The sequence below is a fragment of the Clostridium sp. CM041 genome (genome assembly GCF_055081035.1).
The window spans coordinates 1,557,126-1,672,468 of record NZ_CM143648.1; the positions used below are offsets into that span (position 1 = coordinate 1,557,126).

The 115,343-nt window shown below is 30.8% G+C and carries 104 protein-coding genes, 2 pseudogenes and 1 riboswitch (2 of these 107 cut by a window edge); of the genes and pseudogenes, 38 read left to right on the forward strand and 68 right to left on the reverse strand.

Annotation, left to right across the window (positions count from 1 at the left end; all coding sequences use genetic code 11):
- The 6 genes from eutA to ACWJJT_RS07335 form a co-directional block, all read right to left on the reverse strand.
- Positions 1 to 1,055, reverse strand: partial view of an ethanolamine ammonia-lyase reactivating factor EutA gene (eutA, locus tag ACWJJT_RS07310; RefSeq protein WP_462956538.1) — the 5' portion only. It extends 379 nt beyond the left edge of the window; the window shows 1,055 of its 1,434 coding nt (coding positions 1–1,055); its start codon is at positions 1,053 to 1,055; its stop codon lies beyond the left edge, outside the window.
- A 142-nt stretch (positions 1,056 to 1,197) separates the two neighbouring features.
- Entirely contained in the window at positions 1,198 to 2,607 is a 1,410-nt protein-coding gene (locus ACWJJT_RS07315; RefSeq protein WP_462956539.1) for a sensor histidine kinase, read from the reverse strand.
- A complete protein-coding gene (locus ACWJJT_RS07320; RefSeq protein WP_462956540.1) occupies positions 2,597 to 3,172 on the reverse strand; it encodes an ANTAR domain-containing response regulator in 576 nt (191 codons plus the stop codon). Before ACWJJT_RS07320 ends, ACWJJT_RS07315 begins: the two co-directional genes overlap by 11 nt.
- A 38-nt stretch (positions 3,173 to 3,210) precedes the next feature.
- Positions 3,211 to 3,642, reverse strand: a complete 432-nt coding sequence (locus ACWJJT_RS07325; protein WP_462956541.1) for a EutP/PduV family microcompartment system protein — start codon at positions 3,640 to 3,642, stop codon at positions 3,211 to 3,213.
- Positions 3,643 to 3,651: 9 nt separating this feature from the next.
- Positions 3,652 to 3,996 (reverse strand): ethanolamine utilization microcompartment protein EutS, encoded by a 345-nt coding sequence (eutS, locus tag ACWJJT_RS07330; RefSeq protein WP_165411568.1) that lies wholly within the window; start codon positions 3,994 to 3,996, stop codon positions 3,652 to 3,654.
- A gap of 219 nt (positions 3,997 to 4,215) precedes the next feature.
- Positions 4,216 to 5,385 carry a 1-propanol dehydrogenase PduQ gene (locus ACWJJT_RS07335; protein ID WP_462956542.1) on the reverse strand — a complete coding sequence of 390 codons (1,170 nt, stop codon included), beginning with the start codon at positions 5,383 to 5,385 and terminating at the stop codon, positions 4,216 to 4,218.
- 423 nt (positions 5,386 to 5,808) lie between these two features.
- Between ACWJJT_RS07335 and ACWJJT_RS07340 the strand changes: the two genes are divergently transcribed.
- Positions 5,809 to 6,093: a DUF4491 family protein gene (locus ACWJJT_RS07340; RefSeq protein WP_165411566.1), complete on the forward strand. Its 285-nt coding sequence runs from the start codon at positions 5,809 to 5,811 to the stop codon at positions 6,091 to 6,093.
- An 80-nt stretch (positions 6,094 to 6,173) separates the two neighbouring features.
- Here the strand turns inward: ACWJJT_RS07340 and ACWJJT_RS07345 are convergent, their stop codons facing one another.
- The 4 genes from ACWJJT_RS07345 to ACWJJT_RS07360 form a co-directional block, all read right to left on the reverse strand.
- Positions 6,174 to 6,968 carry an ABC transporter ATP-binding protein gene (locus tag ACWJJT_RS07345; protein WP_462956543.1) on the reverse strand — a complete coding sequence of 265 codons (795 nt, stop codon included), beginning with the start codon at positions 6,966 to 6,968 and terminating at the stop codon, positions 6,174 to 6,176.
- Positions 6,952 to 7,845, reverse strand: coding sequence for an ABC transporter permease (locus ACWJJT_RS07350; RefSeq protein WP_462956544.1), 894 nt, complete (start codon positions 7,843 to 7,845; stop codon positions 6,952 to 6,954). Before ACWJJT_RS07350 ends, ACWJJT_RS07345 begins: the two co-directional genes overlap by 17 nt.
- Positions 7,845 to 8,855 carry an ABC transporter substrate-binding protein gene (locus ACWJJT_RS07355; protein WP_462956545.1) on the reverse strand — a complete coding sequence of 337 codons (1,011 nt, stop codon included), beginning with the start codon at positions 8,853 to 8,855 and terminating at the stop codon, positions 7,845 to 7,847. Before ACWJJT_RS07355 ends, ACWJJT_RS07350 begins: the two co-directional genes overlap by 1 nt.
- Positions 8,856 to 9,253: 398 nt before the next feature.
- Positions 9,254 to 9,673, reverse strand: coding sequence for a HutP family protein (locus ACWJJT_RS07360; RefSeq protein WP_462956546.1), 420 nt, complete (start codon positions 9,671 to 9,673; stop codon positions 9,254 to 9,256).
- A gap of 203 nt (positions 9,674 to 9,876) precedes the next feature.
- Between ACWJJT_RS07360 and ACWJJT_RS07365 the strand changes: the two genes are divergently transcribed.
- Entirely contained in the window at positions 9,877 to 10,440 is a 564-nt protein-coding gene (locus ACWJJT_RS07365) for a TetR/AcrR family transcriptional regulator (protein ID WP_462956547.1), read from the forward strand.
- Positions 10,441 to 10,578: 138 nt separating this feature from the next.
- Here the strand turns inward: ACWJJT_RS07365 and ACWJJT_RS07370 are convergent, their stop codons facing one another.
- Entirely contained in the window at positions 10,579 to 12,276 is a 1,698-nt protein-coding gene (locus tag ACWJJT_RS07370; protein ID WP_462956548.1) for an oleate hydratase, read from the reverse strand.
- A gap of 591 nt (positions 12,277 to 12,867) precedes the next feature.
- On the opposite strand from ACWJJT_RS07370, the gene ACWJJT_RS07375 reads away from it, so the two are divergent.
- From ACWJJT_RS07375 to ACWJJT_RS07390, 4 genes are all read left to right on the forward strand, one after another.
- Entirely contained in the window at positions 12,868 to 14,190 is a 1,323-nt protein-coding gene (locus ACWJJT_RS07375; protein ID WP_462956549.1) for an ABC transporter substrate-binding protein, read from the forward strand.
- Positions 14,191 to 14,284: 94 nt separating this feature from the next.
- Positions 14,285 to 15,148 carry a carbohydrate ABC transporter permease gene (locus ACWJJT_RS07380; RefSeq protein ID WP_462956550.1) on the forward strand — a complete coding sequence of 288 codons (864 nt, stop codon included), beginning with the start codon at positions 14,285 to 14,287 and terminating at the stop codon, positions 15,146 to 15,148.
- A complete protein-coding gene (locus tag ACWJJT_RS07385; protein ID WP_462956551.1) occupies positions 15,145 to 15,978 on the forward strand; it encodes a carbohydrate ABC transporter permease in 834 nt (277 codons plus the stop codon). The genes ACWJJT_RS07380 and ACWJJT_RS07385 overlap by 4 nt, the downstream gene beginning before the upstream one ends.
- A 276-nt stretch (positions 15,979 to 16,254) precedes the next feature.
- A complete protein-coding gene (locus ACWJJT_RS07390; RefSeq protein ID WP_462956552.1) occupies positions 16,255 to 16,923 on the forward strand; it encodes a DUF4397 domain-containing protein in 669 nt (222 codons plus the stop codon).
- Here the strand turns inward: ACWJJT_RS07390 and ACWJJT_RS07395 are convergent, their stop codons facing one another.
- Positions 16,924 to 17,190 carry an RNA polymerase sigma factor gene (locus ACWJJT_RS07395; protein WP_462956553.1) on the reverse strand — a complete coding sequence of 89 codons (267 nt, stop codon included), beginning with the start codon at positions 17,188 to 17,190 and terminating at the stop codon, positions 16,924 to 16,926.
- Between the two features lie 347 nt (positions 17,191 to 17,537).
- On the opposite strand from ACWJJT_RS07395, the gene ACWJJT_RS07400 reads away from it, so the two are divergent.
- Positions 17,538 to 18,563, forward strand: a complete 1,026-nt coding sequence (locus tag ACWJJT_RS07400) for a PTS transporter subunit IIC (RefSeq protein WP_462956554.1) — start codon at positions 17,538 to 17,540, stop codon at positions 18,561 to 18,563.
- An 80-nt stretch (positions 18,564 to 18,643) separates the two neighbouring features.
- On the opposite strand, the gene ACWJJT_RS07405 is transcribed toward ACWJJT_RS07400, so the two are convergent.
- The 12 genes from ACWJJT_RS07405 to ACWJJT_RS07460 form a co-directional block, all read right to left on the reverse strand.
- Positions 18,644 to 19,099 carry a PadR family transcriptional regulator gene (locus tag ACWJJT_RS07405; RefSeq protein WP_462956555.1) on the reverse strand — a complete coding sequence of 152 codons (456 nt, stop codon included), beginning with the start codon at positions 19,097 to 19,099 and terminating at the stop codon, positions 18,644 to 18,646.
- A 6-nt stretch (positions 19,100 to 19,105) separates the two neighbouring features.
- Complete coding sequence (locus ACWJJT_RS07410) at positions 19,106 to 19,954, reverse strand: DegV family protein (RefSeq protein WP_462956556.1); 849 nt, start codon at positions 19,952 to 19,954, stop codon at positions 19,106 to 19,108.
- Between the two features lie 208 nt (positions 19,955 to 20,162).
- Positions 20,163 to 20,930, reverse strand: coding sequence for a cobalt-precorrin-6A reductase (locus tag ACWJJT_RS07415; protein WP_462956557.1), 768 nt, complete (start codon positions 20,928 to 20,930; stop codon positions 20,163 to 20,165).
- A gap of 99 nt (positions 20,931 to 21,029) precedes the next feature.
- Positions 21,030 to 21,746, reverse strand: a complete 717-nt coding sequence (gene cobJ / locus ACWJJT_RS07420) for a precorrin-3B C(17)-methyltransferase (protein ID WP_216303412.1) — start codon at positions 21,744 to 21,746, stop codon at positions 21,030 to 21,032.
- A gap of 20 nt (positions 21,747 to 21,766) precedes the next feature.
- A complete protein-coding gene (gene cobM / locus ACWJJT_RS07425; protein ID WP_462956558.1) occupies positions 21,767 to 22,519 on the reverse strand; it encodes a precorrin-4 C(11)-methyltransferase in 753 nt (250 codons plus the stop codon).
- An 80-nt stretch (positions 22,520 to 22,599) separates the two neighbouring features.
- A complete protein-coding gene (locus ACWJJT_RS07430) occupies positions 22,600 to 23,265 on the reverse strand; it encodes a cobalt-factor II C(20)-methyltransferase (protein ID WP_462956559.1) in 666 nt (221 codons plus the stop codon).
- Between the two features lie 64 nt (positions 23,266 to 23,329).
- Entirely contained in the window at positions 23,330 to 23,935 is a 606-nt protein-coding gene (gene cbiE / locus ACWJJT_RS07435) for a precorrin-6y C5,15-methyltransferase (decarboxylating) subunit CbiE (RefSeq protein WP_462956560.1), read from the reverse strand.
- A gap of 59 nt (positions 23,936 to 23,994) precedes the next feature.
- Complete coding sequence (cbiD, locus tag ACWJJT_RS07440) at positions 23,995 to 25,080, reverse strand: cobalt-precorrin-5B (C(1))-methyltransferase CbiD (protein ID WP_462956561.1); 1,086 nt, start codon at positions 25,078 to 25,080, stop codon at positions 23,995 to 23,997.
- Between the two features lie 92 nt (positions 25,081 to 25,172).
- A complete protein-coding gene (locus ACWJJT_RS07445; protein WP_462956562.1) occupies positions 25,173 to 25,799 on the reverse strand; it encodes a precorrin-8X methylmutase in 627 nt (208 codons plus the stop codon).
- A gap of 68 nt (positions 25,800 to 25,867) precedes the next feature.
- The gene (locus ACWJJT_RS07450; protein WP_462956563.1) at positions 25,868 to 27,193 is read right to left on the reverse strand and encodes a cobyrinate a,c-diamide synthase; all 1,326 of its coding nucleotides are present in this window, start codon (positions 27,191 to 27,193) and stop codon (positions 25,868 to 25,870) included.
- A 48-nt stretch (positions 27,194 to 27,241) separates the two neighbouring features.
- On the reverse strand, positions 27,242 to 28,354 hold the full coding sequence (locus tag ACWJJT_RS07455) for a pyridoxal phosphate-dependent aminotransferase (protein ID WP_462956564.1): 1,113 nt from the start codon (positions 28,352 to 28,354) through the stop codon (positions 27,242 to 27,244).
- A gap of 69 nt (positions 28,355 to 28,423) precedes the next feature.
- The gene (locus ACWJJT_RS07460) at positions 28,424 to 29,257 is read right to left on the reverse strand and encodes a sirohydrochlorin cobaltochelatase (protein WP_462956565.1); all 834 of its coding nucleotides are present in this window, start codon (positions 29,255 to 29,257) and stop codon (positions 28,424 to 28,426) included.
- Between the two features lie 145 nt (positions 29,258 to 29,402).
- A riboswitch (cobalamin riboswitch) is annotated at positions 29,403 to 29,587 on the reverse strand.
- 197 nt (positions 29,588 to 29,784) lie between these two features.
- Between ACWJJT_RS07460 and ACWJJT_RS07465 the strand changes: the two genes are divergently transcribed.
- Positions 29,785 to 30,696 carry a transposase gene (locus tag ACWJJT_RS07465; protein WP_462956566.1) on the forward strand — a complete coding sequence of 304 codons (912 nt, stop codon included), beginning with the start codon at positions 29,785 to 29,787 and terminating at the stop codon, positions 30,694 to 30,696.
- A gap of 324 nt (positions 30,697 to 31,020) precedes the next feature.
- Here ACWJJT_RS07465 and cobS read toward each other — a convergent pair whose 3' ends face one another.
- The 5 genes from cobS to ACWJJT_RS07490 all read right to left on the reverse strand — a co-directional run bounded on the left by cobS (position 31,021) and on the right by ACWJJT_RS07490 (position 35,765).
- Positions 31,021 to 31,770, reverse strand: coding sequence for an adenosylcobinamide-GDP ribazoletransferase (gene cobS / locus ACWJJT_RS07470; protein ID WP_462956567.1), 750 nt, complete (start codon positions 31,768 to 31,770; stop codon positions 31,021 to 31,023).
- A 118-nt stretch (positions 31,771 to 31,888) separates the two neighbouring features.
- Positions 31,889 to 32,479, reverse strand: a complete 591-nt coding sequence (gene cobC / locus ACWJJT_RS07475) for an alpha-ribazole phosphatase (RefSeq protein WP_462956568.1) — start codon at positions 32,477 to 32,479, stop codon at positions 31,889 to 31,891.
- A gap of 19 nt (positions 32,480 to 32,498) precedes the next feature.
- Positions 32,499 to 33,581, reverse strand: coding sequence for a nicotinate-nucleotide--dimethylbenzimidazole phosphoribosyltransferase (gene cobT, locus ACWJJT_RS07480; protein ID WP_462956569.1), 1,083 nt, complete (start codon positions 33,579 to 33,581; stop codon positions 32,499 to 32,501).
- A 292-nt stretch (positions 33,582 to 33,873) separates the two neighbouring features.
- Positions 33,874 to 35,334 carry an IS1182 family transposase gene (locus ACWJJT_RS07485; protein WP_462956465.1) on the reverse strand — a complete coding sequence of 487 codons (1,461 nt, stop codon included), beginning with the start codon at positions 35,332 to 35,334 and terminating at the stop codon, positions 33,874 to 33,876.
- Between the two features lie 170 nt (positions 35,335 to 35,504).
- Positions 35,505 to 35,765: a DUF3892 domain-containing protein gene (locus ACWJJT_RS07490; protein WP_253198210.1), complete on the reverse strand. Its 261-nt coding sequence runs from the start codon at positions 35,763 to 35,765 to the stop codon at positions 35,505 to 35,507.
- A 304-nt stretch (positions 35,766 to 36,069) separates the two neighbouring features.
- On the opposite strand from ACWJJT_RS07490, the gene ACWJJT_RS07495 reads away from it, so the two are divergent.
- From ACWJJT_RS07495 to ACWJJT_RS07505, 3 genes are all read left to right on the forward strand, one after another.
- Entirely contained in the window at positions 36,070 to 36,729 is a 660-nt protein-coding gene (locus ACWJJT_RS07495) for a metal ABC transporter ATP-binding protein (protein WP_220286420.1), read from the forward strand.
- Positions 36,730 to 36,738: 9 nt separating this feature from the next.
- Positions 36,739 to 37,536 (forward strand): metal ABC transporter permease, encoded by a 798-nt coding sequence (locus ACWJJT_RS07500; RefSeq protein ID WP_462956570.1) that lies wholly within the window; start codon positions 36,739 to 36,741, stop codon positions 37,534 to 37,536.
- 85 nt (positions 37,537 to 37,621) lie between these two features.
- A complete protein-coding gene (locus tag ACWJJT_RS07505) occupies positions 37,622 to 38,398 on the forward strand; it encodes a nitroreductase family protein (RefSeq protein WP_462956571.1) in 777 nt (258 codons plus the stop codon).
- Positions 38,399 to 38,560: 162 nt separating this feature from the next.
- On the opposite strand, the gene ACWJJT_RS07510 is transcribed toward ACWJJT_RS07505, so the two are convergent.
- Both ACWJJT_RS07510 and ACWJJT_RS07515 read right to left on the reverse strand, forming a co-directional pair.
- A complete protein-coding gene (locus ACWJJT_RS07510) occupies positions 38,561 to 39,484 on the reverse strand; it encodes an alpha/beta hydrolase (RefSeq protein WP_462956572.1) in 924 nt (307 codons plus the stop codon).
- A 362-nt stretch (positions 39,485 to 39,846) separates the two neighbouring features.
- On the reverse strand, positions 39,847 to 40,203 hold the full coding sequence (locus tag ACWJJT_RS07515; protein ID WP_462956573.1) for a hypothetical protein: 357 nt from the start codon (positions 40,201 to 40,203) through the stop codon (positions 39,847 to 39,849).
- Between the two features lie 180 nt (positions 40,204 to 40,383).
- Between ACWJJT_RS07515 and ACWJJT_RS07520 the strand changes: the two genes are divergently transcribed.
- Complete coding sequence (locus ACWJJT_RS07520) at positions 40,384 to 40,986, forward strand: flavin reductase family protein (RefSeq protein WP_462956574.1); 603 nt, start codon at positions 40,384 to 40,386, stop codon at positions 40,984 to 40,986.
- 16 nt (positions 40,987 to 41,002) lie between these two features.
- Here ACWJJT_RS07520 and ACWJJT_RS07525 read toward each other — a convergent pair whose 3' ends face one another.
- Both ACWJJT_RS07525 and ACWJJT_RS07530 read right to left on the reverse strand, forming a co-directional pair.
- Positions 41,003 to 41,968 carry an SPFH domain-containing protein gene (locus ACWJJT_RS07525; RefSeq protein WP_462956575.1) on the reverse strand — a complete coding sequence of 322 codons (966 nt, stop codon included), beginning with the start codon at positions 41,966 to 41,968 and terminating at the stop codon, positions 41,003 to 41,005.
- Positions 41,969 to 41,998: 30 nt separating this feature from the next.
- Positions 41,999 to 42,427 carry an NfeD family protein gene (locus ACWJJT_RS07530; protein ID WP_462956576.1) on the reverse strand — a complete coding sequence of 143 codons (429 nt, stop codon included), beginning with the start codon at positions 42,425 to 42,427 and terminating at the stop codon, positions 41,999 to 42,001.
- Positions 42,428 to 42,856: 429 nt separating this feature from the next.
- On the opposite strand from ACWJJT_RS07530, the gene ACWJJT_RS07535 reads away from it, so the two are divergent.
- The gene (locus ACWJJT_RS07535) at positions 42,857 to 44,767 is read left to right on the forward strand and encodes an NAD(+) synthase (protein ID WP_462956577.1); all 1,911 of its coding nucleotides are present in this window, start codon (positions 42,857 to 42,859) and stop codon (positions 44,765 to 44,767) included.
- 68 nt (positions 44,768 to 44,835) lie between these two features.
- Here ACWJJT_RS07535 and ACWJJT_RS07540 read toward each other — a convergent pair whose 3' ends face one another.
- Entirely contained in the window at positions 44,836 to 45,258 is a 423-nt protein-coding gene (locus tag ACWJJT_RS07540; RefSeq protein ID WP_462956578.1) for a YaaR family protein, read from the reverse strand.
- Between the two features lie 435 nt (positions 45,259 to 45,693).
- Positions 45,694 to 47,229: a transposase gene (locus tag ACWJJT_RS07545; RefSeq protein WP_462954445.1), complete on the reverse strand. Its 1,536-nt coding sequence runs from the start codon at positions 47,227 to 47,229 to the stop codon at positions 45,694 to 45,696.
- 284 nt (positions 47,230 to 47,513) lie between these two features.
- Between ACWJJT_RS07545 and ACWJJT_RS07550 the strand changes: the two genes are divergently transcribed.
- The 3 genes from ACWJJT_RS07550 to ACWJJT_RS07560 are packed head-to-tail and all read left to right on the forward strand — an operon-like array spanning position 47,514 to position 51,265.
- Positions 47,514 to 48,032, forward strand: a complete 519-nt coding sequence (locus ACWJJT_RS07550) for a chromate transporter (RefSeq protein WP_462956579.1) — start codon at positions 47,514 to 47,516, stop codon at positions 48,030 to 48,032.
- Entirely contained in the window at positions 48,033 to 48,557 is a 525-nt protein-coding gene (locus ACWJJT_RS07555) for a chromate transporter (protein ID WP_462956580.1), read from the forward strand.
- A gap of 44 nt (positions 48,558 to 48,601) precedes the next feature.
- The gene (locus ACWJJT_RS07560) at positions 48,602 to 51,265 is read left to right on the forward strand and encodes a cation-translocating P-type ATPase (protein WP_462956581.1); all 2,664 of its coding nucleotides are present in this window, start codon (positions 48,602 to 48,604) and stop codon (positions 51,263 to 51,265) included.
- A gap of 56 nt (positions 51,266 to 51,321) precedes the next feature.
- Here ACWJJT_RS07560 and ACWJJT_RS07565 read toward each other — a convergent pair whose 3' ends face one another.
- Both ACWJJT_RS07565 and ACWJJT_RS07570 read right to left on the reverse strand, forming a co-directional pair.
- On the reverse strand, positions 51,322 to 52,161 hold the full coding sequence (locus ACWJJT_RS07565; protein ID WP_462956582.1) for a CvfB family protein: 840 nt from the start codon (positions 52,159 to 52,161) through the stop codon (positions 51,322 to 51,324).
- A 164-nt stretch (positions 52,162 to 52,325) separates the two neighbouring features.
- Positions 52,326 to 52,856: a gamma carbonic anhydrase family protein gene (locus ACWJJT_RS07570; protein ID WP_462956583.1), complete on the reverse strand. Its 531-nt coding sequence runs from the start codon at positions 52,854 to 52,856 to the stop codon at positions 52,326 to 52,328.
- 628 nt (positions 52,857 to 53,484) lie between these two features.
- On the opposite strand from ACWJJT_RS07570, the gene ACWJJT_RS07575 reads away from it, so the two are divergent.
- The gene (locus ACWJJT_RS07575) at positions 53,485 to 56,517 is read left to right on the forward strand and encodes a vitamin B12-dependent ribonucleotide reductase (protein WP_462956584.1); all 3,033 of its coding nucleotides are present in this window, start codon (positions 53,485 to 53,487) and stop codon (positions 56,515 to 56,517) included.
- 116 nt (positions 56,518 to 56,633) lie between these two features.
- Here ACWJJT_RS07575 and ACWJJT_RS07580 read toward each other — a convergent pair whose 3' ends face one another.
- Positions 56,634 to 57,020, reverse strand: coding sequence for a hypothetical protein (locus ACWJJT_RS07580; RefSeq protein WP_462956585.1), 387 nt, complete (start codon positions 57,018 to 57,020; stop codon positions 56,634 to 56,636).
- Between the two features lie 320 nt (positions 57,021 to 57,340).
- Here ACWJJT_RS07580 and ACWJJT_RS07585 point away from each other — a divergent pair, with 320 nt between their 5' ends.
- Positions 57,341 to 57,562 carry a DUF378 domain-containing protein gene (locus tag ACWJJT_RS07585; protein WP_165411517.1) on the forward strand — a complete coding sequence of 74 codons (222 nt, stop codon included), beginning with the start codon at positions 57,341 to 57,343 and terminating at the stop codon, positions 57,560 to 57,562.
- Between the two features lie 72 nt (positions 57,563 to 57,634).
- On the opposite strand, the gene ACWJJT_RS07590 is transcribed toward ACWJJT_RS07585, so the two are convergent.
- The gene (locus ACWJJT_RS07590) at positions 57,635 to 58,075 is read right to left on the reverse strand and encodes a hypothetical protein (protein WP_462956586.1); all 441 of its coding nucleotides are present in this window, start codon (positions 58,073 to 58,075) and stop codon (positions 57,635 to 57,637) included.
- A 59-nt stretch (positions 58,076 to 58,134) separates the two neighbouring features.
- Between ACWJJT_RS07590 and ACWJJT_RS07595 the strand changes: the two genes are divergently transcribed.
- The gene (locus tag ACWJJT_RS07595; protein WP_462956587.1) at positions 58,135 to 58,443 is read left to right on the forward strand and encodes a hypothetical protein; all 309 of its coding nucleotides are present in this window, start codon (positions 58,135 to 58,137) and stop codon (positions 58,441 to 58,443) included.
- A 158-nt stretch (positions 58,444 to 58,601) separates the two neighbouring features.
- Here the strand turns inward: ACWJJT_RS07595 and ACWJJT_RS07600 are convergent, their stop codons facing one another.
- Positions 58,602 to 59,330, reverse strand: coding sequence for a lysophospholipid acyltransferase family protein (locus ACWJJT_RS07600; RefSeq protein WP_462956588.1), 729 nt, complete (start codon positions 59,328 to 59,330; stop codon positions 58,602 to 58,604).
- Positions 59,331 to 59,483: 153 nt separating this feature from the next.
- On the opposite strand from ACWJJT_RS07600, the gene ACWJJT_RS07605 reads away from it, so the two are divergent.
- Complete coding sequence (locus ACWJJT_RS07605; RefSeq protein ID WP_462956589.1) at positions 59,484 to 60,347, forward strand: ComEC/Rec2 family competence protein; 864 nt, start codon at positions 59,484 to 59,486, stop codon at positions 60,345 to 60,347.
- Positions 60,348 to 60,574: 227 nt separating this feature from the next.
- Here ACWJJT_RS07605 and ACWJJT_RS07610 read toward each other — a convergent pair whose 3' ends face one another.
- From ACWJJT_RS07610 to pckA, 3 genes are all read right to left on the reverse strand, one after another.
- Positions 60,575 to 61,402: an undecaprenyl-diphosphate phosphatase gene (locus ACWJJT_RS07610; protein WP_462956590.1), complete on the reverse strand. Its 828-nt coding sequence runs from the start codon at positions 61,400 to 61,402 to the stop codon at positions 60,575 to 60,577.
- Positions 61,403 to 61,455: 53 nt separating this feature from the next.
- Entirely contained in the window at positions 61,456 to 62,568 is a 1,113-nt protein-coding gene (locus ACWJJT_RS07615; RefSeq protein ID WP_462956591.1) for a transglutaminase domain-containing protein, read from the reverse strand.
- A gap of 123 nt (positions 62,569 to 62,691) precedes the next feature.
- A complete protein-coding gene (pckA, locus tag ACWJJT_RS07620; RefSeq protein ID WP_462956592.1) occupies positions 62,692 to 64,269 on the reverse strand; it encodes a phosphoenolpyruvate carboxykinase (ATP) in 1,578 nt (525 codons plus the stop codon).
- Positions 64,270 to 65,008: 739 nt separating this feature from the next.
- Here pckA and ACWJJT_RS07625 point away from each other — a divergent pair.
- Both ACWJJT_RS07625 and ACWJJT_RS07630 read left to right on the forward strand, forming a co-directional pair.
- Positions 65,009 to 66,367, forward strand: coding sequence for a DUF1727 domain-containing protein (locus ACWJJT_RS07625; RefSeq protein ID WP_462956593.1), 1,359 nt, complete (start codon positions 65,009 to 65,011; stop codon positions 66,365 to 66,367).
- Positions 66,368 to 66,398: 31 nt separating this feature from the next.
- Positions 66,399 to 67,124 carry a type 1 glutamine amidotransferase gene (locus ACWJJT_RS07630; RefSeq protein ID WP_165411511.1) on the forward strand — a complete coding sequence of 242 codons (726 nt, stop codon included), beginning with the start codon at positions 66,399 to 66,401 and terminating at the stop codon, positions 67,122 to 67,124.
- A gap of 36 nt (positions 67,125 to 67,160) precedes the next feature.
- On the opposite strand, the gene ACWJJT_RS07635 is transcribed toward ACWJJT_RS07630, so the two are convergent.
- The 8 genes from ACWJJT_RS07635 to ACWJJT_RS07670 form a co-directional block, all read right to left on the reverse strand.
- The gene (locus tag ACWJJT_RS07635; protein ID WP_462956594.1) at positions 67,161 to 68,456 is read right to left on the reverse strand and encodes a helix-turn-helix domain-containing protein; all 1,296 of its coding nucleotides are present in this window, start codon (positions 68,454 to 68,456) and stop codon (positions 67,161 to 67,163) included.
- A gap of 222 nt (positions 68,457 to 68,678) precedes the next feature.
- Entirely contained in the window at positions 68,679 to 69,977 is a 1,299-nt protein-coding gene (locus ACWJJT_RS07640; RefSeq protein WP_462956595.1) for a helix-turn-helix domain-containing protein, read from the reverse strand.
- A 261-nt stretch (positions 69,978 to 70,238) separates the two neighbouring features.
- Entirely contained in the window at positions 70,239 to 70,415 is a 177-nt protein-coding gene (locus ACWJJT_RS07645) for a YtxH domain-containing protein (protein WP_165411508.1), read from the reverse strand.
- Positions 70,416 to 70,545: 130 nt separating this feature from the next.
- A complete protein-coding gene (locus tag ACWJJT_RS07650) occupies positions 70,546 to 71,241 on the reverse strand; it encodes a sensor histidine kinase (protein WP_462956596.1) in 696 nt (231 codons plus the stop codon).
- Positions 71,242 to 71,483: 242 nt separating this feature from the next.
- On the reverse strand, positions 71,484 to 72,413 hold the full coding sequence (locus ACWJJT_RS07655) for a ribonuclease H1 domain-containing protein (RefSeq protein WP_462956597.1): 930 nt from the start codon (positions 72,411 to 72,413) through the stop codon (positions 71,484 to 71,486).
- Between the two features lie 93 nt (positions 72,414 to 72,506).
- Positions 72,507 to 72,881: a DUF6262 family protein gene (locus tag ACWJJT_RS07660; RefSeq protein ID WP_462956598.1), complete on the reverse strand. Its 375-nt coding sequence runs from the start codon at positions 72,879 to 72,881 to the stop codon at positions 72,507 to 72,509.
- Positions 72,881 to 74,860, reverse strand: coding sequence for a tyrosine-type recombinase/integrase (locus ACWJJT_RS07665; RefSeq protein ID WP_462956599.1), 1,980 nt, complete (start codon positions 74,858 to 74,860; stop codon positions 72,881 to 72,883). Before ACWJJT_RS07665 ends, ACWJJT_RS07660 begins: the two co-directional genes overlap by 1 nt.
- Positions 74,861 to 75,988, reverse strand: coding sequence for a tyrosine-type recombinase/integrase (locus tag ACWJJT_RS07670; protein ID WP_462956600.1), 1,128 nt, complete (start codon positions 75,986 to 75,988; stop codon positions 74,861 to 74,863).
- Positions 75,989 to 76,552: 564 nt separating this feature from the next.
- Here ACWJJT_RS07670 and ACWJJT_RS07675 point away from each other — a divergent pair.
- On the forward strand, positions 76,553 to 78,316 hold the full coding sequence (locus tag ACWJJT_RS07675) for an ATP-dependent metallopeptidase FtsH/Yme1/Tma family protein (RefSeq protein ID WP_462956601.1): 1,764 nt from the start codon (positions 76,553 to 76,555) through the stop codon (positions 78,314 to 78,316).
- A gap of 57 nt (positions 78,317 to 78,373) precedes the next feature.
- Here ACWJJT_RS07675 and ACWJJT_RS07680 read toward each other — a convergent pair whose 3' ends face one another.
- The 5 genes from ACWJJT_RS07680 to ACWJJT_RS07700 all read right to left on the reverse strand — a co-directional run bounded on the left by ACWJJT_RS07680 (position 78,374) and on the right by ACWJJT_RS07700 (position 82,534).
- Entirely contained in the window at positions 78,374 to 79,378 is a 1,005-nt protein-coding gene (locus tag ACWJJT_RS07680; RefSeq protein WP_462956602.1) for a rhomboid family intramembrane serine protease, read from the reverse strand.
- A 139-nt stretch (positions 79,379 to 79,517) separates the two neighbouring features.
- Entirely contained in the window at positions 79,518 to 79,916 is a 399-nt protein-coding gene (locus tag ACWJJT_RS07685; RefSeq protein WP_216302742.1) for a DUF6762 family protein, read from the reverse strand.
- A 15-nt stretch (positions 79,917 to 79,931) separates the two neighbouring features.
- Complete coding sequence (locus ACWJJT_RS07690) at positions 79,932 to 80,339, reverse strand: Fur family transcriptional regulator (RefSeq protein WP_216302741.1); 408 nt, start codon at positions 80,337 to 80,339, stop codon at positions 79,932 to 79,934.
- Positions 80,340 to 80,507: 168 nt separating this feature from the next.
- On the reverse strand, positions 80,508 to 81,968 hold the full coding sequence (locus ACWJJT_RS07695) for an aminoacyl-histidine dipeptidase (protein ID WP_462956603.1): 1,461 nt from the start codon (positions 81,966 to 81,968) through the stop codon (positions 80,508 to 80,510).
- Between the two features lie 17 nt (positions 81,969 to 81,985).
- Entirely contained in the window at positions 81,986 to 82,534 is a 549-nt protein-coding gene (locus ACWJJT_RS07700) for a manganese efflux pump MntP (protein ID WP_462956604.1), read from the reverse strand.
- Between the two features lie 235 nt (positions 82,535 to 82,769).
- Here ACWJJT_RS07700 and ACWJJT_RS07705 point away from each other — a divergent pair.
- Positions 82,770 to 83,703: pseudogene (locus tag ACWJJT_RS07705) on the forward strand (magnesium transporter CorA family protein).
- Between the two features lie 420 nt (positions 83,704 to 84,123).
- On the opposite strand, the gene ACWJJT_RS07710 reads toward ACWJJT_RS07705, so the two are convergent.
- The gene (locus tag ACWJJT_RS07710; protein ID WP_462954445.1) at positions 84,124 to 85,659 is read right to left on the reverse strand and encodes a transposase; all 1,536 of its coding nucleotides are present in this window, start codon (positions 85,657 to 85,659) and stop codon (positions 84,124 to 84,126) included.
- An 815-nt stretch (positions 85,660 to 86,474) separates the two neighbouring features.
- On the opposite strand from ACWJJT_RS07710, the gene ACWJJT_RS07715 reads away from it, so the two are divergent.
- The 3 genes from ACWJJT_RS07715 (at position 86,475) to ACWJJT_RS07725 (ending at position 90,037) form a co-directional block, all read left to right on the forward strand.
- A complete protein-coding gene (locus ACWJJT_RS07715; RefSeq protein WP_220319933.1) occupies positions 86,475 to 87,161 on the forward strand; it encodes a response regulator transcription factor in 687 nt (228 codons plus the stop codon).
- 18 nt (positions 87,162 to 87,179) lie between these two features.
- Positions 87,180 to 88,688, forward strand: coding sequence for a HAMP domain-containing sensor histidine kinase (locus ACWJJT_RS07720; RefSeq protein ID WP_462956605.1), 1,509 nt, complete (start codon positions 87,180 to 87,182; stop codon positions 88,686 to 88,688).
- A gap of 62 nt (positions 88,689 to 88,750) precedes the next feature.
- On the forward strand, positions 88,751 to 90,037 hold the full coding sequence (locus ACWJJT_RS07725; RefSeq protein WP_462956606.1) for a TolB family protein: 1,287 nt from the start codon (positions 88,751 to 88,753) through the stop codon (positions 90,035 to 90,037).
- Between the two features lie 230 nt (positions 90,038 to 90,267).
- Here ACWJJT_RS07725 and ACWJJT_RS07730 read toward each other — a convergent pair.
- The 4 genes and pseudogenes from ACWJJT_RS07730 to ACWJJT_RS07745 form a co-directional block, all read right to left on the reverse strand.
- Positions 90,268 to 90,570 (reverse strand): annotated as a pseudogene (locus ACWJJT_RS07730) (DnaB-like helicase C-terminal domain-containing protein); the annotation flags it as partial.
- 18 nt (positions 90,571 to 90,588) lie between these two features.
- Positions 90,589 to 90,750 carry a hypothetical protein gene (locus ACWJJT_RS07735; RefSeq protein WP_462956607.1) on the reverse strand — a complete coding sequence of 54 codons (162 nt, stop codon included), beginning with the start codon at positions 90,748 to 90,750 and terminating at the stop codon, positions 90,589 to 90,591.
- 327 nt (positions 90,751 to 91,077) lie between these two features.
- A complete protein-coding gene (locus ACWJJT_RS07740) occupies positions 91,078 to 91,491 on the reverse strand; it encodes a hypothetical protein (RefSeq protein WP_220319929.1) in 414 nt (137 codons plus the stop codon).
- A gap of 54 nt (positions 91,492 to 91,545) precedes the next feature.
- Entirely contained in the window at positions 91,546 to 94,491 is a 2,946-nt protein-coding gene (locus tag ACWJJT_RS07745; protein ID WP_462956608.1) for a DEAD/DEAH box helicase, read from the reverse strand.
- A gap of 558 nt (positions 94,492 to 95,049) precedes the next feature.
- Between ACWJJT_RS07745 and ACWJJT_RS07750 the strand changes: the two genes are divergently transcribed.
- A complete protein-coding gene (locus ACWJJT_RS07750) occupies positions 95,050 to 96,102 on the forward strand; it encodes a 3D domain-containing protein (RefSeq protein WP_462956609.1) in 1,053 nt (350 codons plus the stop codon).
- Between the two features lie 100 nt (positions 96,103 to 96,202).
- Here the strand turns inward: ACWJJT_RS07750 and ACWJJT_RS07755 are convergent, their stop codons facing one another.
- Entirely contained in the window at positions 96,203 to 97,234 is a 1,032-nt protein-coding gene (locus ACWJJT_RS07755; protein WP_462956610.1) for a PTS sugar transporter subunit IIC, read from the reverse strand.
- A gap of 237 nt (positions 97,235 to 97,471) precedes the next feature.
- A complete protein-coding gene (locus ACWJJT_RS07760) occupies positions 97,472 to 98,266 on the reverse strand; it encodes a MerR family transcriptional regulator (RefSeq protein WP_462956611.1) in 795 nt (264 codons plus the stop codon).
- A 342-nt stretch (positions 98,267 to 98,608) separates the two neighbouring features.
- Here ACWJJT_RS07760 and ACWJJT_RS07765 point away from each other — a divergent pair, with 342 nt between their 5' ends.
- Positions 98,609 to 99,619, forward strand: coding sequence for a 2-hydroxyacyl-CoA dehydratase family protein (locus ACWJJT_RS07765; RefSeq protein ID WP_462956612.1), 1,011 nt, complete (start codon positions 98,609 to 98,611; stop codon positions 99,617 to 99,619).
- Positions 99,607 to 100,365 (forward strand): acyl-CoA dehydratase activase, encoded by a 759-nt coding sequence (locus tag ACWJJT_RS07770; RefSeq protein WP_462956613.1) that lies wholly within the window; start codon positions 99,607 to 99,609, stop codon positions 100,363 to 100,365. Before ACWJJT_RS07765 ends, ACWJJT_RS07770 begins: the two co-directional genes overlap by 13 nt.
- 92 nt (positions 100,366 to 100,457) lie before the next feature.
- Here ACWJJT_RS07770 and ACWJJT_RS07775 read toward each other — a convergent pair whose 3' ends face one another.
- Entirely contained in the window at positions 100,458 to 101,966 is a 1,509-nt protein-coding gene (locus ACWJJT_RS07775; RefSeq protein ID WP_462956614.1) for a DUF1846 domain-containing protein, read from the reverse strand.
- Positions 101,967 to 102,333: 367 nt separating this feature from the next.
- Here ACWJJT_RS07775 and queD point away from each other — a divergent pair, with 367 nt between their 5' ends.
- The 4 genes from queD to queC are packed head-to-tail and all read left to right on the forward strand — an operon-like array spanning position 102,334 to position 104,722.
- Complete coding sequence (queD, locus tag ACWJJT_RS07780) at positions 102,334 to 102,765, forward strand: 6-carboxytetrahydropterin synthase QueD (RefSeq protein ID WP_462956615.1); 432 nt, start codon at positions 102,334 to 102,336, stop codon at positions 102,763 to 102,765.
- 1 nt (position 102,766) lies between these two features.
- Positions 102,767 to 103,432, forward strand: coding sequence for a putative 7-carboxy-7-deazaguanine synthase QueE (gene queE, locus ACWJJT_RS07785; protein WP_462956616.1), 666 nt, complete (start codon positions 102,767 to 102,769; stop codon positions 103,430 to 103,432).
- Between the two features lie 3 nt (positions 103,433 to 103,435).
- Positions 103,436 to 104,026: a GTP cyclohydrolase I FolE gene (gene folE, locus ACWJJT_RS07790; protein ID WP_462956617.1), complete on the forward strand. Its 591-nt coding sequence runs from the start codon at positions 103,436 to 103,438 to the stop codon at positions 104,024 to 104,026.
- A gap of 39 nt (positions 104,027 to 104,065) precedes the next feature.
- The gene (queC, locus tag ACWJJT_RS07795; RefSeq protein ID WP_462956618.1) at positions 104,066 to 104,722 is read left to right on the forward strand and encodes a 7-cyano-7-deazaguanine synthase QueC; all 657 of its coding nucleotides are present in this window, start codon (positions 104,066 to 104,068) and stop codon (positions 104,720 to 104,722) included.
- 185 nt (positions 104,723 to 104,907) lie between these two features.
- On the opposite strand, the gene ACWJJT_RS07800 is transcribed toward queC, so the two are convergent.
- Together ACWJJT_RS07800 and ACWJJT_RS07805 are read right to left on the reverse strand one after the other, a co-directional pair.
- Positions 104,908 to 105,816 carry a GNAT family N-acetyltransferase gene (locus ACWJJT_RS07800; RefSeq protein WP_462956619.1) on the reverse strand — a complete coding sequence of 303 codons (909 nt, stop codon included), beginning with the start codon at positions 105,814 to 105,816 and terminating at the stop codon, positions 104,908 to 104,910.
- A gap of 189 nt (positions 105,817 to 106,005) precedes the next feature.
- Positions 106,006 to 106,674 (reverse strand): hypothetical protein, encoded by a 669-nt coding sequence (locus ACWJJT_RS07805; protein WP_462956620.1) that lies wholly within the window; start codon positions 106,672 to 106,674, stop codon positions 106,006 to 106,008.
- Positions 106,675 to 106,886: 212 nt separating this feature from the next.
- Between ACWJJT_RS07805 and ACWJJT_RS07810 the strand changes: the two genes are divergently transcribed.
- Together ACWJJT_RS07810 and ACWJJT_RS07815 are read left to right on the forward strand one after the other, a co-directional pair.
- Complete coding sequence (locus tag ACWJJT_RS07810; RefSeq protein WP_462956621.1) at positions 106,887 to 108,971, forward strand: AraC family transcriptional regulator; 2,085 nt, start codon at positions 106,887 to 106,889, stop codon at positions 108,969 to 108,971.
- A gap of 146 nt (positions 108,972 to 109,117) precedes the next feature.
- Positions 109,118 to 110,536: an MATE family efflux transporter gene (locus ACWJJT_RS07815; protein ID WP_462956622.1), complete on the forward strand. Its 1,419-nt coding sequence runs from the start codon at positions 109,118 to 109,120 to the stop codon at positions 110,534 to 110,536.
- 52 nt (positions 110,537 to 110,588) lie between these two features.
- Here ACWJJT_RS07815 and ACWJJT_RS07820 read toward each other — a convergent pair whose 3' ends face one another.
- Complete coding sequence (locus ACWJJT_RS07820; protein ID WP_462956623.1) at positions 110,589 to 111,239, reverse strand: Type 1 glutamine amidotransferase-like domain-containing protein; 651 nt, start codon at positions 111,237 to 111,239, stop codon at positions 110,589 to 110,591.
- Between the two features lie 511 nt (positions 111,240 to 111,750).
- Between ACWJJT_RS07820 and gltX the strand changes: the two genes are divergently transcribed.
- Positions 111,751 to 113,406, forward strand: a complete 1,656-nt coding sequence (gene gltX, locus ACWJJT_RS07825; RefSeq protein ID WP_462956624.1) for a glutamate--tRNA ligase — start codon at positions 111,751 to 111,753, stop codon at positions 113,404 to 113,406.
- Positions 113,407 to 113,442: 36 nt separating this feature from the next.
- Here the strand turns inward: gltX and ACWJJT_RS07830 are convergent, their stop codons facing one another.
- Complete coding sequence (locus tag ACWJJT_RS07830; RefSeq protein WP_462956756.1) at positions 113,443 to 113,700, reverse strand: sensor histidine kinase; 258 nt, start codon at positions 113,698 to 113,700, stop codon at positions 113,443 to 113,445.
- 445 nt (positions 113,701 to 114,145) lie between these two features.
- Here ACWJJT_RS07830 and ACWJJT_RS07835 point away from each other — a divergent pair, with 445 nt between their 5' ends.
- A protein-coding gene (locus ACWJJT_RS07835; RefSeq protein WP_462956625.1) for a cation-translocating P-type ATPase crosses the window boundary here: on the forward strand, positions 114,146 to 115,343 show its 5' portion. It continues 1,412 nt past the right edge of the window; 1,198 of the gene's 2,610 nt are visible here — the first part of the coding sequence; its start codon is at positions 114,146 to 114,148; its stop codon lies off the right edge, out of view.

Here is a 115,343-nt window from a genome sequence, read left to right on the forward strand (position 1 = left end):
TTTTCTTCATCCTCTGAAAGTTTTAGTATTGGAAGGTTTTTAATAGGAAACTTATCCTCTGTATATGTTATTGTACTGCCGCTAATTTCTGTGGTGTGAGAACCAGCTCCTACCACCGTAGCCCTTATGGTCTCTATAGATTTTTTAACCACAATTTTAGTACATAACTTTGACTTACTAATAGCTTGACCAAGTAATATACCTATATCTCCATACTTAAACATTTCATCAGGTTCCAGATTGCAAACATAATCAGCGACCCCTCCAGAGAATGTAATATAATCTATTTCTATATCACTTATAATCCCCTTATTGGTAAGTATTCTTTCATAGAAGCTGCTCTTTTCTCTTATATTCACACTTTCCTCTAAAAGTTTAACCATTTCATCGACTATAATATTCAAAGCCTCAAAGGTTGGCTTCTGCCCCTCTTCTATAGAAACATGATTTAACTTAGCTAATTCCTTTATCTTCTCCGCTATATATAGAACCTTGCCCGAAGACTTATCAATTTTAATAAGTCTTCCACCTATATCTAAACATCCTGTATCTAAAAGTTTTCCTTCTTTGAAGACTGCTATATTAGTAGTTCCTCCACCAATATCCAAGTTAACTACAGTAGACTCTTCATCCTCAGAAATTTTATCTGCTCCTGCACCTTTTGCTGAGATTATTGATTCTAAATCAGGTCCTGCAGTAGCTACAACAAACTCTCCTGCAAGTCCACTTAATTTTTGCAAAACATCGTTAGCATTTTGCTTTCTAGCAGTTTCACCGGTTATTATAACCGCTCCAGTTATAACCTCTGAGGGCGCTATTCCTGCTGCAAGGTACTCTCTTTTTACTATTTCGCGAACTTTTTCACCATCTATCTCCTTTTGTGATTTAAGTGGTGTGAAGTATATTTCACTTCTATATATAATTTCCTTATCCACAATGGATATTCTAGGTATAGAGAAATTTGAGGCCAAATTTTCTATAATTATCTTGCTAAATACAAGTTGTGTTGTTGAAGTACCAATGTCTATACCAACACTTATAATTTCTTCTCTCATATTAATTCCTCTTTTCAAATGCCTTATGAATTTTCAGAAACACAGTTTAAAGAACCAAAAAAGGCTTAAAGTCATTTTAAAAAATAACTTTAAGCCTCATCGCTTATCTTAAAAACACGCCCTTGTGTTTCCATTATCCATATTAATTTTTGAAATCAAATACCACTCTAGTTCCTTCTGAATCTGTTGCTATATTAATATCTCCATTTAGCTTATCCTTAACTATAGTCTTTACTATACTAAGTCCTAAACTATTTTTTCTAACCTTATTAATATCAAATCCTGTACCATTGTCAACTACTACAATGGTAGAATATATTTCACTTTTTTCGATTACAATATCTATATTACCTGAAGGTTTATCTACAAAAGCATATTGCATAGAATTCTGAAGTAATTCATTTACTACAAGAGCTATTGAAGTCGCTTTATCAGAACTTACTTTAAAATTACCTCCAATTAAATTCACTTTAATATTTTTATTAGTTGCATTAAAATATCTTATAGCGTTATCTTTAATATTAGAAATAACTTCTTGTATACTTACTTCATCTAGACCTTCTTGCGATAATATCTCATGGGTAGCTGCTATACTTAAAATTCTATTCATGCTTTCATTTAATGCATCTTTAGTCTGCTGGTTATCACTTCTTCTTGCTTGAAGTCTTAATAAACTTGCTATAGTCTGTAGATTATTTTTCACTCTATGGTGAATTTCTTTAATAGCTACAGATTTTAAAATTAATTCCTTCTCTTTTTCCTTCATCATTGTTATATCCCTAATCATAGTAACAAGTTTTAATTTTTTATCAGTTAATATTATTCTCTTAACTTTTAAAAACAGTTTTCCTAAATGCACTTCACATTCATTAGAATTAGGAAAATTCATTACCTCCGCAAAATTAATATCATCTAAGGCTAAATTATCATAATCCATGCCTAGTAGGCTGTCCTTGTAGCCAAGCTTTTTGTATAGTAAATCAGCAATAGGATTTTTAAACCTAACTACTCCTTCTTCATCAAAGATAATAATAGCTTCATCTAAGTGATCAGCTATATTATTTTCATTTTCTGTAGAAGATACTAAAGTATTAGCTAACTCCTCGTAGCCTTGTGCTAGCATTTCCATATGTTTTTTTTTATTTATTTTTTCTGTTATGTCCTTCTCTACTATTAGAACCCCTATAATTTTGCCGTTATTCTCTATAGGTGACACCGTTTGTCGTACATTTATATGTTCTTGAGTTACAGCCTTCAAGTCTTTGGTTGTTATTCCAAGATCTAATGTTCTGAGCACTGCAGGCTCATTATCTCTTAATGCTAGTTCTCCTACTACAGTATTTTGATACATCGAAGGTCTATTAATAGGTTTTGCCTCAGCTATTACTATAGCTTCATCAGCTTCTCTAGTTGGACAATCTATAAAAACATCTGCATTTAAAATGTCGGCAAAATATTTAATACAAGATGACATTTGCTGTATTTTTAAAATGTCATCTTCATCTAAATTAGTGTACATTCTACATAGTTCATATATTTTTTTACTGTTCATAACTCATTATTATAGCCTCAGCTATATCTCCCATTGAACATCTTTTATTCATACTAAGTGTTCTAATCTGGTCATAAGCATCTTGCTCAGTAATTTTATCTCTTTGAATCAATAAGCCTTTAGCTTTTTCAATAATTTTTCTTTCTTCTAGCTTACTACAACCTTTTTCAATTTCTATTTTCATTTTTTTTATTTCTGCGCTCTTGGATATAGCTACCTCCAAAGTTGGAATAAGTGATTTTTCATCTATAGGCTTAACTATGTATCCTATAGCCCCTACCTTGATAGCTTTTTCTACAAACTCTTTGCCACTATAAGCAGTTAGCAAAACTATCCCACTGGCCAAATTTTCATTTTGAATTATTTTAGCTGCGTTTAATCCATCAAGAAGAGGCATCTTTATATCCATAAGCACTAAATCTGGTGAATGTTTTCTACACAATGCTACTGCATCAAATCCATCTGAAGCTTCTCCTACAACATCGTATCCTGCCGCTTCTAATATTTCTTTTAAATCCATTCTTGTAATAGGCTCATCATCGGCTATTACTATTTTTTTATTCATACTTCACCTCATAAAATAAAAATAGATTTTTAAAAAGTTTAATTCATAATATAATCCCTTAAATTTTCTAAACCAGATTTATCAAAAGCACTTATTCTAAAAATTCTTTCTACTCCTGCGCTTACTAGAACTTCTTCTGCTGCTTTTAACTTGTTTTCATCACAGCACAAATCAGTTTTTGTAATAATCCCAATAATAGGCTTTGCAAATATACTAGCAAAGCTTGGCGGAAAAATACTATCTTCCTGCGTACAATCCTGAATCATAGCGATTACATCACTATCTGCTGAAGTAACTATAAGAGCTCTATAATAAGATCTGTTTTCAATGTACTCACCAGGAGTATCTATAATTCCGTCGATAATTTCAACTGTCTGAGTTTTCTTATAATGCAAATCGTCTTCGTTTATTGCTTGAGTCAAAGTAGTTTTGCCACAATTTGTTTTTCCAATTAACATTAAGGTTTTCATATATCACCTCTAAGATCTGGTTATCTTGCATTCAGAAAAATCGAGTACATTACTAAGAACCTTAATAACTTCAGTAAGTGCTGACTCTACACTGCCTACATCACCAACTATAACCACTGACCCACTAAATCTATCCACAAACCCAATAGATACATCTGCCGACTTTGTTGCCACGTCTGCTGCTATAATAGAGGCCTCGCTAGGTGTTATAGTAAGTATCCCTAAAGCATCCTTATGATCTGCTGTAAGTCCTAGTTTTTTATATAGATCTTTGTTGGGGTTTGCAATTAAGTGGGCTAATGTAACTTGCTTTCCAGGAACATATTCTTGTATTACTCTTTGTTTCTCTTCCATAGTATCACCACTTCTTTGAATTTTTATAAAAAATAGACTCACTAAAAATATAATTATATTTTTAACAAGCCTCATTGCCTTCTTTAAAATGTACACGCCATTGTGTACCTATGCTTAAATATTATACTCTTTATTCTAATTTGTCAATATGAAAAATTAATATGGAAAACGTTTTTAATATTGTTAATTTTTCCGTGTTATTTATATCAATGTGCCCTATTATTTTTCATCAAAAACCCTTTCAAATAAAGCTATTATTTCCTCTATATTAGGTACTCGTGGATTCGTTTCAGTGCATCTATCCTCTATAGCTATCATGGCCATTTCTGAAACTTCTTTTTTAAAATCCTCTGCCTTTATCCCTGTTTCTTTTAGTGATGTAGGCATATTTAATTCCTTTAAAAGCTTATTTATAGCTGCTATTAGACTTTTTACCCCTTGTCTAACATTTGATGATGGCAATCCTAATATTTTGGATATTTCTGAATATCTTTTAGCGGCCTTTGTATAATCATTTGAATTAAAACCTTTTAAATCTGCATTGTATTCTATTACATATGGCAGTAATATAGCATTAGTTTTTCCATGAGATACATGAAATCTTCCACCAACAATATGTGCCATTCCATGATTTAACCCTAGTGATGCATTATTAAAAGCTATCCCTGCTATGCAAGAAGCATTGTGCATTTTTTTTCTTGCGTCTAAATCATTCCCATTCTTATAAGCTCTCATTAAATTTTCAAAAACCAATTTTATAGATTTTTCTGCTAATGCATCTGTATAATCTGTTGCATTAGTAGATACATAAGCTTCTATAGCATGGGTTAGTACATCCATTCCTGTATCTCCTGTTATAAAATTTGGCACAGTTGTAACAAGTTCTGCATCTAATATAGCTTCGTCAGGTAGTAGTTCATCTGATACTAAAGGATATTTTATATTCTTACTTTTATCTGTAATTACAGAAAAACTTGTAACCTCAGAACCTGTGCCACTTGTTGTAGGTATAGCTATAAATTTAATTTTATTATTATTCTTCACGCCACAATCCATACGCTCATGTATCTTAGAACTAAAAGAACATATTGCTTTTGCTGCATCTATAGCAGAACCTCCACCTAGCGCTATTACTACTTCCGGATTAAATTTCATCATAACCTCTATACCTTTTACTACAACTTCTATTGGTGGATCTGGTACAATATCTGAAAATACCATATACTGAATGTCACCCTTCGAAACTTCATCAGTAATCTTGTTTATAGCACCTGACTTTACCATAAAAGGGTCTGTAACTATAAATGCCCTTTTACAATCAAGTTGACTTAATCTTTCTAATGAACCATCTCCAAAATATATCTGCGTTTTAATGCTAAAACTCTCCATTAATATTCTCCTTTCAGAATTAAATCATCTCCTGCGGAGCTGAAACAGCTTCGCGGGAGCTCCATTGACGACTTCAGAAGTAGATTATACACCCACTGAAGTTTTCTATTTGTTAGGGTACGTAGTTCCCGCTTATAGAAGTGGGAGTCTTTCCTTCTAAACTGTCGTTAAATAAAAAAGCCCCATAGGAATCAATTCCCACGGAGCCTCAATGCTCATTTAATACACTTCATTGTGCATAATTAAAATATAAAATTATGTTATCACTTAAATTCTATATTTTAAATTATAATATGTCAAGGATTAATAATATTACATTTTTTGTTGGAAAAATGGATTAGGTGATGAAGATGTTTTTATATGATACTATATATACAACAACGATAATGTTAACACTATTCAGAATGCTTAGGAGGTCTTATAATGAATTTTCATGGAATTTTTATTGGCATTGCTGCCTTTCTTATTATTGGAGTTTTTCATCCTATAGTAATTAAAGGAGAATACTATTTTGGTAAAAAAATATGGCCTGTATTTTTAATTTTAGGAATTGTTTTTGTGCTTATCTCATTGTATATTAAAAATACTACACTATCAGCTATAGTAGGGGTAGCTGGTTTCTCATGCATTTGGAGTATTCATGAAATTATAGAGCAAGAAGAAAGAGTTAAAAAAGGATGGTTTCCAAAAAAAACAAATAGGAAATAACTAAAACTACCCTACAGGATAGACTTTTTTAAAATTGTCTACTCTACAGGGTACATTTTAGTTAGTTCCTTGCTAAAATTTTATGAAAAAGCCACTTCATCACTTATAAAGTCATTAGAATTCTTGTTGTTAAATCGTTCTAAAAGTTTGGGTATAGTCAACCTTTTCTTTTCTTCTCCGATGATATCTAGAACTATTTCTCCACCATGAAGCATTATCAGCCTATTTCCTATATCTATGGCATAATTTAAATTGTGAGTTATCATAAGTGTAGTTATATTTTTTTCACCAACTGTATTTTTAGTTAATTTTATTATATTTTCAGAAGTCTTTGGATCTAAGGCTGCGGTATGCTCATCTAAAAGCAATAAATCAGGATTAGATATAGTTGATATAAGTAGTGACAAAGCTTGTCTTTGACCACCAGATAATAAACCAACCTTTTTATTTAAGTTGTTTTCAAGGCCCAAAGAAAGTCTGGATAATGATTCCTTAAATAATTCTAAATTTTTATTGTTAATGCCAGGAGTTAATCCAAATTTACTCCCTTTATTATAAGCCATTGATAAATTTTCTAATATGGACATAGAAGGAGAAGTACCTAAAGTTGGATCTTGGAATACCCTTCCTATAAATTTTGTTCTTTTATGTTCTGGAAGCGATGAGATATTTCTTCCATTTAAACAAATAGAACCCTTGTCAGGTAATATTGAACCAGATATTAAATTTAATAGAGATGATTTGCCGGCACCATTGCTACCTATTACTGTAATAAAATCTCCCTTGTTTAAATGAAGGTTCAAATTATTAAATATAATTTTTTCATTTATTGTATCCTTGTTAAAAATCTTTTGAAGATTATTTATCTGAAGCAATTGGAACACCTCCTGACATAAATTTCTTTAACATTTTAAAACTTAAATTAACCTTTTGCCCATTTAAGGACAAAGCAAATATAACAATTATGCAAGTTATAAGTTTTAAATCTGTTGGAGGTAACCCTAAGTTTAAAGCAATAGATATACTGCCTTTATATAATATTGAACCTAAAATTGCAGTAGTTGTTGGAAGCATCCATGAAGTTTTTTTGAAAATAGCTTCTCCTAATATAACAGACGCTAGACCCATAACTATAATTCCAGTTCCCATGCCTACATCAGAAAATCTTTGATATTGAGCCATCATAGAACCAGAAACTGCTACAAGACCATTTGAAAGCATAAGACCAAGTATTTTGATAGTCCCTATATCAATTCCTAAGGAAGTTACCATTTGAGAATTATCTCCTGTAGCTCTTAATATAAACCCTAGTTTTGTATTCAAAAACAAATCTAAAACTATCTTAGCTAAAATAGCAAATAAAGCAATTATGATTACTGGAGAAATATCATTAGAAAAAATAGTGTTTTGTGAAAATAATGGCACATTAGCTTTACCCATTATCCTAAGATTTATAGAATAAAGTCCTATCATAACTAAAATACCTGAAAGTAAATTTGTTATTTTAAGCTTCACATGAAGTATCCCAGTAATTCCTCCGGCCATTATGCCTGAAATAAAAGCTAAAATTAGTGATATAAAAGGATTTACACCTTTTATTAATGCGGCTGCTGTAACTGCAGCGCCTAATGCAAAAGTTCCATCTACAGATAAATCGGGAAAATCTAATATTCTGTAAGTTATATAAACTCCTATAGCCATTATTGCAAAAATAAATCCTTGTTCTAGTATGTTTATAATAAGGCCATCCATTACTTAGCACCGCCCTTAACTATCACTGCTTTTGCCACTAAATCACTTGGTATAGTAATTTTAAGTTTGCTTGCCGTATCTTCATTTATGGTAAGTGTTGATTCCTTTAAAGTTTGTATAGGCATATCATTTGGCTTTTTACCATTTATGATATCTACTGCCATAAGACCTGTCTCAAAACCAAGTTTATAGTAGTCTATACCTTCTGTAGCTAATGCCCCAGCATCTACATGAGCTTTTTCAGCACCTATTATAGGTATTCCTTTTTCAATGGATTTCAAGCTGATGAGAGGCATTGAAGATGCTACTAAGTTATCAGTTGTTGTATATAAAACGTCAATTCTAGGAAGCAATGAAGCTAATGCTTGAGATATATCGTTAGAACTTGAAATCCCCACAGCTATTATTTCTAAATTCATCTTTGAACCTTGCTTTTTTGCCATTTCTACTTGAATTTCTGAATTTGCTTCACTTGTATTATATAATATACCTACCTTTTTAGAGTTAGGTTTTAGTATTTTTATTAACTGAAATTGTTTATCCATAGGCAATTCATCACTAGTGCCTGTAACATTTGTATCGGGTTTGTTTAGAGATTTTACAAGACCTGATTTTGCAGGATCAGTTACAGCAGTTATAAGTATAGGGATACTTTTAGTACTGTTATATGCTGCCTGTGCGCAAGGCGTTGCTATAGCATATATTAAATCCTTTTTAGTTGAAGTGAAATTGCTTGCAATAGTTTGAGCTGTTGGAATATCGCCTTGAGCATTTTGAAAGTCTATTTTTATTTTTTCACCATCTATAAACCCCTTAGAACTAAGAGCATCTATAAATCCTTTGTGAGCTTTGTCTAGTGCGGGATGTTCTACAAGTTGAATTATTCCAATACTTGTCACCTTACCAAAATTACCTTTACTCTTTGTTTTAGCAGTCGAACAACCTGCTAAAACTGAGGCACCCAAAAACAACGTGCCAATTACACATAATAATCTCTTTTTTCCTACCATACTACCATCCTCCTAAAATATTTAATTATAAAAATAAAAGCTACTATTAAATCATCTCCTGCGGAGTCATCTCCTGCGGAGCTGCAATATTAATGACTTCAGAAGGAGCTTTATACTCCCACAAGAATTTTTTCTTTGTTATAGTATAGACCTCCCACTTATAAAAGTTGGAGACTTTCCTTCTGAAATGTCATTAATTTTATAGTTAGCTTTATTTACGTTTTAATCCCTACCATTATTACACTACCATACTACCTACTACGCTACCATACTACATGCTACAAAATACCTTAACTACATTATCATTCTATGTTAAATTTGTTATTAATCTTATAGCAATTTTTTCAAATTGTCAATATATTTCTAAAATATTAGATTTTCAAATTATAAAATTTCAGTTAATAAATATCAGGTATAGAACGATGTGAAAGTCCTATTACAACTTCATTCAAATGGAGCAAACCTATGCTTAAAAATATACATACACTTATATGTTCACCAGATCTCGCTATTCCCATTTTTCCACCTACATTTAATCCGTTAGCTTTAGGTGCAACTTGGGCTAAAGCATCTTTAGTAGCACCAGCTACAGCACCCTCATGAACATGACAATCCTTTATAAGTCCACCTCTTTTGGAGGCTACAATAGCACTTTCAATTACCTTTGTGGTAAATGCAGAAAAATTACCTCCAATATCTATTGCGGCAACTAATATTCCTTTTTCTTTGTAAGCTGCGATAAATTTTTCTTCGCTAGCTCTTGGACATAGGGACATTTTCACAGAAATTTTAGCAATATCTGTACTTTTATGATCCATAAGTATCACCTCTAAATTAATATTTTTCGATTTTAGTATAACATATATTATACTTGCATCCAAAAGTTTTATCATTTTATATTTTTTAGGCTACGAACATGATTCCGTAGGAATAACTAAATCCAGCTCCTTATTACCTCATTGACTAACTCCTTCATTATAAATATAATAAATATAATGCGCTGGGAAAGGAGCTGTAATGTATGTCACAAACCACAAAAAAAGCTTTAGCATCATCATTGAAAAAACTAATGAATACTACTCCATTAAAAAAAATTACAATTAATGATATTGTTAACGACTGTGGAGTAAATCGCCGTACATTCTACTATCACTTTCAAGATATCTATGCTCTTTTAGAGTGGGTTTTCGAAACTGATGTCGCTAGTGTCATGGCAGAAAATAAAACGTATCAAACATGGCAACAGGGATTTTTGCAAATATTTCTCTATTTAGAACAAAATCATAAAATGGTTTTAAATACCTATAATTCCGTTGGGCGTGAGTATTTGGAAACCCATTTATACAATGCAGTGTACACCCTTGTCTTTAATGTTGTTGATGAGATCGCCGTGGACATGAAGATTTGGGAAGAAAAAAAAGAGTTTATTGTTAATTTTTATAAATTTGCATTTGTAGGGTTATTGCTTGATTGGATAAGAACAAAAATGGTTAAAAATCCAGAACAACTTATCGCCGATCTCAATAATGTAATAAGTGGCGATATCCATAGAGCATTATTAAAATGTAAAATACAAAAACAGTAAACACTTTTACTAAACCATACTGTACTGATAGTATTTTTATTTAAACGTCAGAAATTGTATGTGGTAGTTATTATAAAAATTTTTATAAAAAAGAGAACCAGGAGGAATTAAATTTCTCCTGGTTCTCTTTTTTTATATTTAAATTAACCCTTCAAGTGTTGTGTTTTTCAAAAGCTTTTTCACAATCATCTCGGCGGGGAGAGGACGTCCACTATATAATGCCTTTGTTGCCGCAGCAATCACGCGAACATCGTATTTAGTAGGATATACATCCGGTACTTCTTTCTCAAGATTAAGTAGCGTATAAACCGCCATCATAGCTGAACGAATGGAATACTCAACTGTGAATACGCAATCATCTGCAACTTCTGCAAATTGTCCTAAAAAGGCAAGATTGTTGCTGCCTTTCGGAATAACGTCAGGACGATCACCCTTGACACGTGGCATAAACTGACTGGTTGTATAAGGCATCATACAAGGGATAACATTAACGTTTTTAAGGATTTCTGGTATTTCATCTTTCTTACCCATATGGTATAAAAGCTCCGTTACAAGTTCTTCACCAGTACAATCGCACATTCTCTTTTTTACAAAATCTCCAACATTGTCAGGGAAAAGACCATAAGCCCATAGTACTAGTACATTTTTAGGTTGGTCAATAAAGTGAGGCTGTCTGTTACAAGTTACGCTCAAAAGCCAGCTTGAATCTTTGATAGTTATAATACCTCCTGTAACAGTTTTCCCGGAATATGGGTCATTACCGGTTAATTCCTTAAGAAGATCTGCTATTTTAGGATCCGCGCTAGTTATAGTAAAAGATTCCCATTTGCTTTTGTCTATGTCACTACAAAAAACTTGTGGTTTTCCAAATGAAGGATCTTTCTTAGCGATGTTTTTCCATAGATCCCAGCAACCTCCTGTTCCACGATTAATTGTTGCAGGCTCGTGCATACTTCCAATCGTAGAATTTTCTGTCATAGATCCATTGGTAACAAACACCAAATCATTCTCGGTTGTATGAATTATTTCTTCCTTGCCATTATGCAACAGTCGAATGGCCGTAACAGTTTTTTTATCAGTTTCTATATCAATATCCAAATCTGTGACCTGTGCATTTAGGTTAATGACTACATTTTTAGATTGCAACCATTTTTCCAAAGGAAGAATCATAGACTCATACTGGTTGTACTTTGGAAACATAATGTTTTTCATATGGCTCATTCCAGGAAGCAAGTGCATAAAACGTTGCATATATCGTTTCATTTCCACAACGCTGTGCCAATTCTCAAATGCAAACATAGAGCGCCAGAAGCACCACATATTAGTTTCTAAAAAAGATGGGTGAAAATACTGCTCAACAGTTGTGGCTCCCAAATTTTCTTCGGTTGCAAGAAGAAGCATAGTAAGTTGCTTAATATGAAGATCGTTTAATCCAAGAGAGGAAAAATCGGCCTTTTCACCACAGTTATGAAGTAACCTACAAGTCGATTCGTTAGGGTCAGCCATATTTAGCTCTCGAAATTCATCCAAAACAGTTCGATTAGGGGCGCTTAGAGAAGGAACCGCGCTAAATAAATCCCAACAACACTCATAATGTTCTTCCATTTCGCGTCCGCCGCGAACAACGTAACCGTCCTTTGCGTTTCCAGCGCCATCCATACTACCACCGATAATATGTGCTTGTTCTAAAATAGTGATATTTTTACCATCCATATGACCATCTCGAATTAAGTATGCAGCAGCCGCAAGAGAGGCTATACCCCCTCCGACTAAATATGCTTTTTTGTTTTCAATGCCTTCTGGCTTTAAAGTATTAATATTTTGAAAATTCCCCATAAATATTCATCCCCCTAAATGTTAATTATTCATACGTCTACTAAGTAATTTACTACAACTACAAAAAAAACAAATCATCAATCTTTAACAAATGTGCAATTTTGGAATAAAATCATAACTTTGTGCAATAAATTGAGAATTAAACGTAATTCTCAATTAAATGTAAAATTCACTGTTTTTCATATAAATCACCTCTACTCTTCTTATTTTTGAGTTCTAATAAATACGATACTAAATGCTAACAAAATTAGGCTTATAATTACTAAAATCACTCCTGATTGACCATACTTGAAATATTGGAACGCTCTCTTAAATACTATAGTTATAGGTACCTGAAATTTCACCAATGGTAGTTATAATAAAAGTTCAGCAATGTACAGATATCCATAGAATTGTTGTCACATATCAAAAAAAATTTATTAGAATAATATCAGTAGAAATGTTATTATTTTCTCTTTCAGTATTTACTAAAATACTGAAAGAAAAAAATAAAATTACTATATTGACAATATTCTCTAAATGGTTTATTATAATGTTTAAGCAAACGATTGCATAGATAAGATTTAATTAGAAAATAGGGGGGGCTTAATAATGAAGAACACAAAAAAGCTTATAGCAGTTGCATGTACAGTTGCTATAATGACAGGTATGTTGTCTGGTTGTGGTAAAAGTACCGATCCTGCTGCTTCAAAGGCGGTAGGCAAGGATGTCGTAGTGGACATATTCCAATTTAAAGTTGAAGCTAAGGATGCTCTTGAAAAAGCTACAAAAGAATACATGGCATTAAATAAAAATGTTAAAATTAATGTACAAACAGTTGGTGGTGGAGAAGACTACGGTGCGGCATTAAAATCTAAATTTGCATCAGGACAAGAACCAACAATATACAATATTGGCGGAACTCAAGATGTCCTTGACTGGAAAGCTAAACTTCAAGATTTATCAAGCGAACCATGGGTATCACAAGCTTACCCAGGAACTTTAGATGCTGTAAAGATGGATGGTAAACTTTATGGTATGCCGTTTAACCAAGAAGGATCTGGACTTATTTACAATAAAACAATATTCACAAAAGCAGGAATTGATGCTTCAAATATCAAAACATATGCAGATTTAAAAGCCGCATCGAAAACATTGGATTCAAAGAAGAAAGAATTAAAGATAGATGCAGTATTTGCTTTACCTGGCAAGGAAACTTGGGTAACAGGATTACATTTATCTAACGTTGCTTTTGCAAATGAATTTCCAACAGTTGTAGATGCATTTAATGCAAAAGAAATAACATTCAAACAAAATGAGCCATTAAAGAAACTATTAGATCTTCAAGTTAAATATGCTTATAAGCCAGATGGTACTAATAAATCAATTAACAGCGTGGACTATTCTACTCAAGTTGAAAAAATGTTCTCTATGAGTAAAGTAGCAATAATTCAACAAGGAAACTGGGCTTTTGGATCAATAGATGGTATCGATCCAGAATTGTCCAAAAATATTGGTATATTACCAATGCCTTTAGATGGCGTTAAAGAAGGTTGTATCCAAGTTGGAGTACCTATGTATTGGGCTATTAACAGTTCAAAAGATGATGGAGCTAAGAAAGCTGCTGCAGACTTCTTAAACTGGTTATATACTTCAGACAGAGGTAAAGAAATGATCATTAAAGACTTTAAGTTTATACCAGCTTTCAAAGGTTATGACGGTGAGAAATTACAACCAACAGATGCACTAGGTAAAGAAGTACTTAGATACGTAAACGAAGGAAAAACAATTCCATGGGTATTTATGGGATATCCTACTGCATGGGGTATGGAAAAATTCGGAACAGACGTTCAAAAATATATTGCTGGCACCATCACATGGGATAAATTAGTAGATAATATGAAAATGACCTGGTCAGCAGCAAGAAAAAAATAATAAATATGATTTAAGATTTCAAAATCCTGGGAAAGTTCAAATCTGTTCCAGGATTTTATTAATATCAAGCTAATGTACGAAAGGAGATACTGTAATGAAAAAAAATAATGCGTCATTTTGGATGTTTGTAGGTCCAATTTTAGCTGTGTTCACTATAGTTTTGATCATACCATTGCTTTTTGGAGTTTACTATTCTTTTACAGACTGGAATGGAATTGCATCCGATATAAGTTGGATCGGATTTGCAAACTACGTCTCTGCATTTAAGGATGAGACTTTCCTTGCTTCATTCTTATTTACAGCTAAATTTACTATAGTTTCAGTTGTTGTAATAAATTGTATTGGATTTGGCCTCGCTTTACTTGTAACAACTGGTATGAAAGGCAATAATCTACTTAGAACTATATTTTTTATGCCTAACTTGATAGGAGGACTTATACTTGGATTTATTTGGCAGTTTATTTTCACACAAGTTTTTTCTGGACTTGGAACTATTTTTCATCAGCAATGGTTACTTGGATGGTTATCGGATGGGACTACTGGATTTTATGGGTTAGTAATTTTAATGTCATGGCAAATGTCAGGATATTTAATGGTTATTTATGTAGCTGCTCTTCAAAACATACCACCAGAGCTTACGGAAGCAGCTGAGATTGATGGTGCAAATGCATGGCAGAGAATAAAGAATATTACATTCCCTCTAGTAGGACCTGCCTTTACAGTAAGTTTATTTTTAACTTTATCTAATTCCTTTAAACTTTATGACCAAAATTTATCCTTAACTGCAGGTGGTCCTGCAAATTCAACACAGATGCTCTCTATGAATATTTACAACACCGCATTCAAATTTAATCAAATGGGCGTAGCGCAAGCAAAAGCTGTTATATTTTTACTAATAGTTGGTGCGGTTACTTTAACACAAGTATATCTTTCTAAGAAAAATGAGGTGGAAGCATGATAAAAAAAACCGGAAAATTAAATGTAGGTAAACTAGCTCTAGGAGTTATTGGTATTGCCTTAGGCGCATTATTTTTATCACCTTTTTATATCATTATTATCAATTCCCTTAAAACAAAAAAAGAATTATTTGCAAGTGTATTGTCCTTTCCTGAAATATTCACTTTAAATAATTATAAAGAAGCATTTGATAGGTTGCACTATCTAAATGCAATTACTAACTCTTTAACAATAACAATAGCTGGTGTTATTTTTATTGCAATATTCGCTTCAATGGCGGGCTGGATGTTAGAGCGGACAAAAACAAAACTGAGCAACGCTATTCTTTTGTTATTTATTTCATCCATGTTAATACCTTTTCAAGCAATCATGTTGCCCCTAGTTAGAATTATGGGTAAATTTAAATTATTGAATATGGGTGGACTCATATTTATGTATCTTGGCTTTGGATCAGCCTTATCCATATTCCTGTATCATGGTTTTGTAAAAGGAATCCCAAAGGAGTTAGATGAAGCTTCCATGTTAGATGGTTGCAACAAATTTCAAACCTTTTGGTATATAATATTTCCTTTGTTAAAACCAATAACTGTTACAGTTTCTATCTTAAATACCGTTTGGATTTGGAATGATTTTTTATTGCCATCCTTAGTTATTAATAGACCAGGAACACAAACATTGCCATTAAGAACTTTCTTTTTCTTTGGTGAATATACCAAACAGTGGAATTTAGCTCTTGCGGGACTAACTCTCGCAATTATTCCAGTTATAATATTTTATTTTTTAGCACAAAAACAAATTATAAAATCTATTGCAGCTGGAAGCATAAAATAATCAGTTTTTCTTTAAATTGTAGATATCTTTAGTATGAACAAAACTTAGGAATCCATACAATTTCTAAGCTTATTTAAAAATTTCTACATAAATACCAACTAATAAATCCCGGAAGATGTTAATTCTCCGGGATTTATTAGTTGGCTATTTATTCAACAGATTCATTCAATAATACGAGTTTTACCATGTGATAGTCGAGTTACAACTAATTTCAGTAACATTTTAGGATTGTTCTTCATATATTAATACAGTAGAAATATTTGAAGGGAGCCTTTTATGTTCTATAGTCCAAACAATTATAATGATCCTTATCCGCTATATAGAGTTACCCCTAAGAATTCTTATTTTAGGATTCTTCATGCTTCACCTAAATCCCCAGCTGTTGATGTATATATTAATGATATGTTAAAATTTAAAAACCTTACTTATGGTGCTTTTACAGATTATATAGAAGTTATGGCTGGAAATTACAATGTAAAATTGTATGCTACAGGTACTAAAACTACACCTGTACTTAATAAAAACATTTTTATTCCTCCTGAGAAAATTTACACAGTTGCAGTTATTGGTCTATTACCTAACATTGAGTTACTACCTGTTCCAGAACCTATAGTTATAAATCCTAGTAACAATGCTTATATTAAATTTGCTCATTTATCACCTAATCTTGGTGCTGTAGATGTTGCATTACCAGATGGTAAAATTCTATTTAAAAATATTAATTACAAACAATTTACTGATTATATAGAAGTTCCTGTTGGAACTTATACTTTAGAAGTTAGACCTACTGGCACCAAAACTATTGCTTTATACGTTCCTAATATAAAACTAAAACCTAATCGTTTTTACACTGTTTATGCTGTAGGATTAGCTAACGATATTCCAGGCCTTCAAGCTCTAATTCCTCTTGATGGTACTTCTTATTTAGATTTACGCGAAGATTAGTTATTGCGTGTTTTTGATAAAAAACATTAAAATTAAAGTTCTAGGATTTGCAAAAATTCCTAGAACTTTATGGTACGCTGGAATGGATTCAAATTTTCGATTTCCTGAAACTTGTTTAAGTTTTCCTATGCCTTGCTTTGTATGATAGTCTCCAATATGTCTATATATAAATGAAAACAATAATTTATAATTATTTTTAACCAAAATTTCCATTGCATATTGATTTCCGCTTTGTATTTCCTTAATTAATTCTTCATCAGTCGACATTCCATCACCACCCTTCTACATATAATAACGTAAAGTTTTATTTAAAAGTTTTAAATAAAAAAATAAAATTAGCCTATATCTTAAATTACTATGTAAAATAAGATATAGGCTTTACTTTATAGGCTAATAACCTCACTAATAATTCACTATATATTAGGCTTGTCATTTTTTTGTATATCTTATTGATGTGTTTATAATAAGATGTTATAATGTTGTCAGGCACACATGTATATACACCAGTATATACATGTGCGCCTGAGTTAAATAACAGTTTATGTGCATAATATTATAAACATTATTTATATTCATAACTTAACAAAGTATATATTTTATTAGGAGGAAAACTCATGGAAAAATTCAAAATCGTTGTAAAAAAAGGCCTTAAACGATATTTTTTAGATGCCCTGAGTGCAATGGCATTAGGTCTATTTGCTTCATTAATTATTGGACTAATACTAAGTCAATTATCAAAAATACCTGCACTAGCTTTCCTTAAAGAGTTTGCAGAAATCATTTCAGCTAAATCCCCTGTAGTTGGTGCAGCTATTGGTGTAGCTATAGCTTGGGGCTTAAAAGTTACCCCACTTACTATGTTCTCCTGCGCTGCTACTGGTGCTTTTGGATATATGTATATGGGTGGTGGCCCAGTAGGATCTTTCATTGCTGCAGTAATAGGTGCGGAACTTGGCAACTTTGTGTCTGGAAAAACTAAGATTGATATTGTTATAGTTCCCATTGTTACTATTGTTACTGGAAGTATAGCCGGTAAGTTTGTTGGCCCTTATATCTCAGTTCTTATGACGAATATTGGTGCAGTCATAAATTCTGCTACAACTCTTATGCCTATTCCAATGGGTATTGCTGTATCTACTTTAATGGGTTTAGCGCTTACTGCTCCAATTAGTAGTGCTGCCATAGCAATTTCACTAAAAATGTCTGGCCTTGCAGCCGGTGCTGCCACTGTTGGTTGCAGTGCTCAAATGATAGGTTTTGCTGTTTCTAGTTATAGAGAAAATAAGATAAGTGGTTTAGTATCTCAAGGACTAGGTACCTCTATGCTACAAGTACCTAACATAATAAGACGTCCCCAGGTTTGGATACCTCCAACACTTGCCGGTGCAATACTCGGCCCTCTTGCTACTACGGTTTTCTCCATGAAAAACAACTCTCTAGGTGCTGGTATGGGTACTAGCGGTCTTGTGGGTCAGTTTGGAACCCTTTCCGCTATGCAGGGGAGCCAACCTACTTCGGTGATAGTTTTAGAAATATTACTTCTACACTTTATAGCCCCTGCTGTTTTAACCCTACTCTTCTCAGAAATTATGAGGAAGAAAGGGTGGATTAGTCAAGGAGACTTAAAGCTTAAGCTTTGAGTTAGTGAATTTTAAAAGAAGCTGCAGGTGATAATACACCCTTTGGGTGAGTTCACCTGCAGCTTCTTTTGTTATAATATTTAATTGTATAAATCACTATAAATAATTTTAAATACTTCTAAAGCCTCTTCTATTTTATCTTGTAGTAGGTATTTTTTATTTTCTAGCTGCCTTCTACCTTCCACCGTGATTTTATAAATTTTCTGTGCTTTCTTAGAATTACTCCATTCCCCAATAACCAATTTTTCTTTTTCTATTTTTTTTAAAAGAGGATATATTCCGCCTGTACTAGGAATCCAAAGACCATTTGTCCTATCACCAATTTTATGAGATATATCGTTTCCATTAGTTTCGCCTAAACTTAGAATGTATAGCACGTACAAAGGTAGTAGCCCTTTTGTGAATACTTGACCTACAGCTTCTTTTTCCTTTTGAACTTTTCGAAGCTGTAAAAGTTTTTTCTTGTATTCAACATACAACCTCTTTTCCTGCACCCTAATGTCTATCTCACTTTCTTTATTCACTATATCATCCATTTTTATTTAAGGTTCCTCTATACAAACCATTCCTACCAAACCTGGTCCACTATGAACCCCTGATACAGGACTTATATATCCTCCGAATTCTACGGAAATAGCATTTGGATGGAGACTTATACTTTCCATTACTTTTTTAGACTCTTCTAATGCATCACCGTGTAATATATAAACCTTACACTTCTTTTTATCTAAAATGTTATTTGTAAGTTCTACAAGTTTATTAAGAGATTGCTTTCTACCCCTTACCTTTTCACATGTACAATACTTACCTTCATCATCAAACGAAATTATAGGTTTAATGTTTAAAAGCTCAGCTATTGTGCCTGCAACTTTCCCTATTCTTCCACCTCTTTTTAAGTACTCTAAAGTTCCTACTACAAAGTATAGATGGATTCTTTTTTTAATAGACAAAATAGCTTCAACAATTTCTTCAAAACTCTTTCCTTCTTGTACTAGCTTTCCACATTCCGTTACTATTAATCCTTCGCCTAGGGCTATAGATTGTGAATCACATACATGAGTAATAATACTTGGATGATTTTCACTTGTAAGCTTCACAGCATTAAATATACCTGATAACCCAGTAGATAAGGTTATTGCTATAACATGGGTGTATCCTTCTTCTTCTAATTTCAAAAATAGTTCTTCCATATCCTTCATTGATGGCAAAGAGGATGTAGGTACTTCTGTTTTCATATTCTCATAAACTTCTTGTGGCGATATATCTACATTATCCAAATATTCTCTATCAGGATAGATAATCCTAAAGGGTAATACATTTATATTATATTTCTCTATTGTTTCTTTACTTAAATCGCTTGTAGTGTCTGTAATCAACGCTATTTTATTCAAATTAAATCCTCCTACATTACATAATATCAATATTATATCACTATAATATATGTGTATCAATAGTGATACATCCACAATCATTTTAATTCGTTTATACAAATAACTACAAATGTATGCATACAGGTATGTGAGACAGTTAATGAATTAATACATAATCATAAACCCCTTTAGCTTATATTAAACTAAAGGGGTTTGTATAAACTAATTTTCACATCGTTAATTCCGATATATATTTTATAAGTTCTATTTCACTATAAAACACCTGTGAATATACCATTGGTTTTCTTCCTATTATAAACGCTGGTATATTATTATCTATAGCTGCTTTTATTTTGTCGTAAGTTCCACCTTGAACTCCGCTATCCTTCATGAGTATCGCCTTAGCCTTGTATTCTTTAATAAAGCCACAATTTAATTCATAGCCTACAGGACCCTTCATTGCCACTATATCCTCAACTCTTATTCCTAATTCTAAAATCTCTTCTAGAACCTTAACAGAAGGTAAAACCCTATGTATTATCCTATTCTTTAAATTAAAACTTAGAATTTTATCTATATTTCTGCTACCAGTGGTATTTAAAATATTTCCCTCTACTTTTGTAAGCTGTGTATATAGACTATCATAATCCTCCACCACAATAACATTTTTATTTTTCTTAAATTTTTCCACAACTGATGGCCTCTCATATCTAACATATTGTACTCCATAGATTTTACATGCTTCCATTGCATTTTCAGTAATTTCTAGAGCATAAGGGTGAGATGCATCAATTAATATTTTAATATCATGTAATCGTATGACTTTCATTAACCCTGAAAGGTCTAATGGTTTTTCATTGAAAATTTTATATTTATAATTTTTCAAAAGCTCTGCGCCATAAGCCGTAGCTGTTGAGATGAAAATATCCTCTGTAAACCCATTCAGTCCTGCAAGAATATTTTTCCCCTCTGAAGTCCCTACAATTAAACCTATCATTTTTATTCACATCCTAAAATAGTTGGGGACGGTTAACAACTTTTTCTTACTTATTAGTTTACTAATAGCTAAAAAGTTGTTAACTGTCCCTCAATTTTTTTAAACCTTATAACCTCTTGGTGTTATAAACTTACCATCTTTTACATAGCTTTGACTGTTACCAATTATAACAATTGAAAGCATATCAACTATGTTTTCATCAAAGGTATCTAATGTAGATATACTTACTTCTTGTCCATCCCTAAGCGCATTTTTAACTACGGCTATTGGTACGGTTCCTTCTCTATATTTTTTTATTAAATCTATACTTTCTTTTAAATAATGAGGTCTACCCTTACTTTTAGGATTATATAATGAAATTATGAAATCGCCTTCTGCGGCTAACTTTACTCTTTTTGTAATTAGTTCGTATGGAGTCATTAAATCGCTTAAGCTTATGTTACAATTGTCATGCATTAAAGGTGCTCCTAGCACTGAAGCTGCAGCTGACGATGCTGTAACTCCCGGAATAACCTCAACCTCCTCATCTATTCGAAGCTGAAGAATTAATCCCGCCATTCCGTAAATTCCAGCATCACCAGTACTTATTACACTAACTATCTTACCACGGCAAAGCTCTAATGCCTTTTTGCATCTCTCTTCTTCTCCCATCATGCCTGTAGAGAATACTTCCTTGCCTTGTAATAATGGTTTTATCATATCTATATATTTGTTATAGCCTACAACTATATCACTCTCTTTAATGGCTTCCATCGCTCTTATTGTCATATGAGAAAGACCACCTGGTCCTATTCCTATTACATATAATTTCCCCAATTCTACATCCCCTTCGCTATCTATTTTTTTCCTTCTCTAAACATATGTGTAAAAGTCTTGTCATACAAAAGGCTCTTTTCATATTCACAATCTATAAAATCGCCTACAAGAATTTGAGCACATTTTGTTATTTTAGCTATTTTTACCTTTTCTGCTATATCATCTAAAGTCCCAATAATAGCTCTTTCATCTGGCCAAGTAGCTCTTTCAATCACAGCTATTGGAACATTCCTTCCGTAACCTGCTTTAAGCTTTGCAACTACCTTGTCTATCATACTTATAGATAAAAAAATAGCCATAGATGCTCCAACTGATGCAAGTTTTTCTAAATCTTCTGTTTCAGGTACTGGGGTTCTACCCTCTACTCTTGTTAAAATTAAAGTTTGAGTTACACTTGGAAGTGTGAATTCTTTTTTTATAACAGAAGCTGCTGCTGAAAAGGAGCTTACTCCTGGTACTATTGAATAATCTATATTTAGATTATCTAACTCATCCATTTGTTCTTTTATAGCTCCGTATATAGCTGGGTCTCCAGTATGTAGTCTTACTACATTTTTATTTTCAATATGTGCCTTTCTCATAACCTCAATAACTTCTTCGAGTGTCATTGAAGCGGAATTATGAATTACTGCATCTTCCTTACAAAAAGTCATATGCTCAGCACTCACAAGCGACCCCGCATATATAACTACATCTGCACTAGATAATATATTTCTTCCCTTAACTGTTATTAAATCCACATCTCCTGGCCCTGCACCTATAAAATAAACCATAAAATCCACCTATCCTTATTAATTATTATTGATATAGTTGTTAACCGTCCCTGCTTAATTAATTGTTACCCGTCCCTACCCTATTCCTTCTTAGCAATTATTAAACTCATGTACTCTTTATTTTTTAATATATCCGAACGGCTCCTTAGAACTTCTTGTCCTTCCCTACCTGCTTTTTTAACATATACATAGCTATATCCCTTTGCTTCTAGATGATTTATTACTTCCTCTTCTACTTTATAAGCCTTCATAATTACTAAGAATTTTTCATCCTTTATAGTATCAAGCCTAGATGCTGGAAGTATTAAAAGAGGCTCATTACCAATTACTAAATACTCATTTGCAATACTCGCACAAGCACAAAATGATGTTATACCTGGAATTGTTTCAACTTCATATCCGCTTTCCTTTATATAATTTAAAAGATATATATATGTACTATATACAAACGGGTCGCCTATAGTTAAGAAAGCCACATCTTTCCCAGCTTTTAGCTTTTCTTCAACAGCTTTAAATGCTTCATATATTTTAGATTCCTGCTCTTCTCCCCCCATAGGAAAATGCTTAACTAGCACCTCAGAGTCCTCATTAATATACTCTTCTGCTATTTCATGTGCTATACTTTTGCCTCCATTCATAGCACTAGGCACTACTATTACATCACATTTTCCAATTGTTTTTATTGCTTTTATTGTAAGTAATTCCTTATCTCCTGGTCCTACCCCTACACCATATAATTTTGCCATGTTTAATCCCCCATATCTAAGTAAGCACAAACAAATCATTATTGTTCATTTTTATGTGTCTTACTTAATTTAAATTTTCTATAACAACCACACTAAGGTCATTAAAAGTTTTTTCCTTAATTTCTTCCACTGTACCTTTAATTATTCTTTCATCCTCGTATGATAATTCTTCCCCAACATATGCTGTGGCTTCAATATTATTTTCATAGAGCTTTCTACATAAAGCTTGTGGTGAATTACTTTTATCCGTAAGCCACACAGATATCTCGTGTTCCCGCACTATTTTTATGAATTCTTCTCGTCTTCCATGCATACTACCTAAATAAGCGTTTTGCCACGGCTTTTGGAGCTTACACATTAAGTATTGAAAAGAACTTATACCAGGTACTATTTCTATTTTGCTTTTAAAATTACTCTTTATATAATTTGTGATACCATAAAAGCATGGATCACCTGATGCTATTATTGCGATATCCTTCTCTATGTTTTCTGTTATAAAATTCATAATATCCTTTAATGTTTTCACTACTATCTTTTCGACATTAATCTTTGGTATACTCATTGCAGCTCTTTCAAATCCTATGATTACATCAACCTTTTCCATAGTCTCTACTGCCAAAGGAATAATATATTTAGGGCTTCCAGGCCCAATACCCACTATATAAACCATATACTCTGCTACCTTTCATTCTTTATTCATCTATTAGTTGTTAACTGTCCCTAACCATTTTAACTATTCTTTCTTGTGTCACAGAGAATTCCCTTATCCATAGAAAACATAATAACCTCTGCCGGAATTGTTTCATAAGTATACTGAAATAATCTTCGCTTTACCTTCTTTGCAATATTTTCATATATATCCTTATAATCTTCACCTACTAGCTTTATTGCTCCTTCAGTAGTTTTTTCCTTATATACCTGTGTAATAAGCTGCGTAGGCGCTCCAACCAATGCCAGTTCTAAAGCTATTACTTCAAGCCTCACATCACATACTCTACTGTGAGTTTGAAAACATCCCGCTGCAATTTTACTTACCTTTCCTATATGTCCTACTAAAATTACACTTTCTACTTCCTTTTCCATACAGCTGTTTAGTGCAAATCCTATGAAATTTGAAATCATTACTATATTGTCAACTTTAAGGCCTACCTGTGCAGCCACAATCTCACCCATGTTACCAAAAACTAAGGTAAGATTTTTATGCCCCGCAGCTACCTTTTGACATATTTCTATATGTATAGATTGTGTGAGAGCTTCTTCTGACATTGGTGTCACAATTCCTGTTGTTCCGAGTATTGATATACCACCTTCAATGCCAAGTCTAGGATTAAATGTTTTCTTGGCTATTTCTTCTCCCTTAGGTACAAATATAGTTATTGTAATCCCAGAGTTCTTAGGAAGCACCTCTTTTACTTCTTTTTCTATCATTTTTCTAGGTACTGGGTTTATTGCCCATTCCCCTTTGGGTACATATAATCCTTCTCCTCTAACTATCCCTACACCTTTTCCACCTTTTAATGTATATACTGATTCTGCTTTTTCAGCCCTTGCCCAAATTTCTATACCATTAGTTGCATCAGGGTCATCCCCCGCATCTTTTATAATACAACACTCAGCAAAATTTTCTCCCTTTGCTACCTTAGATATTGGTAGCAATAATTCTATACCCTTTGGAGTATCTATCCTTATCTCGTCTATTTCGGTATCATAAAATAAAATTTGTGTGGCAGCTTTTGCTGCCCCAGCAGCACAAGAACCAGTGGTATATCCACATCTAAGCTTTTTTCCATTACTATTAACATATAAATTCAGCATTATTACGTACCCCCTGTTAAGTTTCTTATTCATTTAAAGATACCTAACATTTATTTCAAAATGCCTAATAACTATGAAACTCTAGCGGATTACTAACTCCTATCTACTATCATGTACATCAGTGCATTTAAAATGGATGCAGCTACTGTGCTTCCACCTTTTCTTCCTCGCACTGTTATCATTGGCAGATCTAATTTTTCAATTTCTTTCTTAGATTCTGCTGCTCCAACAAAACCTATAGGTGCTGCCAATATAAATTTAGCATTACACTTTCCTTCCTCGATCAGTTCCTTTAATCTAAACAAAGCTGTAGGTGCATTTCCAAATATGAAAAATTCTACTCCATCATCTACCGCTTTTTCAACTGCTGCCATAGACCGCGTTATGTGACGCGCTTTTGCTATCTCTGCCACTTTTTCATCGCCTACATAGCATAAAGCCTTACAATTTAAATCTTTAAGAGCTTTTTTGTTTATACCTGCCAGCGCCATTTTTGTATCAGTATAAATGGTAGCTCCATTTTTAAGTAACTCTACAGCCTCATCAATAGCTCCATCCCTAATATAAACTATGTTTTTATAATCGAAATCTGCTGTAGTGTGTATTACTCTTTTGATTATTGAAAGCTCTCTGCCGGAAAATTTATGTGCTCCCATTTCTTCTCCAATAATTTCGAAGCTTTTTTTTTCTATATCCATAGGAATCTTTATATAATCCATATTTTAATCTCCTTTTCTTTTAATTTAAATAAGTGTTCATAGGTAGGGACGGTTAACAACTAATTAATCTATTTAAAAATCTCCTTAAACCATTGTAAGTTTCCCCAAAAATGCACATGTCCATAAGCTGCCACAGTATTTTTTTTAACATATCCGCATTGCCAATTTTTCTCATATCCATCATAACCCTCTTTAGAAAGCTTAAATACCTTTTCTTCAGATAAATTAACAATAGATTTATGAAACTCATGACAGTTTATACTCATATTTTGTGGTAAAATATTATTTTCTACCCCTACCTTTATTTCTGCATACCCAAAGTTCTGAAGCTTTTTTGTTAAGGTGTAATACCCCTTAAAAAAGCCAACAGTATTATGTGATATTTTTTCTTCGCCTTGCAGTTTTTCTCCCTCAGTAAGATACATTAATCCTCCACATTCGGCGTAACAGTGTAGCCCATTATCAAGAGCTTTTTTTATACTGCCAAGCATTGATGTATTTTCAGATAGCTCCTTTATAAAAACCTCAGGGTACCCTCCACCTATGTAAAGAAAATCAATATTACTGGGTAGCTTCTTATCTTTAATTGGACTAAAATATATAACTTGTCCCATTTCCTCTAGAAGCTCTAAATTTTCTTTATAATAAAAACTAAAGGCCTTGTCATAGGCTACAGCTATCCTTTTCCCCTTATTCTCCACATGGAAATCATCTATATGCCTTTCACTTTCTTTAAATTGTTCTAACAATAAATCCATATCCAAATGCTTTTCTAATAACTTGGCACAGATTTCAATTTTCTCATCTAAATCCTCTGTTTCACTGCTTTGAATTAGCCCTAAGTGCCTACTTTTTAAGCTTAATCGTTCATCTTTTGGAAGATAGCCTAACACTTTCAAGTTACAGTTTTCTTTAATTGCTGCCTTAAGTAACTTATAATAATTTTCTGTTATATTATTTAGTATTATGCCCTTTATATTTGCATCTTTAAAATTTACTATTCCATTAATTTCTGCACAGAGGGTTGCTACCTGAGCCTTTGGAGACAATACAAGTATGATAGGCAAGTCTAAAACCTTTGACACGTGATACGCAGAATAGGATGTATTTATGCCTTTTCCATCATATAAACCCATTACACCTTCGACTACACCCAATTCTCCGCATCCTCTAGAAAAGCTAGCCTTAACTCCCGCCTCTCCCATAAGATACAAATCCAAATTTCTTGAACCTTTACCTGTTATCTTTGTATGAAAAGCTGAGTCTATATAATCAGGTCCTACTTTATACCCTTGTATCTCAAATCCCCTATTTTTAAACGCTTTCATAATTCCGAGTGTTACTGTGGTCTTACCACCACCACTTGAATCTGAAGCTATGACTATACTCTTCATTTATATTCACATCCTTTTGCGGACTATCCCCTAATGTGCAATTAGTTGTTAACTGTCCCCCAATGTTTTCACTATCAATTCTAAGTTTTTCAAACACTTAATCAATTTTCCATTCCTATCATTATCCTTAATAGCAAGCCTTACATATTGTTTATCTATTCCTCTAAAGTTATCTGCTTTTCTTATAACAAATCCTTGAGCTAGGCATAGTTTATAAAGTGTCTCTGAGTCCAGTCCTTTTAATTTGCATAATACATAATTTCCATAGGTTAAATATACTTTATCTATAAATGAAATATTTTCAAGTGATCTTATAAACCTAGGCCTTTCCGCTCTTATCCACTCTTTGCTTTTTTCAATATAAACGTTATCTTTTAACACATGACGTGCAGCCATTTCTGCAAAACAGTTTATGTTCCAGGGGTTTTGTTTTTCTTTAACTTTTTTTAATAGGTCTACGTTACTACTTATTCCATACCCAAACCTTATACCAGGCATCGCAAAAAATTTGGTTAATGCTCTTATTATAAATAAACATTTGTATGTTTTAACTTTTTCACTGAAACTGTGCTGTGAATCTCCAGTAAATTCTATAAAAGCCTCATCTATTATTATGACTTTGTCGTTACATTCACAATATTCAAGAATTTTTTGAAACTCAGCCTTATTTATGATATTGCCATTGGGGTTATTCGGATTACCTAAAACCACACCTTCTACACTCTGTAATCTATTAAGAATATCCTCATAATCATAGGAAAGCTCAGCATATTCATGCTTTAATAAGGTATTATCATCAATCTTCTCTTTTAAATAAGAATACTCTATACTACAATTCCACTTTTTAGCATCAATTTCGTACTCTACAAAAGATGGCACCACAATTAGTAGATTTTTATGACAAGCTATAACTAAGTCAATTATTTCTGCAGCCCCATTTCCTAAAACAAAATATTCTTTTGGGCAATCAATGTATTCTTTTAATTCTTTCAATACCTCCCTATATTGAATATCTGGATATCTTGTTAAAGCATCTACGGCTTCACTAATGTTATCAGTGAAACTTTTAGGAACCCCTAATGGATTAATATTAGAACTGTAATCTATTAATTCTCGCCCCTCAAGTAATCCATTAGTATAAACATCTCCACCATGTATCATTGAATACCTTCCTTTCTACTTGTAACTCTCATCTACCGTACTTTAGTTACTTATAACTTACGCAGAATTTTAATTTCCCTTATGTGTTTTCCCTACATTCTTAAACTTTTCATTAATTACATCATTAATGTGCTGTATATAAATGTCTTGAACGTCACTATTTTCCCCTAACCCATGCAGATATATTTTAACTTTAAACCCTTTTGCCTCTAAAATACTCTTCCAGGAGTCCTCTGCATCTCCCGCCATGTCATTCTTGGCATGTTCTCCCGCTACGAACAGTAGTGGCATTAAAGTGACTTCGCTAATACTCCGGGTAGTAACATTAGGTATTACTCTTTCCAAAGTTGGATACCCTTCCACGGTTGCTACATGTACATTGTTAAAACCTCTATCCCTTAAAACGCTTTCAAAACAGCAATATACTGCATTTGCAATATGGTTTGTACCATGCCCCATCAAAATTACTGTATCCATTGGTTGCAATTGCTTTGATAGAGCATCCACCATTATTGAGTAATCATCTGGCACGTCTGATTCTTCACCCTTAAAACATAAAAGAGGTCTTCCTATTAAGATATTTTTAAATGCTTTACATTCTTTGTATCTATTAACTACATTATTTATATAATCAAATTCTACTCCAGGAATAACATGCAAAGGCTGAACAATTACCTCATTATATCCTTCGCTTTTTAACTTTTCCAAAGCTTCTTCTGGAGTATCTACATGAATATTACCCCTATTCTTAAGTACTCTAAGAATAATATGCGAAGTAAACGCTCTTCTTATATCATAATCTTCGAAAGTATGTCTTATTTTATCTTCTATTGCATCGATAGTTACTTTTCTTGCATCTTCATGTGTTGTTCCAAAACTTACAATTAAAATTGCCTTCTTCATTTCGTTCATCCACCTTACTAAATATTTTCAGAAATATATCATAACATTTACATATAATGCTTTTTAAAACAAAAAAAATAGTACGCATACGATAGCGACTACTTTTTAATTAATCCATAATTAAATAGTTCTTTCCCTCCGAAAGCTTGTTAACATCATTTAGGCAGGTCTCCTGGCTTTTGATTCTTCCTTTAATTTTCCTCCCTCATTTTTAATTTACGAAGTGGAATTTAAAAGTTTCTCATCAATTACAGTAGCGGGGGCTGCTGCGGATTCAAACCGCATTCCCTTTTCACCTATTTCAAGGCACCTAAAATTATATTCAATTCTCTATTAGTTCTAGTTTATTATACTTAAGCCTTACTGTCAATATTTAGAGTGTAACCTTAGTTTAATAGGGCAAATAGTTAGGGACGGTTAACAACTATTTAAACTATTTATATGCTAACTTAAGATTATGAATATGAATATCATCCCGATTCATAGGCAATAATTCAAATGAAAATCTATGAGGAAGGGTGATTTTAATGCCAAGAAAGGCAAGAGAAAAAACAGATGACTCTATATTTCATATTATGTGCAAAAGTATCAGCGAAATAAATTTATTTAAGGATGATGAGGATAAGAACAAGTATTTATCACTTGTAAAGAAGTATAAATATCTCTATAATTTTAAAATCTACGGTTACTGTCTTATGGATAACCATTCACATTTAATGATTGATGCTAATGGTGCTGATATATCAAAAGTAATGCATGGAATAAATTTTTCTTATGCAATGTATTTTAATAAAAAGTATAAAAGGGAAGGACATCTTTTTAAAGATAGATTTAAGAGTAAAATAGTTAATAATGAACGATATTTGAAGACTTTATCCCTATATATACACAATAATCCTACGGATATAGATGAATATAAAAATTGTCCCGAAAAATATGCTTTTTCTAGTCTAGCCATATTTTTAGGAAAAAGACATGATTCCTTTAAATTAGTTGATTACGGATTTATTATGAGTTCTTTTGGTAATAACCTAAAAAATGCAAGAAAGAATTACTATAATCTTATCTTTCGCTGTAATGGAGAAAAATTAAAACAAGAAATAGAATTTAAAGATGAAAAAGCAGAGTATAAATGTGAACGAAAGATACTTGTAAGGAATTTTAAGCCAGAAGATATAATAGAATTTATAGCGTCAAAGATGAATGTATCAAAGACTAATCTTTATATGAAGTACAGTAGAAAGCTTGTACGGGCAAAAGCCTTAACCGTTGTTCTAATGAGGAGCCTCTGCAATTTTAAATCTAGCGATATATCCAGCACTCTTGGAAACATTACACAGGCTAGAGTATCAAGATTAAGCACTATTGGCATCGAATTAATTGGAACAGAAGAAAAATACGAGAATATTATCATGGATTTTATTAAACGTTATGCTTAGTAATAATTTATTAAGTTTCAATATTATGATTAATTATTTATTTTAACCTATCTATTTATTAAATCTGTTATATTAAATAAAAAAAATAGGATAACAGATGGACATTTGTTTTTAATAAAATATGGACAAGTATCAAAAATATACATTTTACTATGTATAATATAAAAATATCTAAAATTAGTGTTCAATAAATTAAATCAACAATAAAAAGGTACAAGTTTCGATAAATAACTTGTACCTTTTTAGAAGATAAATAATTGTTAACCGTCCCCATTTATTTCATCTACCTTACCTTATTGTTACATCTACCTTATTGTTATATTGTTATATTGCTATAAATAAAATCATAGTTAGAATTTCAACTAATTCATTATTAGCTCCTAAGCTATCTCCCGTAAGTCCCGTAATTTTACTCTCGCAAAACTTATTAAATAGGAAACTTAAAAGTAACGCTGATAGTATCAATATAACACTTTTATTAAATCCTATTAATAAGGTTCCAAATACAATAGTTATAACACCCGAAATTACCACCCTTTTTATGTCAATATTTCCAATAAATATATTACCCGAGCCTGTTTCTTTAGCATTCTTACCAATAAAAGATATAAAGACAACGGTAAATCTTGCAATTATTGGCGTTGCAATTAATATGAGTGGTAAATTCTTTCCTATGATAGTGCAGACCGCTGCATATCGTGCTAACATATCAAATACTATAGCAATAGTTGCATAAGTGCCTACTGTGCTGTCCTTCATAATTTCTATTATTTTATGTTTGTCTCCTTTAAACGAAAAGAAACCATCACAAGTATCTCCAAGTCCATCCACATGTAATCCTCCAGTAATAACTATCGGTATAATAACTACAAATATTGCTGTAATATCTACTGGCAGCACTTTTATTAATATATAATAAGTTATCCACTGGACAATTCCTATAAATAATCCTACCACCGGAAAAAATACAGATCCCCGCCTAAAGTTTTCCTTGTCACAGTTTAAACTTTTATTTATAGGTATCCGTGTGAAGAATTGGAAAAACAGTAAAAAATTATTTAAATATTCTCTCATTTTATTTGCTCGCAAAGACTTGTCCTTGCAAAGCTCACCTCTTTCCTAAATAGTAATGTTTATTTTAATTTTAAAGTTAATCGGCAAGAACTAAATATACCTCAAATCAATTTTCTAACTATGCATTATGAATAATAGCATCAATATATAAATTACCATATTCATATTTTATAATGCTTATATCCCCATTTTTACAACCAAATTTCCAAAACAAATCTATATTTTCATTCATAATATAACAATATATAGCTCTTATGACTCCCGAATGAGCGCATATTAAAATATTATCGCATTCTAGCTTTTTAATATGCTCCATAAAGTTCTTAACTCTTTCACATAGTTTAATATAACTTTCTCCATTCGGAGGTACAAATTCTTTCCAATTATTTTGCCAACAAATACACTGTTGGGGATATGAAACTTTAATTTCCTCGTATGTTTTCCCTTCAAAATCTCCAAAATCAGTTTCATTTATTCTATTATCTTGTATAACTCCAATTTCCTGTTGTCCTAAAACTAGCTTTGCCATTTCTAAAGTTCTTTTTTTATCACTAACATATACTCTATCTAATTTTATGCCATCAAAGAAATCTTTAGCCTTATTGCCTTGAGTTATGCCAATTTCATTTAGACTTATATCCAAATTACCATAATAAGACCCTTTTCTATTTTCTTCAGTCTGGCCATGCCTTAACAAATAAATATTCATAAATTTTCACACCTAAATTTTACCCTACGGTATTCTCCCTTATATCTATATACTTTTTACTATCAAGCGTTGCCTCTTCAAATGTCCCCATATTATCCATAGTGAAAAGCGCCGCCTCAATTATATTAAAAGCAAGAGGACAACCTGACCCTTCCCCCAGTCTCATGTTCAAATTTAGCATAGGTTTTAATCCTATTTCCTTCATTATAAAAGCTGCCCCCGGTTCCGCAGATAAGTGAGATGCAAATATATATTCCTTCACTAATGGGTTTAGTCTATAAGCACATAATGCAGCTGCTGAGGCTATAAATCCATCAATAACAATAGGCACCCTATTCTTCGCAGCTGACAGGAAGCACCCACATAGTCCCGCAATATCAAATCCTCCAACTTTTGAAAGTACATCGATAACATCATTTTTATCTGGTTTATTTACTTCAATAGCTTTCTTAATTACCCTCTTTTTATTAATAAATTGCTCCTGCGTAATTCCTGAACCTTTACCTACTGACACCTCTACTTCAAGTCCTGAAAGAACGCTCAAAATTGCTGCACTTGTGGCAGTATTTCCTACCCCCATTTCCCCGGTGCCAAACAAATCATACCCTTTGCGCGCTAAATCATCAATTGTATCAATTCCAACTTCTATAGCTTTGATTGTTTGTTCCCTAGTCATTGCCGGTCCTTTCATCATGTTCATGGTACCATATGCAATTTTTTTATTTATAATTTTAGGATTGTTAAAGTCTGCATCAACGCCTATATCTACAACTGTAATCTCACTTCCAACAAATTTTGATAAAACATATACACCCGTGATTTTTTTAGTGAAATTATTAGTAACTATAGCCGTTACGTTTTTAGGACAGTTAGACACATCTTCTTCCACCACTCCATTATCACTGCACATTATAACTACATTCTTTTTATTAATTTTGTTATGTATCTCTCCAGTAATTCCTGCCATCTTAGCTATAATATTTTCTATTTCACCAAGACTTCCTATAGGTTTTGATAAACTATCAAGTCTATCCCACGCTTTTTTCATAGCCTCTTTATTTAGTGGTTTAATACGCTGTAATGTGTTGTTTAGCAGTTCCATTTGTTTACCCTCCTGCTTATATAGTTTATTACATAATATTAACACATTTAAACACATCTTCCCCTTTTTTCAAAGGAAAAACTTTTTGGATTTAAATTACAGTTAACAATTAATGTGAATTAGTTGTTAACTGTCCCTTATTAAAGACATAAAAAAACAGGGATAACGAACGAGGCCGCTGAAAAAAGCACTCTTTATTTAGTAGAGTTTTCAAGCTTGAATAGAAAAAGCATGAGATATTCATATTTTGGATATCTCATGCTTTTTATTTTATAATTAAGTTTTAAAAGCCCTATTTCATGCTTTTCAACTTAATTATTCTCTTTAGATTCACAGTGAAGATTGATAATGCACCTTGCATTTGCATACTAATTAAGCCTGACGATATTGCTACATCATAGCTATGTTGGTGCTTAAGTTCACTGTTTTTAGCCTCTATCATATAACGTTCCCTAGCTCGTTTTTTAAAATATTCACTTTTTTCGAACTCTATTTGATCTTTGTGAGTATTTGACTTTATTGAAACTGAATAAGTTTTAGATTTAGCGCCTTCTTTATAACACCCATCTTTATGAACACAATTTTTACACTTTTCTACATTAAAATAGTAGGTTAGCACTTGATTTTTACCAACATTCTTCTTTCCCTGTTTTGCTTTTTTAATAGCCATATGACCTGCCGGACATACAAATAAACCAGCATCTTTATTAAACTCAAATTCATCTTCTTTTTTTCGCATTCCTTGTGAAATTACAGGATTTAGTCTTGAAATTAATGCAATTTTATTTTCTTTTGTATATTCTAGGTTTTTCTTTTCAGAATAAGCTGTATCTCCAATTACTTCATTTACATCTATACCAGCCTCACGGCTTTTTTCTATTAAGGTTATGAGCTCCTTTCCATCACTTTTTTCGCCAGTTGTAATAACAGCTGCTGTAATTAAACGTTCTTCACTCATAGCAAGGTGTGATTTATATCCAAAAAAAGAACTATCCTCAGTTTTATGCCCCACTTTTGCATCCTCATCTTTTGATATTTTTAGATTTTCTAAGTCATCATTAATAGCTTCAATTAAGTAGTTTAATTTAGTTTTCACAGCTGGATTTGCTGCAGTTTCTGGCTTCTCGTTTATGGTATCAATTAATAATTTGCAGTACTCAAGAATATCTTCAAGTACTCCAGTTGTAACTTTATTAGGTAACTCTTCTTTAATACCAGGATGTACTCCGTACAATGTTTTTCTTAAGTTTTTTGCACGTTTCAATAATTCCTCGCTTGCTGACTTTTGGTTATAACGTGACTTGGTATGCGTAGCATCAACTATTATTGCTTTACTTTTTAAAACTCCCTCTTTTATAGCAAGTTCTACAGTCTTGTTTATTAATAAATCCAATAAATTCATGTCTTTAAGGCGAAGCTTTCTAAATTTAGTTAGTGTACTTGAGTTTATTAAATTTGTTTCTTCTGGGGCTAAATTTAGAAAATATTTAAAGGACATGTCATAAAGAGTTCTTTCAACAACATCTTCATCAGACAATTCATATATTACTTTCAAAAGTAAATATTTAAATAGCATTATGGGGTTAATAGCACCTCTACCCATAGATGAACTATAGTTAATCATCAATTCGTCATAAACAAATGAAAAGTCAACAAGGTCATTAATTTGCTTTAAAATGTTATCTTTCGGAATAATTAACGAATATAAGCCATGGTATGTATTTATTTTTATTTCCAATTGTCCTTTTAGCATAATAGTTTAGCCCCTTTTATTTTATTCTACTATACTAATTCGACATATCTTTTAAAATTCCTTTTTGTTTTTTAATCTTTTATATAAAAAATCGCCATCTTTAATTAGATGACGATTTTTCATATAGTTTTTCAGTGGCCTATAACGAACGTCCCTGTTTTTTTATGTCTTTAATAGATATCATTATCATCTATAACTGGTAAATTGTCTAAATTATTGGATTTATCTTGATCAGGTAGACTTTTTAAAAATTCTTCACCTTTTTTTGAAGTTGAGACAGATACTCCACTTATATTTCCTTGTTTTGCAAGCAGCACTGCTTGTTCTTTTGAAACTATTTCTCCATTTTCAAGTTCGTATGCTGTAATTTCTCCTTGATTGTCTTTCGCTACTCTACTAATAACATGAGCTGAGATTTCGTTTTTATTCAAAATAACACTACCTTTCTTAATACATATAAACATGTATCTCTTATTGGTAGATACTTAAACAACATTATATATACTTTTAAATTAAGTATCGCCATATACAGTTTTACCAATTATATAAATTTTATGAAAAATATTAATATATTTATTTATCTATAACACTAAGAGATTATTGCAAGTTATTCGCATTTGGGTGTATACTATTTGTTGCTACTATTTTTGTGCACATATTATTATTGCCTTTTGCATAGTTAATTTTGTAATAATTAATAGTTGTTAACTGAAAGAATTAGTGAGGAGGATTTACATGATTAACATAAAAAATTTATGTTTTACATATACAAATTCAAAGCCATATATACTAGATAAGGTTAATCTTAAAATTGAAAAAGGTAGCTACGTCTCAATACTAGGTGAAAATGGTAGTGCCAAGAGTACTTTAGTTAAATTAATATTGAACTTATTAAAACCTAATAGTGGTCAAATTATTATATTTACTTCTAAAATCGCATATGTAGCGCAAAAAGTTGAAAATTTTAATGCGCAGTTTCCTATAACAGTTTATGAGATGCTAAATTGCCACAGGAAAGTCTTAAAGCTTAAAGATAAAAGTTTAATTTTAAAAAGTCTACAAGCTGTAGGTATGGAAAGTCATACTCATACGCTTATTGGAAATCTTTCTGGAGGTCAGCAACAAAAAATCTTTATTGCTAGAAGTTTAATTGGTGACCCTGAGCTATTAATTTTAGATGAGCCTTCTACTGGTGTAGACATTCAAAGTATGGAAGATATATATAGAATTATTAAAGGCTTAAATAAAAACCTAGGTATTACAGTTGTTTCTGTAGAACATAATTTAAAAGCTGCATTAGATAATTCAACTGATATTTTTGAAATGGGTAATGGTAGCGGAATACTTTATAATATACATAATTATAAAAATAAATTAAATGAAGAAAGGGGGTAACATTACTTTATGTTTGAATATGGTTTTATGCAAAATGCTTTAATTGCATCAGTTTTAATTTCTATTTTGTTCCCAATTGTAGGGGTTTTTCTTGTATTAAAAAGGTATTCCATGATGGGAGATACTATGTCGCACGCCTCCTTCGCTGGGGTGGCTATTGGCTTAGTTCTTGGATATAACCCCATAATTTGTGCTTTTGTTTTTACAGCTCTATGCGGTTTATCTATTGAATTTTTAAGAGATTATTATAAAAAATACGCAGAATTGATTTTGGCAATTTTACTTACATTTAGTGTAGGTGTTGGTATAACTTTAGTAAGTACTGGTAAAGCAGGTGCCAATGTTAATTCTTATTTATTTGGAAGCATTCTGACTGTTACAAAAAATGATTTATACATAATGCTTGTACTTAGTATTATTTCTATAGTAACTCTACTTTCTTTATATAATCAATTATTATATATTACCTTCGATGAAGAGGGTGCTAAGGTTTCTGGTGTAAAAGTTAAGGTGATTAACTATGTTTTTGCGCTACTCGTAGGAGCTACTATTTCAGCATCGCTAAGAATACTTGGAATACTTGTTATGTCCTCTATGATAGCGTTACCTGTAGCAACATCACTGCAACTCAATAAAGGTTTTAAGCATACCCTACTTTACTCAATAATGTTCGGATTTATTGACATAATTTTAGGACTTCTTATATCTTACTACATAAACTGTGCCCCTGGGGGAACTATAGCTCTGACTTCTGTCTTTGTCTTAGTACTTGTAATTGGCAGCAAAAAAGCATTGTCTAAAGTTTAATTGTCACCTGTTCAGCCGTTCATCATATTCGATGCTGTAATACTAAATAGCAGTCGAAAATTTAGATAAAGTGGAGGAATTTATTATGATACAAGCTATAAATTCAAGAAAATCCATAAGAAATTATAAAGATAAAAAAATGTCCGTGGAACATTTACAAAAGATTAAAACTATTATAAATGATGCTAAACCTTTGTTTGACAATATACCTATGGAAACATTACTAATTGAAGATGGTGAAAAAATTACGGATACATTTAAAGGTCTTATTTCCAAATATACAAAAGTTAAAGCTCCGCATTATTTAGCCTTTACTTCCGAAATTAAGGAAGGTCATTTAGAGAATATAGGCTTCATTGGTGAGGAAATAGTTCTTAGGCTAACAGAGCTTGGCATTGGAACTTGTTGGTTAGGAAGTGCTATTAAACAGGAGTTGTTTAAATCAATATTCAAAGTAAAAGATAAACAAAGTTATATAATTTTAGTTGCTTTTGGGTACCCAACTTCTCAATTAAAACCAGTTGTAAATAGAAAGAGATTTGATAAAAGCAAACTAGTTACTGGTGCTTATGAAAATCAGTATAAAACTATAATACAATCACTTATTGATGCCCCCTCTGCAATTAACTCTCAACCTTGGAAATTATCAATTAACAATAATAAATTTGACTTATATCTAGATAACAGAAATATTTTAACTAAAAAGATGCTTAAAGACACCAACCGTATAGATATGGGCATAGGGCTTAGTCACTTATATAATTCGGCAATTGAACTAGGCTATAAGGTGGACCTCAAGCAAAGTTATCATGAAGTAGGCAACTCCCTTTATATTCTTAGTGCCATATTAAATAAATCTTAATTAATATATTGACGTTTGCAAGTTGTAAACATATATTACTCACAAGTTCACTCTACAGGAGTTATTGAGTTAAATTAAATTTTTAATAGATATTTCTTAAAATTAAAAGCAACAGTAGACAATACCCATATCTCCTGTTGCTTTTACTGTTTTATAATAAACTCAATGTACCTTAATCCACCTTATTACATCCACAATTACTTCTTCCTTGTTGGTTTCATTAAGCATCTCATGTCTTCCATTCTTATAAAGTTTATAAGTTAAATCCTTGATTCCATGTCCTTTATAAGTCTTAACCAGTTTTAGAACACCCTTTCCATTCTTTCCTACAGGATCTTTATCCCCCGAGAAAATATAAATGGGTAAATCTTTAGGAATATTTTTAATTTCCTTGTCATCAGCTATATCCTTTAGTCCACCTAAAAAATCATAGAAAAATCCCGTTGTAAAAACCGTCCCACAGAATGGATTGTCTATATATTTATCTACTTGTTTGTTATCCCTACTTAACCAATCAAATGCTGTTCTATTTGGTTTAAAAGAATTGTTATACCTTCCAAAAGATAATTTATCTAATTTCTTACTTTCCCCAATTCTTCCACTTTTCTTAATCTCTCTTTTTGCTATAAGTCTTGCTATATCTATAATAATTCCCTGCTTGCCGCAGGATCCTGAAATAATTGCCCCCTTTAATCCACTTCCATATAAACAAACATATCTTTGTGTTAAGAAAGATCCCATACTATGCCCAAATAAAAATATAGGTAAATTAGGATTTTCTTCTTTAATTATCTCACTTAGTTCATGCATATTTTCAACCATTGAATTAAATCCATCCTCACCTAATTCTCCTAGTTTTCGGACTTCCCCTGCGGTTTTTCCATGCCCTCTATGGTCATTAGCATAAACAATGAGTCCATCATTTGTTAGTGCACTTGCAAAATTTTCGTACCTTGCTGCCGTCTCTGCCATTCCATGAGCTATCTGAACTACCCCCTTAATTTGTACGTTCACATCAGGTAGCCATTTATATACAAATATCTCTAAGTCACCCTTATCTTTAAACTTAAAATTTTCTACTATCATAACTTCATCCCCTATTTATATTTCGAAATGACATTAAGTCATCTCCTACGGAGCTGCAATATTAGCAACTTCAGAAGGAGATTTATACTCCCACTGAAGTTTTCTCTTTGTTATAGTATTGAACTCCCCCTTATATAAGCGGAAGACTTTCCTTCTAAAATATCGTTAAACACAAAAAGCTACACTAATTAATCCATTATTTAACAGATTGGTTAGTGTAGCTCTCATTTTTTTTAGCAATATTTCATATTTCACATTTACTCTCATATAAATTATATCACTAAACTATATATTTGCAAAGTAATATTATTTAAATAATTAATTAATATTGCATTAAAGTATCTTTTTTAACATATTACCATTTATTTCTCGAGAACCTCATAGTCAACCTCTATATATTTATCTTTATCGTAGAATTTCTCTGATTGCCCATAAACCCGCACTTTTGTTTCCACAGCGTTTTCAGCAATATATTGTGCAGTATTTAAAGCTACATCAATAGTTTTATCTATTGCAACAGCAGTTACTGCTGCTGTTATTTTCACAGCTTTATCAATCCCTTTAGAAGCTATCGTAGCATACCCCTTAGTGTTTATGGCTAATTTTTCATTTCCTGAAATTTCGGCTATAGATGAAATAACATTACCCGTTAGTTTAACACTATATCCCGCGGTATTTCCAACTAATTTTCCAAACCCATATATTATTTTTCCTGCCATCGTCATAATTATCACCATACCTATATTTATATACACTTATTATACCATATTATCAAAAAATTATTATTAGTGAACTTTTTAACTGTTCTTTAAATCAATTTACTCTCATCTGTATAAATCTTCTAAGGTATTGTATAATGGGTAATGTTATACAATATAAAGATATAGGAGTGAAAATATATGACAAAAACTATATTTAAAGGCAGTGCAATGTTAAACCCTGTTCCCGTAGTATTAATCACCTCAAAAAATAAAGAGGGAATAACAAATGTTTTTACAGTAGGATGGATAGGAATGGCTTGTACTAAACCACCAATGATAACTGTAGCCATAAGACCCGACAGACTTTCTTATGAATATATAAAAGAAAGTGGTGACTTTGTAGTAAATCTACCTAATTCTAGCATGGTTCGCGAAGTTGATTATTGCGGGGTACGCTCTGGTAAGCAAATAGATAAAATTCACGAAATGAACTTCACTATTGAAAATGGCAAGGATGTCATAGCGCCTCTAATTTCTGAATGCTCAATAGCTTTAGAGTGCAAAGTTAAAAGCATCACACCTTTAGGTACCCATGATTTATTTTTAGCCGAAATTGTAAATACTCATGTAGATAATAACTTAATAGATAATCTTGGAAAAATTCATTTTGAAAAAGCAGATCTAATTACATATTCTCATGGTGAATATTTCAGTGTTAATTCTAACGCTTTAGGGAAATTTGGTTATTCAGTTCAGAAAAAAAACAATAAATCTCATTCAAAAAATAAAAAGAAAGCCTGATCGCTCAGGCTTTCCTTTATATTGATTTATTTTCACAGTCCTTATTCATTTTTAACATATCAGCTATGGCTGCTATACTGCCTAAACTTGACAATGTTTCATTTGGAAGTATAAGTTTATTAGCTGGATTTTTTGCCATTTCTTTAAGAGCATCTATCTGTTTTAATGCTATTACCGTTTCATTTGTACCTGACTCTATAATAGCTGTATTTATTTTTCTTATTGCATCTGCTTCTGCAATTGCAATAGTCTCTATAGCACGAGCTTTACCCTCTGCTTCAAGAAGTTGAGATTCCTTCATTCCTTCTGCATGTCTAATATTTGCTTGTTTTTCAGCCTCTGCATTTAATATTTGAGCTTGCTTATGTCCTTCAGCTTTTTCAATTAGACTTTGTTTTTCACCTTCTGCTGTAAGAATAAATGCTCTCTTATCTCTCTCTGCTCTCATTTGTTTTTCCATAGCCTGTTGAATTTCAGCCGGTGGAATTATATTTTTAATTTCTACAGATAATATTTTTATTCCATAAGCATCCGTGATTTCATCGATTATTTCAAGAAGCTTAGAATTTATTCTATCTCTTCCTGATAATACTTCATCTAAAGTCAAATCTCCCACGATATTTCTCATATTAGTTATAGTTGAGTAAACTATACCTGATTTATAATCCTCAATATTGTAGACCGCGTCCCTTGAGTTAATAACCTTATAAAATATAACATTATCAATCGATATATTAACATTATCCTTAGTTATAACATTCTGTGGTTGTATGTCTAATATTTGCTGCTTAGTAGAAATCCTTCTTCTAACAAAATCTGCAAATACAATTGTAAAATGCCAGCCTGGTTCTAGTATCCTATGAAACTGACCAAATCTTTCTACTAAATACACAGATCCAGTATTAACAATCTTAATCGATGATAAAATCATTATAACTATTACAAATAATATAAACAAGCCTATAACTGTTCCTATTCCCATTACAAATTCCCCCTTATATTTTAATATATCTTATACTTTAGTTATTAGTAATTTATTCCCTTCTATACCGATAACCTGAACTGATTCACCTTTTTTCAAAGGTTTTCCAACATTTTTTACAGTCCAATAAATCCCTTGAAACTTAATGTTTGCTTTTTCATCAATATCTTTTGTTATTGTAAATTCTTTCCCAACATACCCTTCCTCCATAGTTAAAGTTTTTTTCACAGTTTTTTTTATAGTTTTCTTGACTATAGGATAACCCACAGCCATAACCACTGCACTAACTGCTACAAAAACAATTACTTGAACAATTATTGATGCACTTAGCCCAATAGCAATTATTGCCGCCATTGCACCTACAGCAAACCATATAAACATAAAACTACTAGTTGTAATATCAATAACTAATGCTGCTAATGCTACAACTATCCAAAATATCATCGGCGTCCAGTTCATGTTGTACCCCCTTACGAATATCACTTAATATTATACACTCTTCTCCCCTACGTATTACTAACTTCTATCTTAATTATACATCTTCTGTGCATTTTATAATACAATTTTATTATGTTACTACTATAATTATATATTTTATGTTTTATATATTAAACTTAATAAAGTTTAATTTTAGTGCATTATACATCTTCTTATCGTCTTAGACTTCTTCTTTCGCATATCTGCTCTCATTCTCTTCACAATTGAAATTGTCACAATAGCAAGGGACAGTTAGTAACTATTAAAAAGGCAATAAAAAATAATGGTAAAATAATCATTAACCGTCCCTACTAATCTAGCTAATATGATATAATTTCAGTAAATATTTATTATTTAAGTCAGTTTTACATATACTATATTTGAAAAACTAAAGAAAGGTCGTGAATTAGTTTGGAAACTTCTTTTATAAAGGTTTCTGTTGCTTGTCCAATTGTAAATGTGGCAGATATAGAATTTAACTTAATCAACATAAAAAACTGCATTAATCAGGCTTATGATGAGAAATCAAAATTCATAGTTTTCCCAGAACTTTGCATAACAGCTTACACATGTGCTGATTTATTTTTACAACATCAACTAATTGAAAAATCTGAAAAGGCAATTGAATCTCTATGTGAGTTTTCTAAAAATAAAGAAATCCTAATTGCTGTAGGGTCTCCTTTATACTATAACAATTCTCTATATAATTGTGCTTATATAATATTTAACGGTAAACTTTTAGGAATAGTACCAAAAAGCTATATTCCAAATTACTCTGAGTTTTATGAAAAAAGATGGTTTACTGAAGGTCTTGGCCTCATAAGCAAAACTGTAAATCTTTCTTTTGCAAAAGGCATCCCTTTTGGGACAAATTTATTATTTACAAGTGGCAATATTAAATTCGGATTTGAGATTTGTGAAGATCTTTGGGTAACCATTCCTCCAAGTAGCTATTTAGCTCTTCAAGGTGCGAATATAATTTCTAATCTATCTGCATCAAATGAATTAGTTAGCAAAGCTGATTATAGAAAATCCTTAGTTTCATCCCAGAGCGCAAGATGTATGTGTTCTTATTTATATGCATCCTCTGGTGTTTTTGAATCCTCTACAGATTTACTTTTCAGTGGCCATCTTTTAATTAGCGAAAATGGTTTAGTTTTAAAAGAAAATAATAGATTTCAAAGAGAAAATGAAATTGTTACTTCAATTATTGATATAGATAAATTAAACAGTGAAAGATTAAAGAATACCAGTTTTAGAAATAGTATTTCTATATGCCCTTTTGAAGCATGTGAAATTCCCTTTGAATTTAGGAATGTAGATTTTGGCGTTTTTGATAGAAATATCGATAAGCATCCTTTCGTTCCTTCTAATTTATATAAACGTGAAATACGTTGCAAGGAAATATTTAATATTCAATCCTCAGCCCTTGCTAAAAGATTCTCTTATACTGGTCTTAACAAGGCTATTATTGGGATTTCTGGTGGGCTTGATTCAACTTTAGCATTACTCGTTATAGTTAAAACCTTCGACCTTTTAAAAATACCCAGAAAAAATATTATCACTATAACTATGCCTGGTTTTGGAACTACAGATAGGACTTATATGAATGCAATAAACCTATGTAAAAATTTAGGAACAGAACTCAGAGAAATTAATATAGTAGATGCATGTCTGATGCATTTTAAAGACATAGATCATCCAGTGGAAAAACATGATATAACTTATGAAAATGTTCAAGCGAGAGAAAGAACTCAAATTCTTATGGATGTTGCAAATAAGGAAGGTGGACTCTTAATAGGTACTGGAGATTTATCAGAACTCGCCTTAGGTTGGTGCACATATAATGGTGATCATATGTCTATGTATTCCGTAAACTGCTCAATCCCTAAGACTTTGGTGAGATATTTAGTTAAATATGTAGCAGATAAAGAAGCTTCAAAGGAAGTAACAGACATTCTTTTAGATATCCTTAACACTCCTATAAGTCCTGAACTTCTACCCAAAGATAAGAACGGTCAAATAACTCAAAAAACTGAAGACATAGTAGGACCATATGAACTACACGACTTTTTCCTTTATTATTTTATGAAACAAGGTACTTCGCCAAGTAAAATATTATTTTTAGCTAAAGAAGCTTTCAAAGCTGATTACTGCGAAAAAGATATACGCAAATGGTTAGATAAATTTATAAAAAGATTCTTTACTCAACAATTTAAGCGTTCAGCTCTGCCCGACGGTCCAAAAGTAGGAACTATAAGTGTATCCCCAAGGGGAGATCTTAGAATGCCGTCAGATGCTAGTTTTAATTCTTTCCTTTAGACTTTTGAAAAAAGTGCATATACTTTGTGAAGTTTCTATAATAAACTTTACAAAATATGTGTACTTTTTTATTTATAAATATCTACAATTAACCCTGAAATTTCATCAATAGTATTTGCAATATCAAGATTTTCTTTTTCTTGATTCAACAACATTTGCGTAAGTTCCTCTAGTTTAGTGTCTACGGTATCCACCGTTATGAAATATTGTGTTTGCCAAAAACTAATATCCTTTTTAAGCTCATACATGTGTTTCAAAACAGAATCCAAGTATTCTCTAATTAAATTTTTATATGCCTTCACATCTGAAAAGCATTTTGTAATACTTAACCTATTTCCTTTCTTTTTTATTACATCCATCATATCTCTTAGTTGCTGCTCTGAGTTTTGCTGTCTAGCAAAACTAAAATTTTGAGAAAAATCTTTTTTACTAGACACAGTTTTTTTATCAGGTGTAATAGGTGATTTTCTTCTAGCTCTTGATATTTCCATAATTTTCTCCATCTCCTATTTATCAATATTAATTATTATAAAAATCATCACGTCTGCTTATATTCTTATATATATTATATCTAACTTTCCGAAATAAAATATACACAAATAAAAATTAATTCCTACCACTTATAAGAAGCTAATTCTTTTTGCTTATACAATTGCCAATTTTTTTTTATAATAGTATACTTATATGGTAAATATTATAGATTAAAAGTATAGTTTCATACTTTTAAGGGCATTTCTATTGATATGATCAAAAATTAAATAGTATAGTCGGAAAACAATAATTAACAATTTCCATATTTAAGTATTAAAAGTGCTTATTTGAATGAAAAGTTATATTTGAATTAATTACGGGCATGACAAAAAGACTTTTTTATACACTATTAAAAAAAGCCGTAGGCTGGTTATTGAATTGAAATTTATTTTAAATTACGCAGCTATATTTTTAAGAGTTGGGAAAATATCAGCAAGGGCTATTAATTTTTCTGATGCCCAAGCATCTATGAAACAGCAAAATGCACCAAGAAATACCCTTGTTATTCTATACCCAACAGAATAAATAATTGCATCTTCAGCATGAAAATTATTATTTATTCTATCCCAACACCTTTCAGTAGTTGAACGTCTTTTATAAAGAGATTTCCATTGTTTTGAACCTCTTAATATTGGAGTAAAATACCTTGGGTTATCTAATGTTTTAGTGTAATAAGATTTATTGCTTTTCATAGGACATTTTTCACAGTTTTCACATTGAACTGGGAATAACCATTTATGTCTATATTGTTTAGTAATAATTCCCCAATTACGAAGCTGATGTCCACAAACAGTTCCGTGTGGAATAGCATTCTTATCAAGTTTAACAAATTCACTATTTGATGATGGTTTTGAAGAACGTGAATTTAAATCAATAATAGGATTTATTCCATAATGCATGCATAAAAGATAAAAAGCATTAGCATCATAAGCAGAATCTAAGGCTACAGAATGAAATTTAATTTCAGGATATAAATCTACAAGTTCTTTAAGTGCATAAACTCCAGTAACAGCATCATGGCGTGCCGCGCTAACAAATTTAATATGGATAGGTAGGCTGTAAAAGCTATCACAGGCAGTAAATCCATGATAGGTATGACCATAGTAATAATGTTCATTAAAGCTATCCCAACCCCAGCTAGCACTGGGGTCGGTAAACTTTCGATAACAGTCACAATGTTCTCCTGGTTTAAGTTTGCAATCACAAACTTTTTTACCGTAAGGCGAAGCCTGTGTTGGCATACAGGTTCCGTCGCCAGCAATATTTAGTTTAGAAGGATCGCCCAAAATACCCATTGATAAAGAAGGAATAACAAATAATTCTTTAAGTATGTTGTTCATTTTGGATTCGCTTCTGTCAAGGAGCTTTAAATTATCAAATTTTAAGATTCTTTTAACTAAACGGTCAACTACACCAGATTTGGAGTTATTCATCTTTTGGTTTTTCTTTTGCTTTTTACGTGGTTTACGTTTAATTTTACGCAGTTTGGATTTATTAAGGATCTTATCCTTATGAATCAGCCTATCCATAAAATCATAAAAAGTACCTACACCAGGAAGTCGGTCAACATGTATGCCTTCGGCTTTAGAGTCTGAATAGCAAGCGGGTATAAAACCAGATAAAATTGAATAGAAAGGGTCTGAACGTAATGTTTTTACCCAAGAGGATATACTAGTTTCTTTACAATAAGCCATGATAATAAGTGACCTGAGTAATGCTGCCGCATCTTTTGGCGGAGCTCCTTGATTAGATTTAGAATAAGTACTTTCTATTAGAGGGACAATTCCGGTTAGGTCGGTAGACCATATTTTAGTTATTTGTGAACTACGCTCAAACAAAGTGATTTGTTGATTGGTTTGAATATAGAATTTTTCTAAAAATGTTTCAAGAAAATATTGATATTGGGAATGAGAAACCTTAACAGTTAACATAAAAACACTCCTCGCAAATGAAATAATGTAAAAAATATACATATTTAATTTTGCGAATTTTTACTAGCTGTCAAGTCTTATTTCACAATGTTTAAGTAAAAAAAATAAAAAATAATACGAATAGCTTAAATTTTCTAGGTTATTCGTACAATATGAGGCACCACGAATTTTTGAGGTGAAGTTGATTTTTGAGCAAAATGAATCAAGAGTTAGCAGTGCCTTAAGAGTTTCCGAGAGTGCACATTAAACTATTTGAGGTGAGAAAAACGAAAAGATTACTCAATATGTTTTGGACTTTTTTTAAAATAGGAGCTTTTACTTTTGGTGGAGGTTATGCAATGATACCGCTCATTGAGACTGAAGTTGTAAGTAAAAAACAATGGCTTTCAAAAGAAGATTTCATGGATATAATTGTTGTTTCCCAAACCTTTCCTGGAGCTTTAGCGGTTAATAGTAGTATATTTATCGGTTATAGAATTAACGGCCTAATTGGCGCTATCATCGGACTTCTAGGTGTGATTTTACCTTCATTTTTCATAATATTATGCATTGCAGTTTTCTTTATGCAATTTAGAGATTATTATTATGTTGATTTAGTTTTCAAAGGCATTTCTGCTGCAGTACCAGTTCTTATACTCATAGCTGTAGTAAGCTTATCCAAATCCTTAAAGAAGAGCTATGTAAACCTTGTTATAATCTTAATTTCTATGGTAAGTATACTATTTTTTAATGTACACCCTGTTATAGTTATACTTTTATCTGGTTTATACGGGATTATATTTCTTGGAAAGAAGGTGAAGTAAATGTCTATTTTAATTAAAATTTACCTATCGTTCTTTAAAATAGGTGCCTTTAGCTTTGGTGGAGGCTATGCTATGCTTCCACTTATCGAAAGAGAAATTGTATCCACTAATAATTGGATTACCTTTAAAGAGTTTGTTGATATTATTGGTATATCACAAATGACTCCGGGACCCATAGCCATAAATTCAGCTACTTTTGTAGGTTATAAAGTTTCTGGAGTACTCGGTGCTATTTCTGCAACCCTAGGCGTAGTTTCATTTTCTTTTATCTTAGTTTCCATAGCTAATCACTATATTTCAAAATTTAAGGAATCCTATATAATGAAGGCTGCACTATCCGGTATGAGGCCTGCACTAATTGGCCTTATAATCTCTGTATTCTTATCAATGGGAATGGAATCATATAAAGATATTAAAAGTATAATAATTGGAATTATAGTTTTAGGAATATTATTAACCAATAAACTCCATCCAATTTTAGTAATAATAATTTCAGGAATATTAGGCATTGTATTTTATTTTTAATAAATTATAAGGTAACAACAAATACTATACACGAGGTGATATTCATGTTTTTTAACAAAACTATAGAGGAAGTTCTAAAAGAATTAGGCTCCAATCCAATAACAGGACTTTCTCAAAAAGAAACAGACCTAAAAAGAGAAAAATTCGGACTAAATCAGTTAGAAACTAAAAAGCCTAAAACCCTAATATCTATGTTTTTTTCCCAATTAAATGATATTTTAATTTATATTTTAATTGCAGCTGCTGTAATTTCTGCCCTCCTTGGTGAAATAAGTGATGCAGTTATAATTGCTATTGTAATTGTTATTAATGCTACAGTCGGAATTATTCAAGAGTCAAAAGCTGAAAAAGCTCTTGATGCACTAAAAAAATTATCTACGCCTAAGGCTGTAGTTAGACGCGATGGACAGTTAAAAGAAATTCCATCTAACGAAGTTGTACCTGGTGATATCATTATTATTGACGCTGGAAGATATGTGCCTTGCGATTTACGGCTTATTGAAACTGCAAATTTAAAAATTGAAGAATCTACACTTACAGGAGAATCTGTGCCAGTAGATAAAGATGCCTCCATAGTCTTAACTGGTGATGATATTCCACTCGGCGATCAAAAGAATATGCTCTTCATGTCTACACTCGCAACTTACGGTAGAGGTATAGGCATTGCCGTATCTACTGGAATGAATACTCAGCTAGGTAAAATCGCTAAAATGTTAGATGAGAAAGTAGATGACCAGACACCCTTTCAAAAAAAACTGGCTGAACTTGGCAAATACCTAGGAATAGGTGCGTTACTTATATGTGCTCTTATGTTTATAGTAGGCATTCTTCAAAAAAGAGATCTTTTTGAAATGTTACTTACGTCTATTAGTTTAGCAGTAGCTGCGATACCTGAGGGTCTTCCTGCAATAGTCACTATAGTACTTGCTATGGGAGTTCAAAAAATGATAAAAAAGAATGCAATTGTACGTAAATTACCCGCAGTTGAAACCTTAGGTTCAGTAAATATTATATGTTCAGACAAGACAGGAACATTAACTCAAAACAAAATGACTGTAACAAAATTCTATGCAGATGGCCTCTTAGGTAATATAGCCAATTTAAACATTAAGGACAATGAGCATAAGCTCTTACTTGAAAATCTTATTTTATGTAATGATGCTACGTACTCTGAGGATTCAAAGACAGGTGACCCCACTGAAATTGCTTTACTAGTAGCTGGGGTAACTTACAATATATTTAAAGACCATTTAGAAAAAACCCATAGAAGAATTGCTGAGATTCCTTTTGAATCAGATAGAAAATTAATGACTACTGTAAATAAATATGATAATGAATATTATGTAATGACAAAAGGGGCTATTGATAATCTCTTAAAACTATGTACTAAAGCCTGTATTAAAGGCAATATAATAGAAATTACTCCAGTCATAAAAAAAGAAATATTAGATGTATCTAATAAAATGTCTGATGATGCTTTAAGAGTTCTAGGCGCAGCTTATAAAATCCTTCCAACATCCCATGTGGATATTGATTCTTTAGAAAGTGATTTAATACTTATTGGCCTGGTAGGTATGATAGATCCACCTAGACTGGAAGTTAAGGATTCTATTTCTGTATGCACGAAATCCGGAATAAAAACCGTAATGATAACCGGCGACCACCAAAACACAGCTTTTGCTATAGCGAAAGACCTTAATATTACTAAAGATCCTCTAGCCGTTATGTCTGGCTCTGAGCTTGATAAACTTTCAGATGATGAACTAAATAGTAAAATTGATAATATAAGGGTATTCGCAAGAGTGTCTCCAGAGCATAAAGTAAAAATTATAAATGCTCTTAAATCCAAAGGAAACATTGTATCAATGACTGGTGATGGAGTAAATGACGCGCCATCCCTGAAAATGGCAGATATAGGTGTAGCCATGGGTATAACAGGTACTGATGTAGCTAAAGGTGCTGCTGACATGATATTAATAGACGATAACTTTTCAACTATTGTTTCCGCTATAAAGGAAGGAAGAAATATCTTCACGAATATTAAGAAAACTGTAGTATTTCTTATTTCCTGTAATGTTGGAGAAATTATTGCTTTATTTCTTGCAATACTTTTAGGTTGGGCATCGCCACTTAGACCTATCCATATATTGTGGGTTAACTTAATTACAGATACGCTTCCAGCTTTAGCTTTAGGTGTCGATCCTGGTGACCCCGACGTAATGAAGTATAAACCACGCAATCAAAAATACGGTTTATTTAAAGGTTCAACATTAAGTTTACTTCTTAACGGATTGTTAATCGGTTTAGTAACTTTAGCAGCCTTTATAATAGGTGCAAAATATTATAGTGGCACAACTAATTTATTCCCACTATTCCCTAAAAACATTTCACAAGATGCTTTAAAGCATGCACAAACTATGGCCTTTGTAGTACTTAGTGTCTCTCAGCTTGTTCATTCTTTAAATATGAGAAATGATAAAAAATCCATATTCCAAATAGGTTTATTTTCAAACAAATATTTAATTGCAGCTATAGTTTTAGGTATACTGCTACAAGATTTGATAATAACTATTCCACCTCTAGCAAATGCTTTTAGTGTTCATGCTTTAAGTTTAGCAGATTGGGGTATCGTTACTATTTTAGCCTTAATACCATTACTTTTTAATGAAATTGTAAAGATATTTAAACGTAGTTCATCTAAAATATAACAGTAAAAGGCTGATGAGTTAACTCATCAGCCTTTTACTGTTATAAACCTATCTAATTATTTTAATCTAGTACCTTCTTCATCTTGATGGATTAGCCCATTTTTCATAAGGCCTCCTAATGCTCTCTTAAATGCATTTTTGCTAGTTTTAAAAACTTTCTTTATATCATCTGGAGAACTTTTATCATTGTATGGCATAAAGCCATCACTTTTATCTAAGTATTCTATTATTTGCTCCTCAACTACATCTCTTTCTTCTAGTCTTGGTTTTCTTGCTGTTACATCCATTTTGCCATCTTCATAATATTTTTTTACTCGTACACTTAATCTATCTCCTGGTATTATACTCATATAATTCTCATTTCTTAGAATAACCGCTCTATAAATATCATCAATAGCTATCATTACGGTACCATTAGTCTGGATTCCGTATACTGTTCCTTCCACTTCCTCATCAATATCATATGAATCTGTATCGTATAAATATTTATCAATAAAAGTAGTGGCCGCTATTCTTCCAGTCTTATCTAGATATATATAAAAAAGATATTTTTTGCCTGTTTCTAATTTGTAATTTTCCTCCTTAAAAGGAACTAATACGTCTCTTTCTAAACCAATTCCTACAAAACTTCCTATTGCAGTCATATCAATTACTTTAAGGTAGGCTAGATCACCAACCTTTGCAAGAGGTTTTTTTAAAGTCGAAATTAACCTATCACTTGAGTCCCTATAAACGAAGGCTTCAACTTCATCATCAATATTAAGTGCTCTACCTAAAGTACTTTTCATTGGCAATAATATATCATCACTAGTGTTTTCAGTCTCTGCGCCCAAATAGTACCCAAATTCTGCTCGCCTAACTACTTTTAAATTATTAAATTCTCCTATTTTTATCATTTATTATCTCCTACCTTTTTTAAACTTTTGACCAATCTATATATTTATTAAATTTATCAACATATTGTACTAAATATTTTCTATAAACATGTATTTATATTTCTGCTCATCTGTCACCTTTTCTATTCCATTTAATATTATCATTTTTCGCGCTCTATAACAATCTAAATTAAGGTATGGTCATTTATTTGTTTTGTATTATATTTCATTGAAAGCTCTACATAATGCTGAGCTGATTTTTTTAATCCTTCCTTTTCCTCTGTAGTTAGTTCGCGAATGACCTTTACCGGCACTCCCATACAAAGAACCCCTGAGGGTATTTTCTTTCCTTGAGTAACTAAGCTACCAGCGCCGATTATAGTATACTCCCCTATTTCTGCTCCATTTAGTATAGTACTTCCCATTCCAATTAAAGTATAACTTGAAATTTTACAACCATGTATTATGGCATTATGTCCTATAGTTACATACTCTCCAATATTAACCGGAAATTCATCATCATTATGTACTGTACAATTGTCTTGAATATTTGTATAAGAACCTATAGACATGGAATTCATATCGCCTCTTAATACAGCTCCAAACCAAATACTACTGTACTCTCCTATAGACACATTTCCTATAACATCTGCACTGCAAGCAATATAAGAATGTTTATGTACATTAGGTATTTTTCCATCAAATTGATGTATCATAATTTCATCATCACCTCTTCCAAAATAATAAATACGTAAGTTTATTTCTACATATAATAAACTTTTAGGTCTATTATTTTACATAATAATAAACTTTTAAGTCTATTATTTTACATAATAATAAACTTTTAGGTTTATTATTTTACATAATAATAAACTTTTAGGTTTATTATTTTACATAATAATAAACTTTTAGGTCTATTATTTTACATAATAATAAACTTTTAGGTCTATTATTTTACATAATAATAAACTTTTAGGTCTATTATTTTACATAATAATAAATATTCAGGTTTATTATTTTACATAATAATAAATATGTATTTATTATACTACTATATTATATAAATTTGCCGTTTATTCGTCATATTTTTTGGTTAATATTTAATGTTGATTTTTATTTGATTCTATTATATAATACCATCTGTAGTTACAATTCTTTTTCTACTTACTACATATGGTGTTATACTAATATAACACATAATAATTAAACTAAATAATCAAGAAAATCTTTTAGTGTAGTAATATCAACCATACAGAAGTATGTTTTACATAATTTAGACTTAATCTTAATTATTATGCAACTAATAGGAGGTGAATATACTAGCTTTTTAAGCTAGTATTAATTATGGCGGAGATAAAAAATTTAATCAAACGATTTTATACAAAGGAATTAGAAAAAGATAAAACTATTACTGTTTTTGATTTATTTAAATGGAAAAAGGTAAATGTTTTTTTAAAAGACCATAAAACAAATAAAGTGCTTTTAGATATGAAGGCTTTAGAATTTCCGGAGCATTACTCTCAAAATTCTTGCGATATTATTGCTTCAAAATATTTCAGAAAATCTGGTGTTAATAATAAACAAGGTTATGAAGATAGTATGAAAATGGTAGCTCATAGACTTGTTAATTTTTGGTGTGAATCCTTGACTGATGAGACTATTATTAAATCTCAAGAGGAAAAAAGCATTATTTATGATGAATTAATATATGCATTTTTAAATCAAATGTTTGCACCAAATTCTCCTCAATGGTTTAATACGGGTCTTAACCTGTCCTATGGTATAAAAGGCGAATCCTTAGATAATTTTTATTACGATGAAAAAGAAAAAATGATAGTTAAAAGCGAAGATGCTTATACAAGGACTCAAGCTTCAGCTTGTTTCATTCTCTCAATCCAAGATAAACTACTTGGCAATCATTCAATCTCTGAGCAGTATGTAACAGAGACTAAATTATTTAAAGGTGGCTCTGGCACCGGAACTAACTTCTCCTCCATACGAGGTATAGGTGAAAGATTATCTAGTGGTGGTGTTTCATCAGGTCTTATGAGTTTTTTAAGAGGACTTGACAGAAATGCTGGAGCTATAAAATCTGGTGGAACTACAAGGCGTGCTGCTAAGATGCTATGCCTTGATATCAATCACCCTGAAATAATGGAGTTTATGACTTGGAAAGCTAAAGAAGAAGATAAAGTACGCGCTCTTACTAAAATGGGTTATGATGGTAGCTTTGAAGGAGAGGCTTATGAGACTGTATCTGGCCAAAATGGAAACAACTCCATAAGATTCTCAGATGAATTTATGATGAAAGTTGATACCTTATCGAAAAATCCTAATCAGACTATTACTCTTAAAGGGAGATGTGATTCCACAGTTGATGCAGACATAAGTGTTAAGAATCTATGGGATACCTTTAATAATGCTGCTTGGCAATGTGCTGATCCAGCGCCTCAATTTGATGATACCTTTAATGCATGGCATACTTGCCCCGGTGGAGAAGATGGAGTAGTTAATGCTAAACATAATAGAATTAATTCCACTAATCCTTGTGGAGAATATGCTTTTTTAGATGATACCGCTTGTAATTTAGCTTCTATTAATATTTATAAATTTTATGATGCTTTGACTAAAAAATTTGATGTAGATGGATATGTCCATCTAATAGGACTTACTCAATTAGTCCTTGAATCCTCCATTCATTGGGGTCAGTTTCCAACTGAAGATATAGCAAGGAAAAGTTATTTATTTAGAACGACAGGTCTTGGGCTTTCAAATTTAGCTTCTTTATTTATGGTAATGGGCTATGCCTATGACTCAGAAGATGCTAGAAATATAGCTGCAGCGCTAAGTGGAATAATGACTGCACAGGCTTATTATGTATCATCCCTACTTTCAAAAGAACTAGCTCCTTTTGAAAAATATGAAATCAACAAAAAACATATGCAAATAGTTATAAGGAATCATGCAAGAGCTGCTGGAGCTCTAAATAGTAACTATGAACATTTGAATTATGATCCTATAAAAGTTAACCATGATATTTTAGGTAATGATTCCCTAAGCAATATAAGTGAAACTTTAAAAAACTGTTGGTCAAAAGTACTAATCAGTGGTGAAAAATATGGTTTTAGAAATGCTCAAGTTACGGTTTTAGCTCCTACTGGCACTATTTCCTTTGCAATGGATTGTGGTGCAACCTCAGTTGAACCATATTTCAGCCATTTTATTTATAAAAAATTATCTGGTGGTGGATTTATGACCATCGTAAACCCTGTAATTAAAGACTCATTGGATAACCTTGGATATTCCGAAAGTGAAACAAATGATATTCTTGATTATATTCTAAGAAAAGAAAAGGTTGATGAAAACGGCTTTGAATATGAAAAAATTATTGATGGAAAAATTGAGGGTGCTCCACATTTAAAGGTAGAACACTTGCCTATATTCGATACAGCAAACAAATGCGGTAGCGGAAAAAGATATATTTCATTTATGGGACATGTTCTCATGATGGCGGCAATAACTCCAATGATATCAGGTTCTATATCAAAGACTGTAAATTTACCTAAGAATGCTACTATAGAAGACTTTAAAGAAGTAATATTAAATTCTTGGAAACTAGGTGTGAAAGGTATCTCCTTATATAGAGATGGATCAAAAGCAAGTCAACCTTTAAACACTACTTTATCTGTTGACAAAGAACTGTTACTTGAGGATTTATCATACGAGGCTCTTTTAAAGAAAGCAAAGTCATTACAAGAAACTTCAAACCACTCCACAAGAGAAAAACCAATTGGAATACGTTATGGAACTACTCATCCTGCTCAAATTGATGATGTAAAAGTCTATACTACGATAAATAGGCGTTCAAACGGAGAAATTTCTGAAATATATATAACTACAGATAGGGAAGGTACTATAATTACTGGATTATTAAATTCTCTTTCAAAGGCAATTTCAGTAATGCTTCAGCATCATGTACCTGCGCAAGCTATTTCTAAAATGCTTCGAGGACAAAAATTTGAACCTTATGGTTTTGTACAAAAGCATCCTTATATTAAATCTGTTTCTTCTATATCTGATTTAATTAGTAAGATTATTGATATAGAACTAGGAGATTATAGTAGATGTCAAATTAAGCCTGAAAATTACGACAACGCTAATATACCTAAAAATCCACTAATGCCTGGTGAGACTGAAATTTCAACTGGCCTAGCAGAAGCTGAGAATGTCCTTGCCCCTACTAACATAAGCACAGATACTATTAAAGGGGAAAGATTATACTCTGAAACCTGCTCTCATTGCTCAAGTACTAGGCTTGTTAGAAACGGCACTTGTAAAGTTTGCCTTGAATGTGGAACTACTACTGGATGTAGTTAGCTTCAACAAATCAAAATCTCACAATTATTTGGGGACAGTTAACAAGTATTAAATGCTATATATATACACATTTAAAAGGAGTACAAATTCCCGCTGAAAATTTGTACTCCTTTTTATTATTTTTTATTATTTTTATTCCTATTAGGTTTAGCCTTGGGCCTAATTACTACATCGTCCTTCTTATCTTTTTTACCATTAATATTTGCAGAACCTATGCTTGTTGAATTTTTTTTAAAAATATTCGAATTTTTTAAAAAACCTGATAAATCCGTAAACCATAAAATCATAATAGCAGATATTCCTGTCATTACATAGTAAGTTACATGCTTTATAATATTAGGCCATATGAGCACAGGAACCACATATATTGCAATAGCTAATAAAAGCACTATCCACTTGTTAATATTTATCTTATCTAGTACATAAGTTTTTAAAACATTATATATTACAAGAACAATAATTGCAAATGCAACAACGCTAAGTATTTGTATGAAGATATTCATATTTTATCCCTCCCTTTTCTATAGATAGTGTTAACACTATCTTTCTATAAATAAATGTATACTATACATTATCAAACATATTTTAATATATATCAATAGCTTATTCATTAATTTATCTATTTATATTTGTATTTCAAAAAAGTTTATACTAAAATATCTGTGAGCAGTATTTAATAAGAACTACACTTAATTATTTATCATATTATTAATTAGCCACTATTAAATACATGGTGAAATAAAATATTTTTTTTAATATAGTAATAATTTTTTAAAAATTGTAAACAATAATACTAAGACTTATGAAAGAGGAGATGTTTACAATGAAAGCATTAGATGGTACTGCACTAGTATTAGTTATTATAGGCGCTATAAATTGGGGACTAATTGGATTTTTCAAATTTGACCTAGTATCAAGCTTATTTGGCACTGGAACAGCATTTACGAGAATTATTTTCGCTCTAGTAGGTTTATGCGGTCTATACTCTTTATCTTTCTTAGGAAGAGACAGAGCTAGCGACAGCGATAGAACTGAGGTTAAATAATTTTCAAATAAATATTTCTATACAATATAAAAGAAGTTGAAGTTTCAAATTCAGCTTCTTTTATATTAAAATTCAATTAAATCTCAACTGAACCAAAGATGTTTTTTCTGTAACTCTTATTACAATTAAACTGTAAGAATCTCTTTTCTTTATATCTTGTATAATACCTAAAAATTTTTCATCTAGCATCATTAAGGTACTCCCTTTTTTAGTTTGAATTTCATATCCCTTTGACGCTTTTATAATAAGTAAATTTTCCCACTGATAAGGCGTATATTTACTAAAATTCACCTCAAAAATTATCCCCTCTTTTTCGAGCAATGTTAGTAGACTATTATATTGATCATGTAAAATACTATTTTCAAATTTTAGCTTTTGGTTATCATAATTATTTTTCTCTAGAAACTTGTTTTGCTGGACTAGCTTTATTTCATATTGCTTTTTTCTAAGATCCAACCTATCAATTTTACTTCTAATACGCTCTAAATAATAATTCTTACTGTTTTTATCCATTATTATTACCTTGCCTTTCGTAGTATTCTTTAGGTAGAATATAATTGAGGTGATTATAGATGAATAAATTTATAGATTTTAGTATTTCAAATAAAAAATACATATGTAAAAAAATCAAATTATATATAATTGCATTTTATAATGAAACATACTTATTAATCAATAATAATTTTACTCTAAGTAAAATATATAAACCAATTATAAAAGACAAAGTAAGCACAAACAAGAAATTACAGAAAACTTTAAATGCTCTATCTCGTAAACATAAAGAAGGAGATAATGCTATACTAAAACTAGAAAATGAAAATGCATTACTACAATCTAAAATATCTATTATAGAGGATTTAATAACTAAAAGACACGATTAATTATCACCTACAGTGCTGTAATCATCACTCGCAGTGCTCGTGAGCTTATCTATTAAAAAAGTTTTGCTAATAAATCTATAGCATAATCTAAAGAAAGAAGTAGCATTATGCCGCTTCTTTCTTTAGATTATTTTCAAATAACAAGTAAGCATGTAAATCTATTTTTCCTCGCATTCCTTATTTAAATTGTTTTGGATTATATTTTGTACTACTTCTGAAATTTTTACTTTTTCTTCTTTTGACATACCCTCAATATATATAGGTTTATCAATTATAAGCTTAGCATTTGCCTTTTTAATTTTCCCATTATTACCTTCCATCGCTTTATAGGTATCATAAAATGTTATAGGAACAATAGGTACCCCTGCCTTTATTGCTAGCCTCATACTACCTTTTTTAAACTCCCCTATACTGTTACTCCTACTTCTAGTACCTTCTGGAAAAATAATCATAGAATATCCATTCTTTAAATTTTCAACACCTTCCGAAATTGCCTTCAAAGCTTCTCTTGGATTTTCTCTATCCATAAATACACAATGTATTTGCCTCATCCAATAGCTCATTATTGGTATTTTTTTCATTTCTTTTTTAGCAACTGCACCAGTAAGTCTATTCATATTAGATAATATCACTGGTGTATCAAAATTACTTTGGTGATTTCCCACAAAAACACAAGGCTCATTTGGTATATTTTCTTTTCCTACGACTGTTAAATTTAATCCTGCAACCCTAAGCACAAAATTAGACCACTCCGTAGCTACTTTAAATATATACACATCTGCCTCTTCTCTAGTTTTATGTTTTTTTATGCTATTAAATTTTATTTTCTCAAAGCTTTTACCGATCAAATTGATAATAAAACAAAAATAAAAATATATAGTTCTCATATCACTGTTCCTTTCATTTTACGATTGAATTACAACTATAATTATACTAGTTTATAATCTTTATTTCAAATTTCTCCTTGGATATTGATATTTTTTTATATAATTGGATAAAATCATTTATATGCTTCAAATATTACATAGGAGATTAATCATATGCCAAAGAAAACCTGGTTAAAATATATTTTACTTTGTACCGTCTTAGTTTTTATATCTGTCTGTATAACTATATGTTATAAATCCACTATAACAACTAACTTAAATTTAGAAAATAATATGGTTACTCATTTTATTGATGTAGGACAAGGTGATTGCATGCTTGTTCAAGTAAATAATAAAAACTTACTAATTGACAGTGGAACCGTTGATTCAACTCAAAAATTAATTAGATATCTAAAAAAAAATAATGTTAAAAAACTTGACTATGTAGTTGCAACTCATCCCCACGAAGACCACATAGGTGGTATGGCTAAGATAATTAAAACCTTCGATGTAGATGAATTCTATGCCCCTAAAGTAATATCTTCCTCGCAGTCATTTGCTGATATGATCAATTCTCTAAGAAATAAAAATCTTAAAATAAAAGTATCCGCCCCTAATATACCTTTAGATTTAGGCCCTAATACAACATGCGTTATGCTATCACCAAATAAAACAAGTTATGAAAATACTAATAACTACTCCTGTACAATAAAGGTATCTTATAAAAATTCAACTTATTTATTTACAGGTGATATAGAGTCCCTAGCTGAGCAGGAACTACTAGACAATGGTTACAATTTAAAATCTCAGGTGCTTAAAGTAGCTCATCATGGCAGTAAGTCATCAACCTCACAAGAGTTTCTAAATAAAGTTTCTCCAAAAATTGCTGTAATAAGTTGTGGAACTTCTAATACTTATGGCCATCCAAATAAAGGAACCTTAGCTAAATTGAAAAAGATAAATTCTATTGTCTATAGAACTGATTTAGATAAAAATATTATACTTATAAGCGATGGCATGAACATAAATAAAAAATAAAAAAGTATATATTACTATTAATGCATTCACTTCGCTAAGAACTACTAATTTTGTTTTTAATTAATCTGCTAAAAAACATAAACTCGCTATATCGCTCAAACATATGTTTTTCTTAACGCATCTTAATTAAAAATAAAATAAGAAGTTCTAAAGCTCGCTTCAATGCATTATACGTAATATATACTTTTTTTACGCGTAAAAATATTTATTATTTACTTGAATGTCCCTTATAATGAAATAGTACCAATTTTAATTAATAATAGCAAAACTACACCAACAATTATTCTATAAACAGCGAAAACCTTCATAGGTTTTTTCTTTAAATAAGAAACAAATTTTTCAACCACAATTAATGCAACTAAAAAGGCTGTTATAAATCCAATAACCAAAGTTATAATTTCTCCATTACTAAAATTCATTCCACTTTTAAATAAAGTTAATGCTGTAGCTCCAACCATAGTTGGTATCGCTAAAAAGAAAGAAAACTCAGTTGCAGCAATTGTAGAAACACCACAAATCCAACCTCCCATTATCGTCGATGCTGATCTTGACATACCTGGCCATAGTGCTAAGCATTGAAAAAAGCCTACTTTAAATGATTGCTTAATACTTATTTTCTCTATACTTTCTGTTGTATACTTTTCCCTAAATCTGCCTTCTATAATAATCATTAGAACTCCGCCAACTATTAACCCCACGGCTACAGTTCCTGAATTAAAAAGATATTTATCTATTTTATCATTTAGAAGAAAGCCAAAGACTGCAGCTGGTATAAATGCAACTATAATATTAGTCCAAAACTTAACACCTGAGGGTTTCCCTTGAAAAAACTCCATTACTGATTTCCATATTTTATTCCAATATAAAACTATAATTGCAAGAATAGCTCCTAATTGAATGACTACCTCAAATTGATTTGCAAATGCCCCTTTAAAATTTATAATATCTCCTACAATGATCATATGTCCAGTAGATGAAATAGGAACAAATTCTGTTACCCCTTCTACTATAGCTATTATTATAGCTTTTAACACCAATATAACGTTTAAATCCATCTAATGTCTGCTCCCTTCTAAGCATAATTTATTCTATTTGTATGTTCATATGTTTATTTCTCTATTACAACTTCCCTAGATAAAGTTTTACCATCTTGTGATAATTTAATAGAATTTATCCCTTTGTTGATTTGTAAATCATAAAAAGTATCTACTTTTATATAGTCGGAACCATTAACGCTTATGAAATAATTTGTAAGCGTATAGCTATTCATAAATGCTCCAACGGTAAAGTTTTCCACCCCTTTAGTGTCATTTTTCAAGTCTCTCTTTGCAAAAATCAAAGTGGGAATTTTATCCTTACCTGTATTTGCATATTCAACTGTAGGGGGTACATTAAATACTTGCGGATTATTAACAAAAATAGTAGGCTCAATAAACCCTTCCTTTGTTTCTATATTAGGAAGCTGTTTCTCTTTCAAAAAAGTAATTTTAGAATTACTTTTTAGCTTACCATACTTATTGTTATCCACAGATATACTATAACTTTCATAGTAGCTTGACATGTTTTTTATGTATTTACTAGTATTTTTCAAGTAGGCAATTTCAACTTTTCCTATTCCTTTATTTAATATTTCAATAGCACTAAGTGGAATATCTTTCTCTTTCATATAACACCCATTGACACCGTCTATCATTATCCACTTATGGTATTTATCACTCCATATTTCACATACATTAAAATATGATTTACCTTTAATTCTTTTATCATTGCTTCGCAATACTCCACGCCTAACACTTATCCCAACAGAAGATAAACACTCTTCATACATAATTGTGTAATCACTATCTGATATTTCATTTCCATCTAAGGCCACTTCCATTATTTCTAATGCATTTTCATCACTAGCCATTGAGGCAGTTCCCGCTTTTACTTTTTCATTAATAAATTGCATGATTTTTATGGAGTTATCAAATTGATCAGCCTTATTATCTATAAGTTTGTTTAGTCCATACTTGGTTTTAAGTTTTGATAAATTTTCATTCTGAGCATTTAAATAATAAAAATGAATATTATCTCCAATATAAAAATCATCCCATTTAGTAATTTTCAAACCTGCATCCTTACTACTCAAATCAGTTCTAGCTTTAAAATTCCAAAGAACTATAACTACTGTTATAATAGCAAAAATTAAAATTCTATAAAAAACACCATTCTTTCTCATTATTCCTCCTTATTCAAAATACCGAGTGAATACTCATTTATTTAATGAGTATATCATATTTACACCAAAAATCACATAAAAACCCGTCGGATTATAATGCTTTCTAACCGTCGGGTTTTTATATTATTTATATATAGGACCAGCTTTTTTTATGTTTTCAGCAACCCTTTTAAATTTGCTAAAGTTCTCAGCAAATTTGAATGCTAATTCTTTAGCTTTTAAAACATACTTTTCTTTATCTCCCCATGTATTTTGTGGATTTAACATTTTTGTTGGAACATTTGGCACCGCCACCGGTATATCTACTTTAAATATTGGGTGCTGCTTATACTCAACATCCTTAAGCTTACCTTCAAGAGCAGCTTTTACCATAGCTTTCGTATATGATAGTTTCATTCTTGAACCTACCCCATATTCTCCGCCAATCCAACCTGTATTTATCAAAAACACCTCAGTGTCATATTTGTCTATTCTCTTACCTAAAAGCTTTGCATAAACTGAAGGGTTCATTAGCATAAAAGCTTCTCCAAAGCAAGATGAAAAAGTCGCCTTCGGTTCTGTAATCCCACGTTCTGTACCCGCAAGCTTACTTGTATATCCCGAAATAAAATGATACATTGCAGCTTCCTTTGAAAGTTTTGAAATTGGTGGAAGAACTCCAAAAGCATCTGCTGTTAAAAATATTATAGTGCTTGGTTGTCCACCAATTCCACTTAGTTCTGCATTTTCGATATATTCTATAGGATATGCGCCTCTGGTATTCTCTGTTAAGCTATCATCATCATAGTTAGGTATATTATTATCATCAAGCACAACATTTTCAAGCAATGCACCAAATTTTAATGCTGAGTAAATTTCACTTTCATTATTTTTATCTAATTTTATAGTTTTGGCATAGCATCCACCTTCAAAGTTAAATACTCCTTTATCACACCAACCATGTTCATCATCTCCGATAAGCTTTCTTTCTGGATCTGCCGACAATGTGGTTTTTCCTGTACCTGAAAGGCCAAAGAATACTGCTGTGTCTCCATTTTTACCTATATTGGAAGAACAGTGCATTGGGAATACGCCTTTTCCAGGTAATAAAAAATTCATTATTGAAAAAATTGATTTTTTAATTTCTCCTGCATACTGTGTTCCACCAATTAAAACAATTTTCTTATCAAAATTTATTATAATAAAAGCTTCAGAATTTACTCCATCTTCTGCTCCTTTTGCTTTAAATCCCGGAGCCGCAATTACTGTGAATTCAGCCTTATGATACTCAAGCATTGTTTTATCTGGTCTTCTAAATAATTGATTAGAAAGCAATGCCTCTGATGCAAATTCATTTACTACTCTAATAGGTAGTCTATATTCTTCCATAGCACCAACATAACCATCAAACACAAATATATCTTTATCACTTAAATATTTACACACTTGACTATACAAATTCTCAAAAATTTCCTCTTCAATTGGTAAATTTATATCGCCCCAATTTATTAATTCCTCAACACTTTCTTGTGAAACTATAAATCTATCCTTAGGCGATCTGCCTGTATATTTTCCTGTGTTTACAACCAATGCACCTGATTCTGATAAAGTACCTTCTTCTCTTTGCAGCGCAAAACTTACTAGATCGGATACAGGTAAATTCCTGTATATTTTTTTTGATGTTCTTATATTTAAATAATTTAAGTTTTTTAAACAAACCATAATGTTACCCCCAATTACATAATATCATTATTTCTATAGCTAATAATTTAAAAAATAATTAGTATATTTAACATGCCTATAAAATTAGTTACTATAATAACATACTACAACATCCCAATAAAAATGCAAGATAAAAATTTAAAAAAATTCTTTCAATGCTATTTATGCATAAATTCCTTCATCGCAGTAATTTATTATTGTTATAGTTAAATAAGTCTTATTAATATAAAAAAATGTTTTCGGCTTCTGTTACTAACAGTATTGGTTACAGTATGGGACCCCCACCTATAGATGTTTGAAATTTTCCTTCTAAAATGTCGTTAAATCTAACGTTTTGTGTGTTATAGTTATATTCTAATAAATGCATAACTAAAAATCCAAATTATTTAATTTTGAGTTACATTAATATGTTAGAGATTTATGCAAATATGTTATAATTATATATTGGCTTAAATATATAATTATTTATTTAACAATAGTGGGGTTGAGGCATTTTCTTAAAAAGATCACATATAAGAATAATTAACAGAAAAAATGAAATAAGCTATTCATCTTTACTACTGACTTTTTTTATGAATTATACAAATGACTATTGCCCAACGCCTCTAAATGGCGATGCTAAGCTAAATTTACTAAGTAGATTTAGTAACCTCTCCAAAGATTCAGGTTTTAAAATAAGTGATGAGTTTTTCTATATAAATGTCAATATTAACTAAGTGCATAAGTACAATTAAAGGATGTGTTCAACATTAAAATTCAGTCGTTACTCAGTATATTAGTTTCAAAGTCCATTATGAAATTATCAAAATTTTTATTTCAAGGTGGCACAAATTTTCCCGGCAAAATTGCCTTAAAGCTTGATAAAAATATTTTAAAAACAATTGCTAATAATTATGAGGTTATACTCATAACCGGTACAAATGGAAAAACCACAACAACAAGCATGATTTATAGCATCGTAAAAGATAGCAATAAGCAAGTAATTACTAACAATACTGGAGCAAATATGTATACAGGAATAGTTGCGTGTTTTATTTCAAATTATTCTTTTAAAAAGTCTTGCGAGAAAAAAGTAGCTGTTATAGAAGTAGATGAAGCCAATGTAAAGTTTGTAACTGAATATATATCTCCGCGTATAATTACCGTTACCAATTTATTCAGAGATCAACTGGACAGATATGGTGAGGTGTATACAACGCTCAAGAAGATACTAGAAGGTGTAGAAAAAGTTCCCACAGCAACACTTCTTCTTAATGGGGACGAATCTTTATTCGGAAACTTAAACCTCAAAAATGATATTGTATACTATGGTTTCGGTACTAAAGTTAATGATAATAACATTGTAGATATCAATGCTGATGCTAAATTTTGCACAATCTGCAAATCTCCTTATGAATATAATTTTATTACCTACAACCATCTAGGGGACTTCTATTGCAGCGGTTGTGGATATAAACGTCCAAAGCTTACATACTCTGTGGATAAAATTGTTGATTTAAACACCAGTGGTTCCACTGTTCATATTAATAATAAAGAGTATTACATAAACCAACCAGGTACTTATAATATTTATAATGCCCTATGTGCATATTCCGTAGCTAAGTTACTTGGCCTTGAAGATACCTCTATAGAGCACTCTCTTAAAACAGTAGCTAGTAGCTTTGGCAGACAAGAAACCCTTAATATTGAAGGCAAAGAGGTTAAAATAATATTAGTTAAAAATCCAGCTGGCTATGATGAAGCAGTAAACACTATTAATCTTGATAAACGGAAAATAAATTTATCGCTTCTGCTAAATGACAATTATGCTGATGGAAAAGATGTTTCATGGATTTGGGATGTTAATTTTGAACGTCTAACTAGCCTTAATATTAACAAAATTATGATATCAGGAATACGTTTGTATGATATGGCCATAAGACTTAAAGTAGCAGGTTTTACCTCTTCGTCTTTCCTCTTATGCAAAGACGAAGAGGCTTTACTACATCAAATCAAAGCTTGTGATGGTGAAATAGTTTATATACTAGCTACCTATACTGCCATGATAAATTTAAGAAAATCTTTACACGCTAAAGGATACATAGATAAAATTTGGTAATATAAAAAATTTAAATTAGAAGGTGAATATTATGGAAATTAACATTTGTCATTTATATCCTGATTTATTGAATGTTTATGGGGATGTAGGAAATATTTTAATATTGAAACATAGAGCTGAGCTGCGTGGCATTAAAGTAACCATTGTTAATATATCTATGGGCGATATTTTCAAAGTAGAGGATTATGATATTGTATTTTTCGGTGGAGGACAAGATTATGAGCAGGCCATAGTTTCCCCTGATCTAATAGAATTCAAAAAATCTGCTATAGAAGAATATATACAAAGTGGAAAAGTGTTTTTAGCCATTTGTGGTGGATATCAATTGCTTGGTAAATATTATACTACTCCTGAGGGCGTGCAGCTTGAGGGTCTTGGTATTTTAGATATTTACACTGAAGGCGGAGATAAACGTTTCATAGGCAACACAGTTATTCATAATGAAGCTTTTGATGAAACCTACGTAGGCTTTGAAAATCATTCTGGAAGAACCTATATTAACAACTTAAAGCCACTTGGCACAGTTGAAGTTGGCTATGGCAACAACGGAGAAGACGGTTATGAGGGCTGCGTTTACAAAAATACATTCTGTACTTATTTCCATGGCTCCCTTTTATCTAAAAATCCTGAGCTCGCAGACAGAATACTTACACTAGCATTAACTAATAAATATAATGAAGTAGCTTTAACTTCTTTAGATGATAGTTTAGAAATTAAAGCTAAACAATTTATAATAAATAGAGAAACTTCTAAATAAAATAAAAAAAGATGTAGGACTTGGATAATTCCAAACCTACATCTTTTTTTCTAATTGGACCGCTAAACTGAAATACTTTATAGAATCAGCTACATTACCAAGTTTATGATACATACTTCCCATTTCTAAGTAACGCGAATATATATTTTGCTTCGCGCCGAATTTCAATAATGAATCTAAAGACAAGTTCATATACATCTCTGCATTAGATGCCTTTCCTTGTCTGTCAAGAATAATAGCTTTATAATAATAGCTTTTTTCAATTAATTTAATATCATCTAAATTAATTGCATAGTTTAACACTTCATCAGAAATAGACTGTGCGAACTCTATTACGTCATTTTTAATAAGCTCTTTAACGATATCTAGCATAAAGCTAACTAGTCCTCTCTTATCGCCCCTAGGATATACGCTTAAACCCTTATTTATATATTCAACTGCTCTATCTTTCATATTACAGTCAAACATTGTGGATCCATAATTAAAAATAGCTATTGCCTTACTAGAAGTTTCATCTTTATACAGCTTATACGACTTTTTTTCATATTCTTGGAACTTGCCATTGTTCACTCTTATAGATAGCATAGCCAACATATGATATATCTCGGCCGCTTTAAATTCTGTATCCACGTGCTTAAGTAAATCTAATAATCTTATTCCCACATGATAAGCGTGTTCAAAATTTCCAAGCATAATGTTACAGGCAGCCTCACTATAAGTTACCGTTATTATTTTTTTATAATTAGGCGTCTTGCTCGCTTTTAACCCTTTTCTCACATTACAATAATAGCTCGAGGCTTGAAGATAATCTTCTTTTATATATAAGCGTCTTGCCATGTCTATATAGTAAGTTAATTGATTATCTTCTATTGATGTTTTTAGGTGTAAATCATAATATTTTGAAGTAATTAATTGAGTCTTCTCAAAGTCTTTTTTATCTAAGTAAAAATTAAACAACATATGTATTAGTTCAATTGCTAAATCATAGTAATTATATTTTTCAGCAAACTTCAAATTATAAGATACTTTAGCTTCAAATGCATCATCATTGATATCATTTGTATCATTTACATGAATGACATTCATGTCATTCTGTTTCAACTCCTTAATGTTTTCCTCAATTTGATCAAACACGTTTTCATTTAAATATTCAAGATCTATGTCTAATTTATTACTAATCAGTTCAAGTACCCAACGTTCCGCCATGACCTTGTTATTTTCTATACAGCTCATTTTAGACACTGAGATCTTGTCATCGCATATTTCTCTCAAGGTATATCCTTTGTATATTCTAGTCCTTTTTATTTTTTCTCCCGTTGATAATATTTCCATCCTCATCACCCATCCACAAGTCAAATAACTAATTTATGAAGCTAACCATAAAATAGCTTTACTTAAATCATCTTCTGAAATGTCGTTAAATCATCACCTGCGGTGCTGCAATATCAACGACTTCAGAAGGAGATTTATATTCCCACTAAAGTTTCTTCTTTGTTATAGTCCGTAACCCCCTCTTATAGAAGAGGGAGACTTTCCTTCTGAAATGTCGTTAAACTACTTAATTATTCCTAGTTTTTTAAATAACTCTACACCTTCATTTAGGTATTTAGCTGCGTCCGTACCTCTACCGCCTTCAATATAGAACTTTCCAATCATTATAGATATCTCAGCGGCTTCCTTTATTTTCCCTTGTTCTTTCACAAAATTTAGTGCCTGTACTAAAGTGTTTTCTGCTTCGTTCTTATTGTCTTCTAATAAATCGACCCTATATTTTAATAAATAGTAATGGCATAACTCTTTATAATTTCCATCTTCTATATATTCTATAATACGATCTAAAGCTTCCTTAGCTTCATTTACATACTTAAGCTTAATATAATTTTCACAAATATTTACTAAGGTATCTATTAACTTTAAGTCATTAGTCTTTTGCCTTATTTCCTTGGCTTTATTTAAATGTATAAATGATTCTTCCATATTTTCAAACTCATAGAATAATCTTCCTAAATTGTTTTCTATCTCTGACACATAACTTAAATTGTTAATTTCATAAAAAACTTTCAAAGTAATCTCTGAATATTTTATAGCATTCTTAATATCGCCTTTTTTATTATATTCATGTGCTAATAATAAAAGTGAATTAGCGTATTCTTTCTTATTATCTATTTGCTTAAACTTTTCTTGAGCTAAATATGAATATTCTATAGCCTTTTCTATATTTTCTAATTTGAAATAAGTAAAACCTATATAATAATATATTTCACCTAATAAGAAATCATTTCCAATTTGATTATCCGTAAAAACCTTTTCGGCTTGCTTAAAATAACCCGAAGCTGACTGATAACCCCTAAGTTCAAGTGTTATTTTCCCAAGTTTCAGAAATGTTCCAATTATTTCTTCATAAGAGTTATTTTTTATAAATATAACATTTGAGGAAATGAAAGCCTGTTGAGCTGACGCGACCTCTTCCTTAGCCATGTATATATCCCCTCTTAATGATAAATTTCTCGCTTTTCTATATTCCAATTTATATTTTTCAGAATAACATATAGATTTTTCGATATTTTGCTCCGCTTGTATTAAGTCACTATTTAGAATAAGTGATTCAGCGATATTCTCATAAAATAAACATATTTTCTCAGCTTGAGCCTCTTCCGACTCCATTAGATATTCAACAGATGTATTTAAGGCATTTGCCAAATATTCTAATAAATCCATGCTGGGGTTAGACTTCCCAGATTCAACCAAACTAATTTGTCCAGGAGTTATTCTGCTTCCTGCAAGATCCTTTAGTGTCATATTGAAATTTTTTCTTTTCCTCTTTATCTTTTCTCCTAAGGACAATATTTCCATAATCACTCTTCCTTTACAATATGGTAATATATATAAAATATTATTAATTTAAACAATCTTAGACAATTTTAATTCAATTATAACATAGTTTACCTATAAAATTAAAATTTTATGAACAATTCTTTAATTCTCATTAATAAAATTAAAAATTGTAAACTATACATTTTTTTGTATATATTGGAATTTAAATTCTATGGAGATGTCAATTAAAAACTCCAAACTATATATTTATTAATATAGTTTGGAGTTTTCTAATTATGTTTATAAAATATAATCCTTCACGTTATCATACATATCTCCTGCCATATTCATTACCACTTTACCAGCTTTTTTAGCTCTTCTTTTTGTGCTCCTGTCCATATTAGGAATTAGCATTACACCTGCTGCTACTCCAATTATTGCCCCTGCTGTAATTGTTGATATAAATTTATTATGCATAAGTTACACACCCTTTCCTTCTTTAGTTTATTTACTCTTTATAGGATATGCATTTTCCAAATAATTAATCTCTTTTTTTTAAACTTTATCTTTATATACTTTTTATAAATTCTCACAAAGTATAGCAACATTACGAATAAATATCTGACAGTTCAACTTGTATACTTTCGTTTTTACTTCTCACATTGCTACTATATATCATATTTTCATGAAGTACCTTTTTTGAAGGAAGCAAAACTGTAAACTTACTTCCTTTCCCAAATTTACTTTCAACATGTATATTACCACTATGTAATCCTACAATCGACTTAACCAAACTTAAGCCAATACCCGTACCTTCTGCATTTCTTGATAGCGATTTATCTACCTGCTTAAATCTATCAAATATCATATCCAAGTGCTCTTCTTCAATACCAATGCCATTGTCCCTCACTGATATTTCTATGTACTCGTTCTCATCCTTAATATCCACAAATATTTCATCACCTTCATCTGAAAATTTTATCGCATTTGATATAAGATTCAATACTATTCTTTCTACCTTTTCTGTATCACAAGCAATAATTTTTTCTTCTATATCCGTATCGAAAATAATATTTATTCCTTTACTTTCAGTAAGTGCAGTTACAGACATAACTATTTCTTCTACAACTTCAACTATATTGTTATTTGATAGATTTAGTTTAAAGAACCCTGCTTCAATCTTTGATAAATCAACTATGTTATTAATAATTTTAGATAATCTATAGGAATTTTGCTTAATTGATTCAATATATTTAATAATTGAATCCTTGTTCTCGTCCAGGGAACCACTATTGCAATACATATTAAATAACTTAGCTGTTGCAAATATAACACTTGTAATATTCTCTTGTTTCTAATATTTTAAATAACCCTTCAATCCCATTATTTTTTATTTGCTCCATTGATTTAACGGTAGGTCTGAGCAACTTAATTATACTAAATGCCTTTTTATTAATATCCATAATCCTTAAATCAGCATTTCCCCTATTTCTATAAGTGATTTACCTAACAATTCATCCAATGTATTCCTCCCCCATATTCATACTATATTTGTGTTTTTTTAATTTTATCTAATAAATAAGTAATAAAATTTGTTTTATCGGAACTGCTTAAATTATCTATTGCCAAACCTACATCTTCTGGATTTAAGATATATTCACTAAGAATATTGCTAAACCCATCTACCTTAATTTCTTCTTTACTTTTCTCATCATTAGAATTTACAACAATTATGTTCGACTCTCCATTGCTCGCTATTTTTATAATTTCTTGTTTTACAACGTCACTTGCTACATTTATAATATTTTTAAGCAACCATTTTTCTACAACTTTATCTGATTTTATACCTAACCTTTCTTTGCATTTTTCATCAACAAGCTCATTAAATAAATCTCCCGTGTGACTATCCACCTTAACAAATATAACTTCTATTCCACTACTCATTAATTCTTGCATTTTCTCATAATATTTTTTTGACGATTCTTCTTTTCTATCCCAAAATCCTGTAGCATGGTAACAAATCCCTACATAATCATGAAATATTACTACTTTCTTTTCACCTTTATTCTGAGCATACTGCACACCTTTTAATGCACCTTCTAGTTCTCCCGCTATTTGTCTTATATTTTTTGCTGTATCGCTTTTCCCTGCACCGCTCTCTATATGTAAAACTACATCATTCCGCGTAGCTACCATTCCATAACTATACTCCTCCGTGGCAGAATTGTAGCTGCCATCAACATAAATATGAAGGCAATTTTCCGGATAATTATTATCTATTTTTTTTAATACATCTCCTACCCCACTTAAGAACTTTTTAGCTTCATTTATATCCTCAAAACTCTTATATTTAGCACCTTTTACACCTTTTACATATTTTAAGCACTCTGACCAAGTGTCAACTATTTTATTCACTATTTTTTTATTAGTGCTAAAATTAAATCCTTCCTTTATTGCATAAACTTTCTTTCCCATTTTATCTGTTCTCCTTAAAATATCTCGTGTGCAAGGCACTAAGCCCCTTGCCATAGCTATGTTTATACATAGACTACATATAAATAATGTAGTCTATAATTTTTCATATAACTTACCTCTAAGAATCTCCAATTGTTCTTTGAGCTTCTTATTTTCTTCCTCAAGTTCCTTATTTTTTTTATCCTTAGCCATTATGATAATGTCTTTAGACTTAGCTGTTTTATCGTATTTGGCTCTTTGATTTATTGTTCTACTTGTTTGTTTATTTCTAAGCTCTTCAATCCTTTTCTTAATATCTTCATTATTATAAAGAAAGGTTTTAGAAACTCCCCCTAATTGAGAAACACTATTAAAGTTAATTTTTTGTTCGGTTAATGAAAGTTCCCTAATGGCTTTATCAACCTTTTCTAAAGTAATTTTACTTTTGTTTTTTGCATATTCTTTTAATCCTTTAGTATGGTCTGCCATTATGAATCCTCCCTTGACTTACCGTTCTTATGAACCAACTTTTGTTCTTTAACTTTTCCTAATGTTTTCTCTAATATATTTAAATACTGCTTATTCTTTTCTGACCATAATTCTCTACCAAATTTATCACTAACTTCAATCTGTGTTTTAACTTTTAGTATTTCTTCCTCGTATTCAGGTACATTCTCAGTAGTAGTACAGAAACTTGCACAAGTTAAACAATGATTCATTTGTTGCTTACACGGTATCTTAGAAGCCTTGAAACATACTCCAAAAGGAACTCTTACAGCATCCAAATTCTTTTTAACATATTCATACCTAACAAGGTTTTCTCCTACGTCAGTTGATGTATCTACCTCTATAAGTTCATTAGTTTCAGTATTCACTTTAAAGAGCTCTAAATCCTCGGTATTCTTCCATTTCTCATAAAGCATATTCTCACTAACAGTCGCATAATGAACAGTCATTTGAAGGCTTTGATGACCTAGTATTTGTTGTATGATACTAATTCCCATACCTTGTTCTACATATTCTTTAGCCCTTGTATGGCTTAACGAATGAAGTCTAAAGTGATATAATTCGCCATTAACATCTCTAATATCTTTTTGTTCAATAAGCCTTTTAATAGTTATTAGTAAAGATTGCTTATTTAACGGTTTTCCTTTTAGCTTACCTTCATAAGTATTAAACAAATACTTATGAAGGTTGTTTTCTTCTGTACTCAATTTTTTAACTTTATCAATAGACTTTTGAACCATATCAGCTACTTTGTCTCTTATAGGTATTTTGAGTTGAGATATACCTGTTTTAGTTATCTCTCCACATAGATAGTAGTTATAACTTTGCTCTTTACTATTCCATATCTGTTCTAAGCAATTATGATATCTAAGATTTAATATATCAGTTCCACGCCACCCTGTTTCTCTAAGAAGAATATAAATAGGTATATATTTAGTTCTATCTAAATCCATAATATTATTATCTAATTGATTTAGGATTGGTTCTGGAACGAACTTAACTCTTCTCATTTCATCTTGTGAATGTTCTCTTCTAGGAATATCATCTTGAAATATTAAAAATGATATCTCCTTTTTAGGAGCTTTATCATATTGAGCCATTTGAATATATTCTAAGAATGTTCTAATATAAGATATAAATTTACATCTGTATGTTGTGTTTTTATCTTTATAATCATTGCCCAACCAATATAAATAGTTTTCTATATCTTGTCTTGATAAATTTTCTATAAATCCATTTTTATATTCATTGGAATAAAACTTATTAAAGAAATACTTTAAATTATTTATAATCTGAGCACAATGATTCCAACTCTTTTTTGTAATTATTGTTTTAAAATATCGCTTAACTGTATCTCTATAATAAATAGGTATATCATTAAAATTAAGTTGATTATTTATTCCGTTATTCGCTCCACTTGCAGGAATTTTAGCACCCCTAACATTCTTTGAATGCCATATATCTTTTTCAGTTTCTTCTCTAGTATCATAGAAATCTTTGATAAAGTTACGAACTACATTACATATATAACGATAAGTTGAATTATAAATTCTATTGTTTTTATCTAACTTTAACCCTTTATTAATCAAAAACAACTTCCATTTACCATTGTCAATATTAATATCTTTAAATGTAGTTTTTTTCAAACAATGGATTTCTATATATTCTATTAAATACTTAATAGATTGCTGTTGTTCATTTAATATTTTGCTTAATCTAAGATATTTATTTTTTATCGAATAAAGCAAATAATATTTAACCTCATTCTTTAAAACTTCATTTTTTATATAATCAAGTTTTATCTTTTTAACATTAACTTTATATTCTGGTTCTCCAAAAACATCATCATTAACATTCCAAGTATCATTTTCTAACCAATATCCATTGTCTTGTTTTAAGTATTCAATAATTTCATCGTACTTACTTTGCTGACCATTTTTTAGCAGTTGTAAATTTTCCACCTATTCATCCCCTTCGTTGTACATATCTAAGTCTAAATTCGGTTGAGTTTTATTGAACTCTTCCGTAATTTCTTCATCTGAGGGGTGAATATATGTGTTCATAGTAGTATAAATATTCTTATGCCCTGCTCTTACTCTAAGTAACTCGGGTTGCCATCCTGCCATTCTTAAAACTGTCAAAGAACTATGCCTAAACATATGTGGTGTAACATATATATCAGTTTTCCTTTTTAATGTTCTAAATAAATTATCAACATCAACATAATTCATGGCTTTATATTTGTTTTCACCACTTATTTTTATAAATATATGGTTAGTTTCAACTTCTTCGGTATGATATTCAGCTATATATTCCATAAACATATCAGCAAGATTTTGAGATATGTCAATCCTTCTTGGACTTGATACTGTTTTAATTTCAGCATTATTTTCAAGTTCTCCTCTATCCTGTAGGTCTATAATCATGTCGCTTATATCAAGATCTTCAATCCATAACGACAAGGCTTCGCCTATTCTCATTCCAGTTTCATAAAGTAGTGTTAATAGAAACTTATCTCTAAGGCTATTACAAGCTCTAACGAGCGTTCCTATTTCCTCTTTAGATAAGGTCTTAGGTCTAGATTTAGGAACTTTTAGCTTTAAGATATTACTTGAAACTTTCTTTTGCTCATAAGCTATTCCATATAGGAAACCTTTGAAGTTTCTGCTTGGCGTAGATACAAACTTTTTAAGTCTATCTGAAATGTTATTGCTATATTCCGCATGTCTTAAAATATAGTCGTAAAACGATAAAACTGCATTCACTATAATATTCACTGTTCTTGGACTTCTTGCTTCATCAACTTGATGCGTTGGAATTACCTTTAAACTCTTATAAGGATTCTGTAACCAGTTCACGAATAAAGCTAAATCATCAATAGTTACTGATTGAAAATCTAATTCTCTTTGTTGTAAATATTCAAAGTATAACTTTAAATGCTGACAATACATCCTTAAAGAATTCCTTGCAAAATTGGTGTTATCCTTAAACCTAATAAACTTTAATATTGGTTCTATGGGTAATCCATTATCATCTGCAACAAAATATCTTTCCTTACCATCTTCTGTTTTTACTTTTACTACTTCCATACTTCTATATACACTCCTATAATTCGATTATATTCTACATATAGTTTACTATAGCTACTATAATATTTCAAACTATATATTTAATACTTATCGTTTTATATCTATATAAGAATGCATCATAGAATACTATAAATACGGTCTAATTACCTACACTATATTCCTTTTTTAAATCTATCCTTGTGTTAAACCTTAAATAAAGTATACAACAAATAATGAATTTATCAATTATAATTTTTACATTATTTACATTTCCAAATTCTATTAGGTTCAATGGACAAGGCCTCATAAAAATATTATAATAGCCATTATAAGTTGATATTTCTTCAAAACAATTTTGTATAACATTCAAAATTCACAAACCACTATAACAGATATATTAGTATAACATTTAAATATTAGAAACAAGAAAAAAAATATTAGGCACATTCAAATAAATGTACTATCCCAGTATAGGCCCCTATACTGACTTATTATTTATTTTGAATGTGCCTTACTCGAAAGGATGGTGAATGAGGCGATTCCACGGTCGCTTTAACCAGCATAGTGGTCTCTCGCTTCTATCATATGATTAAACTTAAGAACAAATATATTTTACTTCCTATTCTCACCGCAATTTGTTCGTTAGTATTTCTTGTTTTTGTGAGTAATCCCTTTAAACCACCTACAAATAAACAATACACTGATTTTCTTAAAGATGCCTCGATAAGGACTGTCTCAACTGTATACGTAACAACCGCTCCTAAAATTCAAGTTAAACTTAAAGATGGCACTGTTTATGAAACTGATAATCCAAGAACTAATAATTTCAAAGAAGATTTGTTAAAGAATGGTATAAATGTTTCTGAGCAAACTCTAACAAATCCTGCTGAAATAGCATCAATTGCAGGATTTGTGCTTTCACTTATAGCACTTGGAATTATGTCCTTCAAACATACAAAGATAAAATCTAAAAGTATGTTCTCATCTACGAATCTTGATGTTGCCGCAGTAAAGGATATAGGTTTTAACTTTGATAGTTTAGCAGGTAATGAGGAGGCTAAAGATAGTGTACAGGATGTAGTGGATTTCCTTAAAAGCCCTGAAAAATATTCCGCATATGGTGCTAGAATGCCAAAAGGAGTAATTTTATATGGAGACCCTGGAACTGGTAAAACCTTACTTGCAAAAGCCGTAGCAGGAGAAGCAAACGTTCCATTTTATGCGGTATCCGGTTCTGATTTTGTTCAGATATATGTAGGGGTTGGAGCTGGGAGAATTAGAAGCTTATTTAAGAAAGCAAGAAGTCATGGCAGAGCAGTTATCTTTATTGATGAAATTGATGCTATTGGTAAAAAAAGGGACAACGGACGCGGCGGGGGCTCCGACGAAAAAGATCAAACACTTAACGCTCTTTTAACGGAGATGTCTGGTTTTAATGAAACAGAGGGCATAATTATAATTGCAGCAACCAACAGGCTTGATATGTTAGATGAAGCTCTACTAAGACCTGGACGTTTTGATAGGCATATTGAAGTTACTTTGCCTGATGTATCTGCAAGAGAGAAGATTTTAAAACTTCACCTTAAAAATAAACCTATTAAAGATATAGATTATAGTGAATGGGCACATAAAACTTCATCTTTTTCAGGTGCAAAGCTAGAGAACTTAACTAATGAAGCTGCTATTATTGCATGCAAAGACAATTCTGTGTTTATTGGAAATGAACATTTAGATAAAGCTTATTCAATAATGCTAGCTGGTTATGAAAAAGTTGATAGGGATTATATTAAAGATGAGGATAGAAAAATTACCGCTTTCCATGAAGCAGGACATGCTTTTGTTTCACTTAAGATGTTACCAAATGATAAAGTATCTAAAGTAACTATAATTCCAACTACCAAAGGTGCAGGCGGTTATACTTTAAGTATCCCTGAAGACACGCTATACCAGAACAAGGAACATTTAAAGAAAAAAATAATGGTACTTTTAGGTGGTAGGGCTGCTGAAGAAATTATCTTTGGATCAGACCATGTAACCACCGGCGCTTATAATGATTTACAAAGGAGTACACAGCTTGTAACAAATATGATAACAGAATATGGTATGGGTGAATCTTTAGGACTACTTACTATGAACCAATTAAAGGACTCAGGCTTTACAAATCAAGAAACAGTACTTTCTGAATGTAAAAATTTAATCTCAGAGCTATATGAAGATGTTAAAAATATCCTATTGGATGATAAAGAAACTTTAGAGGCTATGACTGCTTTATTAATTGAGAAGGAAACTATAGATCATGAGGATTTAATTAATATTATCAGAGATAGACATAATGATGGAGTTGCCTAAAATTTTTAAGACCCTCGAAGTTAAATCTTCGGGGGTCTGTTTATTTAAGGGTGACTATTAGATTTCCGCTCTAAAACTAATTAAAAATGATGTAATTATGCCACCAAGTAGTCCACCTATATGACCAAAATTATCAATGTTTGGTAGAGTAACTCCTATAAATATATTTATAAATATAACCGATAAAATACTTCTTATAAAATCATTTCCAGTTTCACCTTTAGACTTAATTGCGAAAATAAGCACTGCCCCGAGTAGTCCAAAGATTGCACCAGAGGCTCCAATAGAAACACTTGTTGAAAAGATATAACTAAGTATTGATGCACATATTCCAGAAACAAAATAAATAACAATATACTTTGTCTTTCCATAAATCTTCTCAACCATTGCCCCAATGGCATAAAGTGAATACATATTGACCCCTAAATGCACAAGTCCGCCATGTAAAAACATACAAGAAATGAGCCTAAAATACTGGCCTCGTGCAATTAGCTCATTAACTTTCGCACCTAGTAAAATTAGAATTTTGATGTCACTATTAAATATGCTACCTTTCGCATAAACATAACTCAAATAAGCTGTAACTATATACATCATTACATTTATAGCTATAATTACCATAGTAACCCAAGGTCTATCTCTTGCACTTGTTTTTTCACTATCACTATGTAAATTTGTATTATTCATTACGGAAGCTAAATCTTGAACCACTTGTGAATTTACATTCCCAGAATAATTCACTTTTTTCTCCAAAACATTCACTCTAATTAAGGGTTTTTCTAATAAATTATTTATTGCAATCTCTTTTGAAACTTCTTCCTTATTGAATTCATCGTCAGAAAATAGTATATATATATTGTTTTTGTCCTCTGGAATGTCATATTGTATTAATTGATGCAGGCTAAGCGACATCATAAATATTAACCGATACGACTCTCCACCTATATCTTTGCTCACTGTCCACATATTCAAATTGTTATTCTTACTTCTTATTTCCTCTAAAAAATATCCATTTTGCTGAGTAAAACCAGTTATAATGGTTTTTATATTTTTTTCTTTCATATTTTACTCCTACTCAAATTTATATTTTTTATATTATTGACTGCACCGCAATGTTATTGCATTTCAACAAATCTATTTCATAAAATTTAATAGGTTACCTAGTTTATTTTCCATATAGCATCTTCTACATATACAATCTCTATTTGTACTCTTCTTCTTTTTCTTTAATTTTAATAAAAACTTCTTTAAGTTCTTGCTTTATTAATTCACAAATTTTGATTAAATCTTCCCTAACAATCATATGCTCGTCAGAATATTTGAACTTAACTAACCAAGTTGGGTTATACTCATCATCTACTGCTTCAATAGAATAACCTTTAGACCTAAAAATTTCTTCATTAAAACAATCATAAATTGCTGTAAATTGCCACTCTTCCACATCATCATGAGTATCAAACGTCAAGTTGATCAGTTCTCCAGAATAATTTAATTTTGTAACAAATTCTGCCCCTTCAGAAGTTTCATAACTTCCAAGCTCTTTAACAAATTGATTAGTTTCTTTATCTACTTCCATTAATACCAATGAAGAAAATTGCATAAATCTCATCCTCTCTTATTTTTTACATTCTTTACATATGCCTTTTAAATAAACATGGCTTTCTGTAAGAGTTATTCCTGTCTTTGCTTTTATTTGTTCTTCTATTTGGGGTATTGGACAATCTATGACCATTTTCTTATGACATAAATCGCACTCAATTACATGGTTGTGGGAATTGTTATTTATAGTGTAATTATACATATTATTCCCCAAATCAAACTTATTTAAAATCTTTTTACCCTCTAGCAAATCTAGGGTTCTATATACCGTGGACAAATCTATTTTTATATTCTCTTTTTTAAGTAGAGCATATATTAGGTTTGCATTTATAGCATCTTTACTGCAAATTATAATTTCTAATATGCTTTTTCTTGCATTAGTTACTTTAATATTATTCTCTTTTAAATATGAAATTATATTCATCTATATACATCACCTTACTACATTATTATAACAATTATAATATACCTCAATATGGTCATGAATACAAGCAATGCTTATAAAAAGGCTTCTACAAAAGTAGGAGCCTTTTTATAAGTCATTAAAATAGCTTTATCTACTAAAGTAGCTTTATCTATTTCATGTACCTGATCATTTTATTTCTTTTAATATTGCTACTAAGTAATCCCATGTCCTCTCTGTTGATGAAATACTTAGGTGTTCACTCGGTGTGTGTACATCATACATATTTGGTCCAAAAGATATTTGATCAATATCTCCTTCAAACTTTTCACTAAATAATCCGCACTCGAGGCCTGCATGAATAGCTGCTATTTCAGGCATTTTACCATATAAATCAGTATATGCTTTCTCTAGTATACTCCTTATTTTAGAATCTGGATTGTATTGCCACTCTGGATATTCAGATTCAAATTCAATAGTTGCTCCTGCCATTTCTGCAAGCACTATAGTTTCATCGCATATTGCTTTCTTTAAAGTCTTTACAGAACTTCTTATTGCAGAGTCAAATACTATATTTTCATCACTCGTCGTAAGAATCCCTATATTTGCTGAACTTTGCACTAATCCATCAATCGCCATACTCATACTTTTAACTCCATTTGGAATTAAGAAAAGTATTTGAAGTGCTTTTGTAGCGGTGTCATCTGAAAAAATTTTATTTACTTTATTTTCCAATATTTTAATAGTTAAATCAACATCTGGATCAATAGTATTTAATTCATTTTTCAATGTAGAATTCCACTGTGATATTTTTTCATTAACTATTTTTTTATCATTTTCTCTAAACAATATAATAGCATCAGCATCACGAGGAATTGCGTTATTTTTAGCTCCTCCATTTATAGAGTTTATTTTAAAATCTATAACTGATCTTAAATCCATTAAAAAACGTCCCATAATTTTGTTAGCGTTTCCTCTTTCTTTGTTTATTTCCATTCCAGAATGGCCGCCTCTTAATCCTCTTAGTCTTATTTCACAGCTTATAAAGTTTTTATCTGCTTCTTCCCAAATTATTGGAAGCCTTATTTTTTCACGCACTCCACCTGCACAACTTACTAAAAGTTTTCCTTCTTCTTCTGAATCTATATTTATTAATATTCTTCCATCTAAATTCTTAGGATCTATTGCCTGAGCTCCGCCCATACCCGTTTCTTCCTCTGTAGTTACTAATAACTCTATTGGTGGATGCGGTATATCATTAGACGCAAGTACTGCAAGACTTAATGCTACTGCGATTCCATCGTCCGCGCCTAGTGTAGTCCCATTTGCCCTTAAAAAATCATCCTCTACAATAAATTCAATAGGGTCTCTTAAAAAATCATGCTTTATCCCTATGTTTTTTTCACAGACCATGTCCATATGACCTTGAAGTATTACCTTTGGAGCATTAGCTCGACCTTGCGTACCAGGCTTTTTAATTATAATGTTTAATGCGGTGTCTTGGATAACTTTCAAATTATGTTCTTTTGCAAAGGTTACTAACCAATCACTTACAGCTTTCTCATTGCCGGAACCTCTTGGGATCTCGTTCATCTCTTTAAAATATTTAAATGCCTTAAATGAATTTAAATCCTTTAATTTGTTTAACATTTATATCATCCTCCCTTTCAAAAAAACATCATTTTTAGACCGAAAATTATTAAGATTATTCCTCCAATGTAGTCTGCATATTTTCCTACAATTTCTATTTTTTTTAGGTATCTAGAAATTACAAAGGCCATTATTGACATTACTAGAGTTATTCCCCCAATGAATAGTGTATTTTTTAATAATATAGCATTTGTTATATTATTTAATACCGTAAATCCTACCACCATTGCATCTATACTTACGGATATCCCTAAAACAAAATACATTTTAGGTTTAAGCAGTAGACACTTCCCTTGATTTTCAAAGCCTTCCTTAATCATAATCACTCCAACGAAAGATATAATCATACCACCAATTATGGTAGGCATTGAAGCTACATATGTATTAAAAAGAAAGCCTGCATAAGCTCCTATATATGAGAATAAAAATTGAAATAGTCCAAAAGAAATTGTAAAACCTACTTTATTTATAAATCTAGTTTGATTATTTAATCCTATACATAAAGCTACTCCAAAAGCATCTAAAGATAATGCTAAAGCAATTATAAATAATGGGTACATATCCATGAATTTTTACGCCCCCCCAATAATACTCCACAATATATTTAGTCTGGTTTCTTTATTATTATTCCATTTTTTTAAATTTATGTGAATAACTTTACATATACTATTATCAATTATTCGAGCTTCCTTGTCAACTGTGGTTTAGTATTCGAATTGCTATGGTTAAAATAATTATGAGTTGTCTATCCTGCCTTTTATAGACTATAATATAAAGGGAATTACACTAGGAGGTGTTGCAATGATTTCAATATATAGTAGTGTAGAAAACAACCAGCTAGCAAAGCTAGAAAATATAGAGCCAGGTTGTTGGATTAACATGATTGATCCATCAGATGAAGAATTAATATTAATTTCAAAAAACACTAATGTCCTATGGATTTTTTAAGGGCTGCTTTGGATGAAGAAGAAACCTCCCGTATTGACATAGAAGATTGTACATTAATTATATTGGATATTCCCTTTACAGCTATGGATGATAACTCTTTACCTATGACACTTACCCTATAGCTATGATTCATACTGACAAAGTAATAATTACAGTTTGTTTGATAAACAGTAAAGTATTGTCAGATTTCGCCGAAGGGAAAATCAGCTCCTTTTATACCTTTAAGCGTTCAAGGTTTATGCTACAAATCTTATATAGAATTGCCAACTATTATCTAATATACTTAAGACAAATTGATAAAAAAAGCTACATAGTAGAAAAACAACTTCACAAGACCTTAAGAAATAAAGAACTTATTCAATTATTGGCACTCGAAAAATCTCTTGTGTATTTTTCCACTTCCTTAAAGGGAAATGAAATTACCTTAGAGAAAATGCTTAAATTAGACATTCTTCAAAAATACGAAGAAGATAAAGACGTATTAGATGATGTCATTATTGAAAATAGACAGGCTATAGAGATGTGTACTATTTATAGTAATATTTTAAATGGTACTATGGATGCCTATGCCTCTGTTATATCAAATAAACTTAATATAGTAATGAAATTTCTTGCTGCTATTACTATAGTTATGGCTATACCTAATATGATATGTGGGCTATTTGGAATGAACCTATCTGGAATATCGTTTTCCGCTAATGCTGTGGGTTTTTGGTATGTGGTTGCATTAATTGGACTTATCGTCATATTTGTTATATATTTCTTGAATAAGAAGGACATGTTTTAAACAATTGAAATGGAATATAGCTTGAGTAGCTACATTATAATAATAAAAAAATAATCTTTAATAGGATAAAGCCTCATACTAGATTTATAGTATGAGGCTTTTATAACAAATAAGAATCATATCGTCTTATTTACTCTTTACTTTGTTTCATTAGTTTATTTGTTACTACTCCACTTGAGTTATATATTTACACCTTGTATTTCAACTTATCTATATATATTATAAACAACCATATAATCATTGATATTAAGCCTAGTATAGTCGGAAAACAATAATTAACAATTTCCATATTTAAGTATTAAAAGTGCTTATTTGAATGAAAAGTTATATTTGAATTAATTACGGGCATGACAAAAAGACTTTTTTATACACTATTAAAAAAAGCCGTAGGCTGGTTATTGAATTGAAATTTATTTTAAATTACGCAGCTATATTTTTAAGAGTTGGGAAAATATCAGCAAGGGCTATTAATTTTTCTGATGCCCAAGCATCTATGAAACAGCAAAATGCACCAAGAAATACCCTTGTTATTCTATACCCAACAGAATAAATAATTGCATCTTCAGCATGAAAATTATTATTTATTCTATCCCAACACCTTTCAGTAGTTGAACGTCTTTTATAAAGAGATTTCCATTGTTTTGAACCTCTTAATATTGGAGTAAAATACCTTGGGTTATCTAATGTTTTAGTGTAATAAGATTTATTGCTTTTCATAGGACATTTTTCACAGTTTTCACATTGAACTGGGAATAACCATTTATGTCTATATTGTTTAGTAATAATTCCCCAATTACGAAGCTGATGTCCACAAACAGTTCCGTGTGGAATAGCATTCTTATCAAGTTTAACAAATTCACTATTTGATGATGGTTTTGAAGAACGTGAATTTAAATCAATAATAGGATTTATTCCATAATGCATGCATAAAAGATAAAAAGCATTAGCATCATAAGCAGAATCTAAGGCTACAGAATGAAATTTAATTTCAGGATATAAATCTACAAGTTCTTTAAGTGCATAAACTCCAGTAACAGCATCATGGCGTGCCGCGCTAACAAATTTAATATGGATAGGTAGGCTGTAAAAGCTATCACAGGCAGTAAATCCATGATAGGTATGACCATAGTAATAATGTTCATTAAAGCTATCCCAACCCCAGCTAGCACTGGGGTCGGTAAACTTTCGATAACAGTCACAATGTTCTCCTGGTTTAAGTTTGCAATCACAAACTTTTTTACCGTAAGGCGAAGCCTGTGTTGGCATACAGGTTCCGTCGCCAGCAATATTTAGTTTAGAAGGATCGCCCAAAATACCCATTGATAAAGAAGGAATAACAAATAATTCTTTAAGTATGTTGTTCATTTTGGATTCGCTTCTGTCAAGGAGCTTTAAATTATCAAATTTTAAGATTCTTTTAACTAAACGGTCAACTACACCAGATTTGGAGTTATTCATCTTTTGGTTTTTCTTTTGCTTTTTACGTGGTTTACGTTTAATTTTACGCAGTTTGGATTTATTAAGGATCTTATCCTTATGAATCAGCCTATCCATAAAATCATAAAAAGTACCTACACCAGGAAGTCGGTCAACATGTATGCCTTCGGCTTTAGAGTCTGAATAGCAAGCGGGTATAAAACCAGATAAAATTGAATAGAAAGGGTCTGAACGTAATGTTTTTACCCAAGAGGATATACTAGTTTCTTTACAATAAGCCATGATAATAAGTGACCTGAGTAATGCTGCCGCATCTTTTGGCGGAGCTCCTTGATTAGATTTAGAATAAGTACTTTCTATTAGAGGGACAATTCCGGTTAGGTCGGTAGACCATATTTTAGTTATTTGTGAACTACGCTCAAACAAAGTGATTTGTTGATTGGTTTGAATATAGAATTTTTCTAAAAATGTTTCAAGAAAATATTGATATTGGGAATGAGAAACCTTAACAGTTAACATAAAAACACTCCTCGCAAATGAAATAATGTAAAAAATATACATATTTAATTTTGCGAATTTTTACTAGCTGTCAAGTCTTATTTCACAATGTTTAAGTAAAAAAAATAAAAAATAATACGAATAGCTTAAATTTTCTAGGTTATTCGTACAATATGAGGCACCACGAATTTTTGAGGTGAAGTTGATTTTTGAGCAAAATGAATCAAGAGTTAGCAGTGCCTTAAGAGTTTCCGAGAGTGCACTTAAGCCATCTATGAGGTGTAAAATATTATTTTTGATTAAATATTAACTAATTGTATCTAATTATCTTTTATAGAGCGGTGGCAAAAGGGTGGCATACGATAAATTTGCTACCCTTTTTATAACCCTTATATTTTCTAATCACACCATAAACATTTCTCTATTGTTCAATTATGTTCCTTTAGCTGGTATTCAATAGAATATTCATTACACATTTAACGGTTCCAATTTTGACCTGTACAACCTTCGACCTTCAGATTCGAAAGAAGCAGTTCTTATTAAGTTTAAAATATCGTCAATCCTTTATACCTAGCCATTTTGCTTTTTAACTAAGTTTAAGTAATACCTATTTAATTCAACCTATAAGGGGCAAAATTAATATACTACTTTTGTTTCTATCAATAACTATATATTGACTACCGATTTGCCCTTTATACAACTCTCAATTCAGCATTTATTTTAATATACAAATTTGTTATTGAACTTTGTACAGTATTTGGCTCGATATTTTGAGATATATGTTATAAATTTGTAACAACTGTATTGTATACTTATTGAAGTAAGGGGGCCATGCTATGAATAATAATATACTTATAATTGAGGACGATGAATGTATAAGCGAAATTTTGACATATTCATTTAAAGAAGAAGGGTTTAAAGTTTTTGAAGCTGCAACGGGTATAGAAGGATTAAAAATCTTAAAAAATCAATATATAGAACTAATTATACTGGATTTAATGTTACCTGATATAAGTGGTTTTGAAATATGTAAGAAAGTATCGGTAGAATATAAAATCCCTATAATAATGCTTACGGCAAAAAATGATATTATGGACAAAGTAGTAGGCTTAGAACTTGGAGCAGACGATTATATTACCAAGCCTTTTGACATAAGAGAAGTAGTTGCAAGAGCAAAAGTTAGTATAAGAAGGATAGAACAATTTAAAAACATTAAGGATAAAGAAAATATTATAAAATTAGAAAAAAACATAACAATATTTAAAGATAATTATGAAGTATTTAAGGGAGATAAATTAGTGAATCTTACAGCAAAAGAGTATGAATTGCTATATAAACTTGCAGAGAATAGGGGAAAAGTATTTTCACGCGATAAACTTTTAGAAACTATATGGGGGTTTGATTTTGAAGGTGAAAGCAGAACTGTAGATGTTCATATTCAAAGGTTAAGAAAAAAATTATCTAGTGATAAAAATAACTCTGTTATAAAAACTGTATTTGGAGTAGGGTATAAAATTATGTAGGAAGGGGATATATTTTTCATGAAAATGTCTATAAAGCGTAAATTTATCATTGGTTTTTTAGTTATATTTTATATAGGGTATAACACAATGAGCTTTTTCATGAATAAGCTTATTGTAGAAAACAATAAAGAGATAATAAGTAAGGAATTAGTAACCTTTGAAAAGGATTTGAACACATATTTAAGACAGTATTTTGAATTGAAAAATAAGGATATGTATTCTAATAATTTTAATAATTCTAGCAATGGTATAGCTTCAGATTTGTCTATAAAGGTTGGAAATAGAATAATGATTTACTCATACGAAGGAAAATTTTTAGTTGATTCTGCAAATGCAAATGGAAAAGTACTAAATTATGAAGATAGTGATAATAAAAATAATTATAGTGATGAAGATTTAAAACTATCTATTAATAACAAGTCTGCATTTACAATAGTACCCGTTAAAGATAAATATTTAGTTGTTTTTTCATGTCCTATTATAAACAACAAAAAAAGTATAGGAATTGTTAGATCTGTTATGGATTATTCAGAAATATTTAGTTCTAGTAAAAATTTGTTAAAGCTAACCAATACCTTTGTATTATTAGTTTTCGGAGTGATTTTCTTATTTGTAGTATTGTTAGCTACAAAAATAACTATACCAATATTGAAATTGAGCAAGGTTATAAAAGAGGTTGCAAAAGGCAATTTTGAGGATGATATAAATATTACTTCTAAAGATGAGATAGAGGAACTATCCTTAAATTTTAATAAAATGAAAAATAAGATAAAAAATCAAATAGAAACTATAGAAAATGACAGAGATGATTTGAAAAAGATTGCAGGCCATAGGAAAGTTTTCTTTGATAATATAACTCATGAAATGAAAACTCCTTTGACTATAATATCTGGATATTGTCAAATACTTCTTAAGCAAGACTTTAAGGACAAAGAATTTGCTGGAAAAAGTATAAAAAAGATAAATGATGAAAGTAAAAGAATGCATAACATGGTAATTGAACTATTAGAAATATCAAAGGTTGAATCAAACATGATCTCAAATATAGAAGAAGAAGTTAACGTATCACAAATTTTAGCTGCAGCATGTAATGATATGAAAATAAGAGCAAATAAATATGAGATACATATAGAAAAAGTTATAGATAACGAGGTTATTGTATTAGGTAATCCAAACGAGATTAGAAGGGTAATTATAAATATAATAGATAATTCTATTAAGTATGGCAATGTTAACTCTACTATAAATGTGAAGTTATCCAAGGAAAATGGTAACTGTAATATAATTATTAAAGATAAAGGACAAGGAATACCTTCTAATAAGTTAGAAATGATATTTGAACCTTTTTATAGGGTGAATAAACAAACTTCAAGAGAAGCAGGAAGTTCTGGATTAGGACTATCTATAGTAAAAAAAATTATAGATAAACATAATGGAAGTATAAAAATAATTAGTGAAGAGAGAAAAGGCACTGAAGTACATATAGTAATCCCTCTAAAAGTTTACAACATTGTAACATCGTGTTAACTCAATGTTACAACTTTTGTTTATAATTAACTTATAAAATTTAAATTTAGGAGGAAGAAATTATGGGACAAGGAAATAAGAATTGGAAAGTAGGGGCCGTAGTTGTAGGGATATTAGTGTTAGGGGCAGTGAGTGTAGTATATTCATACTCCAAGCCCTTAATGGCAAGTAATAATTCTGTAGTGCTGCCTTATAACAAAATAAAGGCAATCGCCCCAGATGAATATAAACCACTTCAAGTAGTAAAGAGTGAAAAAACAGATAGAATAGAAGGACTTAATAATATGATAGGCCTGGTAGGAGATAACCAAGCTATTGTTCAAATAGGCCTCAGTAGAAAGGATATAGAGGATAAATTTGAAAAGATTGATAATGAAAATACAAATGAAGAAGAAGAACTTAAATTTATTAAGGAGGTTAGAGGAGGCACCTATAAACTTAACTTATCTACTTTTGAAAAGTCACCTTCCAATTTAGAAGATAGTGCTACAATTTCTCCCGATAAAACAAAGTATATGTATAACACAAAGGAAAATGATGAAAGCTGTTATTATATAGTTGATATAAAAAGCAATTCCAAGAAGAAAATTAATGTGAAAGGCAATATGCTGGGACAATGGTCTATAAATAGTAAATATATAGTAGGATTAACATTTGCTAAAAGCCCATCAATAGTTGTATATGACGTGGAGAATGACAAATTGAAAGAATTTAAAGAGGGTAATCAGAGAATAAATCAATTAGCAGGTGTTTATAGTAATAATGGAAAAGATGTTTACTTTATAGGGACTACTAAAACAAAAAACAATGAAAAAATAATTATAACAGAAGGCATTTATAAGCTAAGTACAGATGATGGAAAAGTTCAACCTGTAATGGTTTTACCATCTGCTGAATTAAAGTTACATAAGAACCGCATATTTAACCAGGGTTTTGCTGTTATTAATGATGGACAAAAAGTAGTTTTTGAAGGAAATATAAATGGGGAAGATGGCTTATTTATTTATGATGTAAATAGTAAAAAAACAAATAAATTCGCACAATCAATAGGAAGCCATATTGTACCATTTTGGATTTCGCCGGATGAAAACAAAATTGTTTATGCAACATATAGTGGTGAAGATTATAAAGGAGTATGGAGTATATATGCAGCAAAGTTTAATGGAAACGAAATAGTTAATAAGATTTTATTGCTTAAAGATATAAATTATTTTAATATACTTAACCCTAATGGAGTATTTTGGAATAATGATAGCAATAAAGTTACAATTTTTGAATCTAAAATTTTAAATTTAGATAGTAGGATTTTTGCTGAAAATGGAAGTATTCATAGCATATATTTAAAATAGAAAAAAGTAATCCTATTTAGAATGGTTATCAAAGACTGCATTAAATGATAATGCTTTTGTTGATTCTCTCAAAATGAGTTAGTTAAATTATTTGAAATATATAAACAAGTCTCAAAAACGTTCGTTTTTGAGACTTATTTGGTTTTAAGTGAATTTTAATAAAAGGGCATCAAAACTGTATCAAATCTTATCTCAGAATCATAGTATTAATACTTGACCACTAAGTTAAGTTATGAGACTATATTTTTAAATGCCATTTTTTCAGCTTCCTTTTGGATCACACTAAAGTCAGTATCTTTTATTAATCCTTTGCTTAAATCTTGTGGGTTTATGCATGTCCTGGGTGCTAACATTCTTATTCCTAATTTACCTTTAGGCATTTCAATTTCAAATATTAAGCCTTTTTTCCCAGGAGGTAGTTTGTTTAACATTTCCATACTCAGTGCAGTTTTGCCCATACTAGGGCTTACAGCTATAATACGTAAATCTCCTTTTACAAAACCATTTATAGCATTATCAAGAGGCTTATATCCTGTAGTCGTTCCTAGTAGTTATCCCCCATTTTTATATCCATTATCAATTAAATCTATTGATTGAGTCATTAGTTCTTCTAAGTTTACTGTTTTTTCTTCGTACATATCGCTTGCGCTAAACATCTTAGTTTCTAAGGTAGCAATTACGTCTCTTATGTCTATATTTTCTCCATACACCATGTTTAGATCATCTTGACACGCCTTTATTAGTTCTCGTTTAATACTTAAGTTCTTAACTGTTTTTATATTATGGTGAATTTTATACTAAAAATGATTTTGTATGTACTCAAGAAAATGGTGGACTTGTCTCAAATAATAGTTTAATATATATATCTGGTGTAGTTAATTATGAGTTAGGAATTAAAAATGAAAAATGATACTGTAAATATTCTTGAAAATATATTTGCCACCCAAAAATAATTAAGGGTGGCAAAGGGGTGGCATATAGACCAAATCAAAAGATTGGTTACTTGTAAAACCTAGTTATTTCAACGTTAGTCTGCAATTTTACTCCACTTGAGTTATAAGTTTCCTCATAATATCCTTTAATTTTAATTCTGTAGTATCTTCTGATGCTATAATTATAACTAACTTTATCCCATCATCTGATTTATCCCATTTATAAGACTTAATGTCCATAATAGCACCGTCAGGAACGTATTCTTCAATGTCCATTGCAATTTCTTCTGCCAGTGATAAGTATTCATCAAACAATTCATCTTCTGTTAATTCATTTAAATTAAATTCACCTTCCATTAGGTCATTTAATGTATTTATTTCTACACTTAAATTAAAAGCTAATATATCATTTCTCTTTGAACCTTTACTCATGTCTTTAACTACTTTAAATTCTGTATTTTTTTCAATTATATCTTTTATATCCTTGCTATCTACAATTTTATTATTAAACTCTACGTACATTTTTATATCTCCTTTTGGTGCTATTTTTAGCGCGTGGCACCCTCACTCTAAACCCTAAAATCTAAAAATCTCCAGAAGTTCTTTTTTTGTAAGTTTCCCTAGAATATCACTACTCGTAAGTTCCCCTGTAATTACACTGTCTATTAAATGTTTTTTGTTTTCTTGGAGTAGAATGATTTTTTCTTCTATAGTTCCCTGAGTAACTAACTTAATCACTTCTACTACATTTTTTTGACCAATTCTATGAGCCCTATCTGTTGCCTGATTCTCTACTGCTGGATTCCACCAAGGGTCAAAATGAATAACTAAATTTGCAGAGGTTAAGTTAAGACCTGTTCCCCCTGCCTTTAGCGAGATTAAAAAAACTAGTGATTCACAACTGTTATTAAATTCATCTACCAGTTTAATTCTATCCTTTGCTTTTGTTTTTCCATCTAAATAAAGGTACCGTATTCCCTTTTCATTTAAATTCTCTCCTATATTTTCAAGTACTGACGTAAATTGAGAAAATAATAACACTTTTCCGTGTGTTTCCATATGCTTTTCTATAAGCTCAGTTGCAATTTTCAGCTTTCCACTTCCACCTTTGTATTCATCTATTACAAGAGAAGGATCTAAACAAATTTGTCGTAACTTAGTTAAACAAGAAAAAATATCTATTTTACCATCACCATTATTTTCCATTTTATCCCTGACAACTTTAGTATAAGATTTATAAACAGCCTTTTGAACTGATGTCATCTCAACTATAAATTTCTTTTCTATTTTATCTGGTAGCTCTTTCAATACTTCTTTTTTTGTTCTTCTTAGGAGAAAAGGTTTAATTAGCAATTTAAGTTCTTCTAAATCACTTTCTTTATTAATAATAAATTTTGATTCGAAAATTTCTTTAGAGTATAAATAACCTGGCATTATAAAATCGAAAATAGACCAAAGTTCTGTTAAATTATTTTCAATAGGAGTGCCTGTTAATGCGAATCTTACTTTAGCTTTAACTTTTTTAATAACCTTTGTATTTTGTGCTAAATGATTTTTTATGTTTTGGGCTTCATCTATAATACAATAATCAAAAGTAGTATCCTCATATAACTCTATATCCGTTCTTAAAGTTCCATAGGTTGTTAGTATTATATCATACTCCTTTAAACTATGAATCAATTTAAGTCGCCGGCTTTTTTCGCCATGTACAATAGCTACATTTAGGCTAGGTGAAAATTTTTCTAGTTCAGCCTTCCAATTATAAATAAGGGAAGTTGGACTAATAATAATAGATTTTTTATTCTCTTCTGATAATAGAAGAGCTATTGTTTGAATTGTTTTACCAAGTCCCATTTCATCGGCTAATATCCCTCCAAATCCTAACCGACTTAGACTTTTAAGCCATTTAAAACCATCTATTTGATATTCACGAAGTGTGGCTTTTAAATTCATTGGCACCCTTATATCCATATTATTTATATCCAATAAAGCGTTTTCTATATCATTTAACACTTCAGTACCTTTTATAAACTGAATACCCTTGTTTTTCATCTTTTCATTTAAATATAATGCCTTACCTTTATCCATATGTATTAATCCATTTTCTATTTTTTTATTAATATTAAATACTTCTATTAAATCAAAGAAATTTTTAACTCCCGCATCTCTAAAATCTAAAAAGTTATTATTCTTAGTTTTATAAAACCTTCTTTTTTGCTTAAATGAAGAGAGTACACTATTTAATTCTTTATTTTTGATATCATGTATCCCATAGGAAAAATCATAGTAACCATCCTTTTCTTTAATTTCTGCTTCAATAGCCGTGAAATCATATATTTCCCTGTCTTTAATCCCTTTTCCAAATGTGACATTGCCAAGAGAATGTAGATTCTTCTCGCTCTTACTTAATATATCAAATAATTGCTCATCTGAGCCTATAAAAAGTAGCTTCTCATTTCTTTTTATAAACCTATACTTTTCTAGTTCCATGAGTATTTTGTCTTCTTTTTTATAATTACGTGAAATTATATTTTTACTTTTATCTTTCTTTAATATATTTATTTTATCATTACCGTAAATCACTTCTATATCACAATAAATATCACTGCCTATCTCATATATGTGAAACTCAGGTTTTATGAAATTTGCTGCAAAATCTTTTATCTCTTCACTAATATTAATATTATTTGAAATACTACTTAAAAATGAGATAATTTTGTTATAGTTTTCTATTCCGCCGGGGTATAGAATTTCACCATTTTTTTTTAACTTTTCACATAACGCAACATATTTTCGAACTTGATTTTTTGATGGTATATAAAGTTTCCAATTAAATAAATACACATCATTTTTATCATTTAATGATACTGGGAACTGCCTATGAGTTGTTAAAACAAAATATTCGTTTCTAATCTTTAATGTAAAGTTTAGTGGTAAATCTTTTAGCACTATTGGAGCTTCAAACTCAAAACTATCATAGTTTAGCTTAATTTTCTTATGGTTAGTCCCAGTTAAAAAAGTTCTCAAGTCCTTAGGCTCTATCTTTATTTTTTCCTTACCTATTGCATATTGCGCTTCATAATAAGTTGGGCCTTTTGAAACCTTACGAACTAACTTTATAATACTTTCGCTTCCCTGATTATTTGAATTATCTTCTTTTAACTTTTCCTTTTTTTCATTTTTCTCACAATTTTTTTTTGCAGTTATGCTAAAAAAACTATATGCTGTAGCCGTTAAATGGCTACACATAAATAAATATCCCACATTAGATGCTGTTTTGAAATCCTCACAAGTACATTTTATACCATCCAATTTTTTCTTTAATAAATCTATTTTAATATGCGTGTTTAACTCACTCCATTGAGTATCACTCTTGACGCAACCATAAATATGATATATATTTTCTATTTTTTTGCCTTTAATCTTAATAACTAATCCACTATTAAACGCATTTTCTCCCTCACTTCTCATAAGCTCTGAAGATGATTTAAATACTATATTCTCAAGCTCTTTTAATTTCATAAATGCTCCTCACTAATTGTTTATATCACTTCTTGTCATATTTTTCGAGAAAATTTTGAGGTACCTCGAAGAATAATATTTCTTTTGATTCATAAATATATAAAAAGCACCTTTTGATACCCTTACCATATTCACAAGTGCTTGCACAGTTGTCTTACGGATACTGTAATTTTTTAGATATCGTTCTGAGGCCTTGTATAATTTTGTTCAAATATTTATAGTCATATTATAGCATGGTGCCGCTCACGCTACAAATGAGTTGCTTGCACTCTACAACCTACTTGCAACAAAAAAATAGTTGCCTCTCACAAATAAACGTGCTACAATGTTGTTGAAATATCCTATCATTCCATATATTGGTACATATACATGACTCCCCTACTTCTCATGCATCTTTTGAGAGTGATTTTAACTATAATATGTTTAAGATTACTGTATTTTGGGCATCTGACACCAGTACTTAATCATCAAAAAAAATAGACTAGAATGATTAGTATTATTTTTTGAAGATGCTTTGTACTGAATTTTATAATAGGAGATGATATTCTGCTTAAATTTATGAAAGATAAGCGAACAAAAATTGTAATTGGATCTATTCTTATCACCATAATTGCAACTTTAACTGTTTTCATGAGCTTTATCAGAAAAAATATTACAGTGGTTGTAGATGGCAAACCTACTAAATTAGTAACTTACCAAAAAACTTTTGACAGCGCCTTAGAAAAAGCTGGTATAAATATAGCAGTAAAAGATAGGATTGACAAATCTTTAAATTCAAAAATAACTACCAATGATGTTATAACTATAGATCGCGCTGTAAATATTAAAGTCTTAGTAGACAATAAAGAGCTTAACGTAAAGTCTGCTGAAAAAGATATCGCCCTAATGTTAACTACAGAAAAAATCGTTTTAAGCCCTACTGATAAGGTTTCACCATCAGTAAAAACGAAGTTATCTAAAGGTATGGATGTTACCATAACTAGAGTTAAAATAGAAACACTAAAACAAACAAAACCCATTGATTTTAAAACTGTTATTAAAAAGGATAGCGATACATTAAAATCTGAAAGTAAGGTTGTACAAAATGGAACAAAAGGCGAAAAAAGTATTACTTTAAATGTAACTTATGAGAATGGGAAAGAAGTAACTAGAAAAGTTGTTAAAGAAGCTGTAGTTAAAGAACCTCAGAGTAAAATTATAGCTCAAGGCACTTTGTCACCCATAACCCCTTCAAGAGGAGAATCTTTAAAAAATTCTGTGAATCCTCAAAATGGTTCAGCTCCTTCAAGGGCTGCTAATTTAAAAGCTACTGCATCTTCTGGTAGGTCTTTTAGTGTAAAGGCCACTGCCTATTCGACAGATTCTCCAGGTAATACTTATACTGCCTCCGGAAGAAAGACTGAGCGAAATCCAAATGGCTATAGTACAATAGCCGTAGACCCTAATGTCATTCCTTTAGGAACAAAATTATATGTTGAAGGTTATGGCAATGCAATTGCTGCGGACACTGGTTCTGCAATAAAAGGTAACTTTATAGATGTATTTTTCAACACCCCTGAAGAAGTTAATAACTGGGGCGTTAAATACTTAAACGTACAAATACTAGATTAATTATTTTGTAAATGCCTCATATGCGATTAGTGAATAATAAACCAAAATCAGGGACCGTTAATAATTTATAAAATTATTAACGGTCCTTGATTTTTCTACTTTACGCTACAACATCTTCCTTTTCTACTTTTTTATTTCTTTTTTTTCTAATATTAAGAACTATAGTAGAACCAAAGAGTCCACCACTAATTCCACCACATATGGCAAATAACATAGCAAAAATAACTGATTTAGGTTCATTGAAACCAAATGGTGCTAATAATCCAGGAATAGGTGCAGCTGTACCCGGAGCATTATTTATTATTTTAAAATAAGCAGCACTTAAACCAGCTAGTGCACCTCCTATAAAGTTTGAAAAAAATATAGGAGGTGCATTTGAAGTTACTATATCAGCCTGTGTTAGCGGTTCAAGCATCACACCTATTATGTTACTTTTATCACCAAGTTTAAGTCTTTTGAATACTATACCATCTGAAAAAGCTCCACCAACACAGGCAATAGATGCTATCCCCATTGCAAGACCTTGTAACCCAAGCATTGCGGTTAGTGCCATAGCACTTAAAGGAGATGTACATATCATCTTCATAATTCCACCTAATAAGAACCCCATAATATAAGGGGATTGATTAGCAGCGACAGTTATCATACTTCCAATACTAAGTAAAGTTGAATTTACCATTGGATCTACCACTAAAGCGATACCCCTAGCAAGTGGTGCAATCAAAATTGCACCAACTATTATATCTAGTCCTTTGGGTAGCTTTTTCTCTAAAATTGGGCCTATGAATGCAATTATATATCCAGCTACAAATCCTGGAAGAATACCATACCCAAATACTGCAGCACCAGCTGTTACAGCATATATAGGATTCAACCCCATATTTATACTAACTAATATTACAGCAGCTACGCCACCCATACTTCCTGATGAAGCGCCTACTTCACCCAAGAATTTAATGTTTAATAAATTTCCGCTTATGTATTTATGTATCGCTTCCACTAAAAATGTTGCTACAGCAGCATTTGCCAGGCCTGACATAGCTTTTTGACCTTTAGGCATTTTTAAACTAAAAAGTGAAAACAAGAACAATGTAAAAAGTAATAATCCTATACCTTTAATTAATACAAACAAATTTATCCCCCTTTTCATTTTGAAATACTATCATTTATTATACTTGTTTAATTTGTTAGTTCTTATATTTGTAATATTTATCCTTGCAACGAAATTCAAAGTTTTACAATCTAATAATAACATTCCAATATACATGTTACAATCTATTTTGTTCTTTCCAAATTATAAAACAAAACCTCAATGAAATTTTCAAAGGGACAGTTAATAATTTATACAAATTATTACTGTCCCTTTTCTTTACTTGCTACTTTCCAAGTGGGTGACACCTTTTTTCGCCTTATCGCAATAGTAATACATTGCCTCACTTAAAAACTTAGCTAGACCTTCTTTATACTTATCAATATTAGCTGTAAATCGTTCATCACAAACATATAAATCTCCAAGTCCTCTAAATATTTCTATAGTACAATTGTAGAAGTTATCTGTAATTTGCTGTCTTAGCTCGCCTACTGCCTTTTGAACTTCTGAATGTGCTATACCTTTATCCATATTATCTACAATTTTCTTGTAAATTTCTCCACTTGTTGTATTGATTCTGGCCCAATCATCTTTTGTGTACTTTGAGGTTTTTTTCACGCTTTCCTTGTATTCATCATAGTTGCCATATTTTTGCTTTGTTTCCTCTGCATATTTTTCTTTATGTGCCTCTATTCCAGTCATATCAAATCCCTCAAACATTTCCTTCTTATTCATATCTGTTCCCCCTTCAATGGAATCTATAGTTTTATTTACAGATTTTATTATCTTATCAAGTCTCTTCTTTTTTTCTATCAGTAACTCTTTATGTGTCATTAACGCATGTTTTCTATCAAAACCTGGATTATCTAAAATTTCTTTTATTTTTTGCAAAGTAAAATCCAGTTCTTTAAAAAATAAAACTTGCTGTAATCTTTCAATGTCCATCTCAGTGTAAAGTCTGTATCCTGACGTTGTTACAGAATCTGGCTTTAGAATACCTACTTGATCATAATGATGAAGTGTACGTACGCTTACTCCAACCATGTCAGCTACTTCTTTTATTTTGTAGGACATAAAATCATCTCCTTCGTTCTTTATTAATCATCATCAATACTGAATCAGCTTTGCATCTTCATAAACTAAAGTGTCGTTACCCTAGAAATCCCTTCTCTATTTTCTTCCCTACAAATCTATAATAATCTATAACGTAACGTTAGCGTCAATATATTTTTTAATAATATTTTAAATTTTATTTATGTACGTAGAAATAATGTCTAATTGACATACTTAATTATATGAAGTAAACTTTATTAATGTAAAACTTAAATAAGACAGTTCTAAACCATCCTGTCTATAAACAAAACTAGGACGTTAAGGGCGTTTTACGCCCTTTTTTATTTTTTAGGAGGATTTAAAATGAAGAAAATAGGCTTAACAACTACCGTACCTGTAGAGGTTCTAATTGCGGCGGGTTATACCCCTGTAGATTTAAATAATGTTTTTATAACCTCTAAGGACTATTTGAAATATATAGACATTGCAGAAAAAGATGGCTTTCCTAAAAGCTTGTGCACTTGGATAAAGGGAATTTATGGAGCGTGCTTAGCAAACGGCATTAAAGAGATAATCGGAGTTGTGGAGGGCGACTGTTCTAATACCAAAGCCCTTATTGAAGTGCTTACGTTAAAAGGAATAAAAGTTTATCCCTTTTCCTTTCCACACAGTCACAAATTAGATGATGTAGAACACGAAATAAATAAATTTATGAGTATCTTTAATGTAACAATTGAAGAAGTTGAAGTAGTTAGAAAAAGGCTAAATGAAATTAGATCCTTAGCTAAAACAATTGATGAATTAACATATATCCATAATAAGGTAACCGGCTTTGAAAATCATCTATATCAAGTAAGCTTAAGTGATTTTAATGGAGATATAGATGCCTTTGAAGTCGAACTTAAAAAATCTATTTGTGATATGAAAAATAAAAAACCAGTAATTAGAAAACTACGACTTGGATATATAGGGGTTCCTCCTATGACTTGCGATATCTATGAATTTGCTGAGAAGTTTAATGCTAATTTTGTATACAATGAAGTTCAAAGAGAATTTGCTTTTCCAAGAGCAGATAAATCACTAAATATATTTCAGCAATATTATGACTACACTTATCCTTATGATACTGACTTTAGGATCAAAGAGTTACAAACTCAAATTGACGAACGTAAACTAGATGGAATAATTCACTACACTCAAGCCTTTTGCTATAGAGCAGTCGAAAATATTATTTTAAAAGAAAAACTAGATATACCCATATTAAATATCGAAGGTGACAAGTTAAATATCTTAGATGCAAGAACAAAACTTAGGTTAGAAGCCTTTCTTGATATGCTACTAGATTTGAAGGAGGCTGAAAAATGCGAGTGTTAGGAATTGACCTTGGAAGCCGCGAGGTTAAAATTGTTTTAATGGAAGATAATAAGATAATACAGAAGGCGAAAGTAAGTACCATGAGTTTTTACCGAAATTACTGCGACTTTGATGGTAAGATTATTGTTAATTTAGATAAGCTTGATATTAGGCAAATTGATAGGGCAGTATCTACAGGCTACGGAAGAAATAATATTGATTTATTGTTATTCACACCAATAAATGAGATAAAAGCCCATGTGTATGGGGGGCTCTATCAAACTGGCTTAAAAGATTTTATACTTTTAGATGTAGGTGGCCAAGATGTTAAGGTTGTAAAAGTAGAAAAAGGCATCACCACTGACCTAGAGCTTAATGAAAAATGTGCTGCTTCCTGTGGTAGATATTTAGAGAATATGGCAAATGTACTTGAAATATCTCTTGATGACATGAGTGTGAATTATGAAAATCCTGTAGAACTTAATTCAACATGTGCTGTGTTTTCTGAGTCAGAGTTAATTGGAAAAATAGCTGAAGGTGTAAGTATAGAAAACTTATGTTCCAGTGTTAACTATTCTCTATACAAGAGACTTCAACCTCTTTTGAGTAGATTTAAAGGTAAAAAATTAATTTTAACTGGCGGTGTTGCTAATAATACCGCACTAAAAAAATATTTAAAAGAAGATTATGAAGAGATAGTATCAATTAAGCATCCACAATTTAATGGGGCCATTGGATGTTGCTATTATGGAGATAAGTTTTTATAAACTTACTCTTTTTTTAATATAAAAGCTCACCCTACTTTAATAGAGTGAGCTTTTACTTCTATGTTATTAGAAACAAGGTATCTTTAAAATAACTAATTGTTATAGTAAAGACTCTCAGTTGCATATTCTGCATCACAGGTTATATCTATGCCAAGTTTTCTAAAAGTTTGCTCATCATTTGTACTTATAATTGTAGTTGAGTGAGCTTGACATCCTTTTAGCATTACTAATTTATCCATGGCTACCTTTGCTGTTGGGTTTGTAGCAGCACATATACTAAGGGCAATTAGCACATTTTCACAATCTAAAGCTGGTTTCTTACTACCTAATGTTTTTGATTTTAGATTTATAATTGGCTCAAGTATTACTGGAGAAATAAGGTGAATCTCGTCATTTATATTTGCAAAATATTTAACAGCATTTAAAATTATGGCAGCTGTTGCATCCATTACAGATGAACTTTTACTAGTTACTATTGTTCCATCATTAAGCTCCATTGCCATTGCTGGGCAAGTTTCATTTTTACTCGAACATTGTTTTAAAGCAGACGAGCGTTCTCTTGCAGGAATAACAACTTTCCTATCTTGCTGTTTTAAATTAAGCTCTTCCATAAGAAGCTTTACCCGCTCGAAGGTTTCTTTATCTATGTAACCTTTTTTATACTCACATCCTGTTTTGAAATACCTTCTTATTATCTCTTGTCTAGATGCTTCTTTAATAACCGTATCGTCAATAATTCCAAAGCCTACTCTGTTAACTCCCATATCTGTTGGAGATTTATAAACAGCTTCTTCATTTGTTATCCTTTCTATAATTCGCTTAAGTACAGGGAAAGTTTCAATATCGCGATTATAGTTTACGGATATTTTATCATAAGCATCAAAGTGGAATGAATCCAGCATATTTACATCGTTAAGATCTGCTGTTGCAGCTTCATATGCTATATTTAAGGGATGCTTTAAAGGAATATTCCATACTGGAAAGGTTTCAAACTTTGAATAACCGGCTGCTCTGCCTTGCTTATGTTCATGATAAAGCTGACTAAGGCAAGTAGCTAGCTTGCCACTTCCTGGCCCTGGTGCTGTTACAACTACAATAGATTTTGTTGTTTCAATATATGGATTTTTGCCATATCCTTCATCACTTACAATTGCATCTACATCTGTAGGATATCCTTTGGTTGCCCTGTGTTTGTATACTTTTATTCCTCTACGCTCTAGCTTATTTATAAAAATCGTAGTTGCTGGTTGCCCATCATATCTGGTTATTACAACACTATTTACATCAAGATCATATTCACGTAAATCATCAATTAATCTTAAAACATCAACATCATATGTAATACCGAAATCCCCTCTAATTTTGTTTCGCTCGATATCTCCTGCATATACACAAATAATGACTTCAACTTTTTCTTTTAATTTATGTAGTAACTTAATCTTTGCATTTTCATCAAATCCTGGTAAAACTCTTTTTGCATGAAGGTCATTAAAAAGCTTCCCCCCAAATTCTAAATATAATTTATCGTAATTATTAACTCTTTCTAAAATATATTTTGATTGTTCTTCTAAATATTTTTTCTGATCAAATCCTATTTTCATTTTTACTCCTCACTAACAACATTATTTTTTAGATATATTATATCCAATATTTCTCCATAATACTATAACTGAATATGCTTTTACAACTTTATATTATTGCACAATTTCAGTTTAAAGTAAAATTTATATTGAGTTGACATACCTCATAACTTATAGTAAAATTAATAATAATAAAACATAATAAGACAGTTCTAAACCATCCTGTCTATAAACAAAACTAGGACGTAACTACCGTTTTAGGTAGCTTTTTTTTGTATGAGGGTAGATTATGCCCTTTTTTATTTACAAAAAATTATAAAACATGAAAAATAAAATGATTTTTTTGAAATATTAAAGATGTTAACATAAAATTGAGAGGAGTGAACCCATGTATATTTTAAAGACAGAACACAGCTTTGACAGTGCACATTTTCTTTCTGGTTATAAAGGAAAATGTTCAAATATTCACGGACATAGATGGAAGGTTGAAGTTTACGTTCAATCAGAAACCTTGGCACAAGGCGGACAACTTGACGGCATGATAATAGATTTTGGTGATTTAAAAAAAGATGTTAAAGATATGGTAGATTCTTATGATCATGCCTTAATAGTGCAAGAAGATACCATGAGGAGCGAAACCTTAAATTGTCTAAAGCAAGATGGCTTTAATGTAATCCTGGTTGATTTTAGACCAACAGCAGAAAACTTTGCATCATTTTTTTTTGAACTAATGAAAGATAAAGGTTATCTTGTAAAGAAAACTACGGTTTATGAAACGCCTACTAATAGTGCATCATATGAAGAAAGCGAGGTGCGTTAAAGTGAAATACAAAGTAGTTGAAAAATTTATAAGTGTTAATGGAGAAGGTCCTCTATCAGGACAACTAGTAGTATTTATAAGATTTGCAGGCTGTAATTTACATTGTAGCTATTGCGATACCACCTGGGCCAATAATGAAACTGTTTGTTATGACTTCATGACGCCTGTTGAGATATACAAATATATAAAATCTACCAAAATTAGAAATATAACCTTAACTGGTGGTGAGCCACTGCTTCAAGAAGAAATTATAGAGCTATTACAAACGCTTTCTAGAGATAGATCGCTTCATATTGAAATAGAGACTAATGGTAGTGTTATTTTAGATGAATTTTTAAGTATAGAAAATCCGCCAAGCTTTAATATGGATTATAAATTACCTTCAAGTAATATGGAAGATAAAATGGCTTTAAATAACTTTAAATATTTAAGTTATAAAGATACAGTTAAATTTGTATCTGGCAGCAGGTCAGATTTACAAAAGGCCAAATTTATAATAGATAAATATGAGCTAACTAGCAAAACAAATGTATATATTAGTCCGGTATTCGGACAAATTGACCTAGAAGAGATTGTAGAATTTATGAAGTATAATAAAATGAATGGTGTTAATCTTCAAGTACAACTTCATAAAATCATTTGGGATCCAAATAAGAGAGGTGTGTAAAATATGGCAATTGATACGAAAGCAATTGAAGAGCATATAAAAGGTATTTTAATAGCAATAGGTGATGATCCTTCAAGGGAAGGCCTTAAAGATACCCCAACCCGTGTAGCTAAAATGTACGAAGAAGTATTCGCTGGCATGCGATATAGCAATGATGAAATTTCAAAGATGTTTAATACAACATTTGTTGATGATTTAATAGTTGAAGAACAGTCTCGTGATATGGTAATAATGAAGGATATCCAAATCTTTAGTCATTGCGAACATCATTTAGCTTTAATGTATGATATGAAAGTTACAGTTGCATATGTTCCTACAAAAAAAATTATTGGTTTAAGTAAAATTGCAAGAATAGCTGATATGGTAGGTCGCAGATTACAGCTTCAAGAAAGAATAGGTACAGACATAGCTGAGATTATGCAGACGGTTACTAACTCACGCGATGTGGCTGTTATTATAGAAGGTGAGCATGCCTGTATGACGACCCGTGGAATAAAAAAGCCAGGCACTAAAACATTGTCAACTACTTTTAGGGGAAGATTTAATACTGATGTGATTTTAAATAATAAATTGATGATGCTTTATAGTAAATAAATAGAGGCTTTATACTAAATAAGGGGAGGCATATTGATTATGAATAGAGAAAAAGCAGTAGTAGTATTCAGTGGTGGACAAGATAGCACAACTTGTTTATTTTGGGCGCTGGCGAGATATAAAGAAGTTATAGCCGTATCTTTTGATTACGGTCAAAAACATATATTAGAACTCGAATGTGCAAAGGAAATATGTAAAAAGCACGGCGTTGAACATCATTTTTTAGACTTAAACCTATTAAACCAACTAGCACCAAATTCATTAACAAGAAAAGATATAGAAGTGGACACGTCAGCACCTAAAGATAGTGTACCTAATTCCTTCGTAGATGGAAGAAACTTATTATTCTTAAGTTTTGTAGCTGTGTTTGCAAAGCAAAGAGGTATAAACAATATTATAACTGGTGTATCTCAAAGTGATTTTAGTGGATACCCAGATTGTAGAGATGTATTTATAAAATCTCTAAATGTTACCTTAAACTTAGCTATGGGTTATGATTTTGTAATTGAAACACCTTTAATGTGGATTAACAAGGCAGAAACTTGGAAAATGGCTTATGATTTAGGTGTACTTGATATCGTTAAAGAGGATACTTTAACTTGTTATAATGGAATAAAAGGTAATGGTTGTGGAGACTGCCCCTCTTGTAAACTAAGAAAAAATGGATATTTAGAATTCAAAGGAAAAAATCTATAAATATTATTTTATAGATTTTTTCCTTTACAAATAATAGTACAACAACCACTTATTACTTTTATTTTCATTGCAAATTTAATTTAATGTACAACATTTTATCTCCGCAGAAGATGATTTAATAGATTTAAATCGAAATCAATATAAAAAAAGACGTTCCTCAGTAAATATGATGAACATCTAGTGCTTTAATATACTACATAATAATCCATTACAGAAATTTCTTCAAATCCACAGGATTCATAAAGTCCAAGTGCATTTTTATTTGACCTAGAAACTTCAATAAAAATATTATCTACATTTTTACTATTTAATATATTAAGGGCAGAATTTAAAATTTCTCGTCCATATCCCCTTCTTCGAAAATCTGGAATTACTCCAACTCCATAAATAAACCCCTCATTATCATTTATACAAATATGAATTTTACCTATAATTTCCCCATTAAGCTCAGCCATATAACTAATAAAATTATCATCCACATTAATTGACGGTTTTTCCATGTCCATTTTATCCTCTTTATCATGAGCATCTTTTTTAGGAGTTCCAAAATAAATAGAACTTTGCCTATCAATTTCAATCGAGTCTTCACTTGTTGATGCCAATCTAAGTTTAATTGCATTGCTAGGAGTAGCCTCTAAAACTTTCTTATTTAAGCACATTTTATACTCTGAACAACCATATTCTGCTCCAATGGAGTTAATAAATGCAAGGCCCGAAACCGATGTATGGTCACATATCATTAACACCTCTTGAGGACATATTCTTTGCCATTCTTCCTTAGCAATTAAATATAGTTTTTTAAAGATTCCTTTTCTACGAAAATTAGGGTGTACCATACCGCTTATTTCTACTGTAGCTCCTCCGAAATTGCATAAGCCTAAATAACCTACTAGAATTTCATTTTCATAATATAGAAACTCTCCAACAATTTTATTGTTTACATTTTTTTTTCTTTGGCGCATTTTAAGACCAAGTTCTAATTTTAAATTAATTTTTTGTTTTTCATAGCAAGCAGCTTCCAAGCTTTTAATAGCTTCATATTCTTCTTCGTTTAATTCCAACTTTATAGAAATTGTATGATGATAATTACCCATTGTTTTTCCCCCTAATTTAAAAATTCATATTTAAAGTATAATCTACATTTTAGTGTATCTCAATGCAAAAAACATATAAATCAGATGTATAAATTATTGATACATACGATTTATATGTTTTATTTTTATTTTTAATTCTTGCATTATATGTTACTACCCTAAATAAGACACTTTATCAACAATTTAAATTTAAATCCTACTACTATTTTTTTTGCTATTCATATCTCTATATATAACCTTCCAAAAATGTCTAAGCGTATGTACCCATTCATAAAAAAAACCTGTTTTACAAAAGAAAAGCTCATCCTCTTTTGTTTTTATCTTCTGTTTAAATGGATAGTCGTTGAGATTTCCAGAATAACAAATAAATTTTTCCATAATGTCACAAATTTCCGTTGGTGTTATCTGATAGGGTTCTAATGAAGTAAGCTTGATCCCTCCTTGCCTTAATGCCTCCATAACAAATTCAGAACATATATATGTCTTGTAAACAGCATGCTTCTTATTAGAAATAATCCCAATAGCTTGAAGAAAATTATAGTAATATTTCTCAGTATCATTATATATATCATATATGAATTTACTTATTAATTCATATTTTCTAACAGTTACTGGTATCCGATATACATTAATAGGAACATCTTTTTCAAGTCCTATGGTAAGAGTAAATGCACTTTCTCTCACTATACCTCCTACAAGGGGATTGCTAATTGAAAATCTACAAAAGGAATACATTTGAATTAAATTTTTATCCAGGCTAATTGATGCATGATTATATTTTTCTTTTAAAAATTTTCTAACTATCTTACCTGTAGAAGTGGGTGTTCTTGAAATAACAATATAAATATATTTCCCCATTAACTCCTCCTTACAGCCTCTAAATACATATCAATTCTTAAAGTAATACAATAATAGTGTTTCCATATTATTCATTTATTATGTAATTTTTTTAGTAAATTGTTAACCCTCCATATTTTTATTTTTTTCTGCAATTTACCATGTGGGTATAACTTTTAAATTCGTGATGTATAATATACATATACATAATAATTAATAAAGAGGTTATTACAATGAGAAAAGAATACATAAGTTATATAAACGATTTACCTATAAGCATTTCCCTTGAGGATATAAAGGATTATCCAATCCATTGGCATAATTCTATAGAAATAGTATTTGTGCTTGAGGGCACTATTAATGTACTTATTGAATCAGAGAATTATGAAGTATATGCGCATGAGCTTGAAATTATAAATTGTGATGAACCCCATAGAATTTATTCAAATGAGAAAAATAAGGTTTTAATCTTTCACTTGGATTTTACATTTTTTGAAAAGTATTATGATGATATGAAAAATATTTATTTTTATACGAACTCTAGTAAAGAAGGTGCACAACACGAAGAAAAATATGATGTTTTAAGGCAATACTTATCTATACTAGCTTGCGAGGTAATACAAAAGAGTGAGAACTTTGATGATCAAATAGATGCTGTTTTAGTGAAATTATTATTCCATTTAATAAATAACTTTCACTATCTTACTTATGAGAACGCTTTAAAAGAAAATGTAATGCAATTTCAGAGATATCATAGGATCATCAAGTACATATATAATAACTACATGAATAAAATTACTTTACAGGATATAGCTAATCAAGAATACTTAAGTTCTTACTATTTATGTCATCAAATAAAAGACATATCTGGAACAACTTTTAAAGAGTTAGTAAATAATGTTCGAGTAGATGAATCTATTAAACTACTATTAGATACTGATAAAACAATCTCAGATATTTCTTTGGATGTTGGTTTTTCTCATGCTAGGTATTATAATAAAAGCTTTAAAGATTACTACAAGTGTACTCCTCTGCAATTCAGAAAAAAATATCATATACCAGAGGATGAATTTGATAGCTTTAAAAAAGTAGAAACTTATGATTTATCTAGCTCACTTCAGTATTTATCTTATTATTTAGAGGACTATGATAGATTTAACTATACTAACAAAATTATAAAACTCCAAACCGATTTCGCATACCCAAGCACAGAATTACAACATAAATGGAAGGAAAAAATAAATTTAGGACAAGCAAAAGAACTTATTAAAGCACGGGAACAAGGATATTTAAGAGCTATTCAAGATGCTATAGGTTTTAAACATGGTATAGTTCAAAACCTATTTGGAAAAGAAATGAAAATTTATTTCAATGAAAATGTAAGGTTTTTAAACTGGAATGAAGTTGAAAAACTTTTAGAATTCTTAATGGATATATCTCTTGTACCATTAATAATATTGAATCAGACTTTTGAAGATAAAAATTCTTTCATAAAACTTTTAGAAAGCTTTATACTATATTTTGCTAATATATATGGAATTGAGGTAGTAAAGCTGTGGAAATTCCAAGCCTCAAAGGATTTATCTGTAGAGTACATAAATATTACTCGGGAAATTTTTGAAAGATATAAATTGCAAAATTTAATAGAGGATCCTTTTAATGTTCCTAAAGCTATAAACACTATTTATGATTCTTCCTATATGCTTCCATATATTATTCATAATTTTATTAACAACAATAGCAGTCTGCTCACCCTAAAAGCTTTTGATACCGTGGAGGAGAACTCAATTTTAAACAACGAATTGTTTTTTGGTTCACCAGGCCTGCTTACTTTAGATGGTATAAAGAAAGCTTCCTACTATGCTTATTATTTATTATCAAAACTAGGAAATGAGGTTATAGACCAAGGTGATGGATATATTATCACAAGGCAAGATGAAGATATCCAGGTCTTACTTTACAGTTACAGTGATGAACTTAATACCCTGATTAAGTTAGAGGATTTATCTAAAGGTAAGGGTAGCAAAAATATTACTGAAAGAAAAATATCATTATCCATCAAAAATTTAGTGCATGACTATAAAGTTATCAAATATGAAATTGGAGAAAAAGTTGGCTCAGCTTACGATATTTGGTTACGTATGGGTAAGCCGAAAAGACTAGGTTATGATGAATGGAAAATTCTAACTAAGATTTCTGCTCCCAATATTTCTTTGTCTTTTGCAAAAAAAACTGCAGTTTATAATAACATAATAAAGATTGAAGGCTATGGTTCTACCTTAATAGTTCTTCAAGAAGTACAAAAACACCTGTTTTAAGGTGTTTTTGTGTTATTTAAGCATTATCCATTCTCACATGTCAGCAACTTTGTACTTTTTATGTAGCAATTGTGTGAATGTTAAAATATTCATAATAGCGTATAATAATTTTAAGGAAACAAATTGATTAAGGAGAAGTGAATTTCATGACAATGAGTAGTGTCACAGAAAGCAACAAAATGTTTGGCGAGGAAAAAATCTGGAAACTATTATTAAAATTTTCCGTGCCAGCAATAATTTCTTTAATGGTAGCAGAAATGTACAACATGGTAGATTCTATGTTTTTGGGACAATCAATAGGAGCTAATGCAATCGGTGCTTTAACCATTGCCTTTCCAATTCAAAGATTATTTTTAGCTATATCTATGCTTATAGCCATTGGTGCTTCTACCGCCGTTGCAAGAAGCTGTGGAGACGAAGACTTTGAAAATTTAAGAATTATTATACCTAATTCTATAGTTCTAATGTTTATAATAATATCTGTGGTTAGTTTTAGCATTTTTATTTTTCAAGATAAAATTTTACTTAGCTTAGGTGCTTCGCAAAATACATTTCCTCTTGCAAAAGATTATGTAAGTATAATATTAATGGGAGTTTTATTTCAATCCTTTACATTAATTGCATCTTATATTATAACTGCTTTTGGAAACACTAAAATAGTTTTATTAAGTACTTCTATTGGAGCAATTTGTAATGTAATTATAGATTATTTCCTAGTAAATGTATTTTCATATGGAGTAAAGGGAGCTGCTATAGCAACAGTAGTATCTCAGATAATCGCTTTTATATATGTTTTAATTGTATTTATAAAAATAAAAAAGGGATTAAAATTTTCTTTTAAATTAACCCTTAATAAAGCAGTATCAATTGGAATAATATGTGTTGGGTTTTCAACCTTTATAATAGAGATATCAGATGCCGTAGTCGCTGCTATCTTAAACAATTTACTAGCCTCTTATGGCGGAGATTTGGCCATCGTAACAGTTGGTTTAACTACAAGAGTTTCAATGTTTTTGTTTATGACGGTTATGGGTATAAGTTCAGCTATGCAACCTATAGCCGCATATAATTATGGTGCTGGAAATTATACAAGATTAAAAGAAGTTGTTAAAACATCTATAATTGCAGTATCTGTAAGTTCAACTTTATTATGGGCAATATTCATGATCTTTTCAAAACAACTTATAGGATTATTTATAAATGATCCTGCCATTATACAACAGACAGCAAAGGCTTTTAGAGTAGTTATAGCTGTATTCCCTTGCATTGGAGTATATTATTTATCAATCGCCTATTGCCAAGCTATAAATAGAGTTAAAGCCTCTTTAAAATTATCTATTTTTAGACAACTAATAGTATTTATTCCACTAGTATATGCCTTTGTAAGTGGTTTGGATATGGGTGTATTTGGAGCATGGCTTGCTTATCCTGTATCGGACATGATATCCTTCATTACAGCTGCTATATTCATTAAATATACTTATATTTCTTTAGAAATACTAGAGATGCATCAAATTTTCAAGAAGAATAAGACTAAACTTAGACTTGCTAATGCAACTATTTAATATTTTATATTTCCAGTAAAGTCGATGTATAAATTATTACATCGACTTTTAACTAAGCTTTCCTTATTTCACCTTCTTTTATCATTTTTATATCCCCATAAAAGTGCAATTTATTATCAATCACAATGATTCCATCGCCATCATTACATGTATAAACTGTATTGCCCGTATTATTAGAATATTCTAATAAATCCTCTAAATAATGGCTGTGATGATTCCAATGCGGCATAAAGTCAAAATCAACTAGATCTAAAGATGATAAATCTGATAATCCAACTATATCTTCATCACCAAATTGTGCAGCTGATATGTCTTTTGCCATCATTATTGCCCCTGCACTTAATCCTATAACATAACCTCCATTTTCAACATACCTTCTAAGTCTAGTTATAAAATATCTTTTCTTTAAGCTATTTAAAAAGTAATAGGTATTCCCTGATGATAGATATATTACTTCCGATTTAAATATTTTATCTATTTTTTCTATATTACAAAAATAATCTATATCAAAATAATTAAATTCGAAGTTCCCATATTCACTTAACTTATTTTTTGTTTTTTCAAAACACTTTAAATTTCTATCAGTCATTGAAGGTATATAGCTTAAAGTATATTTTTTATCTAAAAATAATTCTTTCATCTTCTTTTTCAAATTAACATTATCTTTTTCAGTAAAATCGCTTAGCAGAACCAATGCTCCCATATCATCATCTCACTTCCATATTTTTCCCTTAAGTCTTTACTTTTGATAACTTCTAATTATATGTTTCATTTATTTTATATATTATACCTTATTTTTCAAAACCTAGACATTTGTATAGATTTATTGCTTTTTCATTAGCCATAGGTGCACTTCTAAAGCTTTGACTTCTTATACTTTTTCCACTCGTGATGCTATTCTATTCTATACGACTACATCTTGACACCTTATGTAATTCTAGATGCTAGCCTTATTATAAAATTGATGCCAAGTTATCTCCCAATATATATATATTGTTAATTTTTGCTTAAAATATAATTTATTGTATGTTGACAATCTAGATAATATATGTATAATTAGTGTTAACTATAATGGAAAAGAAAAGTAATTGTAATTTCAATTTAAAGATAACCAATAAGTTTACCTTTCATCCTATTATAGGATGATAGGTTTTTTTATTTTTAATTAAATTATCACGTACATTGCTTCACTTTTATAAGAAAGGATGATTAAAATGGATTATATAAAACTATCAGATTTACTTCTACCTAACATAACCACAACTCCAGAACACTATAGAGATTTTTATCCAAAAAGAAATCTTAAACCTAATGCTATGGTTACAAGATATGCCCCAAGTCCTACTGGATTCCAGCATCTTGGAGGTGTATTTGCGGCTCTTATATCTGAAAGACTAGCTCATCAAAGCGAAGGAATATTTTATCTTAGAGTAGAGGATACTGACAAAAAGAGAGAGGTTGCTGGCGCCATTGAAGACACCACTAACACTCTAAGGGATTTTGGAATTCTTTTTGATGAAGGAGTTGTAGATTCTGATAATGAAAAAGGTACATATGGACCTTATAAACAAAGCGACAGAATTAGTATATATCATGCTTTTGTAAAATCACTAATAAAAAAAGGATTAGCTTACCCTTGCTTTTGCACTGAAGAAGCTTTAGATAACACAAGGAAAACTCAACAAGAACTTAAAATTAATACAGGTTATCATGGAAAATGGGCTATTCACAGAAATTCTAGTCTTGATGAAATTAATTCTGAGTTATCAAAGGGAACACCTTATGTTATAAGACTTAGATCTCCTGAAGAATCAGGTCGAAGAGTAGTTTGTAATGATTTAATTAAAGGGACTATAAGTATGCCAGAAAACGACCAAGACATTGTACTCCTTAAGACTAATGGGATTCCAACATATCATTTTGCACATGCAGTAGATGATTATTTAATGGGAACAACCCATGTAATACGTGGTGAAGAGTGGCTTTCTTCTCTTCCTATACATTTGCAGCTATTTGAAATGTTAGGCTGTACCCCTCCAGAATATGCTCATATACCTACAATTATGAAAATGGATGGTACATCAAAACGTAAGCTCAGTAAAAGAAACGACCCTGAAATTTCCGTAGACTTTTATAAATCTCAAGGTTATCCTTTTATAGCTGTAACTGAGTACCTCGTAAATCTTATTAACTCTAATTTTCAAGAGTGGAGAGATACCCATGAAAATGAACCTTGCACAAACTTTAATATCACCCTTGAAAACATGAGCAAAAGTGGAGCTCTATTTGATATTTTAAAACTTAATGATATTAGTAAAAATGTTATAGCCACTATGGATGCCTCTACCGTATACGACCTTTATCTTAATTGGGCTAAACATTATGATACTTCAATTGCAAATGAACTAATTGAAAATGAAGATTATTCTAAAAATATATTTAATATTGAAAGAGAAAATGAAAAGCCAAGAAAAGATTTTGTAAAATGGTTAGATGTAAAAGAACATATTGAATATTTCTTTGATGATCTTTATAAAAATAGCATAAAAGGTAGTTACAATTTTCCTACTCATATACCTATGGATGAAGTAAAAAGAGTTCTTACTAGCTATATAGATGTATATAATCATTCCCATGATAATGACACTTGGTTTGCAACCCTTAAAGAGCTAGCACTCGAACTTGGGTATGCAAAAAATGCGAAAACTTATAAAAAGAATCCAGATTTATTTAAAGGTCAACTATCAGATGTTGCCACAATAGTAAGGGTAGCAATAACTAATAAAACACAAACTCAAGATTTACATGAAGTAATGCAAGTTATGGGTGAAAACCGTGTTATCAAAAGATTAAGTCAAAATTTTATTTAAGAAATAAAATTGCCACCTACATGTAGGTGGCAATTTTTATAGTCTTTTAAATTCACAACAAATGCATAACACGTCATTAATAATATCCGCTGTTATGATTGCATTCATTTTTTCTACTAATGTTTTTACAATAGAAAGTCCAAGTCCTGTTCCTTTTTCTGAGCGGGTTTTGTCTACCATGTAAAATCTGTCAAAAATCTTTTCTACACCTTCCACAGATAAATTTATAACTGTGTTGGTTATTTTTAATAATACCACATTTGAGTTGGTTTCTAAATAAATCGATACATTGATTTATACTTTTTTATTTTAAATATTACCATTAAAAATTATGTACTTACACTCTCTTATTTTTATCATAATTAACATTTGCAGTTACCTTCATCTCTTAATATATTGAATATTTAATATATTTATGTTGACAAATACACTTAAAAATATTAGTATATGAGTATAAAGATTATGTACAGGTTACAAAATAATATATGTAGAGGGAGTAACTTCCTGTTTTTTTAAACAGGATCAAAGTCGTCACCACGGATTAAATCCCGGCTTTGATAACTTCTAAAGTTTAGTAAGACTCTACAATTGATAGTTATATCAATTGTAGAGTCTTTTTGTTTTGCCCTGTTATTATAATCAATAGGTTTTATATCTATTTTTATTAGCTATTTTTCATTTAATAGTAATAAAACAGAGATAGTGTTTACACTATCCTACTTTCAGAAGGGGGACAATAATGAAAATATTTTATAATCAAACATCAAAAGAAGTGATGAGCACTCTGGGGGTTAATGACAAAGGACTAGATGACCTTGCAATAAAAAACAGGCGAGAAGAACAGGGCTTTAATGAATTAACTGAAGCTGCTAGAAAAAGTCACATACATGTGTTTTTAGATCAGTTCAAGGACTTTTTAGTATTAATACTTATAGGCGCTGCAATAATATCAGCCTTCCTTTCAAAGTTTGAGAGTACACTTGTTATAATTGTAGTTATTGTTATAAATGCGATTCTTGGAACTCTTCAGCACATTAAAGCAGAACAATCTTTAAAAAGCCTTCAGGCTCTTTCCTCTCCCACAGCTAAGGTTCTAAGAAATGGTCAAAAGCTAGAAATCCCTTCAAAGGAATTGCTGGTTGGAGATATCTTATATTTAGATGCAGGAGACTATGTAAGTGCTGATGGAAGAATAATTGAAAACTACAGTCTTCAGGTAAATGAAAGTTCTTTAACAGGTGAGTCAGAAAGCGTTTTAAAAACAACAAATATAATAAATGAGGATAATGTATCAATTGGTGATAAAAAAAATATGGTGTTTTCCGGAAGTTTTATAACCTATGGAAGAGCTGTTGTTTTAGTTACATCTATTGGAATGAAAACAGAACTAGGTAAAATAGCTAACCTTTTAGAAACAGCAAAGGAAAAGAGGACTCCATTACAAGTTAATTTGGATAACTTCGGTAAAAAACTTGCCTTTGTTATACTTGCAATATCAACTCTTATTTTCGCTCTCAATATATTTAGAGACTATGCAATTATTGACTCCTTCATGTTTGCCGTATCTCTTGCTGTTGCTGCAATACCTGAAGCCTTAAGCTCAATAGTAACAATAGTTCTTGCCATTGGAACCCAAAAAATGTCTCATGAAAATGCTGTTGTAAGAAAGCTTCATGCAGTTGAAAGCTTGGGAAGCATTTCAGTGATATGCTCAGATAAAACTGGGACGCTAACACAGAATAAAATGACTGTACAAAAGGTATATGTTGATGAAAAAGTATTGTCTCATGATGAACTTGACCATGATAATCTTTTGGAAAAGAATCTTGTACTAATGGCGCTATTATGTAATGATGCTGTAACTATTAAAGACAAAGAGATTGGTGATCCCACTGAAGTTGCACTTGTAAACCTAGGTGAATTATATGATTTGGATG

Coding starts and splice junctions, on each gene's coding strand:
- ACWJJT_RS07315 (WP_462956539.1), bottom strand. CDS start 2,607: ATGAACAGTAAAAAAATATATGAACTATGTAGAATGTACACTAATTTA.
- ACWJJT_RS07320 (WP_462956540.1), bottom strand. CDS start 3,172: ATGAATAAAAAAATAGTAATAGCCGATGATGAGCCTATTACAAGAATG.
- ACWJJT_RS07325 (WP_462956541.1), bottom strand. CDS start 3,642: ATGAAAACCTTAATGTTAATTGGAAAAACAAATTGTGGCAAAACTACT.
- eutS (WP_165411568.1), bottom strand. CDS start 3,996: ATGGAAGAGAAACAAAGAGTAATACAAGAATATGTTCCTGGAAAGCAA.
- ACWJJT_RS07335 (WP_462956542.1), bottom strand. CDS start 5,385: ATGGAGAGTTTTAGCATTAAAACGCAGATATATTTTGGAGATGGTTCA.
- ACWJJT_RS07340 (WP_165411566.1), top strand. CDS start 5,809: ATGAATTTTCATGGAATTTTTATTGGCATTGCTGCCTTTCTTATTATT.
- ACWJJT_RS07350 (WP_462956544.1), bottom strand. CDS start 7,845: ATGGATGGCCTTATTATAAACATACTAGAACAAGGATTTATTTTTGCA.
- ACWJJT_RS07355 (WP_462956545.1), bottom strand. CDS start 8,855: ATGGTAGGAAAAAAGAGATTATTATGTGTAATTGGCACGTTGTTTTTG.
- ACWJJT_RS07360 (WP_462956546.1), bottom strand. CDS start 9,673: ATGGATCATAAAAGTACAGATATTGCTAAAATTTCTGTGAAAATGTCC.
- ACWJJT_RS07365 (WP_462956547.1), top strand. CDS start 9,877: ATGTCACAAACCACAAAAAAAGCTTTAGCATCATCATTGAAAAAACTA.
- ACWJJT_RS07370 (WP_462956548.1), bottom strand. CDS start 12,276: ATGGGGAATTTTCAAAATATTAATACTTTAAAGCCAGAAGGCATTGAA.
- ACWJJT_RS07375 (WP_462956549.1), top strand. CDS start 12,868: ATGAAGAACACAAAAAAGCTTATAGCAGTTGCATGTACAGTTGCTATA.
- ACWJJT_RS07380 (WP_462956550.1), top strand. CDS start 14,285: ATGAAAAAAAATAATGCGTCATTTTGGATGTTTGTAGGTCCAATTTTA.
- ACWJJT_RS07385 (WP_462956551.1), top strand. CDS start 15,145: ATGATAAAAAAAACCGGAAAATTAAATGTAGGTAAACTAGCTCTAGGA.
- ACWJJT_RS07390 (WP_462956552.1), top strand. CDS start 16,255: ATGTTCTATAGTCCAAACAATTATAATGATCCTTATCCGCTATATAGA.
- ACWJJT_RS07395 (WP_462956553.1), bottom strand. CDS start 17,190: ATGTCGACTGATGAAGAATTAATTAAGGAAATACAAAGCGGAAATCAA.
- ACWJJT_RS07400 (WP_462956554.1), top strand. CDS start 17,538: ATGGAAAAATTCAAAATCGTTGTAAAAAAAGGCCTTAAACGATATTTT.
- ACWJJT_RS07405 (WP_462956555.1), bottom strand. CDS start 19,099: ATGGATGATATAGTGAATAAAGAAAGTGAGATAGACATTAGGGTGCAG.
- ACWJJT_RS07415 (WP_462956557.1), bottom strand. CDS start 20,930: ATGATAGGTTTAATTGTAGGGACTTCAGAGGGGAAAAATATTCTTGCA.
- cobM (WP_462956558.1), bottom strand. CDS start 22,519: ATGGTTTATTTTATAGGTGCAGGGCCAGGAGATGTGGATTTAATAACA.
- ACWJJT_RS07430 (WP_462956559.1), bottom strand. CDS start 23,265: ATGGCAAAATTATATGGTGTAGGGGTAGGACCAGGAGATAAGGAATTA.
- cbiE (WP_462956560.1), bottom strand. CDS start 23,935: ATGGTTTATATAGTGGGTATTGGGCCTGGAAGCCCTAAATATATTATT.
- cbiD (WP_462956561.1), bottom strand. CDS start 25,080: ATGCTGAATTTATATGTTAATAGTAATGGAAAAAAGCTTAGATGTGGA.
- ACWJJT_RS07445 (WP_462956562.1), bottom strand. CDS start 25,799: ATGGATTATATAAAGATTCCTATGGATATAGAAAAAAAAAGCTTCGAA.
- ACWJJT_RS07450 (WP_462956563.1), bottom strand. CDS start 27,193: ATGAAGAGTATAGTCATAGCTTCAGATTCAAGTGGTGGTGGTAAGACC.
- ACWJJT_RS07455 (WP_462956564.1), bottom strand. CDS start 28,354: ATGATACATGGTGGAGATGTTTATACTAATGGATTACTTGAGGGGCGA.
- ACWJJT_RS07460 (WP_462956565.1), bottom strand. CDS start 29,257: ATGAAGAAGGCAATTTTAATTGTAAGTTTTGGAACAACACATGAAGAT.
- ACWJJT_RS07465 (WP_462956566.1), top strand. CDS start 29,785: ATGCCAAGAAAGGCAAGAGAAAAAACAGATGACTCTATATTTCATATT.
- cobS (WP_462956567.1), bottom strand. CDS start 31,770: ATGAGAGAATATTTAAATAATTTTTTACTGTTTTTCCAATTCTTCACA.
- cobC (WP_462956568.1), bottom strand. CDS start 32,479: ATGAATATTTATTTGTTAAGGCATGGCCAGACTGAAGAAAATAGAAAA.
- cobT (WP_462956569.1), bottom strand. CDS start 33,581: ATGGAACTGCTAAACAACACATTACAGCGTATTAAACCACTAAATAAA.
- ACWJJT_RS07485 (WP_462956465.1), bottom strand. CDS start 35,334: ATGCTAAAAGGACAATTGGAAATAAAAATAAATACATACCATGGCTTA.
- ACWJJT_RS07495 (WP_220286420.1), top strand. CDS start 36,070: ATGATTAACATAAAAAATTTATGTTTTACATATACAAATTCAAAGCCA.
- ACWJJT_RS07500 (WP_462956570.1), top strand. CDS start 36,739: ATGTTTGAATATGGTTTTATGCAAAATGCTTTAATTGCATCAGTTTTA.
- ACWJJT_RS07505 (WP_462956571.1), top strand. CDS start 37,622: ATGATACAAGCTATAAATTCAAGAAAATCCATAAGAAATTATAAAGAT.
- ACWJJT_RS07510 (WP_462956572.1), bottom strand. CDS start 39,484: ATGATAGTAGAAAATTTTAAGTTTAAAGATAAGGGTGACTTAGAGATA.
- ACWJJT_RS07515 (WP_462956573.1), bottom strand. CDS start 40,203: ATGGCAGGAAAAATAATATATGGGTTTGGAAAATTAGTTGGAAATACC.
- ACWJJT_RS07520 (WP_462956574.1), top strand. CDS start 40,384: ATGACAAAAACTATATTTAAAGGCAGTGCAATGTTAAACCCTGTTCCC.
- ACWJJT_RS07525 (WP_462956575.1), bottom strand. CDS start 41,968: ATGGGAATAGGAACAGTTATAGGCTTGTTTATATTATTTGTAATAGTT.
- ACWJJT_RS07530 (WP_462956576.1), bottom strand. CDS start 42,427: ATGAACTGGACGCCGATGATATTTTGGATAGTTGTAGCATTAGCAGCA.
- ACWJJT_RS07540 (WP_462956578.1), bottom strand. CDS start 45,258: ATGGAAATATCAAGAGCTAGAAGAAAATCACCTATTACACCTGATAAA.
- ACWJJT_RS07545 (WP_462954445.1), bottom strand. CDS start 47,229: ATGTTAACTGTTAAGGTTTCTCATTCCCAATATCAATATTTTCTTGAA.
- ACWJJT_RS07550 (WP_462956579.1), top strand. CDS start 47,514: ATGTTTTGGACTTTTTTTAAAATAGGAGCTTTTACTTTTGGTGGAGGT.
- ACWJJT_RS07555 (WP_462956580.1), top strand. CDS start 48,033: ATGTCTATTTTAATTAAAATTTACCTATCGTTCTTTAAAATAGGTGCC.
- ACWJJT_RS07560 (WP_462956581.1), top strand. CDS start 48,602: ATGTTTTTTAACAAAACTATAGAGGAAGTTCTAAAAGAATTAGGCTCC.
- ACWJJT_RS07565 (WP_462956582.1), bottom strand. CDS start 52,161: ATGATAAAAATAGGAGAATTTAATAATTTAAAAGTAGTTAGGCGAGCA.
- ACWJJT_RS07570 (WP_462956583.1), bottom strand. CDS start 52,856: ATGATACATCAATTTGATGGAAAAATACCTAATGTACATAAACATTCT.
- ACWJJT_RS07575 (WP_462956584.1), top strand. CDS start 53,485: ATGGCGGAGATAAAAAATTTAATCAAACGATTTTATACAAAGGAATTA.
- ACWJJT_RS07580 (WP_462956585.1), bottom strand. CDS start 57,020: ATGAATATCTTCATACAAATACTTAGCGTTGTTGCATTTGCAATTATT.
- ACWJJT_RS07585 (WP_165411517.1), top strand. CDS start 57,341: ATGAAAGCATTAGATGGTACTGCACTAGTATTAGTTATTATAGGCGCT.
- ACWJJT_RS07590 (WP_462956586.1), bottom strand. CDS start 58,075: ATGGATAAAAACAGTAAGAATTATTATTTAGAGCGTATTAGAAGTAAA.
- ACWJJT_RS07595 (WP_462956587.1), top strand. CDS start 58,135: ATGAATAAATTTATAGATTTTAGTATTTCAAATAAAAAATACATATGT.
- ACWJJT_RS07600 (WP_462956588.1), bottom strand. CDS start 59,330: ATGAGAACTATATATTTTTATTTTTGTTTTATTATCAATTTGATCGGT.
- ACWJJT_RS07605 (WP_462956589.1), top strand. CDS start 59,484: ATGCCAAAGAAAACCTGGTTAAAATATATTTTACTTTGTACCGTCTTA.
- ACWJJT_RS07610 (WP_462956590.1), bottom strand. CDS start 61,402: ATGGATTTAAACGTTATATTGGTGTTAAAAGCTATAATAATAGCTATA.
- ACWJJT_RS07615 (WP_462956591.1), bottom strand. CDS start 62,568: ATGAGAAAGAATGGTGTTTTTTATAGAATTTTAATTTTTGCTATTATA.
- pckA (WP_462956592.1), bottom strand. CDS start 64,269: ATGGTTTGTTTAAAAAACTTAAATTATTTAAATATAAGAACATCAAAA.
- ACWJJT_RS07630 (WP_165411511.1), top strand. CDS start 66,399: ATGGAAATTAACATTTGTCATTTATATCCTGATTTATTGAATGTTTAT.
- ACWJJT_RS07635 (WP_462956594.1), bottom strand. CDS start 68,456: ATGGAAATATTATCAACGGGAGAAAAAATAAAAAGGACTAGAATATAC.
- ACWJJT_RS07640 (WP_462956595.1), bottom strand. CDS start 69,977: ATGGAAATATTGTCCTTAGGAGAAAAGATAAAGAGGAAAAGAAAAAAT.
- ACWJJT_RS07645 (WP_165411508.1), bottom strand. CDS start 70,415: ATGCATAATAAATTTATATCAACAATTACAGCAGGGGCAATAATTGGA.
- ACWJJT_RS07650 (WP_462956596.1), bottom strand. CDS start 71,241: ATGTATTGCAATAGTGGTTCCCTGGACGAGAACAAGGATTCAATTATT.
- ACWJJT_RS07655 (WP_462956597.1), bottom strand. CDS start 72,413: ATGGGAAAGAAAGTTTATGCAATAAAGGAAGGATTTAATTTTAGCACT.
- ACWJJT_RS07660 (WP_462956598.1), bottom strand. CDS start 72,881: ATGGCAGACCATACTAAAGGATTAAAAGAATATGCAAAAAACAAAAGT.
- ACWJJT_RS07670 (WP_462956600.1), bottom strand. CDS start 75,988: ATGGAAGTAGTAAAAGTAAAAACAGAAGATGGTAAGGAAAGATATTTT.
- ACWJJT_RS07675 (WP_462956601.1), top strand. CDS start 76,553: ATGATTAAACTTAAGAACAAATATATTTTACTTCCTATTCTCACCGCA.
- ACWJJT_RS07680 (WP_462956602.1), bottom strand. CDS start 79,378: ATGAAAGAAAAAAATATAAAAACCATTATAACTGGTTTTACTCAGCAA.
- ACWJJT_RS07685 (WP_216302742.1), bottom strand. CDS start 79,916: ATGCAATTTTCTTCATTGGTATTAATGGAAGTAGATAAAGAAACTAAT.
- ACWJJT_RS07690 (WP_216302741.1), bottom strand. CDS start 80,339: ATGAATATAATTTCATATTTAAAAGAGAATAATATTAAAGTAACTAAT.
- ACWJJT_RS07695 (WP_462956603.1), bottom strand. CDS start 81,968: ATGTTAAACAAATTAAAGGATTTAAATTCATTTAAGGCATTTAAATAT.
- ACWJJT_RS07700 (WP_462956604.1), bottom strand. CDS start 82,534: ATGGATATGTACCCATTATTTATAATTGCTTTAGCATTATCTTTAGAT.
- ACWJJT_RS07710 (WP_462954445.1), bottom strand. CDS start 85,659: ATGTTAACTGTTAAGGTTTCTCATTCCCAATATCAATATTTTCTTGAA.
- ACWJJT_RS07715 (WP_220319933.1), top strand. CDS start 86,475: ATGAATAATAATATACTTATAATTGAGGACGATGAATGTATAAGCGAA.
- ACWJJT_RS07720 (WP_462956605.1), top strand. CDS start 87,180: ATGAAAATGTCTATAAAGCGTAAATTTATCATTGGTTTTTTAGTTATA.
- ACWJJT_RS07725 (WP_462956606.1), top strand. CDS start 88,751: ATGGGACAAGGAAATAAGAATTGGAAAGTAGGGGCCGTAGTTGTAGGG.
- ACWJJT_RS07735 (WP_462956607.1), bottom strand. CDS start 90,750: ATGGTGTATGGAGAAAATATAGACATAAGAGACGTAATTGCTACCTTA.
- ACWJJT_RS07740 (WP_220319929.1), bottom strand. CDS start 91,491: ATGTACGTAGAGTTTAATAATAAAATTGTAGATAGCAAGGATATAAAA.
- ACWJJT_RS07745 (WP_462956608.1), bottom strand. CDS start 94,491: ATGAAATTAAAAGAGCTTGAGAATATAGTATTTAAATCATCTTCAGAG.
- ACWJJT_RS07750 (WP_462956609.1), top strand. CDS start 95,050: ATGAAAGATAAGCGAACAAAAATTGTAATTGGATCTATTCTTATCACC.
- ACWJJT_RS07760 (WP_462956611.1), bottom strand. CDS start 98,266: ATGTCCTACAAAATAAAAGAAGTAGCTGACATGGTTGGAGTAAGCGTA.
- ACWJJT_RS07765 (WP_462956612.1), top strand. CDS start 98,609: ATGAAGAAAATAGGCTTAACAACTACCGTACCTGTAGAGGTTCTAATT.
- ACWJJT_RS07770 (WP_462956613.1), top strand. CDS start 99,607: ATGCGAGTGTTAGGAATTGACCTTGGAAGCCGCGAGGTTAAAATTGTT.
- ACWJJT_RS07775 (WP_462956614.1), bottom strand. CDS start 101,966: ATGAAAATAGGATTTGATCAGAAAAAATATTTAGAAGAACAATCAAAA.
- queD (WP_462956615.1), top strand. CDS start 102,334: ATGTATATTTTAAAGACAGAACACAGCTTTGACAGTGCACATTTTCTT.
- folE (WP_462956617.1), top strand. CDS start 103,436: ATGGCAATTGATACGAAAGCAATTGAAGAGCATATAAAAGGTATTTTA.
- queC (WP_462956618.1), top strand. CDS start 104,066: ATGAATAGAGAAAAAGCAGTAGTAGTATTCAGTGGTGGACAAGATAGC.
- ACWJJT_RS07800 (WP_462956619.1), bottom strand. CDS start 105,816: ATGGGTAATTATCATCATACAATTTCTATAAAGTTGGAATTAAACGAA.
- ACWJJT_RS07805 (WP_462956620.1), bottom strand. CDS start 106,674: ATGGGGAAATATATTTATATTGTTATTTCAAGAACACCCACTTCTACA.
- ACWJJT_RS07810 (WP_462956621.1), top strand. CDS start 106,887: ATGAGAAAAGAATACATAAGTTATATAAACGATTTACCTATAAGCATT.
- ACWJJT_RS07815 (WP_462956622.1), top strand. CDS start 109,118: ATGACAATGAGTAGTGTCACAGAAAGCAACAAAATGTTTGGCGAGGAA.
- ACWJJT_RS07820 (WP_462956623.1), bottom strand. CDS start 111,239: ATGGGAGCATTGGTTCTGCTAAGCGATTTTACTGAAAAAGATAATGTT.
- gltX (WP_462956624.1), top strand. CDS start 111,751: ATGGATTATATAAAACTATCAGATTTACTTCTACCTAACATAACCACA.